The sequence below is a fragment of the Streptomyces sp. NPDC093600 genome (assembly GCF_044764755.1).
Classification (GTDB): Bacteria; Actinomycetota; Actinomycetes; order Streptomycetales; family Streptomycetaceae; genus Streptomyces.
In genome coordinates this window covers 649,028-763,844 of record NZ_JBIWIU010000002.1, presented here as the reverse complement: position 1 = coordinate 763,844, position 114,817 = coordinate 649,028, and the positions used below count along the sequence as shown (strand labels likewise).

General features: G+C 71.5%; 98 protein-coding genes, 1 tRNA gene and 1 pseudogene (1 of these 100 only partly in view). 41 read left to right on the top strand and 59 right to left on the bottom strand.

From position 1 onward, the window contains the following. The 3 genes and pseudogenes from ACIRB4_RS09115 to ACIRB4_RS09105 form a co-directional block, all read right to left on the bottom strand. Positions 1-183: pseudogene (locus ACIRB4_RS09115) on the bottom strand (tetratricopeptide repeat protein) (it extends 185 nt beyond the left edge of the window). Between the two features lie 108 nt (positions 184-291). Next, positions 292-909, bottom strand: a complete 618-nt coding sequence (gene coaE / locus ACIRB4_RS09110; protein WP_403289424.1) for a dephospho-CoA kinase — start codon at positions 907-909, stop codon at positions 292-294. Positions 910-952: 43 nt separating this feature from the next. Continuing rightward, positions 953-1,891 carry a PAC2 family protein gene (locus ACIRB4_RS09105; RefSeq protein WP_403289423.1) on the bottom strand — a complete coding sequence of 313 codons (939 nt, stop codon included), beginning with the start codon at positions 1,889-1,891 and terminating at the stop codon, positions 953-955. A gap of 203 nt (positions 1,892-2,094) precedes the next feature. Here ACIRB4_RS09105 and ACIRB4_RS09100 point away from each other — a divergent pair, with 203 nt between their 5' ends. Beyond that, entirely contained in the window at positions 2,095-3,048 is a 954-nt protein-coding gene (locus tag ACIRB4_RS09100) for a right-handed parallel beta-helix repeat-containing protein (RefSeq protein ID WP_403289422.1), read from the top strand. 145 nt (positions 3,049-3,193) lie between these two features. On the opposite strand, the gene rpsA is transcribed toward ACIRB4_RS09100, so the two are convergent. Further along, complete coding sequence (gene rpsA / locus ACIRB4_RS09095) at positions 3,194-4,696, bottom strand: 30S ribosomal protein S1 (protein WP_019885395.1); 1,503 nt, start codon at positions 4,694-4,696, stop codon at positions 3,194-3,196. Positions 4,697-5,040: 344 nt separating this feature from the next. Here rpsA and ACIRB4_RS09090 point away from each other — a divergent pair, with 344 nt between their 5' ends. Together ACIRB4_RS09090 and hrpB are read left to right on the top strand one after the other, a co-directional pair. Continuing rightward, the gene (locus ACIRB4_RS09090; protein ID WP_403289421.1) at positions 5,041-5,868 is read left to right on the top strand and encodes a class I SAM-dependent methyltransferase; all 828 of its coding nucleotides are present in this window, start codon (positions 5,041-5,043) and stop codon (positions 5,866-5,868) included. Positions 5,869-5,936: 68 nt separating this feature from the next. After that, on the top strand, positions 5,937-8,504 hold the full coding sequence (gene hrpB / locus ACIRB4_RS09085) for an ATP-dependent helicase HrpB (RefSeq protein ID WP_403289420.1): 2,568 nt from the start codon (positions 5,937-5,939) through the stop codon (positions 8,502-8,504). Here the strand turns inward: hrpB and ACIRB4_RS09080 are convergent. The 3 genes from ACIRB4_RS09080 to ACIRB4_RS09070 form a co-directional block, all read right to left on the bottom strand. After that, positions 8,488-9,483 (bottom strand): DUF3068 domain-containing protein, encoded by a 996-nt coding sequence (locus ACIRB4_RS09080; protein ID WP_403289419.1) that lies wholly within the window; start codon positions 9,481-9,483, stop codon positions 8,488-8,490. The two genes, hrpB and ACIRB4_RS09080, sit on opposite strands and share 17 nt — an antisense overlap. A gap of 13 nt (positions 9,484-9,496) precedes the next feature. Next, complete coding sequence (locus tag ACIRB4_RS09075) at positions 9,497-9,637, bottom strand: SPW_0924 family protein (protein ID WP_356894295.1); 141 nt, start codon at positions 9,635-9,637, stop codon at positions 9,497-9,499. Between the two features lie 167 nt (positions 9,638-9,804). Continuing rightward, on the bottom strand, positions 9,805-11,547 hold the full coding sequence (locus ACIRB4_RS09070) for a lytic transglycosylase domain-containing protein (RefSeq protein ID WP_403289418.1): 1,743 nt from the start codon (positions 11,545-11,547) through the stop codon (positions 9,805-9,807). Positions 11,548-11,737: 190 nt separating this feature from the next. Here ACIRB4_RS09070 and ACIRB4_RS09065 point away from each other — a divergent pair, with 190 nt between their 5' ends. Next, a complete protein-coding gene (locus tag ACIRB4_RS09065) occupies positions 11,738-12,601 on the top strand; it encodes a DUF4184 family protein (protein ID WP_403289417.1) in 864 nt (287 codons plus the stop codon). Positions 12,602-12,698: 97 nt separating this feature from the next. Here the strand turns inward: ACIRB4_RS09065 and polA are convergent, their stop codons facing one another. Continuing rightward, the gene (gene polA / locus ACIRB4_RS09060) at positions 12,699-15,353 is read right to left on the bottom strand and encodes a DNA polymerase I (RefSeq protein ID WP_403289671.1); all 2,655 of its coding nucleotides are present in this window, start codon (positions 15,351-15,353) and stop codon (positions 12,699-12,701) included. 176 nt (positions 15,354-15,529) lie between these two features. Here polA and ACIRB4_RS09055 point away from each other — a divergent pair, with 176 nt between their 5' ends. The 9 genes from ACIRB4_RS09055 to ACIRB4_RS09015 all read left to right on the top strand — a co-directional run bounded on the left by ACIRB4_RS09055 (position 15,530) and on the right by ACIRB4_RS09015 (position 26,533). Continuing rightward, positions 15,530-17,812 (top strand): FdhF/YdeP family oxidoreductase, encoded by a 2,283-nt coding sequence (locus tag ACIRB4_RS09055; protein WP_403289416.1) that lies wholly within the window; start codon positions 15,530-15,532, stop codon positions 17,810-17,812. Positions 17,813-17,879: 67 nt separating this feature from the next. Continuing rightward, positions 17,880-18,386, top strand: a complete 507-nt coding sequence (locus tag ACIRB4_RS09050) for a PaaI family thioesterase (RefSeq protein WP_403289415.1) — start codon at positions 17,880-17,882, stop codon at positions 18,384-18,386. An 823-nt stretch (positions 18,387-19,209) separates the two neighbouring features. Continuing rightward, a complete protein-coding gene (locus ACIRB4_RS09045; RefSeq protein WP_403289413.1) occupies positions 19,210-20,094 on the top strand; it encodes a trypsin-like serine protease in 885 nt (294 codons plus the stop codon). A gap of 48 nt (positions 20,095-20,142) precedes the next feature. Next, positions 20,143-20,268: a hypothetical protein gene (locus ACIRB4_RS09040; RefSeq protein WP_403289412.1), complete on the top strand. Its 126-nt coding sequence runs from the start codon at positions 20,143-20,145 to the stop codon at positions 20,266-20,268. 474 nt (positions 20,269-20,742) lie between these two features. Beyond that, positions 20,743-21,981: a branched-chain amino acid ABC transporter substrate-binding protein gene (locus ACIRB4_RS09035; protein WP_403289411.1), complete on the top strand. Its 1,239-nt coding sequence runs from the start codon at positions 20,743-20,745 to the stop codon at positions 21,979-21,981. A 106-nt stretch (positions 21,982-22,087) separates the two neighbouring features. Beyond that, a complete protein-coding gene (locus ACIRB4_RS09030; RefSeq protein WP_403289410.1) occupies positions 22,088-23,020 on the top strand; it encodes a branched-chain amino acid ABC transporter permease in 933 nt (310 codons plus the stop codon). 5 nt (positions 23,021-23,025) lie between these two features. Next, positions 23,026-24,786: a branched-chain amino acid ABC transporter permease gene (locus ACIRB4_RS09025; protein WP_403289409.1), complete on the top strand. Its 1,761-nt coding sequence runs from the start codon at positions 23,026-23,028 to the stop codon at positions 24,784-24,786. Between the two features lie 5 nt (positions 24,787-24,791). Then, on the top strand, positions 24,792-25,820 hold the full coding sequence (locus ACIRB4_RS09020) for an ABC transporter ATP-binding protein (RefSeq protein ID WP_403289669.1): 1,029 nt from the start codon (positions 24,792-24,794) through the stop codon (positions 25,818-25,820). Beyond that, positions 25,817-26,533: an ABC transporter ATP-binding protein gene (locus ACIRB4_RS09015; RefSeq protein ID WP_403289408.1), complete on the top strand. Its 717-nt coding sequence runs from the start codon at positions 25,817-25,819 to the stop codon at positions 26,531-26,533. The genes ACIRB4_RS09020 and ACIRB4_RS09015 overlap by 4 nt, the downstream gene beginning before the upstream one ends. A gap of 65 nt (positions 26,534-26,598) precedes the next feature. Here ACIRB4_RS09015 and ACIRB4_RS09010 read toward each other — a convergent pair whose 3' ends face one another. After that, positions 26,599-27,258 carry an ANTAR domain-containing response regulator gene (locus ACIRB4_RS09010; protein ID WP_403289407.1) on the bottom strand — a complete coding sequence of 220 codons (660 nt, stop codon included), beginning with the start codon at positions 27,256-27,258 and terminating at the stop codon, positions 26,599-26,601. A 104-nt stretch (positions 27,259-27,362) separates the two neighbouring features. On the opposite strand from ACIRB4_RS09010, the gene ACIRB4_RS09005 reads away from it, so the two are divergent. Both ACIRB4_RS09005 and ACIRB4_RS09000 read left to right on the top strand, forming a co-directional pair. Next, positions 27,363-27,445: transfer RNA gene (locus tag ACIRB4_RS09005), tRNA-Leu, on the top strand. 83 nt (positions 27,446-27,528) lie between these two features. Continuing rightward, a complete protein-coding gene (locus ACIRB4_RS09000; RefSeq protein WP_403289406.1) occupies positions 27,529-28,317 on the top strand; it encodes a helix-turn-helix domain-containing protein in 789 nt (262 codons plus the stop codon). A 4-nt stretch (positions 28,318-28,321) separates the two neighbouring features. Here ACIRB4_RS09000 and pyk read toward each other — a convergent pair whose 3' ends face one another. The 3 genes from pyk to ACIRB4_RS08985 all read right to left on the bottom strand — a co-directional run bounded on the left by pyk (position 28,322) and on the right by ACIRB4_RS08985 (position 31,318). After that, positions 28,322-29,752: a pyruvate kinase gene (pyk, locus tag ACIRB4_RS08995; protein WP_403289405.1), complete on the bottom strand. Its 1,431-nt coding sequence runs from the start codon at positions 29,750-29,752 to the stop codon at positions 28,322-28,324. A 226-nt stretch (positions 29,753-29,978) separates the two neighbouring features. After that, positions 29,979-30,455 carry a M23 family metallopeptidase gene (locus ACIRB4_RS08990; protein ID WP_403289404.1) on the bottom strand — a complete coding sequence of 159 codons (477 nt, stop codon included), beginning with the start codon at positions 30,453-30,455 and terminating at the stop codon, positions 29,979-29,981. 191 nt (positions 30,456-30,646) lie between these two features. After that, positions 30,647-31,318 carry an SIMPL domain-containing protein gene (locus ACIRB4_RS08985; RefSeq protein WP_403289403.1) on the bottom strand — a complete coding sequence of 224 codons (672 nt, stop codon included), beginning with the start codon at positions 31,316-31,318 and terminating at the stop codon, positions 30,647-30,649. Between the two features lie 134 nt (positions 31,319-31,452). Between ACIRB4_RS08985 and ACIRB4_RS08980 the strand changes: the two genes are divergently transcribed. After that, on the top strand, positions 31,453-33,252 hold the full coding sequence (locus ACIRB4_RS08980) for a bifunctional metallophosphatase/5'-nucleotidase (protein WP_403289402.1): 1,800 nt from the start codon (positions 31,453-31,455) through the stop codon (positions 33,250-33,252). Position 33,253: 1 nt separating this feature from the next. Here ACIRB4_RS08980 and ACIRB4_RS08975 read toward each other — a convergent pair whose 3' ends face one another. From ACIRB4_RS08975 to ACIRB4_RS08955, 5 genes are all read right to left on the bottom strand, one after another. After that, on the bottom strand, positions 33,254-34,663 hold the full coding sequence (locus ACIRB4_RS08975; RefSeq protein WP_403289401.1) for a lysine N(6)-hydroxylase/L-ornithine N(5)-oxygenase family protein: 1,410 nt from the start codon (positions 34,661-34,663) through the stop codon (positions 33,254-33,256). Positions 34,664-34,905: 242 nt separating this feature from the next. Next, positions 34,906-37,401 carry an aminopeptidase N gene (pepN, locus tag ACIRB4_RS08970; protein ID WP_403289400.1) on the bottom strand — a complete coding sequence of 832 codons (2,496 nt, stop codon included), beginning with the start codon at positions 37,399-37,401 and terminating at the stop codon, positions 34,906-34,908. A gap of 165 nt (positions 37,402-37,566) precedes the next feature. After that, positions 37,567-38,559 carry an asparaginase gene (locus tag ACIRB4_RS08965; protein WP_403289399.1) on the bottom strand — a complete coding sequence of 331 codons (993 nt, stop codon included), beginning with the start codon at positions 38,557-38,559 and terminating at the stop codon, positions 37,567-37,569. Further along, a complete protein-coding gene (locus tag ACIRB4_RS08960; RefSeq protein WP_403289398.1) occupies positions 38,559-38,873 on the bottom strand; it encodes a chorismate mutase in 315 nt (104 codons plus the stop codon). Before ACIRB4_RS08960 ends, ACIRB4_RS08965 begins: the two co-directional genes overlap by 1 nt. Before the next feature lie 11 nt (positions 38,874-38,884). Next, positions 38,885-39,772, bottom strand: coding sequence for an AraC family transcriptional regulator (locus tag ACIRB4_RS08955; protein WP_403289667.1), 888 nt, complete (start codon positions 39,770-39,772; stop codon positions 38,885-38,887). 104 nt (positions 39,773-39,876) lie between these two features. On the opposite strand from ACIRB4_RS08955, the gene ACIRB4_RS08950 reads away from it, so the two are divergent. Continuing rightward, on the top strand, positions 39,877-41,625 hold the full coding sequence (locus tag ACIRB4_RS08950) for a beta-galactosidase family protein (protein ID WP_403289397.1): 1,749 nt from the start codon (positions 39,877-39,879) through the stop codon (positions 41,623-41,625). Positions 41,626-41,763: 138 nt separating this feature from the next. On the opposite strand, the gene ACIRB4_RS08945 is transcribed toward ACIRB4_RS08950, so the two are convergent. Continuing rightward, entirely contained in the window at positions 41,764-42,561 is a 798-nt protein-coding gene (locus tag ACIRB4_RS08945) for a S1 family peptidase (protein ID WP_403289396.1), read from the bottom strand. A 140-nt stretch (positions 42,562-42,701) separates the two neighbouring features. On the opposite strand from ACIRB4_RS08945, the gene ACIRB4_RS08940 reads away from it, so the two are divergent. Continuing rightward, a complete protein-coding gene (locus tag ACIRB4_RS08940; protein WP_403289395.1) occupies positions 42,702-43,586 on the top strand; it encodes a hypothetical protein in 885 nt (294 codons plus the stop codon). A 40-nt stretch (positions 43,587-43,626) separates the two neighbouring features. After that, complete coding sequence (locus ACIRB4_RS08935; RefSeq protein ID WP_403289394.1) at positions 43,627-45,147, top strand: ankyrin repeat domain-containing protein; 1,521 nt, start codon at positions 43,627-43,629, stop codon at positions 45,145-45,147. A 22-nt stretch (positions 45,148-45,169) separates the two neighbouring features. Here the strand turns inward: ACIRB4_RS08935 and ACIRB4_RS08930 are convergent, their stop codons facing one another. The 9 genes from ACIRB4_RS08930 to ACIRB4_RS08890 form a co-directional block, all read right to left on the bottom strand. Further along, positions 45,170-45,583 carry a ribonuclease domain-containing protein gene (locus ACIRB4_RS08930; RefSeq protein ID WP_403289393.1) on the bottom strand — a complete coding sequence of 138 codons (414 nt, stop codon included), beginning with the start codon at positions 45,581-45,583 and terminating at the stop codon, positions 45,170-45,172. A 417-nt stretch (positions 45,584-46,000) separates the two neighbouring features. Continuing rightward, positions 46,001-47,650, bottom strand: a complete 1,650-nt coding sequence (locus ACIRB4_RS08925) for a DEAD/DEAH box helicase (RefSeq protein WP_403289392.1) — start codon at positions 47,648-47,650, stop codon at positions 46,001-46,003. 92 nt (positions 47,651-47,742) lie between these two features. After that, positions 47,743-47,946 (bottom strand): cold-shock protein, encoded by a 204-nt coding sequence (locus ACIRB4_RS08920; RefSeq protein ID WP_137989992.1) that lies wholly within the window; start codon positions 47,944-47,946, stop codon positions 47,743-47,745. A gap of 183 nt (positions 47,947-48,129) precedes the next feature. Next, positions 48,130-48,747, bottom strand: coding sequence for a TetR/AcrR family transcriptional regulator (locus tag ACIRB4_RS08915; RefSeq protein ID WP_403289390.1), 618 nt, complete (start codon positions 48,745-48,747; stop codon positions 48,130-48,132). Between the two features lie 82 nt (positions 48,748-48,829). Further along, positions 48,830-49,204, bottom strand: coding sequence for a VOC family protein (locus tag ACIRB4_RS08910; RefSeq protein WP_403289389.1), 375 nt, complete (start codon positions 49,202-49,204; stop codon positions 48,830-48,832). A gap of 54 nt (positions 49,205-49,258) precedes the next feature. Then, positions 49,259-49,978: a vWA domain-containing protein gene (locus ACIRB4_RS08905; protein WP_403289388.1), complete on the bottom strand. Its 720-nt coding sequence runs from the start codon at positions 49,976-49,978 to the stop codon at positions 49,259-49,261. Between the two features lie 212 nt (positions 49,979-50,190). Next, on the bottom strand, positions 50,191-51,651 hold the full coding sequence (locus tag ACIRB4_RS08900; RefSeq protein WP_403289387.1) for a glutamate synthase subunit beta: 1,461 nt from the start codon (positions 51,649-51,651) through the stop codon (positions 50,191-50,193). Further along, positions 51,644-56,203, bottom strand: a complete 4,560-nt coding sequence (gene gltB, locus ACIRB4_RS08895; RefSeq protein WP_403289386.1) for a glutamate synthase large subunit — start codon at positions 56,201-56,203, stop codon at positions 51,644-51,646. The genes ACIRB4_RS08900 and gltB overlap by 8 nt, the downstream gene beginning before the upstream one ends. A 450-nt stretch (positions 56,204-56,653) precedes the next feature. Continuing rightward, complete coding sequence (locus ACIRB4_RS08890) at positions 56,654-57,382, bottom strand: VIT1/CCC1 transporter family protein (RefSeq protein WP_403289384.1); 729 nt, start codon at positions 57,380-57,382, stop codon at positions 56,654-56,656. Positions 57,383-57,625: 243 nt separating this feature from the next. On the opposite strand from ACIRB4_RS08890, the gene ACIRB4_RS08885 reads away from it, so the two are divergent. The 7 genes from ACIRB4_RS08885 (at position 57,626) to ACIRB4_RS08855 (ending at position 65,433) form a co-directional block, all read left to right on the top strand. Beyond that, positions 57,626-58,624 (top strand): ADP-ribosylglycohydrolase family protein, encoded by a 999-nt coding sequence (locus ACIRB4_RS08885; protein ID WP_403289383.1) that lies wholly within the window; start codon positions 57,626-57,628, stop codon positions 58,622-58,624. A gap of 158 nt (positions 58,625-58,782) precedes the next feature. After that, on the top strand, positions 58,783-60,012 hold the full coding sequence (locus ACIRB4_RS08880; protein ID WP_403289665.1) for an ADP-ribosylglycohydrolase family protein: 1,230 nt from the start codon (positions 58,783-58,785) through the stop codon (positions 60,010-60,012). Further along, positions 59,993-61,144 (top strand): ADP-ribosylglycohydrolase family protein, encoded by a 1,152-nt coding sequence (locus tag ACIRB4_RS08875; RefSeq protein WP_403289382.1) that lies wholly within the window; start codon positions 59,993-59,995, stop codon positions 61,142-61,144. The genes ACIRB4_RS08880 and ACIRB4_RS08875 overlap by 20 nt, the downstream gene beginning before the upstream one ends. Then, on the top strand, positions 61,141-62,526 hold the full coding sequence (locus ACIRB4_RS08870) for an ADP-ribosylglycohydrolase family protein (RefSeq protein ID WP_403289381.1): 1,386 nt from the start codon (positions 61,141-61,143) through the stop codon (positions 62,524-62,526). The genes ACIRB4_RS08875 and ACIRB4_RS08870 overlap by 4 nt, the downstream gene beginning before the upstream one ends. Continuing rightward, positions 62,523-63,443 carry a ribokinase gene (rbsK, locus tag ACIRB4_RS08865; RefSeq protein WP_403289379.1) on the top strand — a complete coding sequence of 307 codons (921 nt, stop codon included), beginning with the start codon at positions 62,523-62,525 and terminating at the stop codon, positions 63,441-63,443. Before ACIRB4_RS08870 ends, rbsK begins: the two co-directional genes overlap by 4 nt. Continuing rightward, a complete protein-coding gene (locus ACIRB4_RS08860; RefSeq protein ID WP_403289378.1) occupies positions 63,440-64,642 on the top strand; it encodes a CaiB/BaiF CoA transferase family protein in 1,203 nt (400 codons plus the stop codon). The genes rbsK and ACIRB4_RS08860 overlap by 4 nt, the downstream gene beginning before the upstream one ends. Further along, positions 64,639-65,433 (top strand): HpcH/HpaI aldolase/citrate lyase family protein, encoded by a 795-nt coding sequence (locus ACIRB4_RS08855; protein ID WP_403289377.1) that lies wholly within the window; start codon positions 64,639-64,641, stop codon positions 65,431-65,433. Before ACIRB4_RS08860 ends, ACIRB4_RS08855 begins: the two co-directional genes overlap by 4 nt. A 109-nt stretch (positions 65,434-65,542) precedes the next feature. On the opposite strand, the gene lgt is transcribed toward ACIRB4_RS08855, so the two are convergent. From lgt to hisI, 11 genes are all read right to left on the bottom strand, one after another. Continuing rightward, positions 65,543-66,547 carry a prolipoprotein diacylglyceryl transferase gene (gene lgt / locus ACIRB4_RS08850; RefSeq protein WP_403289376.1) on the bottom strand — a complete coding sequence of 335 codons (1,005 nt, stop codon included), beginning with the start codon at positions 66,545-66,547 and terminating at the stop codon, positions 65,543-65,545. A 73-nt stretch (positions 66,548-66,620) separates the two neighbouring features. Then, complete coding sequence (locus ACIRB4_RS08845; protein WP_403289375.1) at positions 66,621-67,442, bottom strand: thioredoxin domain-containing protein; 822 nt, start codon at positions 67,440-67,442, stop codon at positions 66,621-66,623. A gap of 63 nt (positions 67,443-67,505) precedes the next feature. Then, positions 67,506-68,321 (bottom strand): tryptophan synthase subunit alpha, encoded by an 816-nt coding sequence (gene trpA / locus ACIRB4_RS08840; RefSeq protein WP_403289374.1) that lies wholly within the window; start codon positions 68,319-68,321, stop codon positions 67,506-67,508. Continuing rightward, a complete protein-coding gene (gene trpB, locus ACIRB4_RS08835; RefSeq protein WP_403289373.1) occupies positions 68,318-69,631 on the bottom strand; it encodes a tryptophan synthase subunit beta in 1,314 nt (437 codons plus the stop codon). Before trpB ends, trpA begins: the two co-directional genes overlap by 4 nt. A gap of 303 nt (positions 69,632-69,934) precedes the next feature. Then, positions 69,935-70,138 (bottom strand): tryptophan biosynthesis modulator TrpM, encoded by a 204-nt coding sequence (gene trpM / locus ACIRB4_RS08830; RefSeq protein ID WP_403289663.1) that lies wholly within the window; start codon positions 70,136-70,138, stop codon positions 69,935-69,937. A gap of 166 nt (positions 70,139-70,304) precedes the next feature. Next, complete coding sequence (trpC, locus tag ACIRB4_RS08825; RefSeq protein WP_403289372.1) at positions 70,305-71,114, bottom strand: indole-3-glycerol phosphate synthase TrpC; 810 nt, start codon at positions 71,112-71,114, stop codon at positions 70,305-70,307. 130 nt (positions 71,115-71,244) lie between these two features. Next, entirely contained in the window at positions 71,245-71,715 is a 471-nt protein-coding gene (locus ACIRB4_RS08820) for a DUF2752 domain-containing protein (RefSeq protein WP_403289371.1), read from the bottom strand. A 284-nt stretch (positions 71,716-71,999) separates the two neighbouring features. Beyond that, a complete protein-coding gene (locus ACIRB4_RS08815) occupies positions 72,000-72,248 on the bottom strand; it encodes an HGxxPAAW family protein (protein ID WP_403289370.1) in 249 nt (82 codons plus the stop codon). 133 nt (positions 72,249-72,381) lie between these two features. After that, positions 72,382-73,059, bottom strand: a complete 678-nt coding sequence (locus tag ACIRB4_RS08810) for a TIGR02234 family membrane protein (RefSeq protein WP_403289368.1) — start codon at positions 73,057-73,059, stop codon at positions 72,382-72,384. Beyond that, positions 73,059-74,564, bottom strand: a complete 1,506-nt coding sequence (locus ACIRB4_RS08805) for an anthranilate synthase component I (RefSeq protein ID WP_403289366.1) — start codon at positions 74,562-74,564, stop codon at positions 73,059-73,061. Before ACIRB4_RS08805 ends, ACIRB4_RS08810 begins: the two co-directional genes overlap by 1 nt. An 11-nt stretch (positions 74,565-74,575) precedes the next feature. Then, the gene (gene hisI / locus ACIRB4_RS08800; protein WP_403289364.1) at positions 74,576-74,926 is read right to left on the bottom strand and encodes a phosphoribosyl-AMP cyclohydrolase; all 351 of its coding nucleotides are present in this window, start codon (positions 74,924-74,926) and stop codon (positions 74,576-74,578) included. An 84-nt stretch (positions 74,927-75,010) separates the two neighbouring features. On the opposite strand from hisI, the gene ACIRB4_RS08795 reads away from it, so the two are divergent. From ACIRB4_RS08795 to ACIRB4_RS08785, 3 genes are all read left to right on the top strand, one after another. Continuing rightward, entirely contained in the window at positions 75,011-75,646 is a 636-nt protein-coding gene (locus tag ACIRB4_RS08795) for a TIGR03085 family metal-binding protein (protein WP_403289362.1), read from the top strand. 247 nt (positions 75,647-75,893) lie between these two features. Continuing rightward, complete coding sequence (locus ACIRB4_RS08790) at positions 75,894-76,820, top strand: MurR/RpiR family transcriptional regulator (protein WP_403289360.1); 927 nt, start codon at positions 75,894-75,896, stop codon at positions 76,818-76,820. Between the two features lie 278 nt (positions 76,821-77,098). Continuing rightward, the gene (locus ACIRB4_RS08785; protein ID WP_403289358.1) at positions 77,099-77,497 is read left to right on the top strand and encodes a hypothetical protein; all 399 of its coding nucleotides are present in this window, start codon (positions 77,099-77,101) and stop codon (positions 77,495-77,497) included. A gap of 22 nt (positions 77,498-77,519) precedes the next feature. Here the strand turns inward: ACIRB4_RS08785 and ACIRB4_RS08780 are convergent, their stop codons facing one another. The 10 genes from ACIRB4_RS08780 to hisD form a co-directional block, all read right to left on the bottom strand. Next, entirely contained in the window at positions 77,520-78,782 is a 1,263-nt protein-coding gene (locus ACIRB4_RS08780) for an MFS transporter (RefSeq protein ID WP_403289356.1), read from the bottom strand. Beyond that, the gene (locus ACIRB4_RS08775) at positions 78,779-79,366 is read right to left on the bottom strand and encodes a helix-turn-helix domain-containing protein (RefSeq protein ID WP_403289354.1); all 588 of its coding nucleotides are present in this window, start codon (positions 79,364-79,366) and stop codon (positions 78,779-78,781) included. The genes ACIRB4_RS08780 and ACIRB4_RS08775 overlap by 4 nt, the downstream gene beginning before the upstream one ends. Before the next feature lie 110 nt (positions 79,367-79,476). Further along, the gene (gene hisF / locus ACIRB4_RS08770) at positions 79,477-80,232 is read right to left on the bottom strand and encodes an imidazole glycerol phosphate synthase subunit HisF (protein WP_403289352.1); all 756 of its coding nucleotides are present in this window, start codon (positions 80,230-80,232) and stop codon (positions 79,477-79,479) included. Beyond that, positions 80,229-80,630, bottom strand: a complete 402-nt coding sequence (locus ACIRB4_RS08765) for a RidA family protein (protein WP_403289350.1) — start codon at positions 80,628-80,630, stop codon at positions 80,229-80,231. Before ACIRB4_RS08765 ends, hisF begins: the two co-directional genes overlap by 4 nt. After that, a complete protein-coding gene (priA, locus tag ACIRB4_RS08760) occupies positions 80,627-81,358 on the bottom strand; it encodes a bifunctional 1-(5-phosphoribosyl)-5-((5-phosphoribosylamino)methylideneamino)imidazole-4-carboxamide isomerase/phosphoribosylanthranilate isomerase PriA (RefSeq protein ID WP_356888881.1) in 732 nt (243 codons plus the stop codon). The genes ACIRB4_RS08765 and priA overlap by 4 nt, the downstream gene beginning before the upstream one ends. 2 nt (positions 81,359-81,360) lie before the next feature. Continuing rightward, positions 81,361-82,011, bottom strand: a complete 651-nt coding sequence (hisH, locus tag ACIRB4_RS08755) for an imidazole glycerol phosphate synthase subunit HisH (protein WP_403289348.1) — start codon at positions 82,009-82,011, stop codon at positions 81,361-81,363. Between the two features lie 5 nt (positions 82,012-82,016). Continuing rightward, complete coding sequence (locus ACIRB4_RS08750; RefSeq protein WP_356888883.1) at positions 82,017-82,184, bottom strand: hypothetical protein; 168 nt, start codon at positions 82,182-82,184, stop codon at positions 82,017-82,019. A gap of 4 nt (positions 82,185-82,188) precedes the next feature. Further along, complete coding sequence (gene hisB / locus ACIRB4_RS08745; protein WP_158986436.1) at positions 82,189-82,782, bottom strand: imidazoleglycerol-phosphate dehydratase HisB; 594 nt, start codon at positions 82,780-82,782, stop codon at positions 82,189-82,191. After that, on the bottom strand, positions 82,779-83,900 hold the full coding sequence (locus tag ACIRB4_RS08740) for a histidinol-phosphate transaminase (protein ID WP_403289346.1): 1,122 nt from the start codon (positions 83,898-83,900) through the stop codon (positions 82,779-82,781). The genes hisB and ACIRB4_RS08740 overlap by 4 nt, the downstream gene beginning before the upstream one ends. After that, positions 83,897-85,237, bottom strand: a complete 1,341-nt coding sequence (hisD, locus tag ACIRB4_RS08735; protein WP_403289344.1) for a histidinol dehydrogenase — start codon at positions 85,235-85,237, stop codon at positions 83,897-83,899. The genes ACIRB4_RS08740 and hisD overlap by 4 nt, the downstream gene beginning before the upstream one ends. A 174-nt stretch (positions 85,238-85,411) precedes the next feature. Here hisD and ACIRB4_RS08730 point away from each other — a divergent pair, with 174 nt between their 5' ends. The 4 genes from ACIRB4_RS08730 to ybaK all read left to right on the top strand — a co-directional run bounded on the left by ACIRB4_RS08730 (position 85,412) and on the right by ybaK (position 89,527). Then, positions 85,412-87,013: an oxidoreductase gene (locus ACIRB4_RS08730; protein ID WP_403289342.1), complete on the top strand. Its 1,602-nt coding sequence runs from the start codon at positions 85,412-85,414 to the stop codon at positions 87,011-87,013. Between the two features lie 214 nt (positions 87,014-87,227). After that, positions 87,228-88,265, top strand: coding sequence for a hypothetical protein (locus ACIRB4_RS08725; protein WP_403289340.1), 1,038 nt, complete (start codon positions 87,228-87,230; stop codon positions 88,263-88,265). Positions 88,266-88,270: 5 nt separating this feature from the next. Beyond that, complete coding sequence (locus ACIRB4_RS08720; RefSeq protein WP_403289339.1) at positions 88,271-89,008, top strand: LON peptidase substrate-binding domain-containing protein; 738 nt, start codon at positions 88,271-88,273, stop codon at positions 89,006-89,008. Positions 89,009-89,020: 12 nt separating this feature from the next. Beyond that, the gene (gene ybaK, locus ACIRB4_RS08715; protein ID WP_403289338.1) at positions 89,021-89,527 is read left to right on the top strand and encodes a Cys-tRNA(Pro) deacylase; all 507 of its coding nucleotides are present in this window, start codon (positions 89,021-89,023) and stop codon (positions 89,525-89,527) included. 38 nt (positions 89,528-89,565) lie between these two features. Here the strand turns inward: ybaK and ACIRB4_RS08710 are convergent, their stop codons facing one another. Genes ACIRB4_RS08710 through ACIRB4_RS08695 form a run of 4 tightly spaced genes read right to left on the bottom strand, consistent with a single transcriptional unit; the run spans position 89,566 to position 93,360 of the window. Continuing rightward, entirely contained in the window at positions 89,566-90,192 is a 627-nt protein-coding gene (locus tag ACIRB4_RS08710; protein WP_403289337.1) for a DUF2567 domain-containing protein, read from the bottom strand. Positions 90,193-90,226: 34 nt separating this feature from the next. Then, on the bottom strand, positions 90,227-91,057 hold the full coding sequence (locus tag ACIRB4_RS08705) for an ABC transporter permease (RefSeq protein WP_403289336.1): 831 nt from the start codon (positions 91,055-91,057) through the stop codon (positions 90,227-90,229). A 31-nt stretch (positions 91,058-91,088) separates the two neighbouring features. Next, complete coding sequence (locus ACIRB4_RS08700) at positions 91,089-92,054, bottom strand: ABC transporter ATP-binding protein (RefSeq protein ID WP_403289661.1); 966 nt, start codon at positions 92,052-92,054, stop codon at positions 91,089-91,091. 43 nt (positions 92,055-92,097) lie between these two features. Then, positions 92,098-93,360 carry an NYN domain-containing protein gene (locus tag ACIRB4_RS08695; protein ID WP_403289335.1) on the bottom strand — a complete coding sequence of 421 codons (1,263 nt, stop codon included), beginning with the start codon at positions 93,358-93,360 and terminating at the stop codon, positions 92,098-92,100. A 236-nt stretch (positions 93,361-93,596) separates the two neighbouring features. On the opposite strand from ACIRB4_RS08695, the gene ACIRB4_RS08690 reads away from it, so the two are divergent. After that, a complete protein-coding gene (locus tag ACIRB4_RS08690; protein ID WP_403289334.1) occupies positions 93,597-93,767 on the top strand; it encodes a hypothetical protein in 171 nt (56 codons plus the stop codon). A 116-nt stretch (positions 93,768-93,883) separates the two neighbouring features. Here ACIRB4_RS08690 and dnaE read toward each other — a convergent pair whose 3' ends face one another. Next, positions 93,884-97,423 (bottom strand): DNA polymerase III subunit alpha, encoded by a 3,540-nt coding sequence (gene dnaE / locus ACIRB4_RS08685; RefSeq protein ID WP_403289333.1) that lies wholly within the window; start codon positions 97,421-97,423, stop codon positions 93,884-93,886. A gap of 223 nt (positions 97,424-97,646) precedes the next feature. Between dnaE and ACIRB4_RS08680 the strand changes: the two genes are divergently transcribed. The 5 genes from ACIRB4_RS08680 (at position 97,647) to ACIRB4_RS08660 (ending at position 103,655) form a co-directional block, all read left to right on the top strand. Further along, positions 97,647-98,972, top strand: a complete 1,326-nt coding sequence (locus ACIRB4_RS08680) for a DUF2252 domain-containing protein (RefSeq protein ID WP_403289332.1) — start codon at positions 97,647-97,649, stop codon at positions 98,970-98,972. A gap of 61 nt (positions 98,973-99,033) precedes the next feature. Beyond that, on the top strand, positions 99,034-99,720 hold the full coding sequence (locus ACIRB4_RS08675) for a hypothetical protein (RefSeq protein ID WP_403289331.1): 687 nt from the start codon (positions 99,034-99,036) through the stop codon (positions 99,718-99,720). A gap of 50 nt (positions 99,721-99,770) precedes the next feature. Further along, positions 99,771-100,586, top strand: a complete 816-nt coding sequence (locus tag ACIRB4_RS08670) for a DsbA family protein (protein WP_403289330.1) — start codon at positions 99,771-99,773, stop codon at positions 100,584-100,586. A 127-nt stretch (positions 100,587-100,713) separates the two neighbouring features. Then, positions 100,714-102,363, top strand: coding sequence for an alkaline phosphatase D family protein (locus tag ACIRB4_RS08665; protein WP_403289329.1), 1,650 nt, complete (start codon positions 100,714-100,716; stop codon positions 102,361-102,363). A 326-nt stretch (positions 102,364-102,689) separates the two neighbouring features. Next, positions 102,690-103,655, top strand: a complete 966-nt coding sequence (locus ACIRB4_RS08660; protein WP_403289328.1) for a zinc metalloprotease — start codon at positions 102,690-102,692, stop codon at positions 103,653-103,655. Positions 103,656-103,768: 113 nt separating this feature from the next. Here ACIRB4_RS08660 and ACIRB4_RS08655 read toward each other — a convergent pair whose 3' ends face one another. Next, positions 103,769-104,356 (bottom strand): dienelactone hydrolase family protein, encoded by a 588-nt coding sequence (locus ACIRB4_RS08655; RefSeq protein WP_403289327.1) that lies wholly within the window; start codon positions 104,354-104,356, stop codon positions 103,769-103,771. 58 nt (positions 104,357-104,414) lie between these two features. On the opposite strand from ACIRB4_RS08655, the gene ACIRB4_RS08650 reads away from it, so the two are divergent. Continuing rightward, positions 104,415-105,554 (top strand): mechanosensitive ion channel family protein, encoded by a 1,140-nt coding sequence (locus ACIRB4_RS08650; protein ID WP_403289659.1) that lies wholly within the window; start codon positions 104,415-104,417, stop codon positions 105,552-105,554. A gap of 212 nt (positions 105,555-105,766) precedes the next feature. On the opposite strand, the gene ACIRB4_RS08645 is transcribed toward ACIRB4_RS08650, so the two are convergent. From ACIRB4_RS08645 to ACIRB4_RS08625, 5 genes are all read right to left on the bottom strand, one after another. Then, positions 105,767-107,353 (bottom strand): Na+/H+ antiporter, encoded by a 1,587-nt coding sequence (locus ACIRB4_RS08645; protein ID WP_403289326.1) that lies wholly within the window; start codon positions 107,351-107,353, stop codon positions 105,767-105,769. 162 nt (positions 107,354-107,515) lie between these two features. Further along, positions 107,516-107,983, bottom strand: coding sequence for a GNAT family N-acetyltransferase (locus ACIRB4_RS08640; RefSeq protein ID WP_403289325.1), 468 nt, complete (start codon positions 107,981-107,983; stop codon positions 107,516-107,518). Beyond that, on the bottom strand, positions 107,980-108,921 hold the full coding sequence (locus ACIRB4_RS08635; protein ID WP_403289324.1) for an RluA family pseudouridine synthase: 942 nt from the start codon (positions 108,919-108,921) through the stop codon (positions 107,980-107,982). Before ACIRB4_RS08635 ends, ACIRB4_RS08640 begins: the two co-directional genes overlap by 4 nt. Positions 108,922-108,962: 41 nt before the next feature. Further along, a complete protein-coding gene (lspA, locus tag ACIRB4_RS08630; protein ID WP_403289323.1) occupies positions 108,963-109,529 on the bottom strand; it encodes a signal peptidase II in 567 nt (188 codons plus the stop codon). Positions 109,530-109,591: 62 nt separating this feature from the next. Next, positions 109,592-110,893, bottom strand: coding sequence for a histone H1-like repetitive region-containing protein (locus ACIRB4_RS08625; RefSeq protein WP_403289322.1), 1,302 nt, complete (start codon positions 110,891-110,893; stop codon positions 109,592-109,594). A gap of 557 nt (positions 110,894-111,450) precedes the next feature. On the opposite strand from ACIRB4_RS08625, the gene ileS reads away from it, so the two are divergent. Continuing rightward, entirely contained in the window at positions 111,451-114,594 is a 3,144-nt protein-coding gene (gene ileS / locus ACIRB4_RS08620) for an isoleucine--tRNA ligase (RefSeq protein ID WP_403289321.1), read from the top strand. The last annotated feature ends 223 nt before the right edge of the window (positions 114,595-114,817 follow it).

Below are 114,817 nucleotides of genomic sequence, written 5' to 3'. Positions count from 1 at the left end.
CCGGTCGCAGTTGGGCGGCGGCGAAGAAGGCGCGGGCGCGCAGCAGCCGTGCCGCGGTGTTCTCGGGGTGAGCGGCGATCACCGAATCGAGCAGCTTCACGGCACCGCGTGGGTCCCGCGCGGCGAGCAACTGCTCGGCGCGCGAAAGTCGATGACGTGGGTTTCCGGGTTCCTCTCGGCCACAGTGACATCCTTCCCCTTGCTCCGGCGGTTCAACATCGGTCGCGGTAGCGGTATTCCGCACGGAATGACGATCCGACCGCCGCGCCCCCGCGATCCTCTTCGCCCAGCTCAGCGAGCCTGGCGGTCGTCCGCCGCGGCCCGGCGCGTCAGCTCCGTCCAGACCTTCCTCACCTGCGGTTCGAGCGCCTCCAAGGGCCCGTCGTTGTCGATGACGAGATCCGCGACGGCTCGCCGCTGCGCGCGTGTGGCCTGGGCCGCCATCCGGGCGCGGGCCTCCGGCTCGGCCATGCCACGCAGCCGTACCAGCCGGTCGAGCTGTGTCTCCGGGGACGCGTCCACGACCACGACCAGGTCGTAGAGCGGGGCGAGTCCGTTCTCGGTGAGCAACGGCACGTCGTGGACGACCACGTCGTCCGGCCCGGCCTCCCTCTCCAGCTCGGCGGAGCGGGCGCCGACCAGCGGGTGGACGATGGCGTTGAGGGTGGCCAGCCGGTCGGCGTCGGCGAAGACGATCGAGCCGAGCTTCGGCCGGTCGAGGGTGCCCTCGTCGGTCAGGATCGCGTCGCCGAACGCCTCCACGACGGCCGCGAGCCCGGGAGTGCCGGGCTCGACGACCTCGCGGGCGATCCTGTCGGCGTCGATCAACACGGCTCCGTACGAGACGAGCAGCCGCGACACTTCACTCTTGCCGGCGCCGATACCGCCGGTCAGGCCCACCTTCAGCATGAGCGGCAGCTTAGGGCCACCGTCCGGGCGGCGCCCTCGGGGGTTACGCGTCGCCCTCGCGTTCGGCGAGGAAGCGCTCGAACTCGCGGCCGAGCTCGTCCGCCGACGGCAGGTCGACGGGCTCGGCGACCAGGCTGCCCCGCGTCTCGGCGCCCGCCATGGCGTCGTACTGGTGCTCAAGGCCCTGGACCAGCGCCACCAGTTCGTCGTCGCCCTCACCGATCTGGCGGTCGATCTCGGTCTGCGTGCGCCGCGCCTCCGTGCGCAGCGCATGGGCGATACCGGGCAGCACGAGACCCGTGGCGGCGGTGATGGCCTCCAGGACGGTCAGGGCGGCGTCCGGGTAGGAGGCCCGGGCGACATAGTGCGGAACGTGCGCCGCGACACCGAGGGTGTCATGGCCCCACTCCGAGAGCCGGTACTCGACAAGCGCCTCGGCGCTGCCGGGCACCTGCGCCTCGTCGAAGGGGCTGCGGTGGCCCGGCATGAGGTCGGTGCGGCTGCCGTGCGGCGTGAGACCGACGGGACGGGTGTGCGGCACACCCATGGGGATGCCGTGGAAGTTCACGGCGAGCCGTACACCGAGGCGCTCGACGATCTGCCGGATCGCGGCGGCGAAGCGCTCCCACTCGACGTCCGGCTCGGGGCCGGAGAGCAGCAGGAAGGGCGCGCCGGTCGCGTCCTGGACGAGGCGGACCTCGATGGCGGGAGTCTCGTACGCGGTCCAGCGGTCGCGCCGGAAGGTGAGCAGCGGTCGGCGGGCGCGGTAGTCCACGAGCCGGTCGTGGTCGAAGCGGGCCACCAGCTGGTGCGGCAGCGTGTCGAGCAGCCGGTCGACGATCTGCTCGCCGGCCTCACCCGCGTCGATGTATCCGTCGAAGTGGTAGAGCATGACCAGCCCGGCCGACTCCTGCGCCAGAGCCAGGTCCACCACGGCCAGGCCCTTCTGGTCCCATTCGTACAAATCCTGGGGATCAAGCACGATTACCGCTCCTCCTCGTGTTCCTCAGGGGGAACGTCCCCGGGGGGCGAAGCATTCCCCCACCGGTGATCCTTCTGGGCGCCCACTGGTCCAGACCTTGACATGCCCATGGGCCATCCCTACCGTCACGGGGCAGCATCGCGTTCAGCCAGTCGTTCGCCGTACACATACGAGAACCCTCGCTTCTACGGGAAGGCACCCCCATGCGCACCCGAACGCAGCTCCTGTCCCTGCTTCCGTTGACGGCCCTCCTCGCCGTGCCGCTCGCCGCGACACCGGCCGCCGCGGCCACCATCGAGGTGTCGACCGCCGCGCAGCTCAAGACGGCGCTCACCAACGCCCGACCCGGCGACACGATCCACCTCGCCGACGGGACGTACACCGGGAACTTCAAGGCCACCACGCCGGGCACCTCGTCCGCCCGGATCACCCTCACCGGCTCCTCGCGCGCGGTACTCCGCGCCGACGGCGGCTACGGCCTGCACCTCAACGGCGCCTCGTACTGGACGGTCAAGGGCGTCACCGTGACCGGCGGCCAGAAGGGGATCATGACCGACACGGCGAACGGCGTGGTGATCGACGGCGTCACCGTGCACGGCCTGGACATGGAGGGCGTGCACTTCCGCAACTCCAGCAGGAACGGTGTCATCAAGAACTCGCGGATCTACGACACCGGCAACGACGGGCGCGGCATGGGCGAGGGGGTCTACGTCGGGAGCGCCAACACCCTCTCCGACAAGAGCGACAACGCGCAGATCCTGAACAACACGATCGGGCCGGACGTGGGCGGGGAGGCTGTCGACATCAAGGAGGGCACCACCGGCGCGAGGATCATCGGGAACACCTTCGACGGCCGCGGTCTCACCGGCGCCCACTTCGACGACTCCTGGGTGGACGTCAAGGGCAACAACGTGCTGGTGGAGAACAACACCGGCCGCAACACCACCAACAACGGCTTCGAGACCCACTCCCAGCGGAGCGGCTGGGGCTGCGGGACGGTCTTCCGTGGCAATCGGTCGGATCTGACGGGGGCCTCGGGCGCCAAGCGGCTGGCGATCTACGTCACCAACCAGAGCGACAGCTGCCGGACGACGGTGTACGGCTCGAACACGGTCACCGGCGGCAGGGGGCTGACGAACATCGCCGTCACCCCCTGAGCCGTCGCCCTTGCGTGGGCGACCGTGAACCGTCCCGCCTTCAGCCGTCGGCCCTGAGCCATCGGGCCCTGAACGGCGCAAGGCCCGCTCCCCCGAGGGGGAGCGGGCCTTGTCGCTTCAGCCTGTCAGCTGGAGGTCAGAGCGTTCAGCTCTGGCCGCCGGCCAGCTTCTCGCGCAGGGCGGCCAGCGCCTCGTCCGACGCCAGGGCGCCGGAGTTGTCGTCAGACTCCGAGGAGTAGGAACCGCCCGAGACGCCCGCCGGGGCACCGGCCGGAGCGGCGGCGCCACCCTCGGCAGCGGCGGCCTCGTCGGCCTCGCGGGACTTGATGACCTGAGCCTGGTGCTGCTCGAAGCGCTGCTGCGCCTCGGCGTACTGGGTCTCCCAGGCCTCGCGCTGGGTCTCGTAGCCCTCGAGCCAGTCGTTGGTCTCGGGGTCGAAGCCCTCGGGGTAGATGTAGTTGCCCTGGTCGTCGTAGGACGCGGCCATGCCGTACAGGGTCGGGTCGAACTCGACCGAGGCCGGGTCGGCACCGAAGGACTCGTTGGCCTGCTTCAGCGAGAGGCTGATGCGACGACGCTCGAGGTCGATGTCGATGACCTTGACGAAGATCTCGTCGTTGACCTGGACGACCTGCTCCGGGATCTCCACGTGGCGCTCGGCCAGCTCGGAGATGTGGACCAGACCCTCGATGCCCTCGTCCACGCGGACGAACGCACCGAACGGAACCAGCTTGGTGACCTTGCCGGGAACGACCTGGCCGATCTGGTGCGTCCGGGCGAACTGCTGCCACGGGTCCTCCTGCGTCGCCTTCAGCGACAGGGAGACACGCTCGCGGTCCATGTCCACGTCGAGAACCTCGACGGTGACCTCCTGGCCGACCTCGACAACCTCGGAGGGGTGGTCGATGTGCTTCCAGGACAGCTCGGAGACGTGCACGAGGCCGTCGACGCCACCCAGGTCCACGAAGGCACCGAAGTTGACGATCGAGGACACGACGCCGGAGCGGACCTGACCCTTCTGGAGGGTCGTGAGGAACGTCTGGCGGACCTCGGACTGGGTCTGCTCGAGCCAGGCACGGCGGGACAGGACCACGTTGTTGCGGTTCTTGTCCAGCTCGATGATCTTCGCCTCGAGCTCCTTGCCCACGTAGGGCTGGAGGTCGCGGACACGACGCATCTCGACCAGGGAGGCCGGGAGGAAGCCGCGGAGGCCGATGTCGAGGATGAGACCACCCTTGACGACCTCGATGACGGTACCGGTGACGATGCCGTCCTCTTCCTTGATCTTCTCGATCGTGCCCCAGGCGCGCTCGTACTGGGCCCGCTTCTTCGAGAGGATCAGGCGGCCTTCCTTGTCCTCCTTCTGGAGGACCAGGGCCTCGATCTCGTCGCCGACCTTGACGACCTCGTTCGGGTCGACGTCGTGCTTGATCGAGAGCTCGCGGCTCGGGATGACACCTTCGGTCTTGTAACCGATGTCGAGCAGGACCTCGTCCCGGTCGACCTTCACGATGACGCCGTCGACGATGTCGCCGTCGTTGAAGTACTTGATCGTCTCGTCGATCGCGGCGAGGAAGGCTTCCTCGTTACCGATGTCGTTGACCGCAACCTGCGGGGTGGTGGCGGTGGTCTCGGTGCTGCTCGTCATGTGGGAAAGGGCTCCGGTTACGGACAGAAAGTCGTAGGTACTGCTACGCCGTGAGCCCGTATCGCACCAAGAAGCCGGACAGCCAATGAAGCGCCGTCCCGCGTGAACGGGGGCGCCTCGAAAACCGAGGGGACATACAACAGGTACGAGCGCGGCCTGCTCCGTCTGAGGCGCGCAGGCCCGCAGCGCAACCTTTAGCATACGGGGGCGGCCGGACAGGGTCAATGCGCGAAGCGCGCACCCGGGGCAGATCGCCGCATAACCGGCACAACTCACGTCACCCCACGCCTCCGGGCACTGGGGCCGCGCAGCCGCGCTGTGCGCAAACTACATCGACGGGTGAGATGAACCAAGAGTACGGACCGGCAGACGAGGGCGGGCTCGAGCCTGCGGCGACCCGTCGTGACGCCGGGGAAGCGGAGAGCAGCCGTGCGAGTCGCGGGTGGTGGGAGCGGAACGCCGACGAGTACCAGAGCGACCACGGAGCGTTCCTCGGGGACGACCGGTTCGTCTGGGGTCCCGAAGGGCTCGACGAGGCCGACGCCGGACTGCTGGGTCCGGCCGGCTCGCTGAGGGGCCTGGACGTCCTGGAGATCGGGGCGGGGGCGGCGCAGTGCTCCCGCTGGCTCGCCCGGCAGGGCGCGAGGCCGATCGCGCTGGACCTCTCGCACCGCCAGCTCCAGCACGCGCTGCGGATCGGTGATGACGTTCCGCTCGTCGAGGCGGACGCGGGGGCGCTGCCCTTCCGGGACGGCTCCTTCGACCTGGCCTGCTCGGCCTACGGCGCGGTGCCCTTCGTGGCGGACCCGGTGCGGGTGTTCCGTGAGGTGCGCCGGGTACTGCGGCCCGGTGGCCGGTGGGTCTTCTCGGTGACGCATCCGATCCGCTGGGCGTTCCCGGACGAGCCGGGCCCCGAGGGCCTGTCGGTCGCGGCCTCGTACTTCGACCGCACTCCCTATGTCGAGCAGGACGACGAGGGGCGGGCGGTGTACGTCGAGCACCACCGGACGATCGGGGACCGGGTGCGGGACGTGGTGGCCGGCGGTTTCCGGCTGGTGGACCTGGTGGAGCCCGAGTGGCCCGCGTGGAACGACCAGGAGTGGGGTGGCTGGTCACCGCTGCGGGGCAATCTGATCCCGGGGACGGCGATCTTCGTCTGCGTCCGCGACTAGTCATATGAACAGACGGGCCCTGTGGACAGTCGCGCTCGCCGCCGGTGACGACGTACGAGACTGAGTGCGTGATCCGAAACGACGCACTCGACCGTCTCCCCGTCCGCCATGCCGTCCCCGAGCTGCTGAGCGCGCTCGACGAGCGGGGCACGGCCGTGTTGTACGCGCCTCCCGGCACCGGCAAGACGACGCTGGTGCCGCTGGCGCTCGCGGGGCTCATAGGGGACGGGCAGCGGCGGCGGGTGCTGGTGGCCGAGCCGCGCAGGATGGCGGTGCGAGCGGCGGCGCGGCGGATGGCGTGGCTGCTGGGCCAGGAGGTCGGCGAAGCTGTCGGCTTCTCGGTCCGCGGCGAGCGGCGGGCCGGACCCGCGACGCGGGTGGAGGTGGTCACGACCGGCGTCCTGCTCCAGCGTCTCCAGCGCGACCAGGAGCTGGCCGGTGTGGACGTGGTGCTGCTCGACGAGTGCCACGAGCGGCATCTGGACGCGGACACGGCGATGGCGTTCCTCGTGGACGTACGGGCGGCGCTGCGGCCGGAGCTGAAGCTGATCGCCGCCTCGGCGACCAGCGACGCCGAGGCGTGGGCGGAGCTCCTGACTGTCCTGGACGGTTCGGGCCCGGCGCCGATCGTGCGGGCGACGGGCGAGGGACACGGCTGCCGTGTCCTGTTCGCCCCACCGCCGGCCGGGATCCGGCCGGCGCACGGCACGTGGGTGGATCCCGCCCTGCTGCGGCACGTGGCGGCGACGGTGCGGCTGGCGCTGGAGCGCCACGAGGGAGATGTCCTCTGCTTCCTTCCCGGTACGGGAGAGATCGCCCGCACGGCCGGGATGCTGGACGGGGTGGACGCGGAGGTCCTCCAGCTGCACGGCCGTGCCCCGGCCGCCGTGCAGGACGCGGTGCTGCGCGGGACGGAGCCGGGCGGGCGCCGCAGGGTGGTCCTGGCGACGGCCGTGGCGGAGTCGAGCCTGACGGTGCCGGGGGTGCGGATCGTCGTGGACTCGGGCCTTGCCCGGGAGCCGCGGATGGACCACGCGCGGGGCCTCGGCTCGCTGGCGACGGTGCCGGTGTCGGTGGCCGGGGCGACCCAGCGCCTGGGCCGGGCGGGCCGGGAGGCGTTCGGGACGGTGTACCGCTGCTGGGCGGAGGCGGAGGACGGGCGCCGGGCGAGGTTCCCGTCCCCGGAGATAAGGATCGCGGACCTGGCCTCCTTCGCCCTGCGCACGGCCTGCTGGGGCGACCCCTCCGCGGCCGGGCTCGCGCTGCTGGACGCCCCGCCCGCCGGGGCGATGGCGGCCGCCCGTTCCGTCCTCACGGCGATCGGCGCGGTGGACGAGGACGGCGGGGCCACGGAGCGCGGGGTTCGGATGTCCCGGCTCGGCGTGCATCCCCGGCTGGCCCGGGCCCTCCTGGACGGTGCGCCCACGGTGGGCACCCGGCGGGCGGCCGAGGTGGTGGCGCTGCTCAGCGAGGAGCCGCCGCGGGAGTACGGCGACGATCTGGCGGCGGCCTGGCGCTCGGCGCGGCGGGGCGGCGACGGGTACGGGGCGCGCTGGAGGACGGAGGCGCGGCGCCTGGAGCGGTCGATCGCCGAGGCGGGAGGCTCCCCGCGCGGGTCGGGGCTCGTCGGAGCGGCGGGTGCTCCGGTCGCCGGGGACGACGCCGCGGCCGGGCTGGTGACCGCTCTGGCCTTTCCCGAGCGGGTGGCCCGGGCGCGTCAGGGCGGCGGGTTCCTGATGGCGTCGGGCACGGGTGCCTCGCTCGTGGAGGGTTCCGCGCTGCGCTCGGCCCCCTGGCTGGCCGTCGCCGTGGCGGACCGCACGGCGCAGAACGCGACGGCGCGGGTGCGGTTGGCGGCCGTGGTGGACGAGGACGTGGCGCGTGCCGCGGCCGGGCATCTGCTCACCGCCGGGGAGGAGGTCCGCTGGGAGGACGGGGACGTGGTCGCCCGCTCCGTGGCGCGTCTGGGCGCCGTCGAGCTGGCGGTGCGCCCGCTCCGGGAGGAGGCCGACGCCGGTCTCGTCCGTGAGGCGCTGCTCGACGGGCTGCGGCGGGAGGGCCTGGGGCTGCTGCGGTGGAGCCGCGAGTCGGAGGAGCTGCGGCGGCGGCGCGGTTTTCTCCACCGGATCCTGGGCGAGCCGTGGCCCGACGTCGCGGAGCAGGCGCTGCTCGACCGGGCGGCGGAGTGGCTGGAGCCCGAGCTGTCCCGTGCGCGGCGGCGGTCCGACCTCGGCCGGATCGACGCCGGTCAGGCGCTCCAGCGGCTGCTGCCCTGGGCGACGGGCGAGGCGGCCCGGCTCGACGAGCTGGCGCCGGAGCGGATCGAGGTGCCCAGCGGCTCGCGGATACGCGTCGACTACGGCGGCGAGCAGCCGGTTCTGGCGGTCAAGTTGCAGGAGATGTTCGGACTCGCCGAGACGCCACGGGTCGCCGGGACGCCGGTACTTGTCCATCTCCTCTCCCCCGCCGGCCGACCGGCGGCCGTCACCACCGATCTGGCCTCGTTCTGGCGGGAGGGCTATCGGTCGGTAAGGGCGGAGCTGCGCGGCCGCTACCCCCGGCACCCGTGGCCGGAGGACCCCGGGGCGGCCCAGCCGACCCGGCACACCAGCGCACGGCTCAGACGGGAGCGGTGACGGGTTCCCGCGCGGGGCCGGGTTCCGCCTCCTGGCGGCGGGCGCGGGCGCGGGCCTCCAGCCAGAGCGCGAGGGCGAAGAGTGCGAGGCCCAGGAGGAGGAAGCTCCAGGGCAGATAGGAGACGAGCAGCAGGACCATGAGGCGGTTGGACTCGACCAGCTCGACGATGGCGGTGATGTAGTCCTCGCGCATCTTCACATGGCCCTCGAAGACGGTGACGGTGTCCTGGCCCATCATGGCCCGGGCGTTGCGGAGCTCCTCCTTGTGGATCTCCTCGCCGTTGACCGGGGCTCCGGTGACGGGTTCGACCCAGAACATCCGCTGGGTGGTGTACCAGCGGGTGAGGCCCGAGCCGGCGAGGATCTCCGGGGTGATGCCCTTGACCGGCATGGCCTTCGGCATGGGGACCTCGGTCCAGGGGATGGTCTGCTCGAAGTAGTAGACCTCCAGGCCGCGGAAGGTCCGGGTGCCCATGTAGTGGATCGGGGCGGAGGTGCGGGTCTGGGCGTCGAAGTACTGGTAGTCCCGTTTCTCGGTGAGGAAGGGCCATTTGAACTCGATGCCCTCGCGCCGGACGGGGTCGCCGTCGACCATCTCGCCGGTGGCGTGGACCGGCTCCTGGGTGTGGGCGTCGAAGATGTACCGCTCGGGGATCTTGGACACCATCTTGCCGTCGGGCCCGGCGACGAAGGAGAGGGAGTCCCAGACGACGACGTCGCGGCCGGCGTCGCGCTCGATCCTCCTGGACTCCTCCACGTTGCCCTTGAGGGTCTGGATGATCGTGAGCTTCTCGATCCTCTCGGCCTTGAGCGTGGAGTAGTTGAGGAGGGTGGCCGGCTTCGCCTCCAGGACCGTCTCCTGGTACTGGTTCGGCGGGATCTTCGCCAGCCGGGGGAAGGCGTACCAGCGCAGGGTGGGGGCCATGGCGACGAAGAAGACGGCGAAGGAGAGCAGGACGAGGCTGGCTCGGCGGCGCATGGGAGGGCTCCTCCTACTTCTTGGGGCCGGGGTCGGCGGTGAGGAGGGGCCGGGGTGAGGTGGGGCCGTCGGGCGGCAGCTCGGCCACCGAGACGAGCAGGATGACGAGGAGGACGGGGACCAGCCCGATGGCGGCGGCGACGAGGGCGCGCATGGTGGCCTCCCGGTGCTCGATCTGATGCTGCGTCAGGGAGGGGGCACCGTAGCAACGCGGCCGTGAGATGAGAACACGTCGCACTCAGAACGCGGAAGGCCGCTCCTCCGTCCGGGGCTGGACAGAGGAGCGGCACGGAAGTCGCGCGGGGGACGCCCCCGTCCGGATCAGGAGGTGGAGCTGGGCGTGGGATTGGGGGAGGCGTCCGGCGATGTCGTCGGGGACGGGGTGGGCGCGGGGGCCGGTGCGGTGACCTTGAGTTCGATGATCAGACTGCCGCCGCCGGGCGCGGTCAGCCGGAGCAGGAAGGTTCCCGCCTCGCCGTCCGCGTAGATGTCCGGCAGGGTGAGCAGGCCGTTCTCGTCCGTCTTGAGATCGGTGAGCGTCCGCAGCGGGTCGCCGTTCGCGTCCTTGAAGTACGGACCCTTGGTGGCCGCCTGGGAGTCCTGTGCCGAGGTGACCATGGTGGCGGTCAGGGCGACCGAGGAGGCGGCGGCGCCGTCGTGGGTGGCCTTCACCAGCACCCGGTCGGCGAACCGTTCGCCGGTGGTGGCCGTCAGCACCTTGGAGTCGCCGCGGACCAGGGTGTCGGCCTGCCGGGCGGTGACGGTGGCGCGGAACTCGACGGGCGCCATGCTGCGGCCCACGACGGTGGCCCGCACGGTGAAGCCGCCCAGCTGTTCGCCCGCCCGGAGGAGCGGTGTGACGACCTTGCCGGTGGAGCCCGTCGTGAGGGTGACGCTCTTGGCCACGCCGCCGAAGTTCGCGCCGGTGGTCCCGAGGATCTCGAAGCGGACGCTGATGCCGGCGACGGGCTTGCCCGCCGAGTCGAGGGCCGCGACCGTCGGTCGTCCCGCGAAGACGCCGCCCGCGGTCGCCGTCAGCGTGCCCGTGCCGGCGTCCTTGATGCGTACCACGCGCACCGACGCGGGCGGGGTGGGCGGCGGAGTGGTCGGCGACGTACTGGGGTTGGACGGCTTCGGCTTGGGCTTGGCAGTGGCCGGCGGCGTCGACGGGGAGGGGGACGGACCGGCGGGCTTCGTCCGTTCCGGCGAGGTGCTGCCACGGGAGGTGTCGCTGCGGTCGACCGGCAGCACGCCCGTGCCGTCCGGGACCTGGTGGGTGCCGCGCTTGTAGTACTCGAACCAGGAGAGCACCGTGTGCAGGTACTCGGTCGAGCGGTTGTAGCTGAGGATCGCCCGGTCCAGGTCGGCCTTGACCGCGAGGTCGCGGTTGTTGGCGCAGAGGTAGAGACCGGCGGCCTGGGCGGCGTCGTAGATGTTGTTGGGGTCCTTGCGGCCGTCGCCGTTCGCGTCCTGGCCCCAGGTCGCCCAGGTGGAGGGGATGAACTGCATCGGACCGACCGCGCGGTCGTGCGTCCTGTCGCCGTCGAACGCACCGTCGTCGGTGTCCGAGATGTTGGCGAAACCGACACCGTTGAGCACCGGGCCGAGGATCGGCGAGGAGGTGGTGCCGTTGGCGTCCACCCGGCCGCCGCGCGCCTGACCGGACTCGACCTTGCCTATGCCCGCGAGCAGCTGCCACGGCAGGTGGCAGCCGGGGTCGCTGGACCGTATGGACTGCTCCGCGCGCTTGTACGCGGCGAGGACGGTCGCGGGGATGCCCGCCTCCGCCGGACCGGTGACGATCGGCAGGTCGACGGAAGTGCCGGGCTTGTTGGGGGTGTTCAGCGGCGGGAGGTCGGTGTAGTACGGGGACTGGCCGGTGGCCGAGTCCTCCGGCGGAGTCGTCGAGTCACCGGCGCCGATCGACTGGTCGCCGCTCGCGTTGTCGGCGGGGGGCGGTGTCATGCCCGGAGCCTGCGAAGCGGCCAGCGCCGCGACCGCCGCGGCCACCACGGCACCGCTCGTGGCCCCCCTGCGCAGCCGACGGCCCAATTGCGCTGCCATACGTACGTTCCCTCCCCCTCGAGAGCACTCGCGCTCCCCGCGCGTGGACTCAGGCGACCCTATGACAACTGCGCGCCCCGGCACACCGGCGCCTGACCGGGTTTCACGCTTTCGTCACCACTTGGCCGCCCGGGATCCGACGAACATCACTCCCGCATACTGGTGCCTGACCGCACAAGGGGGGCCTCCGATGCCGTTCACACTCAGTCATGCCGCCGCCGTGCTGCCGGGGATACGGAGAGACGGCACCGCACGGGGGCCGCTGGTCGCGTCGGCGCTCGTGGCGGGGTCGTTCTCTCCCGACATGACCTATTTCGCGGCGACGGCGGTCCCGGACGCCATGTTCTTCGGGGAGGTCACGCACGCGCCGTTGGGGATCGTGACGGTCGATGTCCTCATCACCGCGCTGCTGGTGGCGCTCTGGCTGATGGTGCGTGAGCCGCTCGTGGCCCTGCTGCCGGCCGGCCGTCGGGCGCGGGTGTACGCCTTCCTGCGCGGCCGCCCCTGGCGGGAGCGCCGGCCGGCGGCGCTGGCCGCGTGGTTCTGTCTCTCCGCGGTGTTGGGGGCGACGACCCATGTGGTCTGGGACGCCTTCACCCACCTCGACCGCTGGGGCACGCGCGCGCTTCCGTTCCTCGGCGAGATCGTGGCCGGCTTCCCCGTCTATCTCTACGCGCAGTACGGCGGTTCGGCACTGGCCCTGGGGGTGCTGGTGTGGTTCACGGCGCGGGCGCTGCGCGCGGCGCCCGCGGGGGCGGCGCTGCCGCCGGGCTTCCCGGTGCTCGACCGGCGGGGGCGGTGGCTGGCGGCCGGGCTGATCGGGGGGTGCGTCCTGGCGGGCATCGTGCACCGCTGCCTGCGCTGGTACGCATACTGGGGCCGGATCGAGACGCCGCTGGACATCATTCCGACCGCCTGTTTCGGCGCGGGCGCGGGGCTCGCCCTCGGTCTGGTGCTGTACGGGGCGGTGGTGCGGCTGCGCGGGACGCCGGTGACGCCGGTCCCGGGAACCCCGGAGCGTGAGCCGGTGCGCCCCCCACGGGGATCGCGCTGATGTCCCGGTCCGGGGTATAGCCCTACGCCCTGCCGGAGGCGAGGCGGGCGGGCGACGAAGCGCGCCCCGCGGGCGCGCTTCGTCGGCCGTCCGGTCGTCAGTGCGCCGCCGACTCCCAGTCCGGACCGACGCCCACCGAGACGTCGAGCGGGGCGCGGAGGGAGACCGCCGAGGACATCTCCTGACGGACCAGGGTCTCGACCCGCTCGCGCTCTCCGGGGGCCAGCTCGACCACGATTTCGTCGTGGACCTGGAGGAGGATCCGGGAGGAGAGGCCGGCCTCCGTCAGGGCGCGGTCCACGTTCAGCATGGCGACCTTCACGATGTCGGCCGCGGTGCCCTGGATCGGGGCGTTCAGCGCCATCCGCTCGGCGGCCTCGCGGCGCTGGCGGTTGTCGCTGTTCAGGTCCGGGAGATAGCGGCGGCGGCCGAGCATCGTCTCGGTGTAGCCGGTCGCCCGGGCCTCGTCGACGACCCGGCGCAGATAGTCCCGCACCCCGCCGAAGCGCTCGAAGTACGTGTCCATCAGGGCGCGGGCCTCGCCCGCCTCGATGTTCAGCTGCTGCGAGAGGCCGAAGGCGGACAGGCCGTACGCCAGGCCGTAGGACATGGCCTTGATCTTGCGCCGCATCTCCGCGTCGACGGCGGACCGCTCGACGCCGAAGACCTGCGAGGCGACCGTCGTGTGCAGGTCCTCGCCGGAGGTGAACGCCTCGATGAGGCCCTCGTCCTCGGAGAGGTGGGCCATCACCCGCAGTTCGATCTGGCTGTAGTCGGCGGTCATCAGGGCCTCGAAGCCCTCGCCCACGACGAAGCCGTGGCGGATGGCCCGGCCCTCGTCGGTGCGGACCGGCACGTTCTGCAGGTTCGGGTCGGTGGAGGAGAGGCGTCCGGTCGCGGCGACGGTCTGGCTGAAGGTGGTGTGGATCCGGCCGTCGGCGGCGATCGTCTTGATCAGGCCCTCGACCGTGGAACGCAGCCGGGCCTGCTCTCGGTGGCGCAGCATGATCACCGGCAGTTCGTGCTCGGTCTGCGCGGCCAGCCAGGCCAGCGCGTCCGCGTCCGTGGTGTAACCGGTCTTGGTCTTCTTGGTCTTGGGGAGGTTCAGCTCGCCGAAGAAGACCTCCTGGAGCTGCTTGGGCGAGCCGAGGTTGAACTCGTGGCCGACGGAGGCGTGCGCCTCCTTCACGGCCTGCTGCACCGCGCCCGCGAACTGCTGCTCCATGGCCTCCAGATGGGCGCGGTCGGCGGCGATGCCGTGCCGCTCCATCCGGGCGAGGAGCAGGGACGTGGGCAGTTCGACATCGTGCAGCAGATCGGTCGCGCCGACTTCGCCGAGCCGGTCGCCGAACGCCTCACCGAGGTCCAGGACCGCGCGGGCCTGCGCCATGAGCGCGTCGGCCTCGGCGTGCTCGTCCGTACCGAAGGCGAGCTGCCCGTCGGCGGCGGCCGGGGCCAGCTCGCGGTGGAGGTACTCGACGGAGAGCGCGTCCAGGGCGAAGGAGCGGCGCCCCGGCTTGACCAGATAGGCGGCGAGGGCGGTGTCCATCGTGATGCCCTCGATGTGCCAGCCGTGCTCGGGGAAGACCCGCAGGGACTCCTTGGCGTTGTGCATCACCTTCGGCCGGGCCGGGTCGGCCAGCCAGGCGGCGAACGCGCGCTCGTCGGTCTCGTCGAGCCGGGTCGTGTCGAACCAGGCCGCCTTGCCGTCGGCCGCCGCGAGCGCGACCTCACTGACATTGCCGACGCCCATGGCCCAGGTGGCGACGGTGGCGACACCGAGCGGCTGCCCGCCGTGCTGCTCCAGCCAGAAGGCGAGCTCGCCCGCGCCGAGGACCGTGCCGTCCAGCTCGACGCCCGCGTCGGGGGCCGGGGCCTCTTCCTCCGCCGCGCCGGGGTCGACCGCGAGCAGGCGCTCCCGCAAACTCGGATTGCGGATCTCCAGGACCTCCAGGAAGCCCTTCAGGGCGGTCCTGTCGTACGGGGCACGCTCCAGCTCCGCGACGCTCCGGGGCAGCTCGACGTCCCTCACCAGCTCGGTGAGGTGGCGGTTCATCTTGACCGACTCCAGGTGGTCGCGCAGGGCCTGGCCGACCTTGCCCTTGACCTCGTCGGCGCGCTCGACGAGCTCCGCGAACGACCCGAACTGGTTGATCCACTTCGTGGCGGTCTTCTCGCCCACACCCGGGATGCCGGGGAGGTTGTCGGACGGGTCGCCCCGCAGGGCGGCGAAGTCGGGGTACTGCGAGGGGGTCAGGCCGTACTTCTCCTGGACCTTCTCCGGGGTGAAGCGGGTCAGCTCGGAGACGCCCTTGGTGGGGTACAGCACGGTCACGTGGTCGGTGACCAGCTGGAAGGAGTCGCGGTCGCCCGTGACGATCAGGACGTCGAAGCCGGCCGCCTCGGCCTGGGTGGCGAGCGTGGCGATCACGTCGTCGGCCTCGAAGCCGTCCACCGCGAACCGCACCGCGTTCATGGTGTCGAGCAGCTCGCCGATCAGCTCGACCTGCCCCTTGAACTCGTCCGGAGTCGTGGAGCGGTTCGCCTTGTACTCGGGGAAGTCGGCCGAGCGCCAGGTCTTGCGGGACACGTCGAACGCGACCGCGAAGTGCGTGGGCGCCTCGTCGCGCAGCGTGTTCGCCAGCATGGACGCGAAGCCGTAGATCGCGTTCGTCGTCTGTCCGCTCGCGGTGGTGAAGTTCTCCGCGGGCAGCGCGAAGAACGCCCGGTACGCGAGGGAGTGCCCGTCCATGAGGAGCAGACGGGGACGGTTGTCTTCGGTCTTCTTCGATGCTGTCTCGGCCACGAACACGATCCTGCCACGGACCGCTGACAATCCCGTCCACACCTGGTCCGCTCCCCTGCTGTCGGAGGTCCGTGACAGGATCGAGGACGTACGCAGCAGAGTTCCGCTCAAGGGAGAGCGCGATGGTCAGCAAGCCGCCCGCAGGCGACCCGGTCCAGGACGCGCCGCAGGTCGCGCCGCCGCAGCACGCGGCCGCCGGGCTGCCCGCCGTCGCCCACACCCTCAAGATCGCCCAGGCGCAGATGGGGGTGCGACGCACCGCCCGGACCCTCCTCAAGGTCAACCAGAAGGACGGTTTCGACTGCCCGGGCTGCGCCTGGCCGGAGGGCGACAAGCGGCATGTGGCGGAGTTCTGCGAGAACGGGGCGAAGGCGGTCGCCGAGGAGGCGACGCTGCGCCGGGTGACGCCCGACTTCTTCGCCGCCCACCCGGTGGCGGACCTGGCCACGCGCAGCGGCTACTGGCTGGGCCAGCAGGGCCGCATCACACAGCCGATGTATCTGCCCGAGGGCGGCGACCGGTACGAGGCGGTGCCCTGGGAGCGGGCCTTCGCGATCATCGCCGAGGAGCTCCGGGCGCTGTCCTCCCCCGACGAAGCGCTCTTCTACACCTCGGGGCGGACCAGCAACGAGGCCGCGTTCCTGCTGCAGCTCTTCGCCCGGGAGTTCGGTACGAACAATCTGCCGGACTGCTCCAACATGTGCCACGAGTCGTCCGGCTCGGCGCTGAACGAGACCATCGGGATCGGCAAGGGCAGTGTCTCGCTGGAGGATCTGCACCAGGCGGACCTGATCATCGTCGCGGGGCAGAACCCGGGGACGAACCACCCGCGGATGCTCTCCGCCCTGGAGAAGGCCAAGGCCGCGGGCGCCCGGATCATTTCGGTCAACCCGCTGCCCGAGGCCGGCCTGGAGAAGTTCAAGAACCCGCAGACCCCGCAGGGCATGCTCAAGGGCGCCGCGCTCACCGATCTCTTCCTCCAGATCCGGATCGGCGGCGACCAGGCCCTCTTCCGGCTCCTCAACAAGCTGATCATCGAGACGGAGGGCGCGGTCGACGAGGAGTTCGTCCGCGAGCACACCCACGGGTACGAGGAGTTCACCGCCGCCGCCCGCGCCGCCGACTGGGACGAGACGCTCGTCGCGACCGGCCTGACCCGGGGCGAGATCGAGCGGGCCCTGGAGATGGTGCTCGCCTCACGGCGGACCATCGTCTGCTGGGCTATGGGCCTCACCCAGCACAAGCACTCCGTGCCGACCATCCGCGAGGTGGTCAACCTCCTCCTGCTGCGCGGCGCCATCGGCCGCCCCGGCGCCGGCGTCTGCCCGGTCCGCGGCCACTCCAACGTGCAGGGCGACCGCACGATGGGCATCTTCGAACGCCCCGCGCCCGCGTTCCTCGACGCCCTGGACAAGGAGTTCGGGATCGTCTCGCCGCGCCACCACGGCTATGACGTGGTCCGCTCGATCCAGGCGCTGCGCGACGGCGAGGCGAAGGTCTTCTTCGCGATGGGCGGCAACTTCGTCGGGGCGACGCCGGACACGGAGGTCACCGAGGCGGCGATGCGCCGCGCCCGGCTCACGGTGCACGTCTCGACGAAGCTCAACCGCTCGCACGCGGTCACCGGCGCGCGCGCCCTCATCCTGCCGACGCTCGGTCGCACCGACAAGGACGTGCAGCGGAGCGGAAAGCAGTTCGTGACGGTGGAGGACTCCATGGGGCTCGTGCACGCCTCGCGGGGCAATCTGCCGCCGGCGAGTCCGCATCTGCTCTCCGAGCCGGCGATCGTCGCCCGGATGGCGCGGGCTGTGCTCGGTGCCGCCTCGGCGACGCCCTGGGAGGAGTTCGAGAAGGACTACGCCACGATCCGGGACCGCATCGCGCGCGTGGTGCCCGGCTTCGAGGACTTCAACGCCCGGCTCGCGGCGAACCCCGGGGGCTTCGCGCTGCCGCACGGTCCGCGCGACGAGCGCCGCTTCCCCACGGCCACCGGCAAGGCCAACTTCACCGCCGCGCCCGTCGAGTACCCGAGGGTTCCGGAGGGCCGGCTGCTGCTGCAGACCCTGCGCTCCCACGACCAGTACAACACCACGATCTACGGCCTCGACGACCGCTACCGCGGCATCAAGGGCGGCCGCCGCGTCGTCCTGGTCCACCCGGCGGACGCGGCGGAGCTGGGTCTGGCCGACGGGGCGTACACGGATCTGGTCAGCGAGTGGACGGACGGCAGCGAGCGCCGGGCGCCCGGCTTCCGGGTGGTGCACTATCCGACCGCCCGCGGATGCGCGGCGGCGTACTACCCGGAGACGAACGTCCTGGTGCCGCTGGAGTCAACGGCGGACATCAGCAACACCCCCGCCAGCAAGTCCGTGATCGTGCGTCTGGAACAATCACCCTCCGCCTAAGCGTTTGCTCAGGCGATCAGGCGGATCAGTGATCAGCAGTCGGACGCAGACGAACGGAGCCGGGCCGATGGGTGAGCAGCAGCACGTGAAGTTCCCGCAGGAGGTCGTCGACGAGTACGCCGCGCTCGGCGTGGATCTTCCCGCTCTCTTCTCCGCCGGGCACCTCGGCAACCGGATGGGTGTGCAGATCGTCGAGGCCTCGGCGGAGAAGGTCGTCGGCACGATGCCGGTGGAGGGCAACACCCAACCGTACGGGCTGCTGCACGGCGGCGCCTCGGCGGTGCTCGCCGAGACGCTGGGCTCGATCGGCTCCATGCTGCACGGGGGCGTCTCCAAGATCGCGGTGGGCGTGGACCTGAACTGCACGCACCACCGCGGGGTGCGCAGCGGCCTGGTCACGGGTGTCGCGACCCCGGTCCACCGCGGGCGCTCCACGGCCACGTACGAGATCGTCATCACGGACGAGCAGGACAAGCGGGTCTGCACGGCGCGGCTGACCTGCCTGCTGCGGGAGGTCACGCCCAAGGACGCCGGCAACGTCCCGGACGCGGGCGTGACCGGCGGCGCGGCCTGAGCGCAGGCGGCCCACCGTCGCATCGATCACCGGCCCGGGGCGGTCCGCTCCGCCCCGGGCCGCGCTGCGCGACGCCCCTTGGCGGTCCGGGCGCCAGGGTTCCCCCGCCACGAGCCCGCCCCCGAACGGCGCCCATGACCGAGCCTCGGCAACGCGACCGGGTCTGGCGCCCGTCACCGTGACCGTCAGGGCCGCACCGGCCAGAGCCTGCCGCACGAAGGCCGGCACAGCCCGGCCACACGCAGAGTGACCACCACGGGTTCACCTCACGGCCCCCGGCCGCAGAGAAGGAGCCTGAGCCCGGGCGGCGGCGGGGGCGCGGGGCCGGAGCGCGGGCGCGCGTACCGCCCCGGGTGCGAATCCCGGTCTCCGGAGACGGAAGGTCGCCTTCCGGACGTCGTTCCGCGAGGCCCGGGCCCTACTGCCGGACGTGGTGCCGCGGACCACGGTCCCAGCCTCCGGACGCCGCCCGCCCCGGAGACGTCGCGGCTCCCGACGCACGCCCGCCCACGCCCGGCCGCCGGGACGGCAGCACACCCGGGCCCGCCCGTCCGGCGCTTCCCGGCGACCGAGCCATCGCCCCTCGCCGCGCGACCGCTCCGGGCGGCCCGGCCGCCCCGACCACCCCGGCCGCCCCATCGCTCCGGGCGCCGCGCGACCGCTCCAGGCCGCCCCAGCAGCCCCCCGGCCGCCCCGCCGTTCCATGCCGTCCGCCAACATCCGTATCCGCAGCCCCTCTTGCCCCCACCTGCCGCAGGCGCTTCACTGGCGAGCCTCCCCCACAGGAGAAGACCCGATCCACTCACACACCGAGGGGCTCTTCTTGACCGCCGTACGTATCACCACCGTGGCGACCGCCATCACCGCCGTGGCCTGCGCTGCCGTTCTCGCCACCGCGATCCCGTCCGCAGCGATCAACTCGTACAACGCGACCCCCGCGCCCGAACGCACCGAGGTCGGCGCGCTCGTCGCGACCTGGGACAACGACGGGGACCCGAGCACGCCCGACCGGGTCGACTGGGTCTGTTCCGGAACCATGATCGACGCGGACACCTTTCTGACCGCCGCGCACTGCACCACCGACTGGCCGGAGAACGTGAGGTTCTACGTCTCCCTCGACCAGGACGTGCAGGGCGGTCTGGACAAGGCCGCCGCCGAGCATCCCGGCGATCCGGCCGCCGTGGCCAAGGCCGTGGCCGTCGAGGGCACGGCACACAACCACCCGGCGTACCCGGGCCCGGCCTCGGACACCCACGACATCTCGGTCGTCCAGGTACCGGCCGCCGCGATGAAGGCCCGCTGGGCGTTCACGCCCGCCGCGCTCCCCGAGGCGGGCGCGCTCTCCGCGCTCGGCGCGCAGGGCCTGAACGACACCTCGTTCGTGGTCGCCGGCTACGGCACTCAGGAGGCGCGGCGCGGACCGGGCGGGCACACCCACCCGGGCGGCGGCGTCCGGTTGAAGGCCCCGGTCACCTTCAACGCGCTCAACGACGCGTGGATCCGGCTCGCCATGACGGCCCCGCAGGGCAACGGCGGTGCCTGTTACGGCGATTCGGGCGGTCCGAACTTCGCCACGCTGGACGGGAAGCTCACCCTGGTCGCCACCACGATCACGGGCGACACGCCTTGTTACTCCACCAACGTCACCTACCGCCTCGACTCGCCCGGAGCCCGCGACTTCCTGAAGCCGTTCACCCAACTGCCGTAGCCCACAGGCCGGTTGCGCCCGCACCGGTGATCACCTAGCGTGGCGCGCATGGCGCTGTCGCCGCAGACCCAGGCCAGGACCGCCCTTCGCGCGGTCCTGGCCTTCGGCGTTCCGGCCGGACGCGCGGCCGCAACCGCCCCGACGGGCCCCCGCCCCCGCACGGCGGCCCGGTGACGAGCACGCCACCACCCCCTCCCCATAACGCTCCGTAACTCTCCCGCCCTCCAGAAGCGGAGTGGCGCCCTCTGCGTTCCGTCCGCTCAGATCAAACCCTCTGTCCGCTATTCGGACACGCTCTCGCCGCCTGGCGACAGGACCATGATCCGCTCAAGCCCCTGAGCGGAACTGGGCATTCTCACTATGTGAACACCCCATAACTGACCGTTACGCCCCGATTTGCCCCCCGGGTATCCACCTCCTCTCCCCCTTGCGATAACAAGACAGTCACATCCTGACCTCCCCGCTCCCCACCTCCCCCACCTGCGCTTAGAGTCACCGCCAGTCACCGCGCCGCCGGGCGCGTCCACTGCACGGCCCTGCACCACCCAGTCATCCCCGTACGGCCCGGCACTCACCAACGGCACCTCTTGCCACGGCTTCACGGCACCGCCTCAGCTCGAGGGGGCCGCGCCAGGGAAAGGATTCATCGTGCGACACCGTTCCTTGCTCATCCTCACCACCGTGATCACCACGGGAGCACTCACCCTCACCGCGTGCGGTTCCCGCGACGACAAGGGCGGAAGCACCGACGGCGCCGCCGGCGGCGGCACGACGGTCGTCATCGGCGTCGACGCGCCGCTCACCGGTTCGCTCTCCGCGCTGGGCCAGGGCATCAAGAACTCCGTGGACCTGGCGGTCCAGACCGCCAACAAGAACAAAGAAGTCCCCGGCGTCACCTTCAAGATCGAAGCCCTCGACGACCAGGCCGTCCCCGCCACCGGCAAGGCCAACGCCACCAAGCTCGCCGGCATGAAGGACGTCCTCGGCGTCGTCGGCCCGCTGAACTCGGGCGTCTCCCAGTCCATGCAGGCGGACTTCGAGAAGGCCAACCTGACCCAGGTCTCCCCCGCCAACACCAACCCCTCCCTCTCCCAGGGCGACAACTGGGGCAAGGGCGAGTTCAAGCGTCCCTTCAAGACGTACTTCCGCACCGCCACCACGGACGTCGTCCAGGGCAAGTTCGCGGCGAACTACCTCTTCAACGACGCCAAGAAGAAGAAGGTCTTCGTCGTCAACGACAAGCAGACCTACGGCGCCGGCCTCGCCGCGATCTTCGCCGCGGAGTTCAAGCGCCTGGGCGGCACCGTCGCCGGCACCGACTCCGTCACCGTGAAGGAGACCGACTTCTCCTCCACCGCCAACAAGATCAAGGCCTCCGGCGCCGACTCCGTCTACTTCGGCGGCCAGTACCCCGAGGGCGGCCTCCTCTCCGACCAGGTCAAGAAGACCGGCGCCAAGATCCCCACCATGGGCGGCGACGGCATCTACGACCCTCAGTTCATCAAGGCCTCCGGCGAAGCCAACGACGGTGACCTCGCCACCTCGGTCGGCTTCCCCGTCGAGAAGCTCCCGACCGCCAAGAAGTTCATCGCCGACTACAACGCGGCCGGCTACAAGGACCCGTACGCGGCCTACGGCGGCTACTCCTACGACGCCGCCTGGTCCATCATCCAGGCCGTCAAGGCCGTCGTCGCCGCCAACAACGGCAAGCTGCCCGACGACGCCCGCGCCAAGGTCACCGAGGCCATGTCCAAGGTCTCCTTCGAGGGCGTGACCGGCAAGGTCTCCTTCGACCAGTACGGCGACACCACCAACAAGCAGCTCACCGTCTACCAGGTCAAGAACGGCGCCTGGACCGACGTCAAGTCCGAGACCTTCAAGGACTGACACCCCGCACTGCCCCGCACACGCACCACCTGAACCAAGCCGCGCGAGGGCGCAAACAGCGCCCTCGCGCGGTGTCATATCCGACACGCTCATCGGAGGCCCTGCGGTGAACGAACTGCCGCAACAGCTGGCCGACGGCCTTGCCCTGGGGGCCCTTTACGGCCTCATCGCCATCGGTTACACGATGGTCTACGGCATCGTCCAGCTCATCAACTTCGCCCATGGCGAGATCTTCATGATCGGGGGCTTCGGCGCCCTCACGGCATACACGATCCTGCCCGAGGGCACCGCCCTCGTCATCGCGATACCCGTGATGCTGATAGGCGGCGCGGTGGTCTCCGTGGCCGTCGCCACCGCCGCCGAACGCTTCGCCTACCGGCCCCTGCGCGGCGCCCCCCGCCTCGCACCCCTGATCACGGCGATCGGTCTGTCGATCGTGCTCCAGCAGATCGTCTGGGGCTTCTACCCCGGCGCCAAGAGCCCGGTCAGCTTCCCCGAGTTCCAGGGAGGAAGCTTCCAGATCCTCGACCACCTCGCGATCTCCCGCGCCGACGCGTTCGTCCTCGTCGCCGCCCCCGCCTGCATGCTCGCCCTCGGCCTCTTCGTCTCCAAGAGCCGCAGCGGCCGCGCCATGCAGGCCACGGCCCAGGACCCGGACACCGCGAAGCTGATGGGCATCAACACCGACCGCATCATCGTCATGGCCTTCGCCATCGGCGCCGCGTTCGCCGCCGTCGCCGCCGTCGCCGAAGGCCTCGACAAGGGCCAGATCCGCTTCGAGATGGGCTTCCTGCTCGGCCTCAAGGCCTTCACCGCCGCCGTACTCGGAGGCATCGGCAACATCTACGGCGCCATGATCGGCGGCGTCGTACTCGGCCTCGCGGAAACCCTCTCCATCGCCTACGTCGAGCACATCCCCGGCATGGCCCAGTTCGGCGGCGGCGCCTGGAAGGACATCTGGGTCTTCTCCCTCCTCATCCTCGTCCTCCTGTTCAGACCACAAGGTCTGCTCGGTGAGCGCGTCGCGGACAGGGCGTGAGCACGATGACCACTGACCTCACCAAGACCCCCGCAGAGTCCACCACCCCCGAGAAGACCGAGGCCCCCCAGGCCCCCGGCCTCCTCCACTGGATCGTCGCCGCCGGTGGCCTCGCCACCGTCGCCAGCACCTTCCTCGCCTGGACCTACACCACCGAATTCCCCGGCGACCTCACCGTCACCGGCTACCCCGGCGGCCTCCAGGTCCTCACCCTCGTCGCCGGCCTCCTCCTGACGCTCTTCGCCCTCTCCGGGCTCGGCATCAAGGGCCTGCGCTGGATCACCCCCGCCGGCTCCACCCGAGCCCTCCGGTTCCTCGCCCTCGGCGCACTCGGCACCACCTGGTACACCGTCCTCGCCATCGCCGTACAACTCGGCGGCCTCGCCCACCTCGAACCGGGCGGATTCGTCGCCGCCGTCGCCACCCTCGTCCCCCTGACCGCCTTCGCGCTCAAGGACGACACCCGCAAGGCGCCGAAGCCCAAGGAACTCCCCTCCTGGGCCGAGATCCTCATCATCGTCGCCGCCTTCGCCCTCGGCATGTACGCCGTCACCTACGGCATCTCCACCGAGTACCCCGAGCTGTTCATCGGCTACCTGCTCCTCGCCGGCTTCGCCGCCGGCGCGCTCGCCAAATCCGGCCTCATGGCCCGGCTCTCCGCGATCGCCTCCAAGAACAAGCAGGTCGCCGCCGTCGCCGCCTTCGCCGCCGCGGCCGTCTTCCCCTTCACCCAGACCACCGACACGTTCACCGTGATCGCGGTGCAGATCCTCATCTTCGCCACGGTCGCCCTCGGCCTGAACGTCGTCGTCGGCCTGGCCGGCCTCCTCGACCTCGGCTACGTCGCCTTCCTCGGCGTCGGCGCCTACACCGCCGCCCTCGTCTCCGGATCCACGGCCTCCGCCCTCGACATCCAGCTCCCCTTCTGGGCAGCCATGATCATCGGCGCGATCGCCTCACTGATCTTCGGCGTCATCATCGGCGCACCCACCCTGCGCCTGCACGGCGACTACCTCGCCATCGTCACCCTCGGCTTCGGCGAGATCTTCCGCATCACCGTCAACAACATGGACGGCGACAACGGACCCCAGATCACCAACGGCCCCAACGGCATCCCCAACATCCCGGCGCTGAACATCTTCGGCTACGACTTCGGCGAGACCCACACCATCCTCGGCGTGGAACTCGGCAGTTACGCCAACTACTACCTGCTGATGCTCCTCGTCATGGTGCTCGTCGTCCTCGTCTTCAGCCGAGCCCAGGACTCCCGCATCGGCCGCGCCTGGGTCGCCATCCGCGAGGACGAGACCGCCGCCACCGCCATGGGCATCAACGGCTTCCGCGTCAAGCTCATCGCCTTCGCCCTCGGCGCCACCCTCGCCGGCGTCGCCGGCACCGTCCAAGCCCACTTCCAGGGCACCGTCCTCCCCGAGATGTACGTGTTCGCCGGCCCCGTCGCCCCGAACTCCGCGTTCCTCCTCGCGGCCGTCATCCTCGGCGGCATGGGCACCATCCGCGGCCCGCTCCTCGGCGCCGCACTGCTCTTCCTCATCCCCGAGAAGCTCGCCTTCCTCAAGGACTTCCAGCTCCTCGCGTTCGGCCTCGCGCTCATCCTGCTGATGCGCTTCCGCCCCGAGGGCCTCATCCCCAACCGGCGCGCCCAGCTCGAATACCACGAGCACGACGAGAACGCCGACAAGCTCGACGTACCGGAGCCACGGCTGTCCGCCGAGTCCGGCGCCGGAACCGCGAAGGCGGGTGCGTGAACGCCATGACGACCACCACCACGGCCACGGCCGCCACCGTCCTCGACGCCAGCGGCGTCACCATGCGATTCGGCGGACTCACCGCCGTACGCGGAGTCGACCTCACCGTCCGACAGGGCGAGATCGTCGGTCTCATCGGACCCAACGGCGCCGGCAAGACCACCTTCTTCAACTGCCTGACCGGCCTGTACGTCCCCACCGAAGGACAGGTCAGCTACAAGGGCACCGTCCTGCCGCCCAAGCCCCACCTGGTCACCAAGGCCGGCATCGCACGCACCTTCCAGAACATCCGCCTCTTCTCCAACATGACGGTCCTGGAGAACGTCCTCGTCGGACGCCACACCCGGACCAAGGAAGGCCTCTGGTCCGCGCTCCTGCGCGGCCCCGGCTTCAAGAAGGCGGAAGCCGCCTCCCGCGAAAAGGCCATGGAACTCCTCGAGTTCATCGGCCTCGCCAACAAGGCCGACCACCTCGCCCGCAACCTCCCCTACGGCGAGCAGCGCAAACTCGAGATCGCCCGCGCCCTCGCCAGCGACCCCGGCCTGCTGCTCCTCGACGAGCCCACCGCCGGCATGAACCAGAACGAGACCCGGACCACCGAGGAACTCGTCTTCGCCATCCGCGACAAGGGCATCGCCGTCCTCGTCATCGAGCACGACATGAAGTTCATCTTCAACCTGTGCGACCGGGTGGCCGTCCTCGTCCAGGGCGAAAAGCTCGTCGAGGGCACCTCCGACGTCGTCCAGGGCGACGAACGCGTCGTGGCCGCCTACCTCGGCACACCCTTCGAGGGCGCCCCGGGCGCCGAAGAGGTCGCCGAGGTCGAAGCGGCGGAGGCACACGCCGAAGCGCAGGCCGAAGCGCAGGCCGAGGCCGAGGCAGCCGACGCGGCGGACACGGCCGACGCGGCCGACGCGGCGGACCAGGCGGACACGGCCACCCAAGCCGACGAACCCCCCGCCGACGACGCCCCCGCCCCCGAAGCACCCGCGACCGGCAACGCGGACAGCACCACCAAGGGAGACACCAAGTGACCGCACTACTCGAGGTCGAGGACCTCAGGGTCGCCTACGGCAAGATCGAAGCCGTCAAGGGCATCTCCTTCACCGTCGAAGCCGGCCAGGTCGTCACCCTCATCGGCACCAACGGCGCCGGCAAGACCACCACCCTCCGCACCCTCTCCGGACTCCTCAAGCCCTCCAGCGGCAAAATCACCTTCGACGGCCAGGTGCTCAACGGCATCCCCGCCCACAAGGTCGTCTCCCTGGGCCTGGCACACTCCCCCGAGGGCCGGCACATCTTCCCCCGCCTCACCATCACCGAGAACCTCAAACTCGGCGCCTTCCTCCGCAAGGACAAGGACGGCATCGAACGCGACGTCCAACGCGCCTACGACCTCTTCCCCATCCTCGGCGAACGTCGAAAGCAAGCGGCGGGCACCCTCTCCGGCGGCGAACAGCAAATGCTCGCCATGGGCCGCGCACTCATGTCCCAGCCCAAGCTGCTCATGCTGGACGAGCCCTCCATGGGCCTCTCCCCCATCATGATGCAGAAGATCATGGAGACCATCGCCACCCTCAAGGCCGAGGGCATGACGATCCTCCTCATCGAACAGAACGCACAGGCCGCCCTCTCCCTGGCGGACCACGGCTACGTCCTCGAAGTCGGCACCATCAAACTCTCCGGCACCGGCCAGGACCTGCTCCACAACGACGACGTCCGCAAGACGTACCTCGGCGAGGAGTAAGCCCCACCCAAGAGGAAGGCCCGTCCCACAACGTTGTGGGACGGGCCTTCTTCTGTCCAGAGCCGTTACTGCTGGCCCTTGGCCGCCTTCTTCTCCTCGGCGTCCTCGATGACCGCCTCCGCGACCTGCTGCATCGACATACGGCGATCCATCGACGTCTTCTGAATCCAGCGGAACGCCGCCGGCTCCGTCAACCCGTACTGCGTCTGCAGAATGCTCTTCGCCCGGTCCACCAGCTTGCGGGTCTCCAACCGCTGCGAAAGATCAGCGACCTCCTTCTCCAGAGCCCGCAGCTCGGAGAAGCGCGACACCGCCATCTCGATGGCCGGCACCACATCACTCTTGCTGAACGGCTTCACGAGGTACGCCATGGCCCCCGCGTCCCGCGCCCGCTCCACCAGGTCACGCTGCGAGAAGGCGGTGAGCATGAGCACCGGCGCGATCGACTCACCCGCGATCTTCTCCGCGGCGGAGATCCCGTCCAGCACCGGCATCTTCACATCGAGGATGACCAGGTCCGGCCGGTGCTCCCGAGCGAGCTCCACGGCCCGGGCCCCGTCGCCGGCCTCGCCGACGACCGTGTAGCCCTCTTCCTCGAGCATCTCTTTGAGGTCGAGGCGGATGAGAGCCTCGTCCTCGGCGATGACGACACGGGTCGTCAGCGGCGGAACGTGCGACGCGTCGACGTCGTCGGCGGCGGGCTGGGGCGACTCGGGGGCGGTCACGGGGGCTCCTCGTTCAAGGCCTCTTCCAAGGCGGGTACAGCTCCCAAGAGCCTACCTAGTGGGCCAGGGCTGCACGCACACGGTATGCTTCACGCGGTCATCCTGCCGGGTTGGTGGAATGGTATACACGGAGGTCTCAAACACCTCTGCCCGAGAGGGCTTGCGGGTTCGAGTCCCGCACCCGGTACCGTTTCGAAGCGGACGTTCACCTTCGTGTGAATGTCCGCTTTTTGCTACGCACAGCCAGGGATCATCGCGCAGTGTGATCGCATGAACTTCCACGGCACAGAAGTGCGACAGCGGGCGCTGACACTGCTCCGGGGCGGGGCCAAGAACGCGGACGTGGCCCGCGCGCTCAATGTCCCCATGGGCACGATCAGCTACTGGAAACACGTGGACCGCGCAAAGCGTGGCGAGTGTCCGGGCAGACACAGCACGGAATGCCCGCGCTGCGACGGTCGAGAGCTGGACGAAGCCGCGTACGCCTACTTACTCGGGCTCTACCTCGGAGACGGGCACATCATCCAGAACCGGGCCATGCGAGTCCCCAGCCTCTCCGTCACATGCGCGGATTCGTGGCCCGGCCTGATCGATGCCTGCGCAGAAGCCATGCAGGCCGTGCTTCCGGGGAACACCGCCTCCCGAGTGCAGCGGAAGGGGTGCCAGGAGGTGAAGATCTACTCCCGCCACCTGTGGTGCCTCTTCCCGCAGCACGGGCCCGGGAAGAAGCACGAGCGCCGTATCGTCCTCGAACCCTGGCAGCAAGCGATCGTCGACACGCACCCCTGGGCGTTCATCCGGGGACTCATCCACTCCGACGGTTGTCGGATCACCAACTGGACCACCCGACTCGTCGGCGGTGAGCGCAAGCGGTACGAGTATCCGCGCTACTTCTTCACCAACAAGTCGGACGACATCCGGCAGCTGTTGGGCGACACCCTCAGCAAGGTCGGCGTCGAGTGGACGACCACCGCCCGAGGCGTCGACCCCTACAACATCTCCGTCGCCCGCAAAGCCTCCGTCGCCCTCATGGACGCGCACGTCGGGCCCAAGCGCTGAGCCCTCAGTTCGTCACCGCGTCCCCGATGCGGTGGACGCGGACCAGGTTCGTGGAGCCCGCGACGCCCGGTGGGGAGCCGGCCGTGATCACGACGAGGTCGCCCTTCTCGCAGCGGCCGATCCGCAGGAGTTCCTCGTCGACCTGGGCGACCATCGCGTCGGTGGAGTCGACGTGCGGGCCGAGGAAGGTCTCCACTCCCCAGGTGAGGTTGAGCTGGGAGCGGGTGGCCGGGTCGGGGGTGAAGGCGAGGAGGGGGATGGGTGAGCGGTAGCGGGAGAGGCGCTTGACGGTGTCGCCGGACTGGGTGAAGGCGACGAGGAACTTGGCGCCGAGGAAGTCGCCCATTTCGGCGGCTGCGCGGGCGACGGCGCCGCCCTGGGTGCGGGGTTTGTTGCGTTCGGTGAGTGGGGGGAGGCCCTTGGCGAGGATGTCTTCTTCGGCGGCCTCGACGATGCGGCTCATCGTCTTGACGGTTTCGATGGGGTGTTTGCCGACGCTGGTCTCGCCGGAGAGCATGACGGCGTCGGTGCCGTCGATGACGGCGTTGGCGACGTCGCTGGCTTCGGCGCGGGTGGGGCGGGAGTTGTCGATCATGGAGTCGAGCATCTGGGTGGCGACGATGACCGGCTTGGCGTTGCGTTTGGCGAGTTTGATGGCGCGCTTCTGGACGATGGGGACTTGTTCGAGGGGCATTTCGACGCCGAGGTCGCCGCGGGCGACCATGATGCCGTCGAAGGCGGCGACGATGTCGTCGATGTTCTCGACGGCCTGGGGCTTTTCGATCTTGGCGATGACGGGGAGGCGGCGGCCTTCCTCGTCCATGATGCGGTGGACGTCCTTGATGTCGCGTCCGCTGCGGACGAAGGAGAGGGCGATGACGTCGGCGCCGGTGCGCAGGGCCCAGCGGAGGTCGTCGACGTCTTTTTCGGAGAGGGCGGGTACGGAGACGGCGACTCCGGGGAGGTTGAGTCCTTTGTGGTCGGAGACCATGCCGCCTTCGATGACGTGGGTGTGGACGTGGGGGCCGTCGACGGAGGTGACTTCGAGGGTGACGCGGCCGTCGTCGACGAGGATGCGTTCGCCGGTGGTGACGTCGGTGGCGAGGCCTTGGTAGGTGGTGCCGCAGATGTGGCGGTCGCCTTCCATGGGTTCGACGGTGATGGTGAAGTCGTCGCCGCGTTCAAGGAGTACGGGTCCTTCGCGGAAGCGGCCGAGGCGGATCTTCGGGCCTTGAAGGTCGGCGAGGACGCCGACGCTGCGGCCGGTCTCGTCGGAGGCTTTGCGTACGCGCTGGTAGCGCTCCTCGTGTTCGGCGTAGGTGCCGTGGCTGAGGTTGAGGCGTGCGACGTCCATTCCGGCTTCGACCAGGGCTTTGATCTGGTCGTATGTGTCGGTGGCGGGTCCCAGGGTGCATACGATTTTGGCTCGGCGCATGGTGTGACCCTAGAGCTTACCGATGGGTAGAGATGGGGCTCGGCATGTCTGTTCAACAACCTTTGCGTGAAAGGTTATTGACAAGTCTTGAATGTGTGCGGGTGGATGCTCTGATGAGCGCTCGCGGGCGCCGTGAGAGGCCTTCGCGCGGCCGGTACGGGCACGTGTACGGGCCCTGCGCGGGGTAGCCCGCGCAGGGCCCGGGAGCGGGGGGGCGGGACCGGTGTCAGGCGCGCGTGTTGACGCTGACCGGCCGTGATCCGGTAGGGGGTGTCCAGCCCTGAAGGGTGGCCGGGATGCCGACGCGGGTGTTGCAGTTGATGACCTGGAAGTGCAGGTGGGCGCCGCTCGCGGCTCCGGTGGCGCCCGACCAGCCGATGATCCGGCCTTGCGGGACCCAGTCGCCGGTGTTGTAGATGGCCCGGTTGAGGTGTGCGTAGTGGGTGCACTGGCCGTTGGAGTGGCGGATGATGACTTCGATGCCGTTCTGCCAGTACGGCGACCAGTCGGAGACGAGGACGGTGCCGCCTTGGGCGGCGGAGACCTCGTAGTTCGCCGGCAGTCCGAAGTCCCAGGCGTACTCGTTGTAGGGGCCGGTATGGGAGTACGTGCCTTCGGGGCCTTGGGTGACGAGGTAGGACTCACCCGAGGGGTAGGGAAGTTCGTAGTAGTAGTCGACGGCTGCGGCCGGAGGGGCGGCCATGAGGCCGATTCCTGCGATCGTGAGTGCCGAGCTCGCCATGGCGCCGAATCTGAGGAGAAGTCGTCTCGCGTTGCGCACTGCGCCTCCCGTTGGGGTCTGATCCAGACGGGGCAACAGTGGCAGTAACTACCGCTTTCAACAAGGCTGTTGCAGAAAATTTCTGCAAGTTCTGTCATGGGTGGGGCGGGCGGCTAGAGCGTCGGTGGGTTCATGGTGAAGCGGGCGGTGACTTCTGCTGTGACTGTCTGGCGTTGGGGTTCGAGGTCCAGGGGTGGGGCTGTGTCGGTGGATTCGGCGGCGAAGGCCATGCGGGCGCCGCCCATGGGGCCGGGTGGGGGGATGAGGCCGGTGTCGGCGAGTTCGAGGAGGGCGGAGAGTGTGGTGCCGAGCGCCTCGGCGTAGGCGCGGGCGCGCTGGACCGCTTCCGTCACGGCGAGGCGGCGGGCTTCGGCGTACGCCGGGGAGTCGGGTCGCAGGGTCCACCAGGGGCCGTCCACGGCGGTCGCCTCCACGTCGGCGAGGCGGGTGACGAGCTCTCCGAGCACGGTGAAGTCGGTGAGTTCGGCGGTGACGCGTACGGTGCCCTGGTAGCCGCGGGGCCGTTCCTGTCGGCCTCGTCGGCCGAAGTCGGGGGCGATCGAGAAGCGTCCGGTCTCGAGTTTCTCCACGGCGTCGCCCTGGGCTTTGACGAGGTCGAGGATGTGCGTGTTGCGGCGTGTGAGGTCGGCGAGGGTGGCCGCGCGGTCGGGGCCGCGCGCGGTGACGGTGACCCAGATCCGGGCGAGGTCGGGGTCGACTTCGAGTCGTCCTTCGCCGCGGACGGTCACGTGGGGTGCTTCGGGGGTCGGGTGTTCGTGCGTCACGGCCGGCTCCTCGTGTGCGGCAACGGGTGTCCGACGAACACTTTCCCACTCCGTAACCGGAAAGGTCTGTTGCCGGGCGTGGCTGCTGGGCCAGAATCTACGCGCGTTGTGCGCCACTGAACCGAGGAGAACACATGCCGCTGAACCGTCGGACGTTCCTGGAGAGCTCCGTCGCCGTCGGGGCGGGAGCTGCCCTCACCACGGGGGCGGTCGCCGCGCCCGCGCAGGCCCATGGGCGTCGTCCCAAGCCGGTCAAGCGGTACTCCTTCACGGTGATGGGCACCACCGACCTGCACGGCAATGTTTTCAACTGGGACTACTTCACGGACAGGGAGTTCGACGACAAGGCCCACAATGACGTCGGTCTGGCGAAGATCTCCACGCTCGTCGGCCAGGTGCGGGCGGCGAAGGGGAGGCGGAACACGCTTCTGATCGACGCCGGTGACACGATCCAGGGCACCCAGCTGTCGTACTACTACGCCAAGGTGGACCCGATCACGCGGACGGGCGGGCCCGTCCATCCCATGGCTCAGGCCATGAACGCCATCGGTTACGACGCCGCCGCTCTGGGGAACCACGAGTTCAATTACGGCATACCGGTTCTGCGGAAGTTCGAGGAGCAGTGCGACTTCCCGCTGCTGGGTGCCAACGCGCTGGACGCGAAGACGCTGCGGCCGGCCTTTCCGCCGTACAGCATGCACCGGCTGCGGACGCCGCACGGCCGGGATGTCCGTGTGGCGGTGCTGGGTCTGACCAATCCTGGCATCGCGATCTGGGACAAGGCCAATGTCACGGGCAAGATGGTCTTCCCGGGCCTGGAGGAGCAGGCGGCGAAGTGGGTGCCGAAGCTGCGGTCGATGGGTGCGGACGTGGTGGTGGTGTCGGCGCACAGCGGGTCCAGTGGGACGTCGTCGTACGGGGACCAGTTGCCGCACATCGAGAACGCGGCGGGTCTGGTGGCCGAGCAGGTTCCCGGTATCGACGCGATTCTGGTGGGGCACGCCCACACGGAGATTCCCGAGTACCGGGTGAAGAACAAGGAGACCGGCCGGGACGTGGTGCTGTCGGAGCCGCTCAAGTGGGGTCAGCGCCTCACTCTGTTCGACTTCGACCTGGTGTGGGAGAAGGGCCGCTGGAGTGTGGAGAAGGTGGCCGCGCAGGTTCTCAACTCCAACACGGTGGAGGAGGACCCGGAGATCACGGGGCTGCTGGCGGACGAGCACAAGAAGGTCGTCGCGTACGTCAACCAGGTGATCGGTACGTCCACGGCGGCGATGGCCACGGCGGACGCGCCGTGGAAGGACGAGCCGATCATCGACCTGATCAATCAGGTGCAGGCGGAGACGGTGCGGGCGGCGCTGGCCGGCGGGGAGTACGCGGCGCTGCCGGTGCTTTCCCAGGCGTCGTGCTTCTCGCGTACGGCGGCGATCCCGGCCGGGCAGGTGACGATCAGGGACGCGGCCGGGCTGTATCCCTTCGAGAACACGCTGGAGGCGCGTCTGCTGACGGGCGCGCAGTTGAAGGATTATCTGGAGTATTCGGCGCGGTACTACGTGCAGACGCCGGCCGGGGCGCCCGTGGACCCGTCGAAGCTGACGAACGCGTCGGGGATCCCTGACTACAACTATGACGCCGTGTACGGCCTGACGTACGAGATCGACATCGCGAGGCCGGCCGGTTCGCGCATCGTGAACCTGGCGTTCGAGGGGAAGCCGGTCGATCCGGCCGCGCGGTTCGTGCTGGCGGTGAACAACTACCGCGCCAGTGGTGGCGGCGCGTTCCCGCATGTCGCCGGTGCTCCGCAGTTGTGGGCGGATTCGGACGAGATTCGTAACACGATCATCCAGTGGGTGCGGGCGAAGGGGACGATCGACCCGGGCGCCTTCGCGTCGGTGGACTGGAGGCTGACCCGGGACGGCGTTCCCGTCTTCTAGGTCAGTTCCGTGTGAGAGGCGTCAGCTCCTGGGCCTGGGCCGGGATGCGTGGCGCCTCTCGGCGTTCGAGGCCGAAGGTGGTGAACGCGGTGCGGCGTGGCAGCGGGTAGGGCTCCTGGCCGGTGAGCGAGTTGAGGATGGTGGCGCTGCGCCAGGCGGCGAGGCCGAGGTCGGGGGCGCCGACGCCGTGGGTGTGTTTCTCGGCGTTCTGTACGTAGACGTGTCCGGTGACGCAGGGGTCGAGGTCGAGCCGGAAGTCCTGGTCGATCCGGGCGCGGCCGGCGGAGTCGTGGCGCAGGTAGGGGTCGAGTCCGGCGAGCAGTCGGTCGACGGGGCGTTCGCGGTAGCCGGTGGCGAGGATGACGGCGTCGGTGGTGAGGCGGGAGCGGGTGGCCTGCTGGATGTGTTCCAGGTGCAGTTCGACTTTGGTGGTGGCGACTCGGCCGGCGGTGCGGACGTTGACGCCGGGGGTGAGGACGGCGTCGGGCCAGCCGCCGTGGAGGGTGCGGCGGTAGAGCTCGTCGTGGATGGCGGCGATGGTGTCGGCGTCGATGCCTTTGTGCAGCTGCCATTGGCGGGGTACGAGGTGGTCGCGTACGGGTTCGGGCAGGGCGTGGAAGTAGCGGGTGTAGTCGGGGGTGAAGTGTTCCAGGCCGAGTTTGGAGTACTCCATCGGTGCGAAGGCTTCGGTGCGTGCCAGCCAGTGGATCTTCTCGGCTCCGGCGGGGCGGGCCCGGAGCAGGTCGAGGAAGATCTCGGCGCCGGACTGGCCGGAGCCGATGACGGTGATGTGTTCGGCGGCGAGGAGCCGCTCGCGGTGGTCGAGGTAGTCGGCGGAGTGGATGACGGGGACGCCGGGGGCGTCGGCGAGGGGTTTGAGCGGCTCGGGGACGTAGGGCTCGGTGCCGACGCCGAGGGCGATGTGCCGGGCGTGGGCGCGGCCGAGGGCTTCGGCCTCTCCGTCGGCGTCGAGTTGGGTGAAGTCGACTTCGAACAGGCGGCGTTCGGGGTTCCAGCGGACGGCGTCGACCTGGTGGCCGAAGCGCAGGCCGGGTAGCTGGGTGCTGACCCAGCGGCAGTAGGCGTCGTACTCGGCGCGCTGGATGTGGAACTTCTCGGCGAAGTAGAAGGGGAAGAGGCGGTCGCGGGAGCGGAGGTAGTTGAGGAATGTCCAGGGGCTGGTGGGGTCGGCGAGGGTGACCAGGTCGGCGAGGAAGGGGACTTGGAGGGTGGCGCCTTCGATGAGCAGGCCGGGGTGCCAGTGGAAGGCGGGGTTCTGTTCGTAGAAGGTGGCCGACAGCCCGCCGGGGATGCCGTGGGCGAGTGCGGCGAGGGAGAGGTTGAAGGGGCCGATGCCGATGCCGACGAGATCGTGGGGGTGGTCGAGGTCGCGCTGCGGGGTGCCGGTCATCGGTCGGTGCTGCCTTCCACGTGGGTGAGGTGTGTGTCGGGGTCGCGCGGCATGAGCTTGCCGGGGGTTCTGGGGGTTTGTCCGAAGAGCCGGGGTGGGCAACCCGAACGGGGGACGCGGGGTTGCGTGCGGGGGGCCGGCCGGGCTGTGGGGTGACGGGCATGTGAAGAGGCCCCGCACCCGTGTGGCTGGTCGGGTGCGGGGCGCTCGAAGGGCTCGCGGAAGGGCTGGGCCCGGGTCCGTCAGGGGTTGCGGATGTGGAGGGCCCTGCGCAGGTCGTCCAGTTGGTCGGCGAGTTTGCGGTGGAGGGCGGGGATCAGGGACTCGTCCGTGAGGTGGGCCTCGCCGAGGGCCAGGGAGTCGGGGTCGATCGCGTACGCGGGGAAGGCGTGGCGGCCGGCGGCCTCGGCCATCGCCGGGCCGCGGCGGGCGCCCAGGGCGATGGCGGCGGGGTAGAAGCGGGGGACGTACTCCCGTACGAGCTCGGCCTGTTCGGGCTGCCAGAAGCCTTGGGCGGTGGCGGTGAAGAGGTAGTTCGACAGGTCGTCGGAGCCGAAGAGCCGGGACCAGGCGGCGGCCTTCGCCTCGGGGGTGGGCAGGGCGGCGCGGCAGCGTGCGGCGCCTTCCTGGCCGGTGGCGCTCGGGTCCCGCTCCAGCTCCGCGTCGATCGCGGCCTCGTCGACGGCGCCGAGGACGGCGAGCCGTGCGAGGATCCGCCAGCGCAGCTCCGGGTCGGTCTCGGGGCCGCCGGGGACGGTTCCTTCGGTGAGCCAGGCGGCGATGGTGTCGGGCTGGGTGGCGCTGCTGATGAACGTACGGACGGCGGTCAGGCGCAGTCCGGGGGCGGAGCCGTCCTCGGTGCGGCGGATGAGGTCGCGGGCGAGCGAGGTGATGAGGGCGAGTGCGGCGGGGCGCTCCTCGGCGGGCAGGTAGCGGTCGGCGATCTGGGTGCGGGCGAAGGCGAGCACGCCTTGGACGATGGCGAGGTCGGTCTCCTCCGGGAGGTGCGCGTGCGCGGTCTCCAGGTAGGCGGCGGGTTCGAGTTCGCCGTCGCGGACCATGTCGCGCAGGGTGTTCCAGAGGACGGCGCGGGTGAGGGCGTCGGGGATGCCGGACAGGCCGCGCAGGACGGTCTCCAGCGAGGTGCCGTCCAGGCGGACCTTGGCGTAGGTGAGGTCGCCGTCGTTGAGGACGACGAGTGCGGGGCGCGGGCCGGGGAGTGCGAGGGGCGCGGTCTGCGGGACGTCGATGTCGAGGCGCTCGCGCGGGACGAGCCGGCGGGCGTCGATGAGGTCGCGGTCGTAGACGCCGACGGTGACGCGGTGGGGGCGGCTGCCGTCGTGCCGGACGGTGAGGGTGGTGCGGGTGTCGTCGCCGCCGAGCTCGGGGGTGAGGGTGTCGACGCCGGTGGTGCGCAGCCACTGCTCGGCCCAGGCGTGGACGTCGCGGTCGGTGGCGGAGGCGAGGTTGTCGATGAAGTCGGCGAGGGTGGCGTTGCCGAACCGGTGCCGCTTGAAGTGGGTGTTGATGCCGGCGAGGAAGTCCTTCTCCCCCATCCAGGCGACGAGCTGGCGCAGGGCGGAGGCGCCCTTGGCGTAGGAGATGCCGTCGAAGTTGAGCAGCGCGGAGGCGGTGTCGGGTACGGCGGCGGGGTCGGGGGCGACGGGGTGGGTGGAGGGCCGCTGGTCGGCGTCGTACCCCCAGGCCTTCCGCTCGATGCCGAAGTCGATCCAGGTGTCGGGGAAGCGGTCGGAGCATGCCTCGTTGACGGTCTGGTAGCCCATGTACTCGGCGAAGGACTCGTTCAGCCAGATGTCGTCCCACCAGCGCAGGGTGACGAGGTCGCCGAACCACATGTGCGCCATCTCGTGGGCGATGACCATGGCGCGGGTCTGCCGCTCGGTGACGGTGACGGCGGAGCGGTAGACGAACTCGTCGCGGAAGGTGACGAGTCCGGGGTTCTCCATGGCGCCGGCGTTGAACTCGGGGACGAAGGCCTGGTCGTACGAGTCGAAGGGGTACGGCTCCTCGAACTTCTCGTGGAAGCGGTCGAAGCAGGCCTTGGTGATGTCGAGGATCTCCTCGGCGTCGGCGTCGAGGTGGGGGGCGAGGGAGCGGCGGCAGTGGATGCCGAAGGGCAGGCCGGCGTGTTCGGTGCGTACGGAGTGCCAGGGGCCGGCGGCGACGCAGACGAAGTAGGTGGAGAGCAGGGGGGTGGGGGCTGCCTTCCAGCGTCCGTCGGGCTGCCGGGTGGTGATGCCGTTGGCGAGGACGGTCCATCCCTCGGGGGCGGTGACGCCGACCTCGAAGACGGCCTTCAGGTCGGGCTGGTCGAAGGCGGCGAAGACGCGCTGGACGTCTTCCATGAAGAGCTGGGTGTAGACGTACGATTCGCCGTCGGTCGGGTCCGTGAAGCGGTGCATGCCCTCGCCGGTGCGGGAGTACCGCATGTCGGCCTCGATCCGCAGCTCGTGCTCGCCGGCGGCGAGGCCGGTGAGCGGCAGCCGGTTGCCGTCGAGTGCGGCGGGGCCGAGTGGCCGGCCGTCGAGGAGGGCGGAGCGCAGGGTGGCGGGCTTGAGCTCGACGAAGGTGTCCCCGGCGGTGCGGGCGGTGAACCGGATCACGGTCGTGGAGGCGAAGGTCTGGTCGCCGGTGGTGAGGTCGAGGTCGACCGTGTAGTGCTGGACGTCGAGGAGCTGGGCACGGGTCTGCGCTTCGTCGCGCGTCAGTACGGACATGGGCCCATGCTGCCTGATACCTCCCGGCACGGGGAGGGGGGCCGGTGCGCCTCGACGACGACCCCCGGATTCCCGGCACGGGGACAAGGGCCGGGGCCGTCAGCGAGACAACCCACAGAGCCCCGGCCGGCCACGAAGCCCACGACCGCCTCGCGAACCGAGCTCCTAAAAAACCCTACCCGTGAGGTGGGTGAAGGCGGCCGTGATGCGAGGGCGGTCGTAGCCTCCGGGGCCCGCCGCGCCGGTGGAGAGGAGGGTGTGGAGCAGGAGGCGGGCTTTGGCGGGGTCGAGGGGGCCGGCGGGGATGAGGCCGCGGTGGAGGATGTCGTGTTCGGAGCCGGGGCCGCGGTAGGTGTGGGTGAGGGTGGTTCCGGCGCCCGTGCGGGAGGCGAGGACGACCGGGATGCGGGTGGCGAGCTTCTCCAGGGGTTCGACCAGCCAGGTCGGGACGTGTCCGGCCCCGAAGGCGGCCACCACGAGGCCGTCGTAGCGGGCGTCCAGGCCGGTGAGGAGATCGCCCCGGTCGCCGAGGGCGAGGGTCACCAGGGCCACCCGTACGGTCGGGTCGAGCCGTAGCGGGCAGGGCGCCGAGGGGGTGGCGGGCCGCAGCAGGATCCTGGCCGCGCCTTCGACGACCGAGCCGAGCGGGCCCGCGCCTGGTGAGGCGAAGGTCGCCACGGAGGTGGTGTGGGTCTTGCGGACGTGGCGGGCGGCGTGGATCTCGTCCGCGAGGACGACGAGGACGCCGAGGTGGCGGCAGGCAGGGTCGGCGGCGACCGTGATCGCCGCGGCGAGGTTGGCGGGGCCGTCCGGGCCGGGCAGGTCGGGGCGGCGCATGGCGCCGGTGACGACGATCGGTTCGCCGGTCACGCACAGCAGGTCGAGGAGGAACGCGGTCTCCTCCAGGGTGTCGGTGCCCTGCACCACGACGACGCCGGAGCCCGCCGCGACCGTCTCCCGTACCTCCTCGGTCAGGGCGGCGAGGTCCTCGAAGGAGAGCGAGGAGCTCGGCAGCCGGCGGAAGTCGCGCAGCACGACGTCCACGTCCTTGTCGGGGACGCCGAGTCCTGCGAGGACCTCGGTGCCGGTCATACGGGTCGCGTCGCCGCCCCGTGCGGAGATCGTGCCGCCCAGGGTGAAGACCGTGACCCGGCTCATCAGCGTGCTCCGTCCGCGATGGTCTCGTGGTGGCGGATGACCTCCGCGATGATGAAGTTCAGCAGCTTCTCGGCGAAGCCCGGGTCCAGTTTCGCGCTCTCCGCGAGTTCGCGCAGCCGGGCGATCTGGCGGCCCTCGCGCGCCGGGTCGGCCGGCGGCAGCTGGTGCTTGGCCTTGAGGATGCCGACCTGCTGGGTGCATTTGAAGCGTTCGGCGAGCATGTGGACGACCGCCGCGTCGATGTTGTCGATGCTTTCGCGGAGCCGGTTCAGTTCCGCTCGTACGGTTTCGTCGATGTCGCTGGTGTCGCTCATGGGCAGCGAGCTTAGACGGGTCGGGAGGCGATGGTCGGCGGGTGGTCGGGATGCGGGATCCGGTTGCTCCAGCCGCCGGGCACGGTCCTGCCCTGTTGTTCGCGGAAGCGGATGGGTGCGGTGCCGACACGGCGGGTGAAGAGCCGGGAGAAGTAGGCGGGGTCGTCGTAGCCGACCCGGCGGGCGACGGCGGCGACGGGTAGTTCGGTGGCGGCGAGGAGTTCTTTGGCGCGGCCGAGCCGGAGGGAGAGGAGGTAGTCCTTGGGGCTGCAGCCGGCGGCGCGCCGGACGGCGGTGCGCAGTTCGGCGGGGGTCATGCCGTGGCGGGCGGCGTGTTCGGCGACGGACAGGGGCTGGAAGGCGTCGCGGGCGAGGGCGGTGAGGACGGGGTCGCCGTCGGCGTTGGTGTCGGCGCGGGCGCGGCGCAGGGCGACGAGGAGTTCGTGGACGGCGGCTCCGGTCTCGACCTCCAGGAGGGGGTTGCCGCGCCGGGCGGCGCGGGCGATCCGGCCGATGGCGGCGCGGGCGCCCGCGGCGTCGGAGAGGGGGACGACGGGCCGGTCGGGTTCGATGTAGCCGAGTTCGGTGTAGGTGGCGGTGGCGGGGCCGGCGAAGTCGACGAAGCTTTCGTCCCAGCCGGTGCCGGGGTCGGCGGAGTAGTGGTGGGGGACGCCGGGGGTGAGCCAGATCAGGCTGGGCGCGGTGATGGTGGTGCGTCGGCCGTCGGCGGCGCGGTACCAGCCGCTGCCGGCGCTGATGACGACGGCGACGTGGTGGTCGAGGGTGCGGGGGCCGACGGTGGGCAGTGCGCCGTGCTGGAGTCCGACGCCGAGGCAGACGAGGCCGAGGCGGTGGTGGACCGGGCTGGGCGTGAAGTAGCGCATCCAGGTGTGGTACATCGGGCTCACGCCTCCCCGCGGGTTTCCTCGCGTCTCCCTTACGTCCAAACAGCGCCGATCTTTGTCCATGGACCGGTTCGCCGCCAGAGGGTGAGGGTGAGGTCATGAGCACGTTCGCTGTGGGTGATGAGGATTTCCTTCTGGACGGGCGGCCGGTGCGGCTGCTGTCGGGGGCGCTGCACTACTTCCGGGTGCACGAGGAGCAGTGGGGGCATCGGCTGGGGATGCTGCGGGCGATGGGGCTCAATTGTGTGGAGACGTACGTTCCGTGGAACCTGTACGAGCCGGAGCCGGGCCGGTACGGGGATGTGGCGGCGCTGGGGCGTTTCCTGGACGCGGTCCAGCGGGCCGGGATGTGGGCGATCGTGCGGCCGGGGCCGTACATCTGTGCCGAGTGGGAGAACGGCGGGCTGCCGCACTGGTTGACGGGTCCGCTGGGGCGGCGGGTGCGTACGGACGACGCCGAGTATCTGGTGCATGTCGACCGCTGGTTCGGGGTGCTGCTCCCGCAGGTGGTGGAGCGGCAGATCGACCGGGGCGGGCCGGTGATCATGGTGCAGGTGGAGAACGAGTACGGCAGTTACGGCTCGGACCAGGCGTATCTGGGCCATGTGGCGGGGCTGCTGCGGGACTGCGGGGTGGGGGTGCCGCTGTTCACGTCGGACGGGCCGGAGGATCACATGCTGACGGGCGGTTCGGTGCCCGGGATCCTGGCCACGGCGAACTTCGGTTCGGGGGCGCGGGAGGCGTTCGCGGTGCTGCGGCGGCATCAGCCGTCGGGGCCGCTGATGTGCATGGAGTTCTGGTGCGGCTGGTTCGACCACTGGGGTACGGAGCACTCCGCGCGGGACGCGGCGGACGCGGCGGCGGCGCTGCGGGAGATCCTGGAGTGCGGGGCGTCGGTCAATGTCTACATGGCGCACGGTGGGACGAACTTCGCCGGCTGGGCGGGCGCGAACCGGGCGGGTGCGCTGCACGAGGGGGTGCTGCGGCCGACGGTGACCTCGTACGACTACGACGCGCCGGTGGACGAGGCGGGGCTGCCGACGGAGAAGTTCTGGCGGTTCCGTGAGGTGCTCGCGGCGTTCGCGGAGGGGCCGCTGCCGGAGGTGCCGGAGCCGCCGCGGCGGATCGCGGGCGCGGCGGGGGCGGCGCCGGTGGAGTGGGCTCCGCTGGAGGGGGTTTTGGAGGTGCTGGGCGGCGAGGAGTCGTCGGCGCCGATGCCGCCGACCTTCGAGGAGCTGGGGGTGGACCGGGGGCTGGTCCGCTACCGGCTGGAGGTCCCCGGGCCCCGGCAGCCGTATCCGCTGTCCGTCACCGGGCTGCGCGATCGCGCGGTGGTGTACGTGGACGGGGTGCGTGCGGGGGTGCTGACGGCCGAGGACGCGGTGCTCGCGGAGCCGGTGGCGGGGCCGGCGGTGGTGGAGCTGTGGGTGGAGTCGCTGGGCCGGGTCAACTACGGGCCGCGGCAGGCGGAGTCGAAGGGGATCACGGGAGGGGTGCGGCACGAGCGCCAGTATGTGCACGGGGTACGGGCCCGGGGGCTGCGGCTCGATGCCTTCGAGGCGGACACGGTGTCGAAGGTGCCTTTCCGTCCGGTGGCGGCGGACGCCGGTCCGGGGCTCTACCGGGCGGTCGTGGAGGTCGCGGGAGCGGGTGACGCGGCGCTGTCGCTGCCGGGCTGGACGCGCGGGTTCGTGTGGGTCAACGGTTTCTGCCTGGGGCGGTACTGGGGGGTGGGCCCGCAGGAGACGCTGTTCGCGCCCGGTCCGGTGCTGCGGGAGGGCGGCAACGAGGTGTGGGTGCTGGAACTTGAGGGCGGGGGCGCGGGGGCACGGGTGGAGCTGGCGTAGCGGTTTCACGGACGGCGGGTGGAACGCGTACGTACGCCCGGGGGTGGGCTCCCGCCCCCGGGCGTACGTGTCACGACGTGTCGGGCCGTCGGGCCGTCAGAGGCCACGATGTCAGGCCGTCGTCAGGTCGTCAGGTCGTCAGAGCGTCGCCGCGGCCGACTTGATGGCGGATGCGAACGTCGACACCTCGGTGTAGACACCGGGGTAGCCGGGCCGTGCGCAGCCCTGGCCCCAGCTCACGATGCCGACCTGGATCCACGCGCCGGTGTTGTCGCGGCGGAACATCGGGCCGCCCGAGTCGCCCTGGCAGGTGTCGACTCCGCCCTGGTCGTATCCGGCGCAGATCTCCTCGCTCGGGACGAGGGAGCTGCCGTAGGCCTCCTTGCAGGCGGCGTCGGAGACGAACGGGACCGTCGCCTTGAGGAGGTACCGCTGCTGCGCGCCGCCCTCGCGGGCGGAGCCCCAGCCGGCGACCGTGAACGTGCCGTTGTTGTACGCGGTCGTGTCGGCGATCTTGAGCGTGGGCAGCGAGGTGATCGGCGAGGCGAGCTTGATCAGGGCCCAGTCCTTGCCCGTGCCGTTGTAGCCGGGGGCCTGGAGAACCTTGGTCGAGCGGACCTTGATGGCGCTGCTGCTCTGCAGGTCCACGACTCCGGCGGTGGCGGTGATGCTGGTGTTGTTGCCGGAACCGCTCACGCAGTGGGCGGCGGTGAGCACGATCTGCGGGGTCAGCAGCGAACCGCCGCAGCCCATGGAGAGCCTGACCATCCAGGGGAACTCGCCCTGGGCGGCGCGGGTGCCGCCGACGACGGGCGCCGGCGCGGCGGAGGAGGTGCTGGGCTGAAGGCTGACGGCGGCGAGGACGACGGCGCCGGTGGCGGCGATTCTCTGGAGCGCGCGGACGATCCTGTTCTTCTTCAAGTGACAACCTTTCATGGGGGGTTGGCCTTGATGGCATGTGCCCGTCAAGGCTTGATCCGGATTATGGGCACCGCGTCGCGGGGGCCACAAGGACACGTTTTCGGCCAGGCGGACATGGCCCGGCGGCCCGTAGAGTGGAGAAAAGGGGGTCCGGCGTGCCGAACGCTAACGAAGTCGCCCACGGGTTTCCGCACCTCGACACGGTTCGGACCGCGATCACCGCGCTGTACCGGAGACTGTCGGCGGACGGAGTAAGGCGGTACGCCATCAGCGTGCCGGCGGCGGACGTCGCCTTCGGGGACGAGGACGATCTTCATCTGGGGGCGCAGCGGGTGGCCGCGGCGCTGGTACGCCACCTGGGCCTGCCGGGGCTGCCGCAGGCGCGGATGGTCGTGACCTTCCGGGAGATGGAGCACGCGGCGAGCGTCGAGCTGGCGGCGGGGCCGGAGTACTTCATCGAGCTGAACGACCGCTTCCGCCGGCACCGCCGGGACGTGGGGGCGGCGCTGGCCCACGAGATCACCCATGTGCTGCTGCACCGGCTCGACCTGGGCTTCGCGACCACCCGCGACAACGAGATCCTCACGGACGTGGTGACCACGTATCTGGGGGCGGGGTGGCTGCTGCTCGACGCGTACCGGGAGGACGCGGTGTCGAGCCAGAAGCTGGGCTATCTGACGCCGGAGGAGTTCGGTTACGTGCTGGCCAAGCGCGCGGAGGTCTTCGACGAGGACCCCTCGCCCTGGTTCACGAGCGCGGCGGCGTACGAGGCGTGGGTACGCGGCCGGGACCTGGCGGCCGGCGACCGCCGGCGGCCCCCGCTGGCGCAGGCCGGGTGGGCGGCGCGGCACCGCTACACCAAGGAGCGGCGGTACGGCCGGGCGGCCCCGGGCGCCTCGTACGCCTTCGAGGGCACGGGGGCGTCGATGCGGGTCTCCTTCCCGTGCCCGGTCTGCCGGCAGCGGCTGCGGGTCCCGGCGGGGCGACGGCTCCACGCGAGGTGCCGGGTGTGCGGGTCGGTGCTGGAGTGCGAGGCGTAATGATTTGCGCCGTCCGGGCGGCCCGGGTCAGGGTCGGTGGATGAGCACGTTGTTCAACGCAATTCTCGACGGAGACGTCGACGCCGTCGTACGGGCCCTGCGGGGCGGGGAACCGGCCGAGGCCGTGACGGGCGGGCAGACCGCGCTGTACCTGGCCGCCGTCGCGGACGAGGCCGCGATCGTACGGGTGCTGCTCGCCGCCGGGGCGGACCCGGCGCGGGGCAGTGGCGACGAGGGCGGGGACCTGCCGCTGTGCGGGGCGGCGTGCGGAGGGCATGCCGAGGTGGTACGGGCGCTGCTCGCCGCCGGGGTGCACCCGGACCAGGAGGAGGTGTACGGGTTCACGGCCATGGCCTGGGCCGTGCGGCTCGGGCACGCGGAGACCGTGCGAGCCCTGCTGGAGCACGGCGCCGACCCCGACCGCCCCGGCCCCGACGGCCTGCCGCCGCTCGTCGCGGCGGCCCGGCGGGGATCCACGCCGAGCGTCCGCGCACTCCTCGAACACGGCGCCGGCGGCCTGGAGGACGCACTGCGCGAGGCACGCCGCTGGATCGGCGTGGACATCGCGGGCGCCGTGCTGCGCGGCCTGCTGGAGACGCACGGCTCCGAACCGTACGAGGCCGTCGTCCGCCGCGTCCGGGAGGACGGCGGGATCACCGTCGTCGTCGACCTGCTGCGGGAGGACGGCACTCCCGGCAGCGGCAACGAACAGCAGACCGGCCACGCCGCGATCGCCACGCTCCTGGAGACCGCGCTCGGCGTCCGCACGCCGTACGAGGAGCTCGCCGCCCGGGCCCTGCGGTGCGAGGACCCCGACCTGGATGACTGGACCGAGGCGGTCGCGGCCCTGGCGAGCCGCGCCGACGAGGAGACCTTCCAGGCGGCCGCCGCCTGGTGCGCGAGCGGCACTCCTCTGCGCCGGGCCCTGGGCGCATCGGTCCTGGGCGGCCTGGACACCTTCGGCCCCCGCGGCCTCCCGCTGCTCCGCCGCCTGGCGACGGAGACGCTCTCGACCACGGGGGCCTCGACGGCGGGAGGCCCCGCGTCGGGGCCGGTGGGCGGCGAGGGCGGGCGGGAGCCTGCGCTGTCCGTGGTCGCGGCGCTGGGGCGGGTCGGGGACTCGGCCGGGCTGCCGGAGCTGCTGGCGTTCGCCGGGCACCCCGACGCCGAGGTGCGGCGGGCGGTCGGGACCGCGCTCACCGGGCTCGTACCGGCCGGGCACGCGCGGGCCGTCGACACGCTGGTGGCGCTGAGCCGGGACCACGACTCCGGGGTGCGGGACTGGGCGACACTGGCCCTCGCGGAGGTGCCCGAGGACACGCCGGCCGTGCGGGAGTCCCTGGCGGCGCGGCTCGGCGACCCCGATCCGGACGTGGTCGCCGAGGCGGCCCGGGGCCTGGCGATGCGTCAGGACCCGCGCGCCACCGAGGCCCTCGCCGCCCTCCTCGCGGACGGCGCCCCGGACGGCACGGCCCGCGACACGGCCCTCGCCGCCCTGGAGTTCGTCCGCGACGAGCGGGTCAGGCGGCGGCTGGAGTGGACGGCTCCCCGCTGCCGCTGACGTCCACCCCCGCGCGCACCGGTCAGCAGGTGTGGTCGACGAGGTCGAACGAGGCGTAGTGGTCGGCGGTGTAGTAGTCCTCCCGGTACGACTCGCCGGTCACGATCCGGCGGGCTCCCCGGGTGGAGGAGCCGGGCGTCTTGACCGTGTACTCGTGGTAGTAGCCGGTCGAGTGGGCCGGGAGGATGCCTTCCCGGTTCTGGAAGACGCCGCCGTCCTGGCGGTACGGGAAGGGGCCGCCCGACTCGATCAGGCGGAGGGTGTCGTGCGCCTGGGAGGGGAGGTCGGAGGAGCAGATGTCCCCGACGGCGGCGGCCGGGGCGGTGGCCGGGAGCGGCGCCGGGGTGACGGCGGCCGTGGCCGGGGCGCCGACGAGCAGGGCCGAGAGCAGGGCGGCGGTGCCGCCGATGACGGTGAGGCGTGGGGGGATGCGCATGGACAGCATGATGAGGCGCGGAGAACCACCAGCGGCAGCCCAACTCGCTTGAATTCCCCGGACGTTGACTTCGTCCGCCGAGTGTGCGGACGATGTGCGCGCGGTGTGCGCGGTGTACGCGCCCCTTGTCCGCGCGCCCTCCCGCCCTGCGTCCCGGACACGCGGGTCGCCGGGCCCCGGCGTGGTTCACCTGGGCCCGGCGGGCGTTCCTAGGTCGTGTCCGGAAAATCTCGCCTGGTCCGCGACGCCCTGCACGCACTCCCCCGTAGCCCTTCGGGCACGGGAGGCGCCCCCACGCTGCGTTGGCCACAAACCCAAGTAGCTCCGCTCCGAGGGCTTCCGGCCGCCTTGCGATCGCACGCACCGGACGCCGCAGACCCGCCCTCCGGGCGGACGGCGATACTTTCCGGACACTCCCTAGGCCGCGCCCCGGCGGGCGCCGCCGCCGCTGCGGGTGCGGGTGGCCGGAGCGCCGCCCGTACCCGTACGGCTGGTGGAGGTGGTGCGCGAGCGTCCGCCGGCGCCGCCGGCCCCGCCGCCACCGCGGCGCGAGCGCTGGCCGCCGGTCCTCGGGGCGCCGGACCTGGACGCGCCGCCGCGGCCCTGTGCGGGCTGCGCCGGCTGCGGGACGTCGATGACGACCGGTATACCGGAGGGCTCCCGGGCGCCGGTGAGACGGGTCAGTTCCTCGTCGCTCGACTTGATCTGCGCCGTGCGGGGGCTGATGCCCGCGTTGGACATGAGCCGGCTCATGTCCCGCTTCTGCTCGGGCAGGACGAGGGTGACCACGCTGCCGGACTCGCCCGCCCGGGCGGTGCGGCCGCCGCGGTGCAGGTAGTCCTTGTGGTCGATCGGCGGGTCGACGTTCACGACCAGGTCGAGGTCGTCGACGTGGATGCCACGGGCGGCCACGTTGGTCGCGACGAGGACGGTGACCTGGCCGGTCTTGAACTGGTCCAGGGTGCGGTTGCGCTGCGGCTGGGAACGACCGCCGTGCAGGCCGGAGGCGCGGACACCGCTCGCGAGGAGCCGCTTGACCAGCCGGTCCACGGCACGCTTGGTGTCGAGGAAGAGGATCGTGCGGCCGTCGCGGGCCGCGATCCGCGTGGTGACGGCCTTCTTGTCGGTCTCGTCGGCGACGTAGAGCAGGTGGTGCTCCATCGTCGTCACCGCGCCCGCCGAGGGGTCGACGGAGTGCACGACCGGGTCGGTGAGGAACATCTTCACCAGCCGGTCGATGTTCTGGTCGAGCGTCGCGGAGAACAGCATCCGCTGACCGTCGGGCTCGACCTGCTTGAGCAGCGCGACGACCTGCGGCATGAAGCCCATGTCGGCCATCTGGTCGGCCTCGTCCAGGACCGTGATCGCGACCTGGTCGAGGCGGCAGTCGCCGCGCTCGATCAGGTCCTTGAGGCGGCCGGGCGTGGCGACGAGGACCTCGGCGCCGCGGCGCAGCGAGTTGGCCTGCTTGGTGATGGACATGCCGCCGACGACGGTCGCCACGCGCAGCTGCACGGAGGTCGCGTACGGGGTGAGGGCGTCGGTCACCTGCTGCGCGAGCTCGCGGGTGGGCACGAGGACCATGGCGAGCGGCGCCCTGGGCTCGGCGCGGCGGCCCGCGGTGCGGGCGAGCAGGGCGAGGCCGAAGGCGAGGGTCTTGCCGGAGCCGGTGCGGCCGCGGCCGAGGATGTCCCGGCCGGCGAGCGAGTTCGGCAGGGTGGCGCCCTGGATCGGGAACGGCTCGGTGACGCCCTGGGCGTTGAGCGTCTTGACCAGCGCCGCGGGCATGTCGAGGGCGTCGAAGGACTCGACGGAGGGGAGCGCGGGCGTCAGCGTCTCCGGGAGGGTGAACTCACGCGGCGGCGGAGGTGTGGCCGGGCCGCGGCCGCGCGAGGCGCCGCCCTTGCCCTTGGCGGCACCGGTGCCGGCGCCACGGCGCGAGCCGGCACCGCCGCCCGAGCCGTTACGGCTGCCGGAGCCGCGCGCGGGGCGGCCCGAGGCATTTCCGGACGGGGTTCCGGAAGTGGAGTCCGCGGCCCGGCGGGGCCGCTTTTCGGAGCGAGTCATACGGAAATGCCTTCCTGGCCTGAGCACAGCGCGAGCCGGGACCCGCACCTGCGCGGTGCGGGCCCCGGCTGCGAGAAAACGCGTTACGGCAATCAGGCGGGGAGGATGTTCTCCGCCTGCGGGCCCTTCTGGCCCTGCGTGACGTCGAAGGAGACCTTCTGGCCTTCCTGGAGCTCACGGAAGCCGGAGGTCGCGATGTTGGAGTAGTGGGCGAAGACGTCGGCGCCGCCGCCGTCCTGCTCGATGAAGCCGAAGCCCTTTTCCGAGTTGAACCACTTCACGGTTCCAGTAGCCATGTGTATCTCCTGAACAGGTAGGGGCCCCATCCCGGAGAGTCCGGAAAACAAAATTGCGCCTGAAGGAACATTCCCGTCAGGCGCACATAAAGTTCATGGGTACCAAAACTAGCAACGGAGAAACAGTAGCATGCCGTCCCGCCCCAGGGGCGGGACAGCGACGAGCGTCACACGCGCCTCGGGTCAGGTGCGTACGGCGATTCCGTCCAGGACCATCGAGAGGTACTGGCGGGCGATCTCCTCCGGGCTGTGCTGTCCGCCCGGCCGGTACCAGGACGCGGCGACCCAGACGGTGTCGCGCACGAACCGGTAGGTGAGCCGGACATCGAGGTCGGCCCGGAACACCCCGGCCTCGACGCCCCGCTCCAGCGTGCCCAGCCACGCCTTCTCGAACTTCTGCCGCGAGTCGGCGAGGTAGCCGAAGCGGGGCTGCCCGGTGAGGTGTCGGGACTCCTTCTGGTAGATGGCGACGGCGGCGCGGTGCCGGTCGATCTCCCGGAAGGACTCGGTGACCAGGGCCTCGATGGTCGCCCTGGGCCCGAGCCCGGCGGCGAGGACGGCGTCGTACCCCTCCCACAGCTCGGTCAGGAAACGGGAGAGGATCTCGTCGAGCATCGATTCCTTGGAATCGAAGTGGTAGTAGAGGCTGCCCGCGAGCATGCCGGCCGCGTCCGCGATCTCGCGGACGGTGGTGGCGTTGTAGCCCTGGGCGGCGAACACCTCGGCCGCGGTGGCGAGGAGCTCCTCACGCCGCTCGGGCGAGGCGGTCGCCGGGGTCTTCCTGCTGCTGTTCGTCGGCACGTCACCATTCTGGAACACCGGCACGGGACAGCTTCCGTCCGGTCACTCCGCCCGGTTCACTCCGCCTGTTCACTCCGCGCAGTCACTCCGCGCGTTCGCCGGCGGAACGCTCCACGCAGAACTCGTTGCCCTCGGGATCGGCCAGCGTCGCCCAGCCCGTACCGTCGGTGTTCCGACGGTCGTCCACCAGGGTCGCGCCCAGCCGCAGCAGCCGCTCGACCTCCTCGTCGCGGGTGCGGTCCTGCGGCTGGAGGTCGAGGTGGACCCGGTTCTTGACCGACTTCTTCTCGGGCACGGTCACGAAGAGGAGCGCGGCGCCGGGCGCCTGCACCAGTGCCTCCTCGTCGCCCGGCCGGTCGTCGTCGGAGAGCCGGGAGTCCAGCGCGGCTGCCCAGAACGTGGCCAGGGCGTAGGCGTCGGAGCTGTCGATCGTCACATGTCTCACCAGAGATGCCATGGCGTCACCCTGTCGGACGGGGGTCCGCTGCGGCCACTGGTTTACGACCCGGCCTCACGACCGCACGATGGCCTGGGCGCGCGCCGCGGACAGCCAGAGGGGGAACTCCGCGACGATCCGGTCGTACAGCTCCGCGTCCGGAACCCGGCGCGGGTCCTCGCCCGCGTGGAAGAAGCCGGCGTTGTCGACGGGCCGCTTGGCGGGGACCGCCAGCTCGTCCAGCTTGCGCAGGAACTCGAACTGCCGGCTGCCCGGGTCGCCGAAGCCGATGAACTGCCAGAAGATCGGCAGCTTCGCCGCCTTGCACAGATAGCGCTCGGCGGCGAGCTTGTTGATCGGCCCGCCGTCGGTCTGGAAGACGACGAGCGCGGGCGCGGTGGTACCGCTGTCGAGGTAGTGGTCGATGACGGCGTCCATCGCCAGGTGGTAACTCGTCCTGCCCATGTGGCCGAGGCCGGCGACGATCCGGTCGATCCGGCCCTCGTGGTCGTCGAGCGCGATGTCGGTCTCGGCGTCGATGTCGGTGGAGAAGAACACGACCGGCACCCGCCCGTCGTCGTCCAGGTTCGCGGAGAGCCCCAGCACCCGGTCGGCGAGCGCCTGGACGCTGCCGTCCTGGTAGTACGGCTTCATCGACCCGGAGTAGTCGAGCACGAGGTAGACGGCGACGCGCTGTCCGCTCATGCCGTGCTTCCGGAGCGAGACCCCCGCCGACTTGTACAGGCTCACCAGCGCGGGTGCGGACTCCTCGACCTTGCGCAGACTCAGCGCCACGGACGGCTCCCCTCCATCGTGCCCCCTACGAGGTGCCGAGCGTACGTGATCGTCCACGGGCGCCGAGGTCGGTGCGTCGCGTGCCTGTCTCCCGTACCGGAGCGCGCCGCGGCGCCCGCCCAGTCGTCCGGTCGGGGACAGTGGGGCAGGCGCCGCGCTCAGTTCCGCACTCCGTTGTACGGGACGTCAGGTGGGGTCGTCGGACCCCGGGGTCAGACCGTCAGGGCACGGTCCGTCGGGCGGATCGGGGCCGGGAGGTCGCTCGCACCCGTCAGGAAGCGGTCGACTCCGCGCGCCGCCGAGCGGCCCTCGGCGATCGCCCAGACGATCAGCGACTGGCCGCGGCCCGCGTCGCCGGCCACGAACACGCCGCCGACGTTGGTGGCGAAGTCCGCGTCCCGCGCGATGTTACCGCGCTCGTCGAGCTCCAGGCCGAACTGCGAGACCAGGCCGTTCTCGACGTCCGTGCCCGTGAAGCCCATCGCGAGCGTGACCAGCTGGGCGGGGATCTTGCGCTCCGTGCCCGGCTTCTGGGTCAGCTTACCCTCGACGAACTCGACCTCGACCAGGTGCAGGAACTGGACGTTGCCGTCCTCGTCGCCCTCGAAGTGGGTGGTGGAGACGGAGTAGACCCGCTCGCCGCCCTCCTCGTGCGCAGAGGTGACCTTGTAGAGCATCGGGAAGGTCGGCCAGGGCTGGCCGGCCGTCCGCTCCTCGCCCGGACGCGGCATGATCTCCAGCTGCGTGACCGAGGCCGCGCCCTGGCGGTGGGCGGTGCCCACGCAGTCCGCGCCGGTGTCGCCGCCGCCGATGACGACGACGTGCTTGCCCTCGGCCGTGATCGGCGGGGTGACGAAGTCGCCCTCGACGACCTTGTTGGCGAGCGGCAGGTACTCCATCGCCTGGTGGATGCCGTTCAGCTCCCGGCCGGGGACGGGCAGGTCGCGGGCGGTGGTGGCGCCCGCGGCGATGACCACGGCGTCGTACCGCTTGCGCAGGTCGGTCGCCGTGATGTCGCGGCCGATCTCGACACCTGTACGGAACTTGGTGCCCTCCGCGCGCATCTGCTCGATGCGGCGGTTGATGTGCCGCTTCTCCATCTTGAACTCGGGGATGCCGTAGCGCAGCAGGCCGCCGATGCGGTCGGCGCGCTCGAAGACGGCGACCGTGTGGCCGGCCCGGGTCAGCTGCTGGGCGGCGGCGAGACCTGCCGGGCCGGAGCCGATGACGGCGACGGTCTTGCCGGACAGGCGCTCGGGCGCCTGCGGCTTGACGTCGTTGCGGTCCCATGCCTGGTCGATGATGGAGACTTCGACGTTCTTGATGGTGACGGCCGGCTGGTTGATGCCGAGCACGCACGCGGCCTCGCACGGAGCCGGGCACAGGCGGCCGGTGAACTCCGGGAAGTTGTTGGTGGCGTGCAGCCGCTCGGAGGCCTGCTCCCAGTCCTCGCGGTAGGCGTAGTCGTTCCACTCGGGGATGAGGTTCCCGAGCGGGCAGCCGTTGTGGCAGAACGGGATGCCGCAGTCCATGCAGCGGCCGGCCTGCTTGCTGATGATCGGCAGCAGGGAGCCGGGGACGTAGACCTCGTTCCAGTCCTTGACTCGCTCGCCCACGGGGCGGGTCTTGGCGACCTCGCGTCCGGTGGTCAGGAAGCCCTTGGGGTCAGCCATGGGTCGCCGCCTCCATCATCTTCTCGGTGGTCTCGGCCTCGGAGAGACCGGCGAGCTCAGCGGCGTCCTTGGCGGCGAGCACTGCCTTGTACGTGGTGGGGATGATCTTGCTGAAGCGGTCCACGTTCACGGACCAGTCCGCGAGGAGCTTCTCCGCGACGGTCGAGCCGGTCTCCTCGTGGTGGCGGCGCACGACGTCGTGCAGCCACGCCTTGTCGGAGTCCGACAGGGCCTCGATCGCCTCCAGGTTGCCGGAGTTGACGTTGTCCCGGTCGAGGTCGACGACGTACGCGACGCCGCCGGACATGCCGGCCGCGAAGTTGCGCCCCGTCTCGCCGAGGACGACCGCCGTACCGCCGGTCATGTACTCGCAGCCGTGGTCGCCCACGCCCTCCGAGACGACCAGGGCGCCGGAGTTGCGGACGCAGAAGCGTTCGCCGGTGCGGCCGCGCAGGAACAGCTCGCCGCCGGTGGCGCCGTACGCGATGGTGTTGCCGGCGATGGTGGAGTACTCGGCGAGGTGGTCGGCGCCCCGGTCGGGGCGGACGACGATCCGGCCGCCGGAGAGGCCCTTGCCGACGTAGTCGTTGGCGTCGCCCTCCAGGCGGAGGGTGACACCGGCCGGCAGGAAGGCGCCGAAGGACTGGCCGGCGGAGCCGGTGAAGGTGATGTCGATGGTGTCGGCGGGCAGGCCCGCGCCACCGAACTTCTTCGTCACCTCGTGGCCGAGCATGGTGCCGACCGTGCGGTTGATGTTGCGGATCGCGACCTGGGCCCGGACCGGCTGCGCCTCTTCGGCGCTCGCCGCGCCCAGCGCCTCGGCGGCGAGCTCGATCAGCTCGTTGTCGAGGGCCTTCTCCAGGCCGTGGTCCTGCTCGATCAGGGCGTGGCGGACCGCGCCCTCGGGCAGCTCGGGCACGTGGAAGAGCGGGGCCAGGTCCAGGCCCTGCGCCTTCCAGTGCGTCACGGCGCGGCTGGTGTCGAGCAGCTCGGCGTGGCCGACGGCCTCTTCGAGGGTGCGGAAGCCCAGCTCGGCGAGGAGTTCGCGGACCTCCTCGGCGATGAACTCGAAGAAGTTGACGACGTACTCGGCCTTGCCGGAGAACCGGTCGCGCAGGACCGGGTTCTGGGTGGCGATGCCGACCGGGCACGTGTCCAGGTGGCAGACGCGCATCATGACGCAGCCGGAGACGACGAGCGGCGCGGTCGCGAAACCGAACTCCTCGGCGCCGAGGAGCGCGGCGATGACGACGTCGCGGCCGGTCTTGAGCTGACCGTCGGTCTGGACGACGATCCGGTCGCGCAGGCCGTTGAGCAGCAGGGTCTGCTGGGTCTCGGCGAGGCCGAGCTCCCAGGGGCCGCCCGCGTGCTTCAGCGACGTGAGCGGCGAGGCGCCCGTACCGCCGTCGTGGCCGGAGATGAGGACGACGTCCGCGTGCGCCTTGGAGACACCGGCGGCAACCGTGCCGACGCCGACCTCGGAGACCAGCTTCACGTGGATGCGGGCCGCCGGGTTGGCGTTCTTGAGGTCGTGGATCAGCTGGGCCAGGTCCTCGATGGAGTAGATGTCGTGGTGCGGCGGCGGCGAGATCAGACCGACACCCGGGGTGGAGTGCCGGGTCTTGGCGACCCACGGGTAGACCTTGTGGCCGGGCAGCTGGCCGCCCTCGCCGGGCTTGGCGCCCTGCGCCATCTTGATCTGGATGTCGTCCGCGTTGACCAGGTACTCGCTCGTGACACCGAAGCGGCCGGAGGCGACCTGCTTGATGGAGGAGCGGCGCGCCGGGTCGTACAGGCGCTCCGGGTCCTCGCCGCCCTCACCGGTGTTGGACTTGCCGCCCAGCTGGTTCATGGCGATCGCGAGGGTCTCGTGCGCCTCCTGGGAGATGGAGCCGTACGACATGGCGCCGGTCGAGAACCGCTTGACGATCTCGGAGACCGGCTCGACCTCGTCGAGGGGGATGGAGGGGCGGTCGGAGGTGAAGCCGAACAGGCCGCGGAGCGTCATCAGGCGCTCGGACTGCTCGTTCACCCGCTCCGTGTACTTCTTGAAGATGTCGTACCGCTTGTTGCGCGTGGCGTGCTGCAGGCGGAAGACGGTCTCCGGGTCGAACAGGTGCGGCTCGCCCTCGCGGCGCCACTGGTACTCGCCGCCGATGTCCAGCGCGCGGTGCGCGGAGGGGACGCCGGAGACGGGGTACGCCTTGGCGTGGCGGGCGGCGACCTCCTTGGCGACGACGTCGAGCCCGGCGCCGCCGATCTTGGTGGCGGTGCCGTTGAAGTACTTGTGGACGAAGGCCTCGTCGAGGCCGACGGCCTCGAAGACCTGGGCGCCGCGGTAGGAGGCGACGGTCGAGATGCCCATCTTGGACATGACCTTGAGGACGCCCTTGCCGAGGGCGTAGATCAGGTTGCGGATGGCCTGCTCGGGCTCCATGCCCTCGATGAAGGTGCCGGCGCGGACCAGGTCCTCGACCGACTCCATGGCGAGGTACGGGTTGACCGCGGCGGCGCCGTAGCCGATGAGGAGCGCGACGTGGTGGACCTCGCGGACGTCGCCGGCCTCGACGAGGAGGCCCACCTGGGTGCGCTGCTTGGTGCGGATGAGGTGGTGGTGGACGGCCGCGGTGAGCAGCAGCGACGGGATGGGCGCGTGCTCGGCGTCGGAGTGCCGGTCGGAGAGGACGATCAGACGGGCGCCGCCCTCGATCGCCGCGTCGGCCTCGGCGCAGATCTCCTCGATGCGGGCGGCGAGCGCGTCGCCTCCGCCGGAGACCCGGTACAGGCCGGACAGGGTCACGGCCTTCATGCCGGGCATGTCGCCGTCGGCGTTGATGTGGATGAGCTTGGCCAGCTCGTCGTTGTCGATCACCGGGAAGGGCAGGGTGACGCTCCGGCACGACGCGGCGGTCGGCTCCAGGAGGTTGCCCTGCGGGCCCAGCGAGGAGCGCAGGCTGGTCACCAGCTCCTCGCGGATGGCGTCCAGCGGCGGGTTGGTGACCTGGGCGAAGAGCTGGGTGAAGTAGTCGAAGAGCAGCCGGGGGCGCTCGGACAGGGCCGCGATCGGGGAGTCCGTACCCATGGAGCCGAGCGGCTCGCCGCCGGTGCGGGCCATCGGGGCGAGGATGACGCGGAGCTCTTCCTCGGTGTAGCCGAAGGTCTGCTGGCGGCGGGTGACCGAGGCGTGGGTGTGGACGATGTGCTCGCGCTCGGGGAGGTCGGAGAGCTCGATCTCGCCGGTCTCCAGCCACTCCTGGTAGGGGAGTTCGGCGGCGAGGCCGGCCTTGATCTCGTCGTCCTCGATGATCCGGTGCTCGGCGGTGTCGACGAGGAACATCTTGCCGGGCTGCAGGCGGCCCTTGCGGACGACCTTGGCGGGGTCGATGTCGAGGACGCCGACCTCGGAGGAGAGGACGACGAGGCCCTCGTCGGTGACCCAGTAGCGGCCGGGGCGCAGACCGTTGCGGTCGAGGACCGCGCCGACCTGGACGCCGTCGGTGAAGGTGACGCAGGCCGGGCCGTCCCAGGGCTCCATCATCGTGGCGTGGTACTGGTAGAAGGCGCGCCGGGCCGGGTCCATGGTCTCGTGGTTCTCCCACGCCTCCGGGACCATCATCAGGACGCTGTGCGGGAGGGAGCGCCCGCCGAGGTGCAGCAGCTCAAGGACCTCGTCGAAGGAGGCGGAGTCGGAGGCGTCCGGGGTGCAGACGGGGAAGATGCGGTCGAGCTCGCCCTCGCCGAACAGGTCGGAGGCCAGCTGGGACTCCCGGGCCACCATCCAGTTGCGGTTGCCCTTGACCGTGTTGATCTCGCCGTTGTGCGCGACGAAGCGGTACGGGTGGGCGAGCGGCCAGCTCGGGAAGGTGTTGGTGGAGAACCGGGAGTGGACCAGGGCCACGGCGGTGGCGCAGCGGCGGTCCGACAGGTCCGGGAAGAAGGGCTCCAGCTGGCCGGTGGTCAGCATGCCCTTGTAGACGATGGTGCGGGCGGAGAGCGACGGGAAGTACGTCCCGGCCTCGCGCTCGGCGCGCTTGCGCAGCAGGAACGCCTTGCGGTCGAGGACGATGCCCTCGCTGCTGCCGTCCGCCACGAACAGCTGGCGGAAGACGGGCATGGTGGCGCGGGCGGAGGCGCCGAGCAGCTCGGGGGCGACGGGAACCTCGCGCCAGCCGAGGACCGTGAGACCTTCTTCGGACGCGATCGTCTCGATCTGCGAGACGGCCTGTGCGGAGCCGTCGGCAGGGAGGAAGGCGATGCCGACGGCGTACGCGCCGGCGGCCGGAAGGTCGAAGTCGGTGACCTCGCGCAGGAAGGCGTCGGGGACCTGGAGCAGGATGCCGGCGCCGTCTCCCGAGTCGGGCTCGGAGCCGGTGGCGCCGCGGTGTTCGAGATTGCGCAGTACGGTCAGCGCCTGCTCGACCAGTGTGTGGCTGGCTACACCGGTGAGGGTGGCCACGAACCCGACACCACAGGCGTCGTGTTCGTTACGGGGGTCGTACATCCCCTGCGGAGCGGGGCGACCGTCCATGGGCGACCAGGCGTCGGAACGCATCGGCTCTCCCGTCGTCGTCGTGGCATATGCAGCAGCCGAGGGACGACGTTGGCCCTCCGCGAAATTTCGTGCAGGTTACATGATGGCTGGCTTCTCGGGAAGCGGATAGCGCATTCCAGCATGCGGACACCGCTGACACGGAGCGGTGGTGTCGGTTCACGTGGGGACAGGTCGATCTCGTGGCGTTCGAGGGGGTTCGAGGACCCGTCGAGGAGCGGGCCTCATTGCCCGCGGCGCTTACGCCTCATGCCCGGTGGTCCGGGACTCGAAACCGCCCGTTAACGGCTACCTATTCAGCACTATGCATAGTGTCTCACCGGGGCGGTGGATCCGCCCAGGGGATATACATCACAGCACCGCGGAGGGGACCCCGCCACAGGGCGGGGTCCCCTCCAGGGTGCACGGGAGTCAGAGCTCCATGGCGCACGGGTCGGAGCCATGGCGCACGGGTCAGAGCGCGGCGCCGAAGAGCATCCCGAGCCCGTACGTCACGGCGGCCGCCGCGCCACCGAGGACGAGCTGGCGCATTCCGCTGAACCACCAGCGGCGGGCCGTCACCCGGGCCACCAGCGCACCGCAGGCGAAGAGCCCGAGGAGCGCGAGCAGCACGGCCGGCCAGAGAGCGGTGGCGCCGAGCAGATACGGCAGTACGGGAAGAAGGGCGCCCAGCGCGAACGAACCGAACGAGGAGACGGCGGCGACCATCGGCGACGGCAGGTCGTCGGGGTCGATGCCCAGCTCCTCGCGGGCATGGATCTCCAGCGCCTGCTCCGGGTCCCGGGAGAGCTGCATCGCCACCTCGCGGGCGAGCGGGGGCTCGACCCCGCGGGAGACGTAGAGCGCAGCGAGCTCCTCCATCTCGTCGACGGGGTGCTTGCGCAACTGGCGGCGCTCGACGTCCAGTTCCGCCTCGACCAGCTCACGCTGGGAGGCGACCGAGGTGTACTCGCCGGCGGCCATGGAGAACGCGCCGGCCGCGAGCCCCGCGAGTCCGGTGATGACGATGGTCTGCTGCGAGACCGCGCCGCCCGCGACACCGGTCATCAGAGCCAGGTTGGAGACCAGTCCGTCCATCGCCCCGAACACCGCCGGCCGGAGCCAGCCGCCGTTCACGTCGCGGTGCGTGTGGTTGTCGCGGTGGGCCTCGTGAAGTGGCGCCTCGGCTTCGATGATGGACATGCTTCTCCCCTGCCTTTCCGGCGGTCCGGACCGACCCCGCCGCCCTCAACACCCTCGAAAGTACGCGCGATGTAAGGGGTGCGCCAGCAAGGCAGGCCGTACTTAGTAAGGGCGGCCTGATCTTCCGCGCGAGGTGCCGGGCGGGTGTCAGCCGGGTGACAGAAACGATTCCGCGCACACGTCGGGCCCCGCGCGTGGCACAGATCCAGGAACCGCGAAAGGCGAGCGAGAGGGGCGAGCGAGATGCGAACGACTGCCTGCGACACGCGGGAGAGAGCCAGGGGCGCGCTCCTCGGCCTCGCGGTCGGCGACGCGCTCGGCGCGCCCGCCGAGAACATGCGCCCCTCGGAGATCCGCCGCCGCTGGGGCCGGATCGAGGGTTTCGTGACGGACAGTCCGGCCGGCACCGACGACACGGAGTACGCGATCTTCTCGGGGCTGCTGCTCGCCCGGCACGGCTCGGCCCTGACCGTCCAGCATGTGGAACGGGCCTGGCACCACTGGATCGCCGATCTGGACGAGGGCCCGTTCCGTGGAGCGGGCTTCTCCGAGCGCGGCACCCTGGAGAACCTCCGCCGGGGTCTGGCCGCCCCCATCTCGGCCCAGCACCGCCACGCCTGGTCGGACGGGCTGGCCATGCGCGCCGCGCCCTTCGGGGTCTTCGCGGCCGGCCGCCCCGCCGAAGCCGCCCGGCTCGTCGCCATCGACGGCACCGTCAGCCACGACGGCGAGGGCATCTACGGCGGCCAGGCGGTCGCGGCGGGCGTCGCGGCGGCGATGGCGGGCGCGTCGGTGACCTCGGTGATCGCGGCCGCGCTCTCCGCGGTCCCGATGGATTCCTGGACGGCCCGCTCGATGCGCCGCGCGGTGGTGGCGGCGCAGCGGCTGGAGCCCGATCCCCTGACCCGGGAGCGCACGGTCCGCTCGGCGGTCGTCATCGGCGGCTACCCCTGGACGGACCTGGCCCCGGAGGCCGTCGCCCTCGCCTTCGGCGCCTTCGCGGCGGCGCGGGGCGACTTCCGTACGGCCGTCCTGACCGCGGTCAACATGGGCCGCGACGCCGACACGACCGCCGCGGTCGCCGGGGCGCTCGCCGGAGCGTCGGCGGGGGTGTCGGCGATCCCGGAGGAGTGGGCGACGGCGATCGCCCCGGTGACGGGCAGCTGCCTGCCCTCGATGCGCGGCTACCACGTCCTGGACATCGCCGATCTGCTGACGACGGACGACGAGGAGGCGGCATGAGCGCCCCGAGCGGCGTCACCGCCGCCCCACCCGGCCCGGCCGGGACGGCTGCCGTACCCGTCACCGCCGCGGGCATCGGTTCCGCTGGGGCGAGGCGGGTCCCGCCGGACGAAGTCCGGGGGAGGGTGGGCACAGCCCACGCGCGCGGCGCCCGCGACATGGACGGCACCCACGAGATTCCGGCGACCCCGCACGGGGCCGGTGCCCATGGGACCCCGGAGCCCGCTCCACGCCCCGGCGCCCCCGCGCGGCGCGAGGCCATCGAGGGACTCCTCCTCGGGCTCGCCGCGGGCGACGCGGCCGGGTGGCCCGCGGCCAGGCACCGCGCCGCCCGTATGCCCGAATGGACCCGCCGCCTCACCCGCGAACTCGACACCTTCGCCGAACAGAACGCGACCACCACCCTCCCCGTCCCCATCGCCCTCAACCAGCCGCCCGAACCCCTCCGCCTCGGGCCCTCCGACGACGCCGAGTGGGCGGTCTTCACCGCCGAGGCCGTCCTCGCCGCCGCCGGCCCCCTCTTCTCCCCCCTCCCTCCGGAGCGCCGCCTCCGCGCCGCCGTCGACCTTGCCTGGAACGCGCTCGCCAGCCAGATCGCCGCCGCCGCCGACCGCGCCCCCGAGGTGGAGTCCGCCGTCCTGCCCCTGCGGGCCCGGATCTCGGTCCGCGCCGGGCTCGGCAATCTCGCCACCGGCCTGCGCCCGCCCGCCACGGGCCACGACAACCCGCACTACTTCGACGACGCCGCCTGTGTACGGGCCGCGGTCCTCGCCGTCGTCCACTCCGGCGACCCGGCCGCCGCGGCCGAACTCGCCGAGTTCGACGCCCGGTACACCCAGGACGGTGACGGCGTCCACGGTGCCCGCGCGACCGCCGCGGCCGTCGCCGCGGCCCTCGGCGGGGCGACCGTCGACGACGCCGTGGCGGCCGCGCTCGCCCAGCTCCCGCCCGCCACCGAGATCGGCCGCAACGCCCGCCAGGCCGTGAAGATGGCGCGGGACGCGGCGACCGCCTTCGAGCTCGTCCCCCTTCTGGAGCACCAGATCGTCGACCACGTCTACAGCTACGGCATCGCCGCCGCCGAAACCGTCCCCGTCGCCCTCGCCCTCGCCCTCGCCGCGCGCGGCCAGGCCGCCGCGGCCGTACCGGCGGCCGCCTGCCTCTCCCGCGTCGCCGACTCCGCGCCCGCCCTCGCGGGCGCGCTCACCGGTGCGCTCGGGGGCGGCGAGTCCATCCCCGCCACCTGGCGCGACGCCTGCCGCACCCTCGCCGGCTGCGCCCTCCCCCGCCTCGCGGGCACCGACCTGGTGGAACTCGCCGGGCTGCTGGGAGACACGGAACTGACCACCACGGGTGGACAATTCCGGCATGACACCCACACTGGATGACCGGATCACGGGCAGCCTCATCGGCGCGGCGGTGGGCGACGCCCTCGGCGGCCCCGTCGAGGGCTACACCCCCGAGCAGATCGTGGAGCGCCACGGAGGCCGGATCACCGGCATCGTCGGCCCCTGGCACGGCGCGTCCTGGCGGACGGCCCGCCCCATCGCGCCGTACCACAAGGGCGACGGCCACGTCACCGACGACACCTTGATGACCCACGCCCTGATCAGGGTCTACGAGAAGGTGCGGGACCACCTCGACGCCTACGCGGTGGCCGACCACCTGGTCCCCGAACTCATCGGAAAACCCGTCTGGATCCCGGAGCTGGAGGCCGAAGCCCTCCCCCTCCAACGCATCTTCCTCGCGGAGAAGTGGATCGTGACCCGACTCCACTACGGCCATGCCGACCCGCGCGAGGCGGGTCACGGAAACATCGTCAACTGCGGGGCGGCGATGTACATGGCGCCGGTGGGCCTGGTCAACGCGGCCAACCCGGAGGGCGCGTACGCGGAGGCCCTGGACGTCGCCGGCGCGCACCAGTCCTCCTACGGCCGGGAGGCGGCGGGGGTGTTCGCGGCGGCGGTGGCCGCGGCGTGCGCTCCCGGCGCGACGCCCGAGTCCGTCGTCCGCGCGGCCCTCTCCCTCGCCAAGGACGGCACACGGTCGGCGATCGAGGCGGTCGTGGAAGTGGCGGCCCACCACCGGGACTTCGAGTCCGCCCTCGCTCCGCTGCGCGAGGCCGTGGCCCCGTTCGACACGGTGGGCCCGGACTACCGCGCCCCGTCCCTCGGCGCGCGCCGCCCGTCCCGTCTGCACGCGATCGAGGAGCTCCCCGTCGCCCTGGGCATGCTGCTGATCGGCGAGGGCGACTACCGGCATACAGTGCTCGGCTCGGTCAACTACGGCCGTGACTGCGACTCGATCGCCACGATGTCAGGGGTGATCGCGGGCGCGCTCGGCGGTGAGGACGCGGTCCCCGCCGACTGGTCGAAGCGGGTCGCGGAGGCGAGCCGCCTGGATCTGCACGCCCCGGCGGAGGCCCTGGCCTCGGTCGCACGGGAGGTCTTCGCCCGTGACGCGGCCAGGCGCCGGGCGCACGAGTCGGCGTACGCGGCCCTGACGAGCGCGGACCGATGATCCTGCGCGTGACCTGGGTGCAGCCGGAGGACCTTGTCGGCCACGAGCTCCGCCAGGCAGCGGAGGACGGCCGCGACGCCTCCGCGATCGCCGCCCGCTGGCAGGCGGCGGGTGGCCATCCCGCCCCCCGCACGGCAGGCGCGTCCCCGACCCCCCGCCCCGACCTCCGCCCCCTGGCGGAGCGCCTCCTCGACGAACTGTCCACGCTCCCGGCCCCCCTGGCTCCCGAGGAACCCACCGCACTGCCCGCCATCCAGAAGTGCGCCCCCCGGTCCGCCGCCCCTCGTGTACGGTCCTCGACGGAGAGCGGAACGGACGGACCGGACTCCCTCCGCGACCGGCTGCACGCCGCCTGGCTCGGGCGGGCCGCCGGGTGCCTGCTCGGCAAGCCCGTCGAGAAGCTGCCCCTGTCCGCCATCCGCGCCCTCGCCCGCGCCACCGGCGACTGGCCCCTCTCCTCCTGGTTCACCGAGGTCGGCGTACCCCCCGACCTGCTCGCCGCCCACCCCTGGAACCGCCGTTCCGCGGCCACCTCGCTCGCCGAGAACATCGACGGCATGCCCGAGGACGACGACCTCAACTACCCCCTCCTCAATCTGCTCCTCCTCCAGCGGTACGGCCGCGACTTCACCACCGCCGACGTCGCCCGCCTCTGGCTCGACGAACTCCCCGCCGGCCGCACCTTCACGGCCGAGCGCGTCGCCTACCGCAATCTGCTCGACGGCATCGAGCCCCCGCTCACCGCCGTCCGCCGCAACCCCTTCCGGGAGTGGATCGGCGCCCAGATCCGCGCCGACGTCCACGGCTGGACCCACCCGGGCGACCCGGTCGCCGCCGCCGCGCAGGCGTACCGGGACGCGGCGCTCACCCACACCGCCAACGGGATCTACGGCGCCATGTTCGTCGCCGCCACCCTCGCCGCCGCCGCGACCGGCACCGCCGACGTCCACCGGTCGCTGGAGTGCGGCCTCGGCGTGATCCCTCCCCGCTCACGCCTCGCCCGAGCGGTCCGCCTCGGCATCGACACCGCTCGCGCCACCGCCGACTTCGACGGTGTCGTGGACCGGCTCCACACCGCCCTCGGCGGGTATCACTGGGTCCATGCCGTCCCCAACGCCGCCCTCCTCGCCGCCGCGCTCACCCACGCCGACGGCGACTTCTCCCGCTCCATCTGCGCGGCGGTCTCCGGCGGCTGGGACACCGACTCCAACGGCGCCACCGCCGGCTCGGTCGCCGGACTCCTCGCCGGCCACCCCGACCGGCTGCCCGAGCGCTGGACCTCCCCCCTCAAGAACCGGCTCTCCACCTCGATCCCGTCCTTCGACGGCATCGGCTTCGACACCCTGGCCGACCTGACCCATCTGGAGGCAGTACACCCATGACCAGCATCGTGGTGCTCGGCAGCACCAACATGGACCTCGTCGCCTTCGTCCCCCGGGCCCCGGCGCGCGGAGAGACCGTCACCGGCCGGGAGTTCCGTACGATCCCCGGCGGCAAGGGCGCCAACCAGGCCGTGGCCGCCGCCCGGGCCGGCGCCGAGGTCGCGATGATCGGCGCGGTCGGCTCCGACGACTTCGGGGTACGGCTCCGGGCCGCCCTGGACGGGGCCGGGGTGGAGACCGATCTGCTGCGCACCGTCGAGGGCGCCTCCGGCACGGCCCACATCGTCGTCGACGACGAGGGCGGCAACGCGATCGTCGTCGTCCCCGGCGCCAACGGCACCGTCACCACCCTCAGCCACGGCGACGAGGCCCTGATCGGCACCGCCGACGCCCTGCTCCTCCAGCTCGAACTCCCCCTCTCCGCCGTCGTCGCGGGCGCCACGACCGCCCGCCGCCTCGGCGTCCGTACCGTCCTCACCCCCGCGCCCGCCCAGCCGCTGCCCCCCGACCTCCTCGCCGCCACCGACCTGTTGGTGCCCAACGAACACGAGGCCGCCGCGCTCACCGGGATCGCCGACCCACACTCCGCCGCGGCGGCGCTGCTGAGGGACGTGCCCGAGGTGGTCATCACCCTCGGCGCCCGGGGCAGCCTCTACGCCGCCCGCGACGCCGCCCCGGTCACCGTCCCCGCCCCCCGCGTCCGGGCCGTGGACACCACCGCCGCGGGCGACACCTTCGTCGGCGCGCTCGCGGTCGCCCTCGGCGAGGGCCGGCCGGTCCCGGAGGCGCTGTCCTGGGCGTCGGCCGCGGCCGCGCTCTCGGTCCAGCGCGAGGGCGCCTCCTCCTCGATGCCGTACCGCGCCGAGATCGACGCGGCCCACGGCTCCGTCACCGGCCTGGAGGTCGACGCCGTATGACCCGCCCCGAGACCCCCGCCCCCCTGCACGGACTGCGCGTCCTCGACCTCGCCACCCTCTTCGCCGGCCCCCTCGCGGCGATGATGCTCGGCGACTTCGGCGCCGACGTCATCAAGATCGAGCACCCCCGCAAGCCCGATCCGTCCCGAGGCCACGGCCCCGCCAAGGACGGTGTCGGTCTGTGGTGGAAGGTCCTCGGCCGCAACAAGCGGACCATGACCCTCGACCTGTCCACCCACGGCGGCCGCGACACGCTGCTGCGCCTGGCCGCCGACGCCGATGTGATCGTGGAGAACTTCCGCCCCGGCACCCTGGAACGGTGGGGTCTGGGATGGGAGGAACTCTCCACCGTCAACCCGGAGTTGGTCCTGGCCCGGGTCACCGGCTTCGGCCAGTTCGGCCCGTACTCCCACCGCCCCGGCTTCGGCACCCTCGCCGAGGCCATGAGCGGTTTCGCCTCGATCACCGGCGAGCCGGACGGCCCGCCCACCCTTCCCCCCTTCGGTCTCGCCGACTCGATCGCCGCCCTGGCGACGGCGTACGCGGTGATGACCGCGCTCACCGCCAGGACGACCACCGGCCGTGGCCAGGTCGTCGACATGGCGATCATCGAACCGATCCTCTCCGTCATCGGACCGCACCCCCTCTGGTACGACCAGCTCGGCTATGTCCAGCCCCGCACCGGAAACCGCTCCCGCAACAACGCCCCCCGCAACGTCTACCGCACCGCCGACGGCTCCTGGGTCGCCGTCTCGACCTCCGCCCAGTCCATCGCCGAACGCGTGATGCGGCTGGTCGGCCGGCCCGAGCTGATCGACGAGCCGTGGTTCGCCGACGGCACAGGCCGCGCCGCCCACGCGGACGTCCTCGACGACGCGGTCGGCGCCTGGATCGCCCGCCGCACCCGCGACGAGGCCATGGCCGCCTTCGAGAAGGCGGAGGCGGCGATCGCGCCGGTCTACGACATCCGGGACGTGATGACCGATCCGCAATATCGCGCCCTGGACACCATCACCGAGGTCCCGGACCCCCAACTCGGCCCGATCCGTATGCAGAACGTCCTCTTCCGGCTCTCCGAGACCCCCGGCGCGATCCGCTGGACCGGCCGGCCGCACGGCGCCGACACCGCAGACGTCCTCGCCGAACTGGGCCTCTCCCCCGCCGAGATCAGCGCGCTGCGCGGCGAGGGCGCCGTATGAGCACCCCCCTCACCTGGCTGTACGCCCCCGGCGACCGCCCAGCCGTCGTCCAGAAGGCCCTGGCCTCCGGCGCCGACGTGGTCATCGTCGACCTGGAGGACGCGGTGGCACCGGACCGCAAGGCATACGCCCTGGCCGCCACCGTCGATCTGCTCTCCGACCCGCACCCCGTACCGGTCCATGTCCGCATCCACACCCCACGCGACATCCCCCCACTGGCCTCCCTCCCCGGCCTCGGCGGTTTCCGTGTTCCCAAGGTGACACACGCCACTGACATCCACCGGATCGCCGACGCCGCACCGGGTGTTCCGCTCTACGCGCTCCTGGAGAGCGCGCCGGCCGTCGAGCACGCCTACGCCATCGCCTCGGCCCACCCCGCCGTCCGGGGCATCGCCCTGGGCGAGGCGGATCTCCGCGCCGATCTGGGCGTACGGGAGGACAGCGGCCTCGACTGGTCGCGCGGCCGCGTCGTGGTCGCCGCCCGCGCGGCCGCCCTGCCGCCCCCGGTCCAGTCGGTCCATCCCGACGTCCGGGACCTGGAGGCCCTGGCGGCCGGCTGCGCCCGGGGCCGTTCCCTCGGCTTCCTTGGCCGGGCGGCGATCCACCCCCGCCAGCTGCCGGTGATCGAGCGGGCCTACCTCCCGACCCCCGACGAGGTCGCCGCGGCCGAGGAGGTCGTCAAGGCCGCGGAGACCGAGGAAGGCGCCCTGGCCCTCCCGGACGGCCGTTTCGTCGACGCGGCCGTGGTGGAGGGCGCCCGCCGTGTCCTGACCCTGGCGGCCAGGGCGTGACCCACCACCCCGCCCCCTCACCCCGGCCGTACGCGACAGGGCCGCATACAACAGGGCCGCCGGGACCCTTCGGTCCCGGCGGCCCCGCGCTCGCTCTGTGGGTGTCCGCTCAGCTCTTGGCGGTGGACTCCGCGCCGTTCTTCGGTGTGTCCGCGGCCCCGTCGGCGGGAGCGTCCTCGGGCTCGGCTCCCGGCTCGGCGCCGGGCTCGGTGGCTCCGGCGGCGTCCGTGACGTCACCCTCCTCATCGTCCGCGTCGGCGTCGGCACCGGCGCCGGCGCCGACGGCGGACGTGTCGCCGCCCGCCGCGGGCTCCACGGTCTCCTCGCGGCCGGGTCGGACCCGCGCGGAGATCACGATGTAGACGACGGCGAGGACGAGGACGACGAGCGCCGTCCAGACGTTCAGCCGCAGGCCGAGGATGTGGTGGGCCTCGTCGACGCGCATGTACTCGATCCACGCCCGGCCCGCGCAGTACGCGGCGACGTAGAGGGCGAAGACCCGCCCGTGGCCCAGCTTGAAGCGGCGGTCCGCCCAGATGACGAGCAGCGCGACGCCGACGCACCAGAGGGACTCGTACAGGAAGGTCGGGTGGTAGAGCCCGGCCTCGCGGTTCGCGCCGGCGCTGATCTCCAGAGCCCACGGCACATCGGTCGGCTTGCCGTACAGCTCCTGGTTGAACCAGTTGCCCCAGCGGCCGATCGCCTGGGCGAAGGCGATGCCGGGCGCGATGGCGTCCGCGTACGCCGGCAGCGGGATACCGCGCCTGCGGCAGGCGATCCAGGCACCGACCGCGCCGAGGGCGATGGCACCCCAGATGCCGAGGCCGCCCTCCCAGATCTTGAAGGCGTCGACCCAGTTCTCACCCTCGCTGAAGTACAGCTGGTAGTCGGTGATCACGTGGTAGAGCCGGCCGCCGACGAGGCCGAAGGGCACCGCCCAGACGGCGATGTCGGCCACGGTGCCGGCGGTGCCGCCCCGGGCGATCCAGCGCTTGTTGCCGTACCAGACGGCGACGAAGACACCGATGATGATGCAGAAGGCGTAAGCGCGCAGCGGAACCGGTCCGAGATGGATCACACCGGTCGACGGGCTGGGAATGTAGGCAAGGTCCATGGCATGACCGACGCTACCCTGCCGGGCGGGCCGTACGGCAGCCCACCCGGCAACGTCTGCGTAACTACCGCTCTCAGCGGCCGGCCGCGGGGGAGGCCGTGCCCGGCTTCTTGCCCTTGTTCGCCTCGGCGACCCACTTCTTCAGGTTCTCCGGCGAGATCTGCTCGTTGCCCTTGGTCGGGAAGATCGATTCTCCGTTGAGGAGGACCGACGGGGTGCCGCGGAAGTCGCCCTTGCGGAACGCCTCGGTGGACTTGGCGATCCAGCTGTCGTGCGTGCCCTTCTCGACACAGCTGCGGAAGGCGGGGGTGTCGAGCCCGGGCACCTTCGCCGCCAGCTCCAGCAGCTTGTCGTTCTTCGCGAAGGCGTCGTCGGTCTCCGGGGGCTGGTTCATGTACAGCACGTCGTGGTACGGCGTGAACTTCCCGGCGTCCTGCGCGCAGGCGGCGGCGTTGGCGGCGCGCAGCGAACCGCTGCCGCCCATGTTGCCGTCGATGATGGTGACGAGGTGGTACTCGGTCCTGAGGGCCCCGGCCGCCTCCAGCTCGTGGATGGTGTCCCGGAACGCGTTCTCGAAGGAGGTGCACGCCGGGCAGCGGAAGTCCTCCCAGACGGTGAGCGTGGACGGGGCGTCCGCACGGCCCGTCGGGATGGCCGGCTGATCTCCGCCCACGGCGCCGGTCGGCGCGACGACCGGGCCCGCCTTGTCGGAGCCGCCGCCCTTGCCCCCGGTGTTGGCGGCGATCACGCCGACGACCGCGGCCAGGCCGAGGACGCCGACGACCGCGGCCGACACGATGAGGACCCGCCGCTGCTTCTCGCGCGCCTTGTCGCGGTCGCGCTGCTCCTTGAGGCGCTCCCGCGCGCTCTGCTTACCGTCTCGGTTCTCGCTCACGCCTCAGCAACGAACCGGGGAGGCACGTCCGCGCCTCCCCGGTCCCAGATCCACCCGTACGGGTTACGAAACGCGGCGCACACCCGCGGCGAGTTCGGCCGCCAGTTCCCTTACGGCGACCAGGCCGGCGGCCTCGTCGTCGGCGTCGAGCATCCGCTTGACGAACGCGGAGCCGACGATGACGCCGTCGGCGAAGCCCGCGACCTCCTTGGCCTGCTCGGCGTTGGAGACGCCGAGCCCGACGCAGACCGGCAGCTCGCTGGTGGCCCGGGTGCGGCGTACGAGATCGGCGGCCTGTTCGCCGACCGACTCGCGGGTGCCGGTGACGCCCATCAGGGAGGCGGCGTAGACGAAGCCGGAACCGGCGGCCGTGATGGTGGCCAGGCGCTCGTCCCTGCTGCTCGGCGCGACGACGAAGACGGTGGCGAGACCGTGCTTGTCGGCGTGCTCGCGCCAGGTGGCGGACTCCTGGACCGGCAGGTCGGGCAGGATGCAGCCGGCGCCGCCGGCCGCGGCCAGCTCCTCGGTGAACCGCTCGATGCCGTAGCGGTCGATCGGGTTCCAGTACGTCATGACGAGCACCGGCTTCCCGGTGGCGGCGTGCGCCTCGCGGACCGTGCGCATGACGTCGGCGATCCGGACGCCGCCGCGCAGGGCGATGTCGTCGGCGGTCTGGATGACGGGGCCGTCCAGGACCGGGTCGCTGTGCGGCAGGCCGACCTCGACGATGTCGGCACCGCCGTCGAAGACCGCCTTGACGGCCTCGATGCCGCCGTCCACGGTCGGGAATCCGGCCGGGAGGTAGGCGATGAGGGCGGCGCGGTTGTCGGCCTTGGCCTCGGCGAGAGTGTCGCTCAGCAGTCGGATGTTCCCGCTCACTTGGAGCCCCCCTGGATCTCGGTGTCCCGCTGGATCTCGGCGGCGCCGTTCTCGGCGGAGGCGTCGGCCTCGACCGGAGCGGCGTCGGCGCCGTACAGCCCGAAGTAGCGGGCCGCCGTGTCCATGTCCTTGTCGCCGCGGCCGGAGAGGTTGACCACGATCAGTCCGTCCTCGCCCAGCTCCCTGCCCACCTGGAGCGCGCCGGCCAGCGCGTGCGCGGACTCGATGGCCGGGATGATGCCCTCGGTACGGGAGAGCAGCCGCAGGGCCTGCATCGCCTCGTCGTCGGTGACGGCGCGGTACTCCCCGCGGCCGCTGTCCTTGAGGTACGCGTGCTCCGGGCCGATGCCCGGGTAGTCCAGGCCCGCGGAGATGGAGTACGGCTCCGTGATCTGGCCCTCGTCGTCCTGGAGGACATACGAACGCGAACCGTGCAGGATGCCGGGCTCGCCGGCGGTGAGGGTGGCGGCGTGCTCGCCGGTCTCGACGCCGTGGCCGGCCGGCTCGCAGCCGATCAGGCGGACGCCGGTGTCCGGGATGAAGGCGTGGAAGAGGCCGATGGCGTTGGAACCGCCGCCGACGCAGGCGACGGCCGCGTCGGGGAGGCGGCCGGCGCGCTCCAGGATCTGGCGGCGGGCCTCGACGCCGATGACGCGGTGGAAGTCGCGGACCATGGCCGGGAAGGGGTGCGGTCCGGCGACGGTGCCGAAGAGGTAGTGGGTGCGGTCGACGTTGGCGACCCAGTCGCGGAACGCCTCGTTGATGGCGTCCTTGAGGGTGCGGCTGCCGGACTTGACCGGGACGACCTCGGCGCCGAGCATCCGCATCCGGGCGACGTTCAGCGCCTGGCGCTGGGTGTCGATCTCGCCCATGTAGATGGTGCATTCGAGCCCGAAGAGGGCGCAGGCGGTGGCGGTGGCGACACCGTGCTGACCGGCGCCGGTCTCGGCGATGACGCGGGTCTTGCCCATGCGCTTGGTGAGCAGGGCCTGGCCGAGCACGTTGTTGATCTTGTGCGAGCCGGTGTGGTTGAGGTCCTCGCGCTTGAGGAACACCCGGGCCCCGCCCGCGTGTTCGGCGAACCGGGGCACCTCGGTGAGGGCGCTGGGTCGACCGGTGTAATGGACCATCAGGTCGTTGAGCTCGCGGGCGAACTCGGGGTCGGCCTTGGCCTTGTCGTACTCGACGGCGACCTCGTCGACGGCGGCGACGAGGGCCTCCGGGATGAACTTGCCGCCGTAGGCGCCGAAGTAGCCCTCGGGGGTGGGGATCTGACCCTCGGGGTCGGGAAGGAAGTATTCGCTGGACATGCGACTGCTCCTCGCGGGGCGGGGTGCCCCGGAATGATGTGCTGGCAGTGGTCACGTTATGCGCGCGACTCGCTCACGCCCCCGTGTGGGCAATCGTCCCGCAGGGCGGGACGGGTGGGCACACGGGACGACGCCCTTGCCGGGCCCAGGCTCCCAGGTCGGCGTTGCCCACGAGGGCGCGGCACCCTCGTGGTGGCCGAGGTCCAGGGAGCGGAGGCGCCCGCCAAGGCGCCGTCGTTGTGCCCATCCGTTCCGCCCCAGCGGAACGAATGCCCACAACGGTGAGGGCCGAGCCGGCGTCGGCTAGGCGTGGTTGCGGTACGTGAGAACGCGCGCGGGGCGCGGGCGCCATCGCATGCCGTTGACCTGGCCGGGCTCGTCGCCGATCACGTACCGCACCCGGCGGCCGTGGACACGGCGCGCGGGCGCCCGGCAGCCGCGCGGGCGGCAGCCCCGGGCCAGCGGGGCGTGCGCGGGCGCGGCGGCGGTACGGAGCCGGGTGCGCATCGCGCGACTGGGGACGTGGACGGAACCGGCCACGGCCGCAACCCGCCGCGGGGCCGGGATCGTCGCACCGACGGCCCGATCGGGCCGCTCCGCGCCCACGGCGACCGCGCCCGGGGCGGCGGGGCCCTGGGCGGTCGGCGTGGCGCGGCGGATGGTCATGGAGGGGTCAGCTCCGGCCGTGGCGGAGGGCCGGGTGGGCGCCGGCGGCGACCAGGTCGGCGACGGCGGCCTTGGGGTCGCGGCCGGTCACGAGGGACTCGCCGACGAGGACCGCGTCGGCGCCGGCGTTGGCGTAGGCGATGAGGTCGTGCGGACCGCGGACGCCGGACTCGGCGATCTTGACGATGTGGGCGGGGATCTCCGGAGCGACCCGCTCGAAGGTGGACCGGTCGACCTTGAGGGTCTTGAGGTTCCGCGCGTTCACGCCGATCACCCGCGCGCCGGCCTCGACCGCGCGCTCGACCTCGTCCTCGTCGTGGACCTCCACCAGCGGCGTGAGGCCGATGGACTCGGCGCGCTCGATGAGGGAGACCAGGGCCTCCTGATCGAGGGCGGCGACGATCAGGAGCGCGAGGTCCGCGCCGTACGCCCGCGCCTCCCACAGCTGGTACGCGGTGACGATGAAGTCCTTGCGCAGCACGGGAATGTCGACCCGGGCCCGGACGGCCTCCAGGTCGACGAGCGAACCACCGAAGCGGCGCTCCTCGGTGAGCACGGAGATGACGGCCGCGCCGCCCGCTTCGTAGTCCGCGGCCAGTGCGGCCGGGTCGGCGATCGCGGCGAGCGCGCCCTTGGACGGGCTGGAGCGCTTCACCTCGCAGATCACCTTGACGCCGTCCCCGCGCAGTGCGGCGACGCCGTCCTTGGCCTGCGGCGCCTTGGCGGCGCGCTCCTTGAGCTCGTCGAGGGAGACCCGCGCCTGCCGCTCTGCGAGGTCGGCGCGCACGCCTTCGATGATCTCGTCGAGCACACTCACGCGAGAGGCCCCCTTCCGGGACGGTGATGGTGACGTTGGTGAAGATGAACCAGGTTCAGCCGTGTCGATGGTATCCGCAGGACGGCGTGGGGCCCGCATCCGGTGGAGACGCGTCCCACCTGCTGGGACTTCACGGCGCGAGCGCGGACCCGAACGGCAGGTTCCGCACCAGGGTGAAGGCGGCCAGGACGGCGCCGATCCCCCACCACCAGGGAGGGGAGATCACGAAGCGCATCGGCACGCCTCGGACGGCGCGAATCAGCCACACGATCATGACGACGGCGAAGAGGCCGTAGCCGACGACGGCGAGGGCGTTGGCGCCGGCGGCGGCGCCGAAGTCCCCGGTGATGAAGGCGTGGGCGCTGCGCAGGCCGCCGCAGCCGGGGCAGTAGAGGCCGGTGAACCGCAGCAGGGGGCAGACCGGGTAGTGGCCGGGTTCGTTGGGGTCGACGGTGCCGACGTAGGCGAAGGCGGCGGCGACGCCGGCGAGCGCGCCCAGGGGCGCGACCAACCGCCGCCCGAGGGACGGCGGCGCGACGGGGCGGGTGGGGCCCAGGTGGCCCTTGGGTCCGATGGGGCCCGTGGGTCCGATGGGGCCCATGGGGCTTACGTGACCGGCGGGTACGGCGTGGCCCGGCCCCGGGTCGGTCGCGGCGCGGTCACCCGCAGGGCCTGAGGCCGTCGCCGACCGGGGGTCGGCCGGGGCCGGGGCCGTCGTCTGGTGGTCGGCCGGGGCTGTCGGCCCCGGGGGCACCCGCGGCGGCGGGGCGGTGGGATCGTCGGGGGCGGTCGTCGGCTTCGCGGTCACCCGGTGATTCTCGCCCCTGACGCGCGAAGGCGCAGCCCGGCATGGCCGGACCGCGCCTTCGCACGGGTCGTACGTCGTCAGACCCGGGCCTTCGTGGAAGCCGCCTCGCGGGCGGCCTTGATGTGCTCCGGCTCCTTCGGCATGCCGAGGCCCGCGGCCTTCATGGCGAGGCCGACGACACCGCCGAGGAGGACGACGGCGATCCCGGCCCAGAAGCCGGCCACGTTCGCCGCCACCATGAAGACCCCGGCGATGCAGAAGCCGATGAAGGAGATGATGACACCGGTCCAGGCGGCCGGGGTGTGTCCGTGGGCGCTGCCCGCCATGAGTTGCTCCTCGTTGCTGTTGCTCGGTGGTGGCTCAGTGGTGAGGTCTCGCCTGCGCGGACACTCACGGTCATTGTCCCGCACACCGGGGCGCGCGGATGAATCGGGGTGGCGCAACGATCACGCGTCGCGCTCAGCCCTCGCGCGTCGGGTCCTCGCCGCGGTCCAGGGCCTTCCACAGATCCTCGGGCCGGTCAGGGCCGCCGCCGCCGGGCCGGGTGGTGGCGCCGGCCGGGCGCGCGGCCCGGGTGCCGCCCTGGCGTTCGTAGCGGCCGCCCATCGCGGGCCAGCCGCTGCCGTACCGCAGGGCGAGGAGTCCGGCGAGCAGGATCAACAGCGCACCCGCTGCGGTGACGTACGGCCAGGCGGTGTGGGTCAGGCCGGACACCGTGGCCGCGGAGGCGCCGGTGACGCGGGCGGCCTCGGCGTCCAGGGCGGCGCTGTCGGAGGCGCCGAGGACCGAGGCCAGCGCCGCGCCCGCGCCGCTGAGCGCGAGGAGCCCGGAGACGAGAGTGCGGCCGGTGCGGCGGACGGCGAAGACGGCGACGAGCGCGGCGAGCCCGACGACGGCGAGCGCCGTCGGTACGCCGGTGACGGTACCGCCGTCGGCCTCGACGGGCACGGTGCCGCCCCCGACGGACGCGGTTCCCTCGGCCCAGATCTGGCCCGAGGAGAGCAGCACGACGGTGGCTCCGAGGGCGCCGAGCAGGAGAGCCGCGGCGAGACTGCGGCGGCCGCCGGACGGGGCGGCCGTTCCGCTCGCGCGTGCGGCTCGGGGCTGGGGTACGGGTACAGCACTCACGTACCCCACTATCCCTTACGCGCCTCCGGGCCGTTCATCCGGTTGGCGGTGTGGACGGCGCGCAGCACGGCGGCCGCCTTGTTGCGGCATTCGTTGTCCTCGCCCACCGGGTCGGAGTCCGCGACGACACCGGCTCCGGCCTGCACGTACGCGGTGCCGTCGCGGAGCAGGGCGGTACGGATGGCGATGGCGGTGTCGGAGTCGCCGGCGAAGTCGAGATAGCCGACGCACCCGCCGTAGAGTCCGCGCCGCGAGGGCTCCAGCTCCTCGATGATCTGCATCGCGCGCGGCTTGGGCGCGCCGGAGAGCGTGCCGGCCGGGAAGCAGGCGGTGAGGACGTCGAAGGCGGTCTTCCCCTCGGCGACGCGGCCGGTCACGGTCGACACGATGTGCATGACGTGCGAGTACCGCTCGATCGACATGAAGTCGACGACCTCCACCGAACCGGGCTCGCAGACCCGTCCGAGGTCGTTGCGGCCGAGGTCGACGAGCATCAGGTGCTCGGCGCGCTCCTTGGGGTCGGCCAGCAGCTCCTCGGCGAGGTCGTGGTCCTCCTGCGGGGTGGCGCCGCGGTGCCGGGTGCCGGCGATGGGGTGGAGCATGGCGTGCCCGTCCTCGACCTTGACCAGGGCCTCGGGGGACGAGCCGACGACGTCGAAGCCGTTCTCGAAGCGGAAGAGGTACATGTACGGGGACGGGTTGGTGGCCCGCAGCACGCGGTAGACGTCGAGGGCGGAGGCCCGGCAGGGGGTCTCGAAGCGCTGCGAGGGGACGACCTGGAAGGCTTCCCCGGCCCTGATCCGCTCCTTGATGTCCTCGACGGCCCCCTGATAGGCCGTGCCGCCCCACAGCGCGGAGAACTCCGGCAGCTCGGAGTCGGGGAGCGCGGCGGGGGCGGTGGCGACCGGGCGGGCCAGGTCGGCCTCCATCGTGTCCAGGCGGGCGACGGCGTCCGCGTACGCCTCGTCGACGCCGGTCTCCAGGTCGTTGTGGTTGATCGCGTTGGCGATCAGCAGGACCGTGCCGTCCCAGTGGTCGAGGACGGCGAGGTCGCTGGTGAGGAGCATGGTCAGCTCGGGGAGCCGGAGGTCGTCCCGGCCGTGCTCGCCGATCTTCTCAAGGCGGCGGACGATGTCGTAGCCGAGGTAGCCGACCATGCCACCGGTGAACGGCGGCATGCCACCGGCCAGGTCGCGAGGGGTGTGCAGGGCTTCCACGGTGGCGCGCAGGGCCTGGAGGGGGTCGCCGTCGGTCGGCACGCCGACGGGGGGTGTGCCCAGCCAGTGGGCCTGGCCGTCCCGGACGGTGAGGGTGGCGTCGCTGCGGACGCCGATGAAGGAGTAGCGCGACCAAGAGCGGCCGTTCTCCGCGGACTCGAGGAGGAAGGTGCCGGGGCGTTCGGCGGCGAGCTTGCGGTAGAGCCCGACCGGGGTGTCGCCGTCCGCGAGGAGGCGGCGGCTGACAGGGATCACGCGGCGGTCGGCCGCCAGCTTGCGGAAGGTCTCGAGGTCCATGGCGGGTGACCTTACTGGGAGAGCGGGAGCACGTCGGCGTCGAAACAGGTGCGGGCGCCGGTGTGGCAGGCGGCTCCGACCTGGTCGACCTTGACGAGCACGGTGTCGGCGTCGCAGTCGAGGGCGACGGACTTGACGTGCTGGACGTGGCCGGAGGTGTCGCCCTTGACCCAGTACTCCTGGCGGCTGCGCGACCAGTAGGTGCAGCGGCCGGTGGTGAGGGTGCGGTGCAGGGCCTCGTCGTCCATCCAGCCGAGCATCAGCACCTCGCCGGTGTCGTACTGCTGGGCGATCGCCGGGACGAGTCCGTCCGGGCTGCGCTTGAGGCGGGCGGAGATGGCCGGGTCGAGATTGCTGCTCATGCGGCCATTGTGCCGTGACCGGGACGTTCGCCCGGCGGGGCGTCCACTGGGCGGACCGGCGGCCCGGGCCGTACGCTGGCGGGCATGTCGACCCATGCCAAGCGTGAACGACTTCTGCTCGCCGATCTGTTGGAGGCGGCCGGGCCCGATGCCCCGACGCTCTGCGAGGGCTGGCTGACCCGGGACCTCGCGGCCCATGTGGTGGTGCGCGAGCGCCGTCCTGACGCGGCGGCCGGGACGCTCGTCCCGGCGCTGAAGGCCCGGCTGGACCGGGTGCAGGCCGAGTTCGCCGAGAAGCCGTACGAGGAACTGATCCAGCTCATCCGCACGGGGCCGCCGCGGATGTCCCCGTTCACCATCAAGCAGGTGGACGAGGGGGCGAATACGGTGGAGTTCTACGTCCACGCGGAGGACGTCCGCCGGGCGCAGCCCGACTGGTCGCCGCGCGAGCTGGACCCGGTCTTCTCGGACGTGCTGTGGAACCGCCTGGAGAAGGGGGCGCGGCTCCTCGGCCGCAAGGCCCCCGTGGGCCTGGTCCTGCGCCGCCCGAACGGCCAGACGGCGGTGGCGCACCGCGGTACCCCGGTGGTGACGGTCTCCGGGGAGCCGGGCGAGCTGACGATGTTCCTCTTCGGCCGCCAGGACGCGGCGAAGGTGGAGCTGGACGGCGAGCAGGACGCCGTGGAGCGCCTGCACCAGGCGAAACAGCTGGGGATCTAGGACCCTTCGTCCGCCCGTGCGGGCTCATCCCGCACGGGAACGCCCTGTCCGCGCAGGAGACGTCCGGCCCGTGCACGCGAACGCCTCGTCCGCGCACGGAAACGCCCCGCCTGACGCCGATCGGACAGTCCGTCAGCGCGCTGGCGGACGACCCGTCTCGCGACGCTCGCGCGGTATGACAGTTGCCTCCTGCAGCGATCGTCCGTGAACTATCTTGGGCGGCATCGGGACGAAACGGAGGCACCCCGTGCCATCAGGCCAACAGGCACGCGCGCAGGCGGCGGCGATCACACCCGGCGCGCCTGCCCCGGAGACGGAGGAGGCGACGCCCGTCGAGCGGGTGCGCGCGCTCTTCGGCGGACACCGGCTCTCACCGGGCCAGCGGCGTATCGCACAGTTCCTGCTCGACCACCTCACCGAGGCCGCGTTCCTGTCGATCACCGAGTTGGCGGAACGCGTGGGCGTGAGCCAGCCGTCCGTGACCCGGTTCGCGTCGTCGCTCGGTTTCAGCGGATACCCCGCGCTCAGGGACGCGCTCCAGCCCATCGCCCTCAGTGCGATCGCCGGATCCCCCGAGGACCTGCAGGCGCAGCGGCGCAACGAGCTCCAGGCGGCGGTCGACGCCGAGATCGAGAACCTGACGTCGCTGCGCCGCACCCTCGCGAACACCGACCGCATCCTCGACATCGGCCGCGAGCTCGCCCGATCCGTCCCGCTTACCGTGCTTGGTCTGCGGATCTCGGTCTCCCTCGCGGAGTACTTCGGCTACGCGGCGCGGCGCATCCACCCCGATGTGCGGGTGGTGACCCGTGGCGGCAGCGTCGCCTACGACGCACTGCTCCAGTCTCGCGAGGCGGGCGGCACCTGGGTGCTGGCCTTCGCGATGCCCCGGCACGCCAAGGAGACCCTCGCCGCCATGAGAGCGGCGCGCAGTACCGGGCTGCGCGTCGCGCTGATCACGGACAGGGCGCTCGGGCCGCTGGCCCACGAGGCCGACGTGGCACTCACGGCCGGTACGGGCTCGCGGCTGGTCTTCGACTCGTACGCGGCGCCGGGGGTCCTCTCCGCGGCGATCCTGCAGGCCATGGCGGACGCCGATCCGGAGCGCACGCAGGTCCGTCTTGAGAAGTACGAGCAGGCGTCGGACCAGTACGACTTCTTCCTGGAGGACTGAGCCGGTCCCGATACCGCGGGACCGGCTTTTCGCCGCCTCGGGAGACGCATGAATTTTTTCATGCCCTTGCTTACTCGACGGTATATATATTTACTACGTGTGCCCCCGCGGGCTCGGATCGAACGCCGATGGGTCGACCCCCTCCTCCTCAGTCGACCCCTGGGTTGTTCCCCCGGAGCACGTCGCGCTTCGCGCGGGTGCCTCTGCGGCGGCTCCGGTCTACCCCTGGGCCGAGCCGCCGCACCCCTCCGAACAGGCCCCTGCCGAAGGCGACAACGATGTCCCACCACCGCACTCCGGTCAGCAGCGACTGGCCCTACTCGGTCACGACCCCGGGCAACCGCGACTGGGAAGGCACGGCCGTCCGGTGGCTGCGCGAGCTCCTCCCGGCCCGCTACGGCGGCTACACCACCCTCACGCGTCATCCCGTTCTGCTGGCCCGCCACGCCCAGCTGCAGATCGAGCACGAGGTCCGTGCGGTGCGGGTGGCGATGCAGACTTGCCGTGCGGAGCTGCCCACGCTCGGCGTGTCCGGTCCCACGATCGAGAGCACGATCAGGCTGTACGCCTTCGAACTGGAACAGCTGAGCCGCCTGGCCCGGGGAGTCCGCCTCGTGACGGACGCCCTCCTCAGGAGCGAACAGGCCCCTCGACGACAGGCGCGGGTCAGGCCCTAGCCAGGGAGTGTCCGGACACGACTTAGGTACGCCGGGCCGGCACCGTCGGCAACTCCGCACCGCGCAGGGCCGGGACCAGGAGCCCGTACACCCCGCCCAGCGCGCAGATCGCCGCGCTCGCCACGAACACCGGGCCGAGGCCCCACAGGCCGACCGCCGCCCCGGTGAGGGGGAAGCTCAAGGGGGCGATGCCGAGGCTGACGAAGCCGGAGACGCCTGTGACCCGGCCCAGGTACGCGGGGTCGCACGCGGTCTGGGTGAGGGCGCCGCACAAAGCGCCGCTGAGTCCGGCGAGCAGGCCCACGGAAAGGGCCACGGCCACGGCGAGCGGGAGCGACGGTACGTACGCGAGGGCGGCGATCGAGGCGGCGCCGAGGGCGATCGTCGCACCCATGACCGCCCCGGCGCGCGGGAGACGCCCGCGCACGGCAAGGAGCAGGGACGCGGCGGCCGCTCCCGCACCGCAGCCGGCGAGGATCCACCCGATGCCCGCCGCGCCCCAGCCGCGTTCGTCGGCGAGCAGGGCGAGGCCGATGTTGAGGGGGCCGACGAAGCCGAGGTCGCTGAGCGCGATGACGATCATCAGCGGGCCGAGGACGCGGTGCCGGCGGAGGTAGCGCAGGCCGTCGGCGAGGTCGCGGAACGCCGTGGAGCCCTTCACCCCCGTGTCCTTGGGCAGCGGGGTGAGCCGGAGCGCCAGGAGCAGGGGCAGGGAGACCGCGAAGAGGAGTCCCGCGACCCCGAACGCTCCCGCCTGTCCGCCGAGGGCGACGGCGAGGCCGCCGAGCGGGGCACCGAGGACGAGGGCGGCGCGCTGGGCGAGGCCGCGCATGCCCTGGACGCGGGCGAGCTGGTCGTGGGCGGCGATCCGGGGCGGGAGGGCGCCGACGGCCGGAAGGAAGAGGGCGTCGACGGCGCCGAAGACGAGGGCGAGGGCGGCGAGTACCCAGAGGGTCGGGCTGCTGACGAACAGAAAAGCGGCGACGGCCAGGACCACCAGGCAGCGGACCGCGTCCGAGAGGACGACGACCCGGAGCGGGCCGAAGCGGTCGGCCACCACTCCCCCTCCGAGCATGAGCACCGCGCGGGGCACGGCGCTGACGGCCATCACAAGGCCGGCCTCGGCGGGGGTGCCGTTGCGGACGGCGGTCCAGGAGAGCGCGAGGTGGTACACGCTGTCGCCGAGGGTCGAGGCGGAGTACGCCCCGAGCCAGCGCAGGACGTTGCCGTCGCGGTGGGCGGGGGTGGCGGGGAGGGAGACCGGAGCCTCGGTGGCCGCCGTCATGAGCGGTAAGGGAAGGCGTGGAGGTGGACGGCGACGTTCTCGCGGCCCTCGGTGTCGCCGGCGGCCTCGGCGGCGCGGGCCCGCTGGTCGTACTTCCTGAGGACCGCTTCCAGCTCCTCGCCGAGCGCGGCGAGTTCGGCGGCGGTGAGGCGGGGCAGCCACTCGGCGCTGACGGAGGCCGAACGCCACTCGTCGGACCACGTGAGCCGCTCGTCGAGGAAACGCTCCAGGAGTGTGGTGCGCTGATCGTTGATCGCGCGGCCGAGGGCGTCGCTCGCGGCGACCAGTTCGGGGGCGTCCCGCATGTCCTCGTCGCGGATGGTGATCCCGTACGAGCTGGGCTGCCACCACCGCTCGCGCCCGTCCGCCGACTGCGCCTCGGCCTCCTCGATCAGCCCGTGGTCGGCGAGTTTGCGCAGGTGGTAGCTGACGAGCGAGACGGCCTCGTCGACCTGGTCGGCGAGCTGGGAGGCGGTGGCGGTCCGGGCGACGAACAGGGCTCGGTAGAGCCGCATGCGCAGCGGGTGGGAGATGGCCTTGAGGGTGCCGACGTCGGTGATCCGGCGAGTCTCGGGGGACGACATGCCTCCACCGTAGGTACGAAGGAAAACTTGCGCAATGGAAATTGCACAAATAATCCTGTGGATCTGGCCAAGGGAAAGGGCCTCTGAAGGGGCCCTTCGCGTACGGCGGTTCAGCGGACCGGGTGGCCCGCCCCCCGCAGCGCGTCCTTGACCTCGGAGATCCGCAGGTCGCCGAAGTGGAAGACCGACGCCGCGAGCACCGCGTCCGCGCCCGCCTCGATCGCCGGCGGGAAGTCGGACAGCTTGCCCGCGCCACCGGAGGCGATCACCGGCACGGTCACGTGCTTGCGGACGGCCGCGATCATCTCGGTGTCGTAGCCGTCCTTGGTGCCGTCGGCGTCCATCGAGTTGAGCAGGATCTCGCCCGCACCCAGCTCGGCGGCCCGGTGGGCCCACTCGACGGCGTCGATGCCGGTGCCCTTGCGGCCGCCGTGCGTGGTGACCTCGAACGAGCCGGAGGCCGTGCGCCGGGCGTCGACCGAGAGGACGAGGACCTGGCGGCCGAAGCGCTCCGCGATCTCCTGGATCAGCTCGGGCCGGGCGATGGCCGCGGTGTTCACGCCGACCTTGTCGGCGCCGGCCCGCAGCAGCTTGTCGACGTCGCCCGCCGACCGGACGCCACCGCCCACCGTGAGCGGGATGAAGACCTGCTCCGCGGTGCGGCGCACCACGTCGTAGGTCGTCTCCCGGTCGCCCGACGATGCGGTGATGTCGAGGAAGGTCAGCTCGTCGGCGCCTTCGGCGTCGTACAGCTTGGCCATCTCGACGGGGTCGCCCGCGTCGCGCAGGTTCTGGAAGTTGACGCCCTTGACGACCCGGCCGTTGTCCACGTCCAGGCAGGGAATCACTCGTACGGCGAGGCTCATGCCGTCCCGCCCCCTCGGTATGCCTCGACCTCGACCTCGACGACCAGGCTCGGGTCGACGAAGCCGGAGACAATGATCATGGACGCGGCCGGACGGATCGCGTCGAACAGTTCCTTGTGCGCGCGGCCGACGTCGTCCACGTCCCGGGCGTGCGTGATGTACATCCGGGTCCGTACGACGTCCTCCGCGCCCAGACCGAGCTGCTTCAGCGCCTCGAAGGCGACGTTGAAGGAGTTGACGGTCTGCTCGTAGGGGCCTCCGCCGGCGATCTGGCCGTCGACGATGGACGTGCAGCCGGCGACCAGCACCAGGCCGTTGGGCAGCTCCACCGCGCGGGAGTACCCGAACTGCTCCTCCCAGGGAGCGCCCGTCACCACCTTGCGCACGGAGTCGGTCATACGGAAGCCACCGCCTCCAGCGCCTCCTCCAGGGTGAACGCCTTGGCGTACAGCGCCTTGCCGACGATCGCGCCCTCCACGCCCTCGGGGACGAGCCCCGACAGGGCGCGCAGGTCGTCCAGGGAGGAGACGCCGCCGGAGGCGACGACCGGCTTGTCGGTGGCGGCGCAGACGTTGCGCAGCAGCTCCAGGTTGGGGCCCTGCAGCGTGCCGTCCTTGGCGATGTCGGTGACGACGTAGCGGGCGCAGCCCTCGGAGTCGAGGCGGGCCAGCGTCTCGTAGAGGTCGCCGCCGTCGCGGGTCCAGCCGCGGCCGCGCAAGGTGGTGCCGCGCACGTCGAGGCCGACGGCGATCTTGTCGCCGTGCTCGGCGATGACCTTGGCGACCCACTCGGGGGTCTCCAGTGCGGCGGTGCCCAGGTTGACACGGGTGCAGCCGGTGGCGAGGGCGGCGGCGAGCGAGGCGTCGTCGCGGATGCCGCCCGACAGCTCGACCTTGATGTCCATGGCGCGGGCGACCTCGGCGATCAGCTCGCGGTTGTCGCCGGTGCCGAAGGCGGCGTCGAGGTCGACCAGGTGCAGCCACTCGGCGCCGGAGCGCTGCCAGGCGAGGGCCGCCTCCAGCGGGGAGCCGTAGGAGGTCTCCGTACCGGACTCGCCGTGCACGAGGCGGACGGCCTGGCCGTCGCGGACGTCGACGGCGGGGAGGAGTTCAAGCTTCTGAGCCATGATCAGAGGGTCTCGATCCAATTGGTGAGGAGCTGGGCGCCGGCGTCGCCGGACTTCTCGGGGTGGAACTGGGTGGCCCACAGGGCGCCGTTCTCGACGGCCGCGACGAAGGGTTCGCCGTGGGTGGCCCAGGTGACCTTGGGTGCGCGGATGTTGGGGTTGCCGATCTCCAGGTTCCACTCGCGTACCGCGTAGGAGTGCACGAAGTAGAACCGGGCGTCGGCGTCGAGGCCCGCGAAGAGCTGGCTGTCCTCGGGCGCGTCGACGGTGTTCCAGCCCATGTGGGGTACGACCGGGGCCTTCAGCGGCTCGACCGTGCCGGGCCACTCGTCGAGTCCCTCGGTCTCCACGCCGTGCTCGATACCGCGGGCGAAGAGGATCTGCATGCCGACGCAGATGCCCATGACGGGGCGGCCGCCGGAGAGCCGGCGGTCGACGATCCACTCGCCGCGGGCCTCCTTGAGGCCCTTCATGCAGGCGGAGAAGGCTCCGACGCCGGGGACGAGGAGTCCGTCGGCGTTCATCGCCCTGTCGTAGTCGCGGGTGATCTCGACGTCGGCGCCGACCCGGGCGAGGGCGCGCTCGGCGGAGCGGACGTTGCCGAAGCCGTAGTCGAAGACGACGACCTTCTTGGAGGTGCTCGCAGTGCTCATGCCGCTCATTCCCAGATTCCCTGAATCCGAAGGACCCCGGCGACCAGGCACATCACGGACGCGATGGTCACCAGCACGATGAGGCCCTTGGGCATCTTCTGCTTGACGAAGGAGTACACACCGCCGGCGAGGAAGAGCCCGACGACGATGAGGATGGTGGAGAGGCCGGTCATGTGATTAGAGCGCGCCCTTCGTGGAGGGCAGGATGCCGGCCGCGCGCGGGTCGCGCTCGGAGGCGTAGCGCAGGGCCCGGGCCAGCGCCTTGAACTGGCACTCCACGATGTGGTGGGCGTTGCGGCCGTACGGCACGTGGATGTGCAGCGCGATCTGGGCCTGGGCGACGAAGGACTCGAAGATGTGCCGGGTCATCGTCGTGTCGTAGGAGCCGATCATCGGCGCCATGTTCTCGGGCTCGGTGTGCACGAGGTAGGGGCGGCCGGAGAGGTCGACGGTCACCTGGGCCAGCGACTCGTCCAGGGGGACGGTGCAGTTGCCGAAGCGGTAGATGCCGACCTTGTCGCCGAGGGCCTGCTTGAAGGCGGCGCCCAGCGCGAGGGCGGTGTCCTCGATGGTGTGGTGCGAGTCGATGTGCAGGTCGCCGTCGGTCTTGACCGTGAGGTCGAACAGGCCGTGGCGGCCGAGCTGGTCGAGCATGTGGTCGTAGAAGCCGACGCCGGTGGCGACGTCGACCTTGCCGGTGCCGTCGAGGTCGATCTCGACGACGACGGAGGTCTCCTTGGTGGTGCGCTCGACCCGTCCTACGCGGCTCATGAGCTCTGCTCCTTCTTCAGTGCGCGAACCGCATCGAGGAACGCGTCGTTCTCTTCGGGGGTGCCGGCGGTGACCCGCAGCCAGCCCGGTACGCCGTTGTCCCGGACCAGGACGCCCCGGTCGAGGATCTTCTGCCAGGCCGCGTGGGAGCCCTCGGCTCCGTCGAAGCGGCCGAACTGGACGAAGTTGGCGTCGGACTCGGTGACGTCGAAGCCGATGGCCCGCAGTTCGGTGACCAGGCGGTCGCGCTCGGTCTTGAGCTGCTCGACGTAGCCGAGGAGCGTGTCGGTGTGCTCCAGGGCGGCCAGCGCGGTGGCCTGGGTGACGGCGGACAGGTGGTACGGCAGGCGTACGAGCTGAACGGCGTCGACCACGGCGGGGTGGGCGGCGAGATAGCCCAGGCGCAGTCCGGCGGCGCCGAAGGCCTTGGACATGGTGCGGGAGACGACCAGGTTCGGCCGGCCCTCGATCAGCGGCAGCAGCGAGTCGCGGTGGCTGAATTCCACGTACGCCTCGTCGACCACGACCAGCGAGGGCTTGGCGGCCTGGGCGGCCTCGTACAGCGCGAGCACGGTCTCGGCCTCGACGGCCGTGCCTGTGGGGTTGTTGGGCGAGGTGATGAAGACGACGTCGGGGCGGTGTTCGGCGATCGTCTTCTCGGCCGCCTCGACGTCGATGGTGAAGTCGTCGCCGCGCGGTCCGGAGATCCAGCCGGTGCCGGTGCCGCGGGCGATGAGCGCGTGCATCGAGTACGAGGGTTCGAAGCCGATGGCCGTACGGCCGGGGCCGCCGAAGGTCTGCAGCAGCTGCTGGAGGACCTCGTTGGAGCCGTTGGCGGCCCACACGTTCTCGGCGGAGACCGGGTACTTTCCGGTACGGGTGAGATGGCGGGCGAGCTCGGTGCGCAGCTCGACGGCGTCCCGGTCGGGGTAGCGGTTGAGGCCGCGGGCGGCCTCGGCGACCCGCTCCGCGATCCGGGCCACGAGGGGCTCGGGCAGCGGGTAGGGGTTCTCGTTGGTGTTCAGCTGGACGGGGACGTCGAGCTGGGGCGCGCCGTACGGGGACTTGCCGCGCAGCTCGTCGCGGATGGGCAGATCGTCGATGCGGATCTCGGTCACTGCGTGGGGACCTTCCAGCCGAACCGGGCCTTGAGCGCGGCGCCGTGGGCGGGCAGGTCCTCGGCCTCCGCGAGGGTCACCACGTGGTGCGTGACCTCGGCGAGGGCGTCGCGGGTGTAGTCCACGATGTGGATGCCGCGCAGGAAGGACTGCACGGACAGGCCTGAGGAGTGGCAGGCGCAGCCGCCGGTGGGCAGCACGTGGTTGGAGCCGGCGCAGTAGTCGCCGAGGGAGACCGGCGCCCAGGGGCCGACGAAGATGGCGCCGGCGTTGCGGACGCGGTCGGCGCGCGCGGCGGCGTCGGCGGTCTGGATCTCCAGGTGCTCGGCGCCGTACGCGTCGACGACCTTGAGGCCGTCCTCCAGGTCGCGGACGAGGACGATCGCCGACTGCTTTCCGGCCAGAGCCGGCACGATCCGGTCGTCGATGTGCTTGGAGGCGGCGACCTGGGTCTTGAGCTCGGCCTCGGTGGCGGCGGCGAGCTCCTCGGAGTCGGTGACGAGGACGGCGGCGGCCATCGGGTCGTGCTCGGCCTGGCTGATCAGGTCGGCGGCGACGTGCACCGGGTCGGCGGTGGAGTCCGCGAGGATCGCGATCTCGGTCGGCCCGGCCTCGGCGTCGATGCCGATACGGCCCTTGAGGAGGCGCTTGGCGGCGGCGACGTAGATGTTGCCGGGGCCGGTGACGAGGTTGACGGGGGCGCAGCCGGGCGCGTCCTCGGTGGCCTCGGTGCCGTAGGCGAACATGGCGATGGCCTGGGCGCCGCCCGCGGCGTACACCTCGTCGACGCCGAGCAGCGCGCAGGCGGCGAGGATCGTCGGGTGCGGCAGGCCCCCGAACTCCTTCTGCGGCGGCGAGGCGATGGCAACGCCCTCGACGCCGGCCTCCTGGGCGGGGACGACGTTCATGACGACGGACGAGGGGTACACGGAGCGGCCGCCGGGGACGTAGAGGCCCACGCGCTCGACCGGGACCCACTTCTCGGTGACCGTGCCGCCGGGCACGACCTGCGTGGTGTGGGTGGTGCGGCGCTGCTCGCGGTGGACGATCCTGGCGCGGCGGATGGACTCCTCCAGGGCCGCCCGGACCGCCGGGTCCAGCTCGTCGAGGGCGCGGGCGATCGTCTCGGCGGGGACCCGCAGGTCGGTGACGCGTACGCCGTCGAACTTCTCCCCGTAGTCGATCACCGCGACCGCGCCATGATGCCGTACGTCCTCGCAGATCGGCCGCACCTTCTCCAGGGCGGCTTCCACGTCGAACTCGGCACGGGGCAGCAGGTCGCGCAGTGCGCCACCCTCGGGGAGGGCGTCGCCGCGCAGATCGATTCGAGAGATCACGGGTCAATTCTCTCAGACGCCCCACAGGCGCCGGACGTCCGTATCACTGGCTGATACGAGCCACACTGGCGTCTTGTCGCCACAGCTGACCGTTAGCGTTCAGTCCGTCACTCAGCGGGAAGAACGGCTGTACGAATCCAGGGAAACGGGTTCGTGGAAAGCGAGGGGGCGGCAGTGACCGAGCCGCACGAGGACGGTATGCCGGACGGTCTCACGGGCCCGGAGCGGTCCATGTGGTGGGCGTTCCGGGTGGGCGGGACATGCGACATGAGCGACGGCGACGCGGTGCGGGACGATCCGTTCGGATCGCATCCGTGGGGGGACGAGCGCAGCGTGCGGGCCGAGGTGGTGGCTCTGCTGCTGCTCGACGGCCCGGCGGCCCGGTCGGGGCGGGTCGCGGCGCTGAAGCTGCGGGGGGTGCGGATCACGGGGGCGCTGAACCTCGCCGGCGGGACGATAGGCCCGTACGTGGAGTTGAACCGCTGCCGGTTCGACAGCGAGATCGTGCTGCCCGAGGCGCACTTCGGGACGCTGCGGATGGTGGAGTGCGCCATACCGCGCCTGGAGGCGGCGCGGCTGCACACCGCGGGCGACCTCCATCTGCCGCGCTGCCGGGTGAAGCGGGGCATCCGGCTCACCGACGCGCAGATCGGCACGGACCTGCTGATCAACCAGATCCAGGTGTGGCCCGACCGGCAGGGCCGGGCGATCACCGCGGACGGTCTCGTGGTGGCGCAGGACCTGCAGGCCGAGCTGATCGAGACACATGGCGAGCTGAGCCTGCGCGGCGCGAAGGTGGGCGTCTCGCTCAGTCTGCGGGGCAGCGTGCTGCGCGGGGCGCAGGAGCGGCGGGCGCTGAACGCGCCGCAGCTGACGGTGGAGCGCTCGCTGTATCTGAACGCGGCCTGGGTGTACGACTCCACGGGGAACGCCACGGCCACTCCCCCGTACGGCATCGGGTACACCCCGGTGCGGGGGGCGCGGCGCAAGCCGGTCGAGTGCCATGGCGGGGTGCGGCTCGACGACGGGCGGTTCGGGGACGCGGTGGACCTGCACTACGCCCGCTTCGTGCTGAACGGGGCGCACCGCGAGGAGGTGTCGCTGCGCCGGATCGTCACGCCGGAGCTGCGGTTCAACGGCGAGCGCCCGGAGGAGGGGCGGGTGGTGCTCAACGGCGCCAAGATCGTGACCCTGATCGACCTGTCGACCAGCTGGCCGGGGCCCGGCGGGCTCGCGATCAACGGTTTCGTCTACGAGAACCTGGTGCCGTACGGCCACTTCCCCCTGGCCAGACGCCTTGAGTGGGTGGCGGCGGCGACGCCGGAGTACGCCCCGGAGCCGTACGAACGGCTGGCGACGGTGCTGCGTGCCAGCGGGGAGGACGCGGACGCCCGGGAGGTGCTGCTCGCCAAGCAGCGCAGACGCCGGGAGACGCTGCCGGTGGCCGGCAAGCTGTGGGGCTATCTCCAGGACTGGACGGTGGCGTACGGCTACCGCCCGGGCCGGGCGGCGCTGTGGATGGCGGTGCTGTGGGCGGCCGGTGCGGTGGCGTTCTCGCGCTACGAACCGGTGCCGCTGAAGGGGGACGAGTCCCCTCGGTGGAACGCCACGCTGTACGCGCTCGATCTGCTGCTGCCGGTGATCAACCTGGGCCAGGACGGCTACTGGCGGCTGGAGGGCGCCTGGCAGTGGGTCTCGACCGTGCTGATCCTGCTGGGGTGGGTCCTGGCGACGACGGTGGCGGCGGGGGCGTCGAGGCTGCTGAGGCGGGGCTAGGGCGGTGTGGGGGGCGCTGGCGGGGGCGGGGCGGGCGGTGTCGTGGTGAGCGGGAGCGCGGTGCCGGGGGGGCGCGGGCGGGGCGCGCGGCGCGCGCATTCCAGCGGATCCCACCTCTTTCTTTACCCGGTCTTGACCTCGGTCAGGACAACTTTCCCGCCGCTACCAAAGCTTCACAGCTCTCCACTGGCGCCGCCCTCACCTGCGGTTTTCAATGGTCCGCACCATGTCATTGCTCCGCGCCCTGATCGGCACCGCCCGACTCGTCCGGCACGCGCCCCGGCTCACCGCCGCCCTGCCGCCGGACGACGACGTGCTGCTCGACGTGCCGGACGAGCGGCTCGCCCCCGCGCTGGTCGCCGCCGCCCTGGCGGACCCCGAGCCGGCGGCCAAGCTCCTCGCCACCACCCGGGAGGCCGCCGAATGGGAGAACCGTGACCGGTACGTCGCCCGGCTGGCCACCTTCGCCTACAGCCGTGACGAGTGGCTGTCCCACTGGCTCGCCGCCACGCCCCGCGACCCCGACGCCCTTCTCGTCAAGGCTCAGCTGGCGGTGCGCAGGGCGTGGGAGTCGCCGGCCCGCGCCGAGCGGCTGCGCGAGCTGGGTCCGCTGATCGACGCGGCCTCCGAGGCGGCACCGCGCGACCCGGTGCCGTGGCGCCTCGCCCTGGACCACGCGCGCGGCACGCACGCCGGGCACTCGGTCTTCGAGGCGCTGTGGGAGCAGGCGGTGCGCCGCTCCCCGCACCACTACGGCTGCCATGTCGCCGCCCTGAAGTACCTCTCGGCCCAGTGGTACGGCTCGCACCGCGAGTGCTTCGACTTCGCGGAGCAGGCCGCCGAGGACGCGCTGCCCGGCTCGCTGATCCAGGCGCTGCCCGCCCGGGCCGCCTTCGCCGAGCTCCTGGTCGGCCACGGCCACCCGCACGAGGACCGGATCGACGCGGCGGCGGACCGGGCGATCGCGCTGTCCGCCGACTATCCGGACGGCGATCCGTGGCCCGCCGAGGTCCGCAACGTGCTCGTCTACGTCCTGCTGCGGCGCCGGCGGTGGGACGAGGCGCTGGAGGAGTTCCGGCGGGTGGGGGCGTACGCCACGTCCTTCCCGTGGACGCTGGTGGGCGAGGATCCGCTCGCCCGGTTCCTCGCCGCGCGGGACGCGGCCCGGCTGGAAGTCGCCCGTACGACACCCCTGCGGGGAGCCGGACAGGGACGGGCCGGACGAGGCGGGCCCCGCGACCATTACGCTTGACCGCTGTGACCACCGCTCGCCTGCCCCTCTTTCCGCTCAACGCGGTGCTGTTCCCAGGCCTCGTGCTGCCCCTGAACGTCTTCGAGGAGCGATATCGCGCCATGATGCGCGAGCTGCTGAAGACCGACGAGTCGGAGCCGCGCCGCTTCGTCGTCGTGGCGATCCGCGACGGCCGTGAGGTCGCGCAGACCGCACCGGGCATGCCGGACCCGACGGCGCAGCCGGAGAAGGGACCGGCCGCGGGTTTCGGTTCCGATCCGATCCAGGCGTTCCACCGGGTCGGCTGCATCGCCGACGCGGCGACGATCCATGAGCGCGCGAACGGCAGCTTCGAGGTGATGGCGACGGGGACGACCCGGGTGAAGCTGCTCTCGGTCGACGCGAGCGGGCCGTTCCTGGTCGCGGAGGTCGAGGAGATCCCGGAGGAGCAGGGCGAGGAGGCGGCCACGCTCGCCGAGGGCGTGCTGCGGGCGTTCCGGAACTACCAGAAGCGGCTCGCGGGGGCGCGGGAGCGGTCGCTGACGACGAGTGAGCTGCCGGACGATCCGTCGGTGGTGTCGTACCTGGTCGCCGCGGCCGCGGTGCTCGACACCCCGGCGAAGCAGCGGCTGCTGCAGGCGCCGGACACGGCGACGCGGCTGCGCGAGGAACTGGCGCTGCTGCGGGCGGAGACGGCGGTGCTGCGGCATCTGCCGTCGCTGCCGGCGGTCGACCTGACGCGGGCGCCGACGAGCCCGAACTGACGGAGGAGCCCTGTGGCGAAGAAGCAGAAGAAGGCGGCCAACGGGGGCGGCGGAACTCCGGCGACGGTGGCGCTGGCGGCGGCGGGCACGCCGTTCACGCTCCACGCGTACGACCACGACCCGGCGTCGCCGTCGTACGGCGAGGAGGCGGCGGAGGCGCTGGGCGTGACGCCCGAGCGCGTCTTCAAGACCCTGGTCGCGGACGTGGACGGCGAACTTACGGTCGCCGTCGTGCCGGTCGCGGGCCAGCTGGACCTCAAGGCGCTGGCCTCGGCGGTGGGCGGCAAGCGCGCGGCGATGGCGGACCCGGCGGCCGCGGAACGCACCACGGGCTATGTCCGTGGCGGCATCTCCCCGCTGGGCCAGCGCAAACGCCTCCGCACGGTCCTCGACTCCTCGGCCGCCACCCACGCGACGATCTGCGTCTCGGCGGGCCGCCGCGGCCTGGAGGTCGAGCTCTCCCCGACGGACCTGGCCACCCTGACGACAGCGGTCCTGGCCCCGATCGGCCGCGCCTAGGGACTTGCGTCCCGATCAGGCCGGGACGGCGGAAGGCCTCAGAGCTGATCCGGCGCGGTCGGGGGCCATTCCGGTTCCGGGTCCCGGGGGCCGAACACCGCCGTCACGCCCAGGTGGACGATCATCGCCGCCAGCGGCCACGCCAGGATCGCCCCCTGCCACATCTCCAGCTTCAGCGGCGCGTCGAACACCACGTTCGGCCCGACCGCCTTCGCATGGCCCACGACATCGTGCGTCGGCCCCAGATACGTCCCCACGCCCCAGGCGAGCAGCGATCCCAGCACGCCGCCCGCCGCAAGGCCGAGGACGAGTCCGACCCCGCCGTGCCGGTGGAAGAGGAAGACGACCAGCGCCGCGACCGCCCCGAAGCCCAGTGCGAGGAGCACGAACGTGCCGTCCGCGCCGATCGCCGCCTCGCCCTCGCTGTGCCGCAGGAACACCGCCTTGCCGTCGGAGATCAGCGGCACCCTCGGCGCCAGCCACAGCCAGAGCAGCCCCAGCGCCGTCCCGGCCACCGTCGAGACGGCGGCCACCACGGCGGCCTGCCGCAGCTCCGTGGCCGTGCTCGGTACGCCGTCGTTCTCGGACAGCGGAGGGTACGGCGAGGGCCACGCATGGGCGTCGTGCGGCTGCGGCTGGTGAGGCGGTGTCAGAGGTGCGGTCACACGGCCATCGTGCCAGGTCCCCCCGCGCGCCGCCTCAGCGGACCGCCGCCCGCCGGTACGCCCACGTCGCCACCGCCAGCGACACCACACCGACCGCCCCGCACACCGCGAGGTCGAGCCCGACCGCCGCCCAGTCCGGCCGCGGATCGAACGTCCGGGCGAGCGCCTCCACGCCGTACGTCGACGGCAGCAGGTCCCGTGCCCAGCCGATCGGCCCGGGCAGCCGGTCCGCCGGCAGGACACCGAGCAGCAGCGCCGCCGACATGCCCAGCTGACCGAGGAGCGTGGCGATCTCCTGACGCGGCGCGAGCAGCCCGAGCGCCGCTCCGAGCCCCGCGAGCGCCGCCCCGGCCAGCGGCACGACCGCCGCGAGGATCCACAGGTGAGTGAGGGGAAGCCCGAAGAGCACGGACCCGATGACGGCGGTCACCACCGTCCCGGGCACGGTGAAGGAGGCGTACGCGCCGGCCGCGCCCAGGACCACGGCCGCCGGCGGCACCGGCAGCGTCGCGTAGTGGTCGAGCCCGCCGCCCGCCCGCAGCTGCCCGAAGTACTGGGCGAGCAGGTTGAGCGCGACGAAGGCGACCACGAGGACGGACGAACCGGCCACCACGGCGCGCGCCTCCGCCCCGCCGTCGACGACACCCCGCATCAGCACCATGATCCCGACGGACTGGAACGTCGCCACGAAGAGCAGCGGGATGCGCGAGACCCGGGCGCGCGAGAGCTGCGCGCGGTACACGGCGGCGAGGGCGGGCAGCAGCCTGGCCCGCGGCGCGAGGGGCGCGGCGCCCTCCCTGTCGCCGTCACGGGCCTGGGCGACCGGCGCACCGGCCGACCGGGCCTCGGCGGGCACGATGCTCACTGCGTCCTGCTCCTGTCACTCGGGCGATGCGTCACGCCTTCACCAGTCCCTTGGTCTCGCCGCCCAGCGCCAGGTACACGTCCTCCAGGCTCGGCGTCGCCAGCGTGAAGTCGTCCAGGGCCGCGAACGCGGCGCCTCCCGTGACGGCGGCGACCGCCGCCCGGGCCTCGTCGGGGGCGAGCCGGAGGGTCCAGCGCCGGCCGGACTCCTGCGCGGAGGCCCGCAGCGCGGCGACCTCGGGGACGTCGAGGGGGGCGCGTTCGCGCCAGACGAGGTCGAGCCGGACCTCGCCGGCGACGCGTTCCTTGAGCCCGGTCGGGGTGTCGCAGGCGATGACCCGGCCCCGTTCGAGGACGGCAACCCGGTCCAGTACGGTCTCGGCCTCGATCACGTTGTGGGTGACGAGCAGCACGGTCGTGCCGTGTTCGGCGCGCCGCCGGTCGACGGCGGCCCAGACGGCCCGCCGGGCGATCGGGTCCATGCCGGTGGTGGGTTCGTCGAGGACGAGGACCGGCCGCTGTCCGATCAGGGCGGCGGCGACGCAGGCGAGCCGTCGCTGGCCGCCGGAGAGCTTCTTCAGGGGGCGTCCGGCGAGCTCGGTCAGGCCGAGCTCCTCCAGGACGGCGTCGCGCGCGGCCCGCGCGTCGCGGGCGGTCAGACCGCGCAGCCGTCCGGTGGTCTCGGCGGCGAGTGCGACCGTCAGCTCGTCGAGCGCGGTGGACTCCTGGCCGAGGTAGGAAAGCAGCCGCGCGGCGCGCTCCGGGTGGCGTACGAGGTCGTGGCCGAGCAGCTCGACGGTGCCGGAGTCGGGGCGCATGAGGCCGGTCAGCTGGCGGACGAGGGTGGACTTGCCGGCGCCGTTGGGGCCGAGCAGGCCGAAGATCTCGCCGCCGCGGACGTCCAGGCTGATGCCGTCGGTGGCTCGCACCTCGGGGGTCGCGGGCGCCCCTCGCCTGCCGCGCGCGGCGGGGTACGTCTTGACCAGATCCCGCACCACGCACACCGTACTCACGAGGGATGAGCCTACGGGGTCGCCGGGCCTACTCCCCCGCGGGGGCGTGTTCCGCGGCGGCCCGGACGTCGATCTCGCGCCAGAACCCGGCCCGGATGGCATACCGGTCGTGCTCGTCGATCTGGTCGTCCTTGTGGGCGAGCAGGCCGAACCGTGCCGCGTACCGGAGGAGTTCGCCGTCGATGCGGTGCGGGATGCGCGGGTACATCGTGGAGAGCCGCTGGACATGGGCCTGCTCCGGGAGCCGTTCCATCCAGCGGCGGGCGAACACCTGTCCCACCTCGAAGGGGTCGCCGCCGACGGTGGTGATGTCCTCCTCGCGGTCGGCCCAGCGCTGCTCGGCGCTGGTGAGCTGGGCGAGGGTGGGCAGCGAGGCCGTCTCCGCGGGTTCGCCGAGGGAGCTGCCGGGGCGTTCGATCCAGCCCTTGTCGGAGGACCAGCGCAGGGTCGCGTTGGCCGGCGGCTGGGGGGCGGCCGGGGCGCCGGGGCCGCGCAGCCCGGCGAGGTCCTTGGGGGTGGGGACGCCCTTGCCCGCGCCGGGTGCGGGGACGGGCGCCGCCGATCCGTTCGGGGAGGGCGCGGAGGGGGCGGGGGCCGGGGTTCCGTTCTGTCCGGCGGCCGCGGCGGCGGCCTCGGCGGCCCGTTCCGCGGAGGCGGCGAGCGCCGATTCGGGCAGCGGGGCGGAGAGGATCGCGGCGATCTCGGGGCGGGGGGCGGGCGCGGGCGCGCAGAGGCCGGCGAGGTCCTTGGCGCGGACGGCGCGGGTGATCCAGGCGCGGTCGAGGACCCGGCGCTCGTCGGCCTCGGCGACGAGGTCCTCGGACTGGTTGTAGTCGCCGTCGGCGGCCTGGACGGCCCAGAGGTGGACGGCGACGCCGTGTTCCTTGGCGGACATCAGGCCGGGCAGGAGGTCGCCGTCGCCGGTCACGAGGACGACGTCGGAGCAGGCGCGGTTTCTGGCCAGTTCGGTGAGTTCGGCGTGCATGGCGGCGTCGACGCCCTTCTGCGCCCAGCGGCCGTCGCTGCGGGTCAGGGCGCCGAGCCGGACGGTGACGCGGGGCATCACACGCAGCCGGCGGTGTTCGGGCTGGGGCACGCGGTCGGGTGCGCCGTCGAACCAGTAGATGCGCAGCAGGGGCTGTTCGGTGTCGGCCTCGGCGCGTTCGCGCAGGCCCTGGATGAGGGCGGCGTGGTCGACGGTGATCCGGGAGCGGGCCGGTTCCCCGGCGAGGAGGCTCGCGGCGGCGCCCAGCAGATAGCCGGCGTCCACGAGAACGACGCAGCGGTCCACGTGTTCCACCCTCTTTCGGGAACCTCGGGATCGGGAGGTGCTTCGGAATCCTTCGAGTCTGCCCGACGGCCGGGAGGTTGAAGGCCGGAACTGGATCATCGGCGTGGCGGATGTCACACGCCGGGCGTGCTTCCGGGCGCGCTCACGGTCCGTAATGATCCAAAATGCGGCGGTTCATACCGTATGTGAGTCTGACAGCGGCCCTGGCCCCGAGATCCCCCCGAGGAGGCATCACCATGGCCAAGAACAAGAACCAGAACCGTCCGCAGAAGCAGTCCCCGGCCGAGCGCGGCACCCAGCAGGCGCAGCAGTCGGCGATGGAGTCGCAGACCGAGCAGCGCGCCGCGCAGGTGACTCCCGGCGACATGGCCCGCAAGGGCCGGCAGAAGCGCTTCGGCCACAACTGATCCCACGACGGATCGGTCCGCAGGTATGCGGAAGGGGCGCGCCCGTGACGACGGGCGCGCCCCTTCCGCATACCGCCCGGCCTTCCCCGGCCGGGCGGGACGGGCTGCGGGACGGGCTATCCGGCCAGGCAGGACGGGCCGAGCAGCACCTTCAGGTCACCGAAGAGCGCCGGGTCGGGCTGGACGCGGTGCCGGTCGAGCCGGAGCACGGTCGTCTTCCGCGGGCCCTGGAGTTTGATCCGTACCTCGGTGTTGCCCTTGTGGTGCCCGAGGATCTCGCCGAGCCGGCTGATCATCGGCGGGGTGACCTTCACCGTCGGGATGGTGAGCACGACGGGCGCGTTGGTGCCGGAGTTCGACAGGTCGGGGACCATCAGCTCCATCGCGACCAGCCGGGGGACGTCCTCGCGCTTGTCGAGGCGGCCCTTGACGAAGACGACCGTGTCCTCGACGAGCTGGGTGGAGACCAGCTGGTACGTGGCCGGGAAGAACATGCACTCGATGGAGCCGGCCAGGTCCTCCACGGTGGCGATGGCCCAGGCGTTGCCCTGCTTGGTCATCTTGCGCTGGAGGCCGGAGATGATGCCGCCGATGGTGACGACCGCCCCGTCGGCGTGCTCGCCGCCGGTCAGCTGGGAGATTCCGGCGTCCGTCTTGTCGGACAGCACGTGCTCCAGGCCGAAGAGCGGATGGTCGGAGACGTAGAGGCCGAGCATCTCGCGCTCCTGGGCCAGGAGGTACGCCTTCTCCCACTCGACGTCGGAGAACTCGACGTCCAGGCCGAAGCCGGGCTCGTCGGTGGCCTCGTCGCCCATCCCGCCGAAGAGGTCGAACTGTCCCTCGGCCTCCTTGCGCTTGACCGCCACCACGTTGTCGATCATCGGTTCGTGGTGGGCGACCAGGCCCTTGCGGGTGTGGCCCATCTCGTCGAAGGCGCCGGCCTTGATCAGCGATTCGACGGTCCGCTTGTTGCAGACGACCGCCTCGACCTTGTCGAGGAAGTCGGGGAAGGAGCTGTACTTCCCCTTGGCCTTGCGCGTCCTGATGATCGACTCGACGACGTTGGTGCCGACGTTGCGGACGGCGGAGAGGCCGAAGAGGATCACGTCGTCGCCCTGGGCGGCGAAGTTCGACTCGGACTCGTTCACATTGGGCGGCAGGACCTTGATGCCCATGCGGCGGCACTCGTTGAGGTAGACCGCGGACTTGTCCTTGTCGTCCTTGACCGAGGTCAGCAGTCCCGCCATGTACTCGGCGGGGTGGTTGGCCTTGAGGTAGGCGGTCCAGTAGGAGACCAGGCCGTACGCGGCGGAGTGCGCCTTGTTGAAGGCGTAGCCGGCGAAGGGGACCAGCACGTCCCAGAGGGCCTGGATGGCCTCGTCGCTGTAGCCGTTCTTCTTGGCGCCGGCCTGGAAGATGGTGAAGTTCTTCGCCAGCTCCTCGGGCTTCTTCTTGCCCATCACGCGGCGGAGGATGTCGGCCTCGCCGAGGGAGTACCCGGCGATGATCTGGGCGGCCTTCTGCACCTGCTCCTGGTACACGATCAGGCCGTAGGTGACGCCGAGGACCTCCCGGAGCGGCTCTTCCAGCTCGGGATGGATCGGGGTGATCTCCTGCTGGCCGTTCTTGCGCAGGGCGTAGTTGGTGTGCGAGTTCATGCCCATCGGGCCCGGCCGGTACAGGGCCGAGACGGCGGAGATGTCTTCGAAGTTGTCGGGCTTCATCAGCCGCAGCAGGGACCGCATGGGTCCGCCGTCGAACTGGAAGACGCCGAGGGTGTCACCGCGCTGGAGCAGCTCGAAGGTCTTGGGGTCGTCGAGCGGCAGGGAGAGGAGATCGATGTCGATCCCCTTGTTGGACTTCACCATCTTGACGGCGTCGTCCATGATCGTCAGGTTGCGCAGGCCGAGGAAGTCCATCTTCAGCAGGCCGAGCGACTCGCAGCTCGGGTAGTCCCACTGCGTGATGGTGACGCCGTCGGTGTGCCGCACCCAGAGGGGGGCGTGGTCGACGATCGGCTCGCTGGACATGATCACGCCGGCCGCGTGCACGCCCATCTGCCGGACGAGCCCCTCCACACCCTTCGCGGTGTCGATGACCTTCTTCACGTCCGGCTCGTTCTCGTACATCGCCCGGATCTCGCCCGCCTCGCTGTAGCGCGGGTGGGAGGGGTCGGTGATGCCGTTGAGGTCGATGCCCTTGCCGAGGACGTCGGCGGGCATGGCCTTGGTGAGCCGGTCGCCCATCGCGTACGGGTAGCCGAGGACGCGGGCGGAGTCCTTGATCGCGTTCTTCGCCTTGATCTTGCCGTACGTGCCGATCATGGCGACCTTGTCGGAGCCGTACTTCTCGGTCACGTACCGGATCACCTCGACGCGCCTGCGCTCGTCGAAGTCGATGTCGACATCGGGCATCGAGATGCGCTCGGGGTTGAGGAAGCGCTCGAAGATCAGACCGTGCGGAATCGGGTCGAGGTCGGTGATGCCCAGGGCGTACGCGACGATCGAACCGGCCGCGGAGCCTCGGCCGGGGCCGACGGCGATGCCCTGCTTCTTCGCCCACATGATGAAGTCGGCGACGACGAGGAAGTAGCCGGGGAACCCCATCGAGATGATGGTGTCCATCTCGTACTCGGCCTGCTTGAGGCGGTCCTCGGGGATGCCGCCGGGGAAGCGGCGGTGCATGCCCCGCATGGTCTCCTCGCGGAACCAGGTGACCTCGGTGTAGCCCTCGGGGATGTCGAACTTCGGCATGAGGTTCTTGGCCTCGAACATGCCCGTGGTGTCGACCTGCTCGGCGACCAGCCGCGTGTTGGCGCAGCCCTCCTGCCAGGCGTCCGAGGAGTCGATGGCGTACATCTCGTCCGTGGACTTGAGGTAGTAGCCGGTGCCGTCGAACTTGAAGCGGTCCGGGTCGGAGAGGTTCTTGCCGGTCTGGATGCACAGCAGCGCGTCGTGGGCGCCGGCCTCGTGGGCGTACGTGTAGTGCGAGTCGTTGGTGACCAGCGGCGGGATGCCGAGCTTCTTGCCGATCTCCAGGAGGCCGTCGCGGACGCGGCGCTCGATCTCGATGCCGTGGTCCATCAGCTCCAGGAAGTACCGCTCCTTGCCGAAGATGTCCTGGTACTCGGAGGCGGCCTTCAGGGCCTCGTCGAACTGGCCGAGGCGCAGCCGGGTCTGGAGCTCGCCGGAGGGGCAGCCGGTGGAGGCGATCAGGCCCTCCGACCACTGCGCGATGGTCTCCTTGTCCATACGCGGCCACTTCTGCAGCCAGCCCTCGGCGTAGGCGTCGGAGGAGAGCCGGAAGAGGTTGTGCAGACCGGTGGCGTTCGCCGCCCAGATCGTCTTGTGGGTGTAGCCACCGGAACCGGAGACGTCGTCGCGCTTCTGGTGCGGCTGGCCCCACAGGATCTTCCGCTTGTTGCGCCGGGACTCGGGGGCGACGTACGCCTCGATGCCGATGATCGGCGTCACCCCGGCCTTCTTCGCGGAGTGGAAGAAGTCGTACGCCCCGTGGAGGTTGCCGTGGTCCGACATCGCGATGTGGGACATGCCCATCTCGTTGCACGCGTCGAACATGTCCTTGAGCCGCGCGGCACCGTCCAGCAGGGAGTACTGGGTGTGGACGTGAAGGTGCGTGAAGGGCGGCTTGGTCACGGCGGAAGGCCTCCAAAACAGTCTGGGGGGACAGCCAGGAAGTCTACGGCTCTCCACTGACAACCGAGGGCGAACACCGCGGGGCGGAGCCCCCTCGGTGAGGGGTGGGGGCCGGGCGACGGGCGGGCACTCGGCGGTACCGTCGCGCGTTGGGAGACGCGGAACACGCGTCCGTCTGTCATGCACCATTTTGCGCCAGAGCCCGCACCAGGAGGCACCCTCGATGTCGGTCCCCCAGCCCACCGCCGTGGAGCGCGGTGAGCAGATCCTCGCCGTCTTCGACACCGCGTTCGGTGATCTCCTCGCCGCCGACCCGGCCGCCTTCCGGGTCAAGTTCCGGAAGATGGCCGGTTCCGCTTTCGCCTTCTACCGGGGCACGGCGTGCCTGTTCTACGCCGACCTGGAGCGGGAGCGTCGCGGCGGTCCGTATCTGGACGAGCGGACCGGCCGGGTCTGGATCCACGGCGATCTGCACGCGGAGAACTTCGGTACGTACATGGACGCCAACGGCCGCCTGGTCTTCAACGTCAACGACTTCGACGAGGCGTACGTGGGCCCCTTCACCTGGGACCTGAAGCGGCTCTCGGCCTCGCTGGCGCTGATCGGGTACGCCAAGGCGCTCAGTGACCTGCAGATCACCGAGCTGGTACGGATCTACGCCGCCGCCTACCGGGAGCGGATCCACGCCCTGGCGGCGGGCGGGAAGAACGACGATCTCCCGCCCTTCACGCTGGACACGGCCGACGGCGCGCTCCTGGCCGCCCTGCGCGACGCCCGCGCCAAGACCCGGTTCGGGCTGCTGGCCTCGATGACGGAGATCCGGGACTTCGAGCGCCGTTTCACCTCGGGCGCCGGCTCCGTCGAGCTGGACGCGGCCACCCGCTACAAGGTCCTGGCCGCCTTCGACGGCTATCTGGAGACGCTTCCGGAGTCCAGTTTGACCCGGCCCGACTCGTACCGGGTCAAGGACGTCGTCGGCCGGCGCGGGATCGGTATCGGCTCGGCCGGCCTGCCGTCGTACAACATCCTGCTCGAGGGCAACAGCGACGCCCTGGAGAACGACGTCGTGATCTACATGAAGCAGGCGCAGACACCGGCGGTCTCGCGCCATGTGACGGACGCCGCCGTGCGGGAGTACTTCCAGCACGAGGGCCACCGCACGGTCATCTCGCAGCGGGCGCTGCAGGCGCACGCCGACCCGTGGCTGGGCTGGACGGAGCTGGACGGCTCGGGGCAGCTGGTCGCGGAGGTCTCGCCGTACGCGGTGGACCTGGACTGGTCGGACATCGACGACCCGGAGGAGATCGCGGCGACCGTCGCCGACCTGGGCCGGGCGACGGCGACGATGCACGCGGCGGCGGACGACTCCAGCGGCCACTCGCTGGTGCCGTTCTCGACCGAGCGGGCCATCGACGCGGCGATCGCCGCCGACGAGGACGGCTTCGGGGACCTCCTGGTGGACTTCGCCCACAGCTACGGCGCACGCGCGCGTGCCGACCACCAGATCTTCGTGGACCTGTTCCGCAACGGCCGGATCCCGGGCCTCTGATTCGTTCACAGGGAGCCCTTAGGAGGGTCTTACGGGAAGGCATGGCACACTCTCCAGCGCTATGGACATATCAGGGACGCGGCTCAGGGGGCTGCGGGCGGCGCTCTTCACGGCACTGGTCGTGACGCTGTCCGCCGGCTCTCACGTGCTGCTGTCCCGGGTCCCGCTGCCGCTGCCGACCGTCGGCGTGCTCGCGGCCGCCGTCTTCGCCGTGGCCTACGCGCTGGCCGGCCGCGAGCGCGGCTTCGGGCCGATCGCCGGGCTGCTGATACCGCTGGAGCTGGCGGCCGACACGGTCTTCACCACCGGGCAGACGGTCTGTTACGGCCCCGCGGGCGGCCCGGTCGCGGGTTCGCTGCGCGCGGTCGGCGTGGACCTGCTGTGCGGCGGCGCCGTGGGCGTCCCGCTGCCGGGCGTGGCCGCGCCCGAGAGCGGGAGTCTGGCCGCCGCGCTGCACACGCCGAACCCGGCTCTGCCGTGGCTCCTCCTCGCCGCCCATGTGTCGGTCGGGCTGTTCGCCGCGGCCTGGCTGCGCCACGGGGAGCGGGCGCTGGCCCGGCTGGCCGGCGCGGTGGCGACCTGCGCGTTCCGGCCGCTGCTGCTGGTGGCGGCGCTCCACGGAGTGACGCGCCCGGTTGCGGTGCGCCGCGGGCGCCCGTCGGACCGGCCGCGCCGGTCGGGCACCCGGCTCCTCGTGCACTCCGTCGGTCGGCGGGGACCTCCGTGCTCGGGCCTCGCCCTCGCCTGAGCACCGCAGTCCCTGACTTCTTCCTTTTCACTCCACGGAGATCAAAGATCATGAGTGCACGCAACAGCCAGGCCAACAAGGCGGCCGCCCGCGAGCGGCTGCGCATCGAGCGCGAACGCCAGGCGAAGAAGGACAAGATGCGCCGCCAGGTGATCGTCGGCGTCTCGGCGGTCGCCACGCTGGCCGTCGCGGGCGGTATCGGCTACATCGTCGTCCAGGCCAACAAGCCCTCCCAGTGGGAGGCGGCGGCGAAGGCGACGAACATCACGGCGCCCAAGAACACCGAGGGCAAGAACGGCACGACGGTCGTCATCGGCAAGCCCGAGGCAAAGAAGACGCTGGAGCTCTACGAGGACTCGCGCTGCCCGGTCTGCGCCACGTTCGAGCAGCAGGTCGGCCCGACGGTCGACAAGGACGTCGCGGACGGCAAGTACAAGATCAAGTACATCGGTGCCACCTTCATCGACAACGCCGCCCGGGGCGAGGGCTCCAAGAACGCCCTGTCGGCCCTCGGCGCGGCGCTCGACGTGAGCCCGGAGGCGTTCCTGAAGTTCAAGGCGGCGCTCTACTCCACCAAGTTCCACCCGGAGGAGACGCAGGACAAGTTCGCCAAGGACTCGTACATCCTGGAGATCGCCGACTCGGTCCCGCTTCTGAAGGGCAACGAGCAGTTCAAGAAGAACGTGGAGAACGGCACCTTCGACGCCTGGGCGATGAAGATGTCCGCCGCCTTCGACGCGAGCGGCGTGACGGGCACCCCGACGCTGAAGATGGACGGCAAGACGCTGACCGCCGAGGGCAGCAAGAACCCGCCGCTGACGGTGGACGAGTTCAACGCGGCGCTGACCCCGGCGCTGAAGGGCTGACCACGGCACTGAAGGGTGATCATGCTCCGGGGCTGACCCCCCGACCAGCGACAACCGGCCGACAGGCAGGCGAACTTTCCGGATTTCGCCTGCCTGTTCGTCGTACTGGTCAGTAATCTGACTGCCCGTGACCAGTCGTTTCATATCCTCAGCACCCACCCGCCGTACGGTCGTGAAAGCCGCCGCCGTCACGGCCGTCGCCACCCCGGCCCTGGTGGGCGCCGCCTCCCCCGCCACCGCGGACTCCGAGGCCCCCCTCTTCCTCCACGGCGTCGCCTCCGGCGACCCGCTTCCCGACGGCGTCCTGCTCTGGACGCGCGTCACCCCCACGCGCGCCGCCGTGCCCGGCTCCCTCGAAGGACCCGATGTCACGGTCGTGTGGGAGGTCGCCGAGGACCGCGCCTTCGGCACGATCGCGGCCCGTGGCACCACCACCGCCACAGCTCTCTCCGACCACACCGTGAAGGCGGACGTCCGGGGCCTGCGCCCGGCGACCACCTACTGGTTCCGGTTCACCGCCGGCGGGACCGTCTCCCCAGTCGGCCGTACGCGCACCACTCCGGCCCACGACGCCACCGCCACCGGTGTGCGCTTCGGGGTGGTCTCCTGCGCCAACTGGGAGGCCGGCTACTTCTCCGCGTACCGCCATCTCGCCGCCCGCGCCGACCTGGACGCGGTCCTCCACCTCGGGGACTACCTCTACGAGTACGCCAGCGGGGGTTACCCGGCGGAGGGGTCCACGGTCCGGTCGCACGAGCCGAAGCACGAGATCGTCTCGCTGGCCGACTACCGCGTCCGGCACGCGACGTACAAGACCGACCCCGACCTCCAGGCGCTGCACGCGGCCCACCCGGTGATCGCGATCTGGGACGACCACGAGTTCGCCAACGACGCCTGGTCGGGCGGGGCGGAGAACCACACGGAGGGCGCCGAGGGCGCGTGGGCGGCCCGGGTGGCCGCCGCCAAGCAGGCGTACTTCGAGTGGATGCCGGTCCGCGCCTCCACCGAGGGAACGGTCTACCGGCGGCTGCGCTTCGGCAGGCTGGCCGATCTGCACCTGCTCGACCTGCGCTCCTTCCGCTCCCGGCAGTCGAGTGTGGGGAACGGGGCGGTCGACGACCCGGAGCGGACGCTCACCGGACGCGGCCAGCTGGACTGGCTGAAGTCGGGCCTCGCCGGCTCGGACGCCACCTGGAAGCTGGTGGGCACGTCGGTGATGATCTCGCCGGTCGCCTTCGGCGCGCTGCCCGCCCATCTGGTGGGGCCGCTCGCGGAGTTGCTCGGGCTGCCGAAGGAGGGCATCGCGGTCAACGTCGACCAGTGGGACGGCTACACCGACGACCGCAAGGAGCTGCTCGCGCATCTGACCCAGCGGTCCGTCCGGAACACCGTCTTCCTGACCGGTGACATCCATATGGCCTGGGCCAGTGACGTACCGGTGAAGGCGGCGACGTACCCGCTGTCGCGGTCGGCGGCGACCGAGTTCGTGGTGACGTCCGTGACCTCGGACAACCTCGACGACATCCTGCGGGTGGCGCCCGGCACGGTCTCGGTCGTCGCGGCGGGGGCGGTCAAGGCCGCCAACCGCCATGTGAAGTGGGTGGACATGGACCACCACGGCTACGGCGTCCTCGACGTGACGGCCGAGCGCTCGCAGATGGACTACTACACGGTCTCCGACAAGGCCAGGGCGGACGCGACGACCGCCTGGGCGCGTTCCTATCGGACGCTCAGCGGAACCCAGCGTGTCGAGCGGGTGTACCAGCCGGTGCTCTGAGATGACGGCAGGGTCGATTTTCGGCCATGATCCCGTCTGTTAACGGGAGATCACATCGGTACGGCGGGTGGTGGCGTTCGGGCGATCGAATCCGGACACACCACCCACCTCCGTATCCCCGTTCGTTACGTCGACATCTCAAACTCCGGAACAGGCGCAAATTTTTCTTCTCGATGACCCGAAATGCCCTAGGAATGATTGGGCTTGATCGGTCCTCATCAGCGTCTGACATGGACCCGTAATCTCCCCGCGGTGGCGAGGAAGTCCCTCTCCACAACCCCCCGCGAGGAGTCACCGTGCGTGCTCTTGCCCGTATATCGCCGCGTATGTCACGTCGTATGCTCGGCACTGCCGTCATGGCCGGAACCCTGGCCCTGGCCCCCCTCTCCGCCCCGTCGGCCGCCCCGGCCGTGAACACCTCCGCCGCCGCCCTCTCCGCCGAGGAGTGCGAGGACGGTACGGACGCCCACTCCAGCGCCCGTAAGTCCCGTGGCGCCGACGCCCACGGCCACGAGCCCAACGAGGTCACCGCCGCCCAGGCCAAGGCCATGGACGCGGACCTGAAGAAGAGACTGGAGTCGTCCCGCGCCGGCGGCATGAACGCCACCGCCGGCGTCGTGAACATCCCGGTCTACTTCCACGTCATCCACAGCGGTACGACGGGCAAGCTCACCGCCACCGACATCAACAACCAGATGGCAGTCCTCAACTCGGCCTTCGGCGGCCAGGGGACCGGCAATGTGAACACCAACTTCCAGTTCACCCTCGCCGCGACCACCTACACGGACAACGCGTCCTGGTACAACCTCTCCTCCGGCTCCACCGCCGAGAAGGAGATGAAGTCGACGCTCCGCCAGGGCGGCCCCGGCGCGCTGAACTTCTACACCGCCAACCTCAGCGGCGGCCTGCTCGGCTGGGCGACCTTCCCGTCCTCGTACAACTCCAACCCGTCCATGGACGGTGTCGTCGTCCTCGACGCCTCGCTGCCGGGCGGTTCGGCGACCAACTACGACGAGGGCGACACCGCCACCCACGAGGTCGGCCACTGGCTGGGGCTGTACCACACGTTCCAGGGCGGCTGCAACGGCAACGGCGACTACGTCAGCGACACCCCGGCCGAGAAGAGCCCGGCGTACGAGTGCCCGGTCGGACGTGACAGCTGCGCGTCCAAGCCCGGTGTGGACCCGATCAAGAACTTCATGGACTACACCTACGACGCGTGCATGACCCAGTTCACCGTGGGCCAGGTCACGCGGATGACCGACGCCTGGACCGCGTACCGCGCCGGCTGAGACCCGATCGCCTGAGGGAGGGCGCGGCGGGAGAGCCCCCGCCGCGCCCTCTCATGCGTTCTCGGAGGCGTGCTCGGATGCGCTCTCGGAGGCGTTCTCGGGAAAGCGTCCGCTCACCCGTCCTGGAGGCTCTCGATGAAGGCGAGCGCGATCGACCAGGTCTCCTCGGCCGCCGCCTCGTCGTAGTCGGGCAGGTCCGGGTCCGTGTACAGGTGGCCGGCGCCCGGGTAGCGGTAGACCTCCACATCGGCCCCCGCCTTCCCCATCCGCAGGTACCAGGACGTCAGCCAGTCGTGCGACTCGAACGGGTCGGGGTCCGCGATGTGCAGCTGCACGGGAAGGTCGTCGACCGACGCGCTCTCGGCGATGTCCGAGGTGCCGTGGAGCAGCAGCAGCCCCCGCGCCTTCTCGTCCCCCAAAGCCAGGGTCTGCGCGACCGAGGCACCGAACGAGAAACCGGCGTAGACGAGCCCGCGGTCGGAGTAGGGCGCGGAGGCGAGGACCGCCCGCTTCAGCAGCTCCTCCTTGCCGATCGCCTTCTGGAGCTCCATCCCCTCCTCGACCGTCTCCGCGGTTTGCCCCTCGAAGAGGTCGGGCACGCGAACCTGGTGCCCGGCGGCCCTCAACCGCTCGGCCGCGGCCTCCACGGCGGGACGCGGACCGTAGGTCGAGTGGAAAAGCATGATGTCCATGCGATCCATCCTGCCAGCCGGGCCCCCGCACCCCGATCACGGAGGAGAGGAAGACCTCGTGCGCCTCATGCTGGTCCTCGGAGGATCGGTCCTGCTCACCCTGCTGGCGGGCTGGCTCGCCGACCTGCTGCTGCGCCGAACCGACGCCCGGCACCCCGACACCCCCCTGTGGGGGCTGCTCCGCCGCTGCCGGATACCGCTCCAGGCGGTCCTGCTCACGGCCGTGCTGCGCGGCACCTACCGGGAGACGCGCTGGCCCCTGGTCGAGGAGCACGAGGCCGGCATCGGCCAGAGCCTGTCGCTGGTGCTGATCGGCTCCAGCGCCTGGCTGGTCACCAGGATCGCCGCGGCCGTCGTCGAGTCGTCCTTCGCCCGGTACGCCTCCATCAGCCGCGATCCGGCCCGCGTCCGCCGCGTACGGACCCAGGTCACGCTGATCATGAGGATCGTGACGGCGGTCGTCGCCGTGGTCGCCGTGGCGGCCATGCTGCTGACGTTCCCGGCCCTGCGCACCATCGGCACCTCGATGCTGGCCTCCGCGGGCATCATCGGCATCGTGGCGGGCATCGCCGCCCAGTCCACCCTCGGCAACCTCTTCGCCGGCTTCCAGATCGCCTTCGGCGACATGGTCCGCATAGGGGACACCGTGGTGGTGGACGGCGAGTGGGGCGTGGTGGAGGAGGTGACGCTGACCTTCCTCGCCGTACGGACCTGGGACGAGCGCCGCATCACGATGCCGGTGTCGTACTTCACCAGCAAGCCGTTCGAGAACTGGTCGCGCGGCGGCGCGCAGATGACCGGCACGGTCTTCTTCCACCTGAACCACTCGGCCCCGGTCGCCGAGATGCGCGACAAGCTCAAGGAGATCCTGGCGGACTGCCCCTCCTGGGACGGCCGGGACTGGAGCCTGGCCGTCACGGACACCACCCCCAGCACCATCCAGGTGCGCGCCGTGGTGACGGCCAAGGACGCGGACGACGTGTGGACCGTGCGGTGCACCGTACGGGAGCAGATCATCGCCTGGCTGGCGGAGGAGCATCCGCACGCCCTGCCCCGGATCGCCGTGTCGGACGCCGTACCGCCGCCGCGGGCCGCCGGACGGCGCCCGGACACGCCGCCGCCGCTCCCCTCCGAGATCCACAGCAACAACGCCGACGCGTACCGGAAGGACGTCGGCGACGAGCCACCGCGCACCGGCCGGGGCTAGGGAGTGTCCGGAAAGTATCGCCGTCCGCCCGGAGGGCGGGTCTGCGGCGCCCGGTGCGTGCGATCGCAAGGCTGCCGGAAGCCCTCGTAGCGGAGCTACTTGGGCTTGTGGCCAACGCAGCGACCGCGCGTGCAGGGCGTCGCGGACCAGGCGAGACCTTCCGGACACGACCTAGGACCTGTCCGGCCCTGATCCGCGGGCCCGGGTGCGGGTCACCGCATGCTGCGTACGTCGAGCTGGCGCAGCACCCGGTCGACCACCTCCGGGTCGGCGCCCGGCTCGCTGCGCGCCGAGAGGACCTCGTGCCGGGCGGCCGACATCATCTCCCGCTGGATGCGCTGCACCGCCTTGACCCGGTCCGCCCGCTCGGCGAAGGCCGCCCGCCGCTCCTCGTCCAGCATGTCCGGGCTGATCCGCGCCCCGATGTCGAACGCCCCGCGCAGCAGCCGCTCCTGGACCTCCTCCGGCAGCTCCTCGACGCTCTCGATCTCCTGCAGCCGGCGCTTGGCCGCCTTCGCCGCACGGAGGGCGAGCTCACGCTCCAGCGCGCGTTCGGCGTCCGCGTCGGCCCGCACGCCGAGCCGCTTGACCAGCCAGGGCAGGGTGAGTCCCTGGAAGACGAGAGTGGCGATGATCACGCAGAAGGCGATGAAGATGATCTGGTCGCGGCCGGGGAACGGCGCACCGTCCTCCGTACGCAGCGGGATGGCGAGCGCCAGCGCCACCGAGGCCACTCCCCGCATCCCGGACCACCACATGACGACGGTCTCCCGCCAGCTCACCGGGATCTCCTCGTCGTAGTCCCGGCGCGTGTGCAGCCGCTTCGCCAGCCAGGTCGCGGGCAGCAGCCACACCAGCCGCACGCCGACGACGACGACCACCACGGCGGCGCCCCAGCCGAGCATCTCGCCGACGCGGTCCTCCGCCGTGCCGAAGACGTGGTGGAGTTCGAGGCCGATCAGGCCGAAGGCGATCCCGGTGACGAGGGTGTCGACGATCTGCCAGAACGTCTGCCCGGCGAGCCGGCCCATCACGTCGTCGGCGTCGACGGCGTGTTCGGCGAGGTAGAGGGCGACGACGAGGACGGCCAGGACGCCGGAGCCGTGCAGCTCCTCGGCGAGGACGTAGGCGACGAAGGGGACGAGCAGCGTGAGCCCGGTCTGCAGGGTGGCCTCGCCGAGGATCCCGATGAGCTTGTTGCTGAGCCAGCCGAGGCCGAGTCCGACGGCGACGGCGACGACGGCGGAGAGCACCAGCTCACCGCCGGCGCCCGCCCAGGAGAACGTCCCGCCGACGGCCGCCCCGATGGCCACGTGGTAGAGCACGATCGCCGTGACGTCGTTGAAGAGGCCCTCCCCCTCCAGGATCGAGACGAGCCGGCGCGGCAGCCCGAGCGATCCGGCGACGGCGGTCGCGGCGACCGGATCGGGCGGGGCGACGAGCGCGCCGAGCGCGACGGCGGCCGCGATGGGGAGGCCGGGGACGAGCGCGTCGGCCGTGGCGGCGACGGCGGCTGTGGTGACGAAGACGAGGGCGACGGCGAGCAGGAAGATGGGCCGTCTGTTGGCGGTGAACTGCCGCCAGGAGGTGCGCTGCACGGAGGCGTAGAGGAGGGGCGGCAGGACGAGCGGAAGGATGTACTCGGGCGGGATCTCGACGTTCGGCACGAACGGCAGGAAGGCGAGCACGATCCCGATGAGGGTCATCAGCACCGGGGCCGGCAGCCCGAGCCGGTCACCGAGCGGCACCGTGAGGAGCGCCCCGAGCAACAACAGGAACAGCAGGGCCAGTTGATCCACGGTGTGCCCTTCCGCCTTCCGGCGCGTCGACGACGAGGGTCTCCACCCTGCCACGCACCGGTTCGGATCCGGACAAACCGACGTGCGGCGCCGCTCACACGGCCCGCCGCGAGTCGGCCTGACCCGGACGAAAGAGCCTAGGCCTGACCCGGACGAAAGAGCCTAGAGCGCGCGGCGCATCGCGCGGTGCGGGATGCCCGCGTCCGGGAACTCCGGTCCGTACGCCTCGTAGCCGAGCCGCTCGTAGAAGCCGAGGGCCTGCGTCTGGGCGTGGAGGTCCACGGCCTTCAGACCGCGCTCGCGCGCGGCGTCCTCGATCGCGCGGACCAGCGCCGCGCCGACGCCGAGGCCGCGCGCCGCCCGGGAGACGGCGAGCCGGCCCAGGGAGCCCACGGACGCGTCGCCGCCGGTCTTGCCGGCCGCGTCCGCGCCGTGCAGAAGCCGGCCGGTGCCGAGCGGCAGCCCGTCCTCGCGGACTGCGAGGACGTGCACCGCCGTCGCGTCGTACACGTCGTACTCGATCTCCTGCGGCACGTTCTGCTCGACGACGAAGACGTCCCTGCGCACGGCGAAGCAGGCGTCCCGGTCGTCCTGCCCGAGCGCCTCCCGTACGGAGAAACCGGCGCTCACTCGCTCTCCGCGGCGATCTTGTCGAGGGCGTTCCGCAGGTCCGCCGGGTACGTGCTCTCGAACTCGACCCACTCCCCGTCCGACGGGTGCTCGAAGCCGAGCCGCACCGCGTGCAGCCACTGCCGGGTGAGGCCGAGACGCTTGGCCATGGTGGGGTCGGCGCCGTACGTGACGTCGCCGACGCACGGGTGGCGGTGGGCCGACATGTGCACCCGGATCTGGTGCGTACGGCCGGTCTCCAGCTTGATGTCGAGCAGCGAGGCCGCCCGGAACGCCTCGATGAGGTCGTAGTGGGTCACCGAGGGCTTGCCCTCGGCGGTCACGGCCCACTTGTAGTCGTGGTTCGGGTGCCGGCCGATCGGCGCGTCGATCGTGCCGCTCATCGGATCCGGGTGCCCCTGCACCAGCGCGTGGTAGCGCTTGTCGACGACGCGCTCCTTGAACTGCGCCTTGAGCAGCGTGTACGCCCGCTCCGACTTGGCGACCACCATCAGCCCGGAGGTGCCGACGTCGAGGCGGTGCACGATCCCCTGGCGCTCGGCGGCGCCGGAGGTGGAGATGCGGTATCCGGCGGCGGCGAGGCCGCCGATGACGGTGGTGCCGGTCCAGCCGGGGCTGGGGTGCGCGGCCACACCGACCGGCTTCATGATCACGACGATGTCGTCGTCGTCGTGGACGATCTCCATGCCCTCGACGGGCTCGGCCACGATCCGCACCGGCGCCGCGGCGCCGGGCATCTCGACCTCGAGCCACGCGCCACCGCTGACCCGCTCGGACTTGCCGACGACGGAGCCGTCGACCTGGACCTTCCCGGAGGCGGCCAGTTCGGCCGCCTTCGTACGGGAAAACCCGAACATACGGGCGATGGCGGCGTCGACGCGCTCGCCCTCCAGGCCGTCGGGAACGGGCAGCGTGCGGATCTCGGGACTTGTACTCACCCGTCGAGTATGCCCTGTGCCGGCGCCGCCCTGTCCTGCGGTCAGTCCTTGTGGACGGTCCCGTCCGGGTCCAGGCCGCGGAACGACAGGATCACGATCAGGAAGCCGCCGCACACGATCGCGGAGTCGGCGAGGTTGAAGACGGCGAAGTGCGCGGGCGCGATGAAGTCGACGACCGCGCCCTCGAAGACGCCGGGCGAGCGGAAGATCCGGTCGGTGAGATTGCCGAGCGCACCGCCCAGGAGCAGGCCGAGCGCGATCGCCCAGGGCAGGCTGTAGAGCTTGCGCGCCAGCCGGACGATCACGACGATCACCGCCACCGCGATACAGGTGAAGATGACCGTGAAGGCCTCGCCCATGCCGAAGGCGGCACCCGGGTTGCGGATCGCGTGGAACGTCAGCAGGTCGCCGACGACGCGGATCGGCTCGTGGCCCTCCAGCTTGGCGACCACGAGCAGCTTGCTGCCGAGGTCGAGGAGGTACGCGACCAACGCCACGACGAACAGCGCGACGATCCTGCGCCGGCCCTTGGGCCGCTCGCCCGGTGCCTCGGCCTCCTCGGCCCCTGCCGGATCCGGCGTACCGATGATGCGCTCCGCCTCTGCCACGTGAGTCCCTCAACCTAGGTGCCTGACTGCCCACGAGGGTACGGCACCGGGGTACGGGGGCGTCAGCCGCGGCGCTCCTGCTTCTGCTTGTCCTCGACGCACAGCGTGGCCCGTGGGAAGGCCTGCATGCGCGCCTTGCCGATGGGCTTGCCGCAGACCTCGCAGAGGCCGTACGTGCCCGCGTCGAGCCGCTCCAGGGCGTGCTCGGTCTGCTGCAGCATCTCGCGGGCGTTGGCGGCCAGCGCCAGTTCGTGCTCGCGGGTGATGTTCTTCGTGCCGGTGTCGGCCTCGTCGTGCCCGGCGCCGTCCCCGGGGTCCCGCATGAGCCCCGTCAGCTCCTGCTCGGAGTGGAGCAGCTCGGTACGGAGCCTGAGCACCTCGCTCTCCAGCCCGGAGCGGGCCTCCTCGACCTCCTCGGGCGTCCAGGGGTCCTCCCCGGGGCGCACGGCGAGGTCACCGGCCCGGGCCTGGGGCACCGCGGCCTCGTCCTCGGCGGTCGTGACGCCACCCGCGGTCTTCTTCGCTGCCACCGTCATGGCTCCTGTCTGCTCCACCTGCGCCGCGGTAGCGGCCTTCTTCTTGCTCCCGGCCTTACCGGCCGGGTTCTTCTCGGCGACCGTCTTCTCGGCCGGTGCTTCCTGGGCGGCGATCTTCTTCGCCGTGACTTTCCGAGCTCTCCGGGCGTCCGGCCTGTCGACCGGCGCCTTCTTGGCGGCGGGTTTCCCGGCCGGTGCCTGCACCGGGGCCGCCTTCCCGGCCGGCGCCTTCTTGGCGGGCGCCTTCTTGGCGGGCGCCTTCTTGGCCGGAGCCTTCGTGGCGGCGGTCTTCGTGGCGGGGGCCTTCTTGGCGGGTGCCTCCTTGGTCGCGGCCTTCGCGGTCACGGCCTTCTTGGCAGCCGCCTTCGTGGCGGGAGCCTTGGCCGCGGCCTTCTTGGCGGGCACCTCCTTGGCAGCCGCCTTCCTGGCGGCCGTCTTCTTGGCCGGGGCTTCCTTGACCGCCGTCTTCCTCACCGCCGTCTTCGTGACCGCCTCCTTCTTGGCCGGGGCCTCCTTGGCGGCGGTCTTCTTCGCCGCCGCCTTCTTGGTCGCGGTCTTCTTCGCCACCGTCTTCTCGGCCACCGCCTTCTTCGCCGGGGCTGCCTTCTTGCCCGGCGCCGCGGCCACCTTCTTCGCGGCCTTGGCCGAGGCGGTGGCCTTGTCCGGGCTCCCGGTCGTGCTCCGGGTCGTGCTCTTGCGTGCCGGGGCCGCCGCGTCCGCCTTCTTCGCGACCGTCGACTTCTTGCCGGTCACGTCCTTGGCCGACCCGCCCGCACCGGTGGGACCGGTGGCCGAGGTCTTCTTCGCGGCGGTCTTCTTCGCCACCATGTCGCGGCCCCTTCACATTTTGTGATCTTGCTCGCGAATCGTGCTGGGACGATAAATCGGCCCAAGGCCCGCGGCAACGGGGCACGCCGCCGTTTCGGACCCGCCCATGCCCCTGGCACGGCGAGCCTGCATCCGTTGTGCCCAGCTCCCCGCCCGGTAATCACGCTCCGCGCTCCCCCACATGGCCCCGGCCGAACTCCACGGCACCCCATGTGGCCATTCGGGTCACCGGAAAACCGGTCTGCCGCGCCGCCCCGGGGCCCGTACACTGGGCGCAGCGAAAGGCTTGGATGGGGACGAGTAGCGTCGTACGCAGCCATGAGCGACCCGGGGACGGTGAGAGCCCGGGGGCGAGCCCGATGTGAAGCATCACCCCGGAGCCGCCGGAAGAACGCCGTGGGGCAGCCCTCGGCCAGTAGAACCGGCATCGCGACCCCAATGAGGGGGTCACGGGCATACGCCCGGGGCCAAGGAGGGTGGTACCGCGGGAGCCGCGCAGCACGGCGCTCTCGTCCCTCCGGACGGAAACGAAGCAGTCCGCCGGAGGAAGCTCGCCGATGAAACCGCCGCAGTACCGCCAGGTGCCCGCCCAGGTCGACCTGCCCGCGCTCGAGCACGCCGTGCTCGATTTCTGGCGCGAGAGCAAGGTCTTCGCCAAGAGCCTGGAGCAGTCCGAGGGCCGCCCCGAGTGGGTGTTCTACGAAGGCCCGCCCACCGCCAACGGCATGCCCGGCGCCCACCACATCGAGGCCCGGGTCTTCAAGGACGTCTTCCCCCGCTTCCGGACCATGCGCGGCTACCACGTGGCGCGCAAGGCCGGCTGGGACTGCCACGGCCTGCCGGTCGAGCTCGCCGTCGAGAAGGAGCTCGGCTTCTCCGGCAAGAAGGACATCGAGGCGTACGGCATCGCCGCGTTCAACGACAAGTGCCGCGAGTCCGTGCTCCGGCACACCGACGCCTTCGCCGAGCTGACGACCCGCATGGGCTACTGGGTCGACCTCGACGACGCGTACGTCACGATGAACCCCGAGTACATCGAGTCCGTCTGGTGGTCCCTGAAGGAGATCTTCAAGAAGGACCTGCTGGTCCAGGACCACCGCGTCGCGCCCTGGTGCCCGCGCTGCGGCACCGGCCTGTCGGACCACGAGCTGGCGCAGGGGTACGAAACGGTCATCGACCCGTCCGTCTTCGTCCGCTTCCCGCTGACCTCCGGCCCGCTCGCCGGCGAGGCCGCGCTCCTCGTCTGGACGACGACCCCCTGGACCCTGGTCTCCAACACGGCGGTCGCCGCCCACCCCGAAGTCACCTATGTCGTGGCGTCGAACGGGGAGGAGAAGCTGGTCGTCGCCCAGCCGCTCCTGGAGAAGGCGCTCGGCGAGGGCTGGGTGACCACCGGCGAGTCCTTCACGGGCGCGGAGATGGAGCGCTGGACGTACCAGCGCCCCTTCGAGCTGGTCGAGTTCCCGGACACCGCGCACTACGTGGTCAACGCCGAGTACGTCACGACCGAGGACGGTACGGGTCTGGTCCACCAGTCCCCCGCCTTCGGTGAGGACGACCTCAAGGTCTGCCGCGCGTACGGCCTGCCGGTCGTGAACCCGGTCCGCCCCGACGGCACCTTCGAGGAGGAGGTGCCGCTGGTCGGCGGCGTCTTCTTCAAGAAGGCCGACGAGAAGCTCACGGCCGACCTGGACGCGCGCGGCCTGCTCTTCAAGCACATCCCGTACGAGCACAGCTACCCGCACTGCTGGCGCTGCCACACGGCGCTGCTCTACTACGCGCAGCCGTCCTGGTACATCCGTACGACCGCCGTCAAGGACCGTCTCCTCCAGGAGAACGAGAAGACGAACTGGTTCCCCGACTCGGTCAAGCACGGCCGCTTCGGCGACTGGCTGAACAACAACATCGACTGGGCGCTCTCCCGCAACCGCTACTGGGGCACCCCGCTGCCGATCTGGCGCTGCGAGGACGACCACCTCACGTGCGTGGGCTCGCGCGCCGAGCTGACGGAGCTGACCGGCACGGACCAGTCGGAGCTCGACCCGCACCGCCCGTACATCGACGACGTCACCTTCACGTGCACGGCGGAGGGCTGCGCGAAGACGGCCACGCGCGTGCCGGAGGTCATCGACGCCTGGTACGACTCGGGTTCGATGCCGTTCGCGCAGTGGGGCTACCCGTACAAGAACAAGGAGCTGTTCGAGAGCCGCTACCCGGCGCAGTTCATCTCCGAGGCCATCGACCAGACGCGCGGCTGGTTCTACACGCTGATGGCGGTCGGCACGCTGGTCTTCGACAAGTCCTCGTACGAGAACGTGGTCTGCCTCGGCCACATCCTCGCCGAGGACGGCCGCAAGATGTCGAAGCACCTGGGCAACATCCTCCAGCCAATCCCGCTGATGGACCAGCACGGCGCGGACGCGGTCCGCTGGTTCATGGCGGCCGGCGGTTCGCCGTGGGCGGCCCGCCGGGTCGGCCACGGCACGATCCAGGAGGTCGTGCGCAAGACGCTGCTGACGTACTGGAACACGGTCGCCTTCCAGGCGCTGTACGCGCGTACGGCGAACTGGGCGCCGTCCGAGGCCGACCCGGCACCGGCCGACCGCACGGTCCTGGACCGCTGGCTGCTGAGCGAGCTCAACGCGCTCGTGGACCAGGTGACGCAGGCGCTGGAGGCGTACGACACGCAGCGGGCCGGCAAGCTCATCTCGGGCTTCGTCGACGACCTGTCGAACTGGTACGTGCGTCGTTCGCGGCGGCGGTTCTGGCAGGGCGACAAGGCGGCCCTGCGCACGCTCCACGACGTCGTGGAGACGGTGACCCGTCTCATGGCGCCGCTCACCCCGTTCATCACGGAGCGGGTCTGGCAGGACCTCGTGGTTCCGGTGACGCCGGAGGCGCCGGAGTCGGTGCACCTCGCCACCTGGCCGGAGGTCGACGCCTCCGCGATCGACCCGGAGCTGTCCCAGCAGATGCTGCTGGTCCGCCGCCTGGTGGAGCTCGGCCGTGCGACGCGCGCCGAGTCGGGTGTGAAGACCCGCCAGCCGCTCTCCCGGGCGCTGGTCGCGGCGACGGGCTTCTCCGCACTCTCGCCGGAGCTGCGGGCCCAGATCACGGAGGAGCTGAACGTCTCCTCGCTGGCCTCGCTGAGCGAGGTCGGCGGCTCGCTCGTCGACACGACGGCGAAGGCGAACTTCCGGGCGCTCGGGAAGCGCTTCGGCAAGGGCGTCCAGGACGTGGCGAAGGCGGTCGCGGCGGCGGACGCGGCGGCGCTGTCCCTGGCCCTGCGCTCCGGCGAGGCGGTCCTCTCGGTGAACGGCGAGGACATCACGCTCACTCCGGAGGAGGTCATCATCACGGAGACCCCCCGGGAGGGCTGGTCGGTCGCCTCGGACTCGGGCGCGACGGTCGCCCTGGACCTGGAGATCACCCCGGAGCTGCGGCGGGCGGGCCTGGCCCGTGACGCGATCCGCCTGATCCAGGAGGCCCGCAAGAACAGCGGCCTGGACGTGGCGGACCGGATCGCGCTGCGCTGGTCGTCCACGGACGAGGAGGTCACCTCGGCGCTCACGGACCACGCGTCCCTGATCGCCGACGAGGTCCTGGCAACGGACTTCGCCCCCACGGAAGCGGACACCACCTTCGGCACCCCCTTCACGGACGAGGGCCTGTCCCTGACGTTCCGCCTCCGCAAGGCGTAACCCCTCACGCGAGAAGGCCCGCCTCCCACGGGGGCGGGCCTTTTCCGTCCCCGACGCCCCTGACTGAGACCCAGCGGCACACGCATCCCGTCGAAGGGCGAGCGCCGGAACCCCGAATTCGCCCGCGAGGGGCGAGCCCCGGAACCCGCCCCTCCGGCTCAAAGCCCGGGGCACCCCCGACCCTCGCGGCGCGAAGCCGCCACCCCGGCACGCGCACTCGCCG

Bases quoted from the DNA above. Each gene is read 5' to 3' on its own strand.
- coaE (WP_403289424.1), bottom strand. From the start codon at position 909: ATGCTGAAGGTGGGCCTGACCGGCGGTATCGGCGCCGGCAAGAGTGAA.
- ACIRB4_RS09100 (WP_403289422.1), top strand. From the start codon at position 2,095: ATGCGCACCCGAACGCAGCTCCTGTCCCTGCTTCCGTTGACGGCCCTC.
- rpsA (WP_019885395.1), bottom strand. From the start codon at position 4,696: ATGACGAGCAGCACCGAGACCACCGCCACCACCCCGCAGGTTGCGGTC.
- ACIRB4_RS09090 (WP_403289421.1), top strand. From the start codon at position 5,041: ATGAACCAAGAGTACGGACCGGCAGACGAGGGCGGGCTCGAGCCTGCG.
- ACIRB4_RS09080 (WP_403289419.1), bottom strand. From the start codon at position 9,483: ATGCGCCGCCGAGCCAGCCTCGTCCTGCTCTCCTTCGCCGTCTTCTTC.
- ACIRB4_RS09075 (WP_356894295.1), bottom strand. From the start codon at position 9,637: ATGCGCGCCCTCGTCGCCGCCGCCATCGGGCTGGTCCCCGTCCTCCTC.
- ACIRB4_RS09070 (WP_403289418.1), bottom strand. From the start codon at position 11,547: ATGGCAGCGCAATTGGGCCGTCGGCTGCGCAGGGGGGCCACGAGCGGT.
- ACIRB4_RS09065 (WP_403289417.1), top strand. From the start codon at position 11,738: ATGCCGTTCACACTCAGTCATGCCGCCGCCGTGCTGCCGGGGATACGG.
- polA (WP_403289671.1), bottom strand. From the start codon at position 15,353: ATGGACGGGCACTCCCTCGCGTACCGGGCGTTCTTCGCGCTGCCCGCG.
- ACIRB4_RS09055 (WP_403289416.1), top strand. From the start codon at position 15,530: ATGGTCAGCAAGCCGCCCGCAGGCGACCCGGTCCAGGACGCGCCGCAG.
- ACIRB4_RS09050 (WP_403289415.1), top strand. From the start codon at position 17,880: ATGGGTGAGCAGCAGCACGTGAAGTTCCCGCAGGAGGTCGTCGACGAG.
- ACIRB4_RS09040 (WP_403289412.1), top strand. From the start codon at position 20,143: ATGGCGCTGTCGCCGCAGACCCAGGCCAGGACCGCCCTTCGCGCGGTC.
- ACIRB4_RS09025 (WP_403289409.1), top strand. From the start codon at position 23,026: ATGACCACTGACCTCACCAAGACCCCCGCAGAGTCCACCACCCCCGAG.
- ACIRB4_RS09020 (WP_403289669.1), top strand. From the start codon at position 24,792: ATGACGACCACCACCACGGCCACGGCCGCCACCGTCCTCGACGCCAGC.
- ACIRB4_RS09000 (WP_403289406.1), top strand. From the start codon at position 27,529: ATGAACTTCCACGGCACAGAAGTGCGACAGCGGGCGCTGACACTGCTC.
- pyk (WP_403289405.1), bottom strand. From the start codon at position 29,752: ATGCGCCGAGCCAAAATCGTATGCACCCTGGGACCCGCCACCGACACA.
- ACIRB4_RS08990 (WP_403289404.1), bottom strand. From the start codon at position 30,455: ATGGCCGCCCCTCCGGCCGCAGCCGTCGACTACTACTACGAACTTCCC.
- ACIRB4_RS08980 (WP_403289402.1), top strand. From the start codon at position 31,453: ATGCCGCTGAACCGTCGGACGTTCCTGGAGAGCTCCGTCGCCGTCGGG.
- ACIRB4_RS08975 (WP_403289401.1), bottom strand. From the start codon at position 34,663: ATGACCGGCACCCCGCAGCGCGACCTCGACCACCCCCACGATCTCGTC.
- pepN (WP_403289400.1), bottom strand. From the start codon at position 37,401: ATGTCCGTACTGACGCGCGACGAAGCGCAGACCCGTGCCCAGCTCCTC.
- ACIRB4_RS08965 (WP_403289399.1), bottom strand. From the start codon at position 38,559: ATGAGCCGGGTCACGGTCTTCACCCTGGGCGGCACGATCTCCGCACGG.
- ACIRB4_RS08960 (WP_403289398.1), bottom strand. From the start codon at position 38,873: ATGAGCGACACCAGCGACATCGACGAAACCGTACGAGCGGAACTGAAC.
- ACIRB4_RS08955 (WP_403289667.1), bottom strand. From the start codon at position 39,772: ATGTACCACACCTGGATGCGCTACTTCACGCCCAGCCCGGTCCACCAC.
- ACIRB4_RS08950 (WP_403289397.1), top strand. From the start codon at position 39,877: ATGAGCACGTTCGCTGTGGGTGATGAGGATTTCCTTCTGGACGGGCGG.
- ACIRB4_RS08945 (WP_403289396.1), bottom strand. From the start codon at position 42,561: ATGAAAGGTTGTCACTTGAAGAAGAACAGGATCGTCCGCGCGCTCCAG.
- ACIRB4_RS08935 (WP_403289394.1), top strand. From the start codon at position 43,627: ATGAGCACGTTGTTCAACGCAATTCTCGACGGAGACGTCGACGCCGTC.
- ACIRB4_RS08930 (WP_403289393.1), bottom strand. From the start codon at position 45,583: ATGCGCATCCCCCCACGCCTCACCGTCATCGGCGGCACCGCCGCCCTG.
- ACIRB4_RS08925 (WP_403289392.1), bottom strand. From the start codon at position 47,650: ATGACTCGCTCCGAAAAGCGGCCCCGCCGGGCCGCGGACTCCACTTCC.
- ACIRB4_RS08920 (WP_137989992.1), bottom strand. From the start codon at position 47,946: ATGGCTACTGGAACCGTGAAGTGGTTCAACTCGGAAAAGGGCTTCGGC.
- ACIRB4_RS08910 (WP_403289389.1), bottom strand. From the start codon at position 49,204: ATGGCATCTCTGGTGAGACATGTGACGATCGACAGCTCCGACGCCTAC.
- ACIRB4_RS08900 (WP_403289387.1), bottom strand. From the start codon at position 51,651: ATGGCTGACCCCAAGGGCTTCCTGACCACCGGACGCGAGGTCGCCAAG.
- gltB (WP_403289386.1), bottom strand. From the start codon at position 56,203: ATGCGTTCCGACGCCTGGTCGCCCATGGACGGTCGCCCCGCTCCGCAG.
- ACIRB4_RS08890 (WP_403289384.1), bottom strand. From the start codon at position 57,382: ATGTCCATCATCGAAGCCGAGGCGCCACTTCACGAGGCCCACCGCGAC.
- ACIRB4_RS08885 (WP_403289383.1), top strand. From the start codon at position 57,626: ATGCGAACGACTGCCTGCGACACGCGGGAGAGAGCCAGGGGCGCGCTC.
- ACIRB4_RS08880 (WP_403289665.1), top strand. From the start codon at position 58,783: ATGGACGGCACCCACGAGATTCCGGCGACCCCGCACGGGGCCGGTGCC.
- ACIRB4_RS08875 (WP_403289382.1), top strand. From the start codon at position 59,993: ATGACACCCACACTGGATGACCGGATCACGGGCAGCCTCATCGGCGCG.
- ACIRB4_RS08870 (WP_403289381.1), top strand. From the start codon at position 61,141: ATGATCCTGCGCGTGACCTGGGTGCAGCCGGAGGACCTTGTCGGCCAC.
- rbsK (WP_403289379.1), top strand. From the start codon at position 62,523: ATGACCAGCATCGTGGTGCTCGGCAGCACCAACATGGACCTCGTCGCC.
- ACIRB4_RS08860 (WP_403289378.1), top strand. From the start codon at position 63,440: ATGACCCGCCCCGAGACCCCCGCCCCCCTGCACGGACTGCGCGTCCTC.
- ACIRB4_RS08855 (WP_403289377.1), top strand. From the start codon at position 64,639: ATGAGCACCCCCCTCACCTGGCTGTACGCCCCCGGCGACCGCCCAGCC.
- lgt (WP_403289376.1), bottom strand. From the start codon at position 66,547: ATGGACCTTGCCTACATTCCCAGCCCGTCGACCGGTGTGATCCATCTC.
- trpB (WP_403289373.1), bottom strand. From the start codon at position 69,631: ATGTCCAGCGAATACTTCCTTCCCGACCCCGAGGGTCAGATCCCCACC.
- trpM (WP_403289663.1), bottom strand. From the start codon at position 70,138: ATGCGCACCCGGCTCCGTACCGCCGCCGCGCCCGCGCACGCCCCGCTG.
- ACIRB4_RS08820 (WP_403289371.1), bottom strand. From the start codon at position 71,715: ATGGGCCCCATCGGACCCACGGGCCCCATCGGACCCAAGGGCCACCTG.
- ACIRB4_RS08815 (WP_403289370.1), bottom strand. From the start codon at position 72,248: ATGGCGGGCAGCGCCCACGGACACACCCCGGCCGCCTGGACCGGTGTC.
- ACIRB4_RS08805 (WP_403289366.1), bottom strand. From the start codon at position 74,564: ATGGACCTCGAGACCTTCCGCAAGCTGGCGGCCGACCGCCGCGTGATC.
- hisI (WP_403289364.1), bottom strand. From the start codon at position 74,926: ATGAGCAGCAATCTCGACCCGGCCATCTCCGCCCGCCTCAAGCGCAGC.
- ACIRB4_RS08795 (WP_403289362.1), top strand. From the start codon at position 75,011: ATGTCGACCCATGCCAAGCGTGAACGACTTCTGCTCGCCGATCTGTTG.
- ACIRB4_RS08785 (WP_403289358.1), top strand. From the start codon at position 77,099: ATGTCCCACCACCGCACTCCGGTCAGCAGCGACTGGCCCTACTCGGTC.
- ACIRB4_RS08780 (WP_403289356.1), bottom strand. From the start codon at position 78,782: ATGACGGCGGCCACCGAGGCTCCGGTCTCCCTCCCCGCCACCCCCGCC.
- ACIRB4_RS08775 (WP_403289354.1), bottom strand. From the start codon at position 79,366: ATGTCGTCCCCCGAGACTCGCCGGATCACCGACGTCGGCACCCTCAAG.
- hisF (WP_403289352.1), bottom strand. From the start codon at position 80,232: ATGAGCCTCGCCGTACGAGTGATTCCCTGCCTGGACGTGGACAACGGC.
- ACIRB4_RS08765 (WP_403289350.1), bottom strand. From the start codon at position 80,630: ATGACCGACTCCGTGCGCAAGGTGGTGACGGGCGCTCCCTGGGAGGAG.
- priA (WP_356888881.1), bottom strand. From the start codon at position 81,358: ATGGCTCAGAAGCTTGAACTCCTCCCCGCCGTCGACGTCCGCGACGGC.
- hisH (WP_403289348.1), bottom strand. From the start codon at position 82,011: ATGAGCACTGCGAGCACCTCCAAGAAGGTCGTCGTCTTCGACTACGGC.
- ACIRB4_RS08750 (WP_356888883.1), bottom strand. From the start codon at position 82,184: ATGACCGGCCTCTCCACCATCCTCATCGTCGTCGGGCTCTTCCTCGCC.
- hisB (WP_158986436.1), bottom strand. From the start codon at position 82,782: ATGAGCCGCGTAGGACGGGTCGAGCGCACCACCAAGGAGACCTCCGTC.
- ACIRB4_RS08725 (WP_403289340.1), top strand. From the start codon at position 87,228: ATGGTCCGCACCATGTCATTGCTCCGCGCCCTGATCGGCACCGCCCGA.
- ACIRB4_RS08690 (WP_403289334.1), top strand. From the start codon at position 93,597: ATGGCCAAGAACAAGAACCAGAACCGTCCGCAGAAGCAGTCCCCGGCC.
- ACIRB4_RS08680 (WP_403289332.1), top strand. From the start codon at position 97,647: ATGTCGGTCCCCCAGCCCACCGCCGTGGAGCGCGGTGAGCAGATCCTC.
- ACIRB4_RS08675 (WP_403289331.1), top strand. From the start codon at position 99,034: ATGGACATATCAGGGACGCGGCTCAGGGGGCTGCGGGCGGCGCTCTTC.
- ACIRB4_RS08670 (WP_403289330.1), top strand. From the start codon at position 99,771: ATGAGTGCACGCAACAGCCAGGCCAACAAGGCGGCCGCCCGCGAGCGG.
- ACIRB4_RS08660 (WP_403289328.1), top strand. From the start codon at position 102,690: ATGTCACGTCGTATGCTCGGCACTGCCGTCATGGCCGGAACCCTGGCC.
- ACIRB4_RS08655 (WP_403289327.1), bottom strand. From the start codon at position 104,356: ATGGATCGCATGGACATCATGCTTTTCCACTCGACCTACGGTCCGCGT.
- ACIRB4_RS08650 (WP_403289659.1), top strand. From the start codon at position 104,415: ATGCTGGTCCTCGGAGGATCGGTCCTGCTCACCCTGCTGGCGGGCTGG.
- ACIRB4_RS08625 (WP_403289322.1), bottom strand. From the start codon at position 110,893: ATGGTGGCGAAGAAGACCGCCGCGAAGAAGACCTCGGCCACCGGTCCC.
- ileS (WP_403289321.1), top strand. From the start codon at position 111,451: ATGAAACCGCCGCAGTACCGCCAGGTGCCCGCCCAGGTCGACCTGCCC.